Origin of the sequence: Pleomorphomonas sp. PLEO, assembly GCF_041320595.1 — a bacterium.
Classification (GTDB): Bacteria; Pseudomonadota; Alphaproteobacteria; order Rhizobiales; family Pleomorphomonadaceae; genus Pleomorphomonas.
In genome coordinates this window covers 4,142,334-4,256,789 of record NZ_CP166625.1, presented here as the reverse complement: position 1 = coordinate 4,256,789, position 114,456 = coordinate 4,142,334, and the positions used below count along the sequence as shown (strand labels likewise).

Here is a 114,456-nt window from a genome sequence, read left to right as displayed (position 1 = left end):
GCGGCAAGATCGACAAGGGTTTCGACAAGCCGCTGCTGCACACCGTGCGCGGTGCCGGCTACATGATCCGCGAGGCCGGCCCGGACAGGGGCGGGGAGGCCGCATGGGCGCGCTCGGGCGGCTGATCCGGACGACGGCCTTCAAGCTGTCGCTGGTCTATCTCGTCGTCTTTTCCGGCCTGACGCTGTTCTTGACCGCCTATATCGCCAATAGCACGGGCGAGCTGCTCGACTCCCAAATCACCGATACCATCGACAGCGAGATCAACTCGCTGTCCGACCAGTATGAGCGCGGCGGTCTACGGCAACTCGTCAGCGCCGTCGATCTGCGCAGCCGCCGTCCAGGCGCCAGCCTCTATCTCGTCGCCGATTCCTCCGGCCGCACCGTCGTCGGCAATGTCGCCGATCCGCCCCTGTCCATCCTCGGCTTGTCGAATGGCGATACCACGTCGGTCACCTATCAGCGGCTCGATGGCGATGCCGCCCGCCGCTATGACGCGGTTGTCAGGGTGTTCGCTTTGCCGGGCGGCTTCAAGCTATTGGTCGGTCGTGACGTTAGCGAGATCGGCCAGCTTCGTTCACTGATCTTCGGCGCCTCTCGCTATGCCATCATCATCATGGTGTTGACGGGCTTCGTATCGTGGTTTTTCGTCGGGCGCTCGGTATTGAAGCGCGTCGAGAACATGGCCGAAACGTCACGACAGCTAATGTCAGGTGACCTCACCCACCGCTTGGCGGTCAAGGGCTCGCACGACGAGTTCGACAATCTTGCCCTGAGCCTCAACGAGATGCTCGACCGCATCGAGGCGCTGATGAGCGGCTTGCAGGAAGTGTCGGACAATATCGCCCATGACCTGAAGACGCCGCTCAATCGAATGCGCGGCCGCCTCGAGGAAACGTTGCGGCGCGGTGGGCAGGCCGAGGACTATCGCGAGGCCATCACCTCGGCCATGGAAGAGGCGGACAACCTTATCCGCATCTTCGACGCGCTCCTCAAGATTGCGCGAATGGAGGCTGGCTCTTCGGGCGACAGCTTCGAACCGCTCGACGCCGCTGACATTCTCGACGAGATCGTTGAACTCTATGAGCCGGTTGTGGAAGATGTTGGCGGGCGCCTCACGTTCGAAACGACGCGGCCGTTGCCCCTAAAGGGTAACCGCACGCTCCTGAGCCAAGCCTTGTCCAACCTGATCGACAATGCCATCAAGTATGGCCGACCCGAGGGAGGGGAGGGGCTGTCGATTGCGCTGACGGGAACCGTTGAAGGCGATGAGGTTTGTCTGACGGTGTCCGACAACGGTCCGGGCATTCCCGAGGCGCACAGGCAAAAGGCACTGTCGCGTTTCGGCCGGCTCGATGCGGCTCGCAGCCGGCAGGGGTCCGGCTTGGGACTGTCGCTGGTGGCGGCCGTGGCGCGCCTGCATGGCGGACGGGTGGTGCTCGGCGATGCCGAGCCGGGCCTTAAGGCCGGCCTTCGTCTGCCGAAGGCCTGAAAGCATCCGCCTGAAAAGGGGCGAGTTTTTCGGGCTGCCGGAGGCTTGAAAGAAGAGGACGGCGCAAAGCCATCACGTCACGATGGAGTTTGCGCAAAAGGCACTGGAGTGGACGATGGGGGATGGAGAGGGCATGAATCAGCGAGCCGAGGGCGCGCTCAAGGACCGCATCACCATTATTCCCCCCAAAGGTCCCGATCTCGTCATTGCCGGTTCGTTGCTCGACGATTGTCTGGCCGGCTCGGGTGGAGTGGCGCTGGCCGAGTTGTTTGCAAGCGCGCCGGCTGCCCGCGAACTAATACTGGCCGCCGCCTCCAACAGCGCGCACCTGCGTGAGGCGGCGCTGCGTGATGGCGAGCGGTTATTCCGCGTTCTCGCCAATGACCCGGCGGCGCTGGTGGATGGCCTGATCGCCTCGCTGTCCGAGCCCGCCACCGACGAACCGGCGCTTCGGCGACGCCTCCGCCGCGTCAAGGCAGAAGCAGCTCTTGCCATCGCATTGACCGATATCGCTGGCGTCTGGGATGTCATGGAAGTGACGGGCGCGCTGACCCGGCTCGCCGACGCCAGCCTTTCCGCCGCCATCCAATTCCTGCTGCTCGAAGCCGACGCCGCCGGCAAGCTAAGCCTGCCCGACCGCTCTGAGCCAGAACAGGGGTCGGGCTGGATCGTGCTCGCCATGGGCAAGCAGGGCGCGTTCGAACTCAATTACTCCTCGGACATCGACCTCATCGTCTTCTTCGATCCGACTGTCGTGCGATCGGCGGACAAGGACGACCTGACGACGCTGTTCGTCCGTCTGACCCGTCGTCTCGTTACCATCCTGCAAGAGCGAACCGCCGATGGCTATGTGTTCCGCACGGACCTGCGCCTGAGGCCCGATGCCGGCGCGACGCCCGTCGCCATGTCGACGACGGCGGCGCTGATCTATTACGAAAGCGCCGGTCAGAACTGGGAGAGGGCCGCCATGATCAAGGCGCGCCCGGCGGCTGGCGACATTGCCGCCGGCGAGCGCTTCCTCGCCGAGCTCAAGCCCTATGTCTGGCGCAAATATCTTGATTATGCCGCCATTCGCGACATCCATTCCATCAAGCGGCAGATCCACGCCCACAAGGGACATGGCGAGATCGCCGTCGCCGGTCACAACGTCAAGCTGGGGCGCGGCGGCATCCGTGAGATCGAGTTTTTCGTGCAGACGCAGCAGCTCATTGCCGGCGGCCGCAACGTCGACTTGCGTGGCCGGCAAACGCTGGCAATGCTCGATGCCCTAGTGGCGCAAGGCTGGCTCGACGAACCGGCCCGTGACCTTCTGGCCGAGGCCTACCGCTTCCTGCGTCGCGTCGAACATCGCGTGCAGATGCTCAACGACGAGCAGACCCACACGCTGCCGGACGACCCCGAGGGGCTGGCCCGTGTCGCCCATCTCATGGGGTTCGAAGATCCCGAAGCGTTCGGTGCCGCGCTGACACAACGATTGATCGCTGTCAGCGACCAGTATTCCGAACTGTTCGAAGAGGAGGCCGATCTTTCCTCGCAGCATGGCAACATGGTGTTTACCGGCAACGACATCGATCCCGGCACGCTCGATACCTTTACACAGCTCGGCTTCGCCCGACCGGAAGACGCTATCCGGATCGTCGCCTCCTGGCACTTCGGTCGCTACCCTGCCATGCGATCGTCACGCGCCCGCGAACTCCTCACCGAGATTACGCCGCGTCTCATCATCGCCTTCTCGGAGACCGAGGCGCCCGATGCCGCGCTGATCGCGTTCGACCATTTCCTCGCCCGCCTGCCAGCCGGCGTTCAGCTCTTCTCCCTGCTCTCGTCGAACCAGTCACTGGTGACGCTGCTGGCCATGATAATGGGCAACTCGCCTTATCTGGCCGAAACGGTGGCGCGGCGGCCGCATGTGGTCGACGCGCTGCTGGAGCCGCAGTTCTTCGGCGCGTTGCCGGGGCGGGGCGAGTTGACGCGCCGGCTCGACGTCTTCTTCGGAGAGGCGCGCGGCTATGAGGACGTGCTCGATCGCGCCCGCATCTTCGCTCAGGAGCAGAAATTCCTGATCGGTGTCCGGGTCATCACCGGGACCGCCGCCGCCCGCCAGCTTGGGCAAAGCTTCTCTCGCCTCGCCGACCTGCTGCTCGAACGCGTGCTGATGGCAACGGCGGCCGAACTCGAAGTCCAGCATGGTCGCGTGCCCGGTGGTCGCGTGGCACTGATCGCCATGGGCAAGCTCGGCAGTGAGGAACTGACGGCCGCCTCAGACCTCGACTTGATCCTGCTCTACGACCATGACCGCGAAGCGGTCCAGAGCGATGGCCGCCGGCCGATTTCTCCGAACCAGTATTACGCCCGGCTGACGCAGCGCCTTGTGACGGCGATCACCGCGCCGACCGCCGAAGGCACGCTTTATGACGTCGATTTCCGTCTGCGTCCGTCGGGCAATGCCGGGCCGCTCGCTACCCGGATCGACGCCTTCGAACGTTATCAGCATGAAGAGGCATGGACCTGGGAGCACATGGCGCTGACGCGTGCCCGCGTTGTCGCCGCGACGGGCGGCCTCGGCCAGGAAGCGGAGCGGGTGATCGCCGAGACGCTGTGTCGACAGCGCGATCCTGAGAAGGTGTTCGCTGACGCGGCCGATATGCGCGCCCGGCTTGAGCAGGAAAAGGGCTCGACCGATCTGTGGAATCTCAAGCGAGTGCCGGGAGGCCTTGTCGATCTCGAGTTCATCGCCCAGACGCTGCGCCTCGTCAACGACTGGCGACAGCCCGCCATCCGGCTGCGCAACACGGAAGCCGTCCTGCTATCCGCCGTCACGCACGGGCTTGTCTCGCCTGCCCACCGCGATGTGTTGTTGCCGGCTATCCGCCTGTTCGGCGACCTCACGCAGGCCCAGCGGTTGACGCTGCCGGTGAAGGCGTCGGTGGCGGAAGCCCCACGCGGCGTTCACGACGTGCTTTGCCGTGTGGCCTCGGCGCCCTCTCTCGCTCAGCTCGAAGCTGAATTGCGAGAGCGGCAGGCAGCGGTGCGCGAAGCCTTTGTCGAGATTGTCGGACCGGTGGTTCGGCGCGCCGAGTGAGTCTTAGCGCATTGTGCGGAAAAGTGGGAACCGGTTTTCCGCAAAAACAATGCGACAACAAAGAACTAGGGCAACGTAAGTTCGTCAGAGCGCACGTTGCCCTAGTGTACGGTTCGTCGCGGCTCGGTGAAGGCGTCAGGCCCGGCGACGACCCGAGGGTAGGTGGTCGCGGCTGCCGATCCCGCCTGCGAGGTTGCCACGGCGGCGGTGCCGTCGCTGGCCGTCGGCGCGGCGATGCGCGGCATCGAAATGGTGACCGTCGTTCCCGATCCTTCCACCGACTCGATCGTCATGCGGCCGCCATGCAGCGCCACCAGCGACTGGGCGATGGCAAGCCCAAGGCCTGAGCCCGGATGCTTGCGCGTCAGCTGGTTCTCCACCTGCACGAAGGGCTTGGCGATCTGGTCGAGCGAAGCGGCGGGAATGCCAATGCCTGTGTCGCTCACCGAGAACAGAACATTGTCGCCCACTTGGCGCGTCCGCACCGTCACGGTACCGGCGGCCGGGGTGAACTTCAGCGCATTGGATAGAAGGTTGAGCGCCACCTGCTTGACGGCGCGACGATCGGCCACCATCGGCTCACCGGCTTCGAAATCGGTGGCAAGGATGATTTGGCGCACCTCGGCTTGCGACGACATGATGCGCACGCACTCGCCGAGCACGTCGTCGACCACCACGGACTCGAGCGCGAGATTGACCCGGCCAGCCTCGATCTTGGACATATCCAGAATGTCGGAAATGACGTTGAGCAGGTAGATGCCGCTGTCGTGGATATCGCGGCAGTAGCCAGTGTATTTGTCCGACCCGAGATCGCCGAACATGCCGGACATCATGATGTCCGAGAAGCCGATGATGGCGTTGAGCGGCGTCCTGAGTTCATGGCTCATCGAGGCGAGGAATTCCGATTTCGCCCGGTTGGCTGCCTCGGCGCGGGCCTTTTCCTCGGCGTATTTCTCGGCGAGTTCGACCAGCTGCGTCGTCTGAAGCTGCATCTTGTGGCGGTGCTGACGAAGGTCGGCGACCGTCGCCATCAACTGCCGCTCGCTTTCCAGAAGGTTCTCCTCGTGGCGCTTCAGCTGGGTAATGTCGGTACCGACCGACACGAAGCCGCCGTCCTTGGTGCGGCGTTCGTTGATCTGTAGCCAGCGACCGTCGTCGAGGCGCGCTTCATAGGAACGCTCGCCGCCCGACATCGAATAGCGCAGGCCCTCGCTCGACACCTTGGGCTGGCGGGCCGCCGACATGACCTCGGCATAGGGCGTACCGGGCCGAGCGACGCTGTCCGGTAGCTGGTGCAGGGTCTGGTATTTCGAGTTGCACATCACCAGCCGATTTTCCGAATCCCAGATGACGAAGGCTTCGGAAATGGTGTCGATGCCGTCACGCAGACGGATAGCCGCCGTGGCGTTTTCCTCGGCCAGGGTTTTCTGCTCGGTAACGTCGACTGTGATGCCGATGAGGTGCGGTGAGCCGTCGCGGTCGCGGACAACCTCGGCACGCATCCTGAGCCAGACCCATTCGCCGCCGGCATGACGGATGCGGAATTCCAAATCGACGGACGGTTGGCCGGTTTCCAAGACCTCTTTTGCCAATTCGTAGAGGTCGACGTCATCGGGATGGATCATCCCCTGCAGGTCATTGAAGCCCATCAGATCGGAGTTGGGCTCCATGCCGAGAATGACATACATCGACGGTGACCAGAACAGCCGGCCACGGGCAAGATCCCAATCCCACAGGCCGCAGCGACCGCGCCGGAGCGCGGTATCGACGCGGGCTTGCGTGGCATTGTAAATGCGGTCGGCCTCGCGCGCTCGGCTCATCTGGGCAAAGAAAGCGTAGACCACGGCGATCAGGATCAGCGACGTTCCAACGAACAGCACCGCCGTCATCGTGACGTCGTGCCGCCAGCCGACGTAAACCTGCGCCAGGGGCTGATAGACGGCGATCGTGCCGCGATCGCCGGCGAGGTTGCGCACCGTGGCGAGTGCCTCGGTGCTGTCGGAAAGCGTCACGTCCAGCACGCCGGCGCGTTTGCCGAACACCAGCATCGGCTGGTCGGAGCCGAACAGGTCGGCGACGGTGCCGCTGCCGACAAAGGCGCCTTCCGGCGCCGTTGCTCGGATGGTGCCGGACGCATCGGCAAACAGAATGACCCGGCCATCACTGGTCGCCGAGGGTGGCAGGCTGTCGCGCAGGGCGGCTCGCATGACGCCGGAATAGCTGCCTTCGGCCTTGTCGAGCGAGGGATGGGAGGAAAGATCGGCGTCGAGCGCCTCGGCCAGCAGCGCCACCATGTCGGAAGCGGAGCGGTAAGCGTCCGTTCGCTGCTCAAGAAGGCTGGAGACGTGGAAGATGCCGCCCACCAACAGGAACGCCGAAATCAACACTGGGATCGATCGGCGGAACAGCGGCTCAGCCTGCAGGAGGCGAAGATAAGACGGGCGGACCAGCAAGCCGGCGTGCCCCTTCAGGATACTCTCGGTGTCGGCGTCGCCAAAAAAGCGTGTTCGCCACGTTCCCGACCCTCTGCCGAGGTCGTTGCCCGCCATGTCGTTGCCCCGCCGCCCGATGTTGTTGGGGAACGCGAAACACCCCCGAATCAGGGCCAGTTTGAATCATCGGGAATCGCTCTGTCCATAGGTTAACGAGCGTTGAATCTTCTTTTTGAATCGCCGCCAGCGAATGGATAGGCGTGTGACATTCCTGCCGAGTCCGAGGTACGGATTCGATACGGGTAACGCTGTATTTTTTGGTTTGTCACCTCTCCCCGTCCTGTCTTCCACAGGTGACAACGGGGAGAGGTTGTTACGAAAGCAGGTCAGATCAGGCCAGCGTCCGCTCCAGGATGTCGGCGACGTCGCGCGATAGCTGCGGCTTGATCTGGATCGAGCGGAGCGCCGTTTCCGCCTGGGCTCGGCGCTTCGGCTCATAGGAGCGCCATGAGCGGAAGGTGACGAGCAGCCGGGCGGCGAGCTGCGGATTGGCCGTGTCGAGCCGCGAGATGATATCGGCAACGAAGCCGAAGCCCTTGCCGTCGGCGCGCCCGAACTGGGTCGGGTTCGACGTGGCGAACGCACCCACCAGAGCCCGTACGCGGTTCGGATTGCCGAAGGAGAAGGCTGGATGCTGGGTCAGCGTCAGCACCTTGTCGAGCGTACTGGGGAGCGGCGCCGACGCCTGCGCCGACAGCCACTTATCTACGACCAGCGGCACGTTGCCGAAACGCTCGAAGAAGGTGGCCAGCGCCGCTTCCGCATCGGCATCGCCGCGATGGACGAGGATGGTCAGCGCCGCCATGCGATCGGTCATGTTGGTGGCCGTCTCGAAGCGACGGCGTACCAACGCCATCGTCTCGGTTGAGCCGGTGATCCACAGAAGATCCAACGCGGTGTTGGCGAGCGACCTCCGGCCGGAGCCTGCGGCATCCGGCACGTAAGGCTGGCCGGCGCCGGCGTTGTCCGCATCGACGATCGCTCTGAGACGTGGCTCGAGCCGGCTGGCGACGGTGCGCCGGTAGGCCTGATGGGCGGCGGCTACCGCGTCGGGGTCGACGTTCTCGGCCACTTCGCGGGCAACATCGTTTTCGCTCGGCACGGCGACGAGCAGCGCCTTGAAGGCGGCGTCTTGTGTCGGATCGTCGAGAAGCTCACCGAGCGCATCGATCGGCGCCGTCTCGAAAGTAGGCGCCAGGCCGGCACGCACCTGCTGTGTCGCCTTGACCAGCGCCGTCATGGCCAGTGTTGTACCAGCCTGCCACCGATTGAAGCTGTCGGCGTCTTTGGCAAGCAGGAAGATGAGATCGACTGAGGACAGCGACTGCCGCACCTTGACCGGTGCCGAGAAGCCCCGGAACAGCGACGGCACCGGCCTTGACGGCAGTCCCTCGAAGGTCACGCTGTGCGACGGCTGCGTCAGGACCAGCGTTTCGCCGTTCACCTCGACGCCGGTGATTGAGGAGGGGCGCATGTCCTTGCCGTCAGGGCCGACCAGGCCGAAGCGCACCGGGATGACGCGTGGCTTTTTGGTCTGCTGGCCCGGCGTTGCCGGCGTCTCCTGGGTCAGCGTCAGCGTATAGCGCCGAGCCGCTTCGTCCCATTTTTCCTCGACGGTGACGGTCGGCGTACCTGCCTCTCGGTACCAGACCATGAAAGGCTCGAGGTCGCGGCCGGACGCCTCGGCAAAGCAGGCGATGAATTGCTCGATGGTGGCGGCCTCGCCGTCATGCCGGGCAAAATAGAGATCCATGCCGCGCGCGAAAGCCTCGTCGCCGATCAGCGTCTTCAGCATGCGGATGACCTCGGCGCCCTTCTCGTAGACGGTCGCCGTGTAGAAGTTATTGATTTCCTTGTACTGCTCGGGACGTACGGGATGGGCAAGCGGGCCGCCGTCCTCCGGGAACTGCTGGCTTCTGAGAAGCCGGACGTCGGAAATGCGTTTCACCGCCCGTGAGCGCATGTCGGAGGAGAATTCCTGGTCGCGGAAGACCGTCAGGCCTTCTTTGAGACAGAGCTGGAACCACTCTCGGCAGGTGATGCGGTCGCCGGTCCAGTTGTGGAAATATTCGTGGGCGATCACCGCCTCGATGCCGGCATAGTCGGTATCGGTGGCGATCTCCGGGTCGGCCAACACATATTTATCGTTGAAGACATTGAGGCCCTTGTTCTCCATGGCCCCCATGTTGAAGTCGGACACGGCGACGACGTTGAACACGTCGAGGTCATATTCGCGGCCGAATACCTCCTCGTCCCACTTCATCGACCGCTTGAGCGAATCCATGGCATAGGCCGCCTTCGGCGCATTGCCCTTCTCGACGTAGACGGCAAGCTTCACTTCGCGGCCGCTCATCGTCGTGAAGTCGTCCTCCAGAGCGTCGAGATCGCCGGCAACCAGAGCAAACAGGTAACTCGGCTTAGGCCAGGGATCCTGCCAGACGGCAAAATGACGGCCGTCGTCAAGATCACCCGACGACACCGGGTTGCCGTTGGACAGAAGGATGGGCGCTTCGGTCTTCGGGGCGGTGATCTTGACGGTGAAGACCGAGAGCACATCCGGCCGGTCGTAATAATAGGTGATGCGGCGGAAGCCTTCCGCCTCGCATTGCGTGCACCACGTACCTGAGGAACGATAGAGCCCCATCAGCTTGGTATTGGCGGCGGGGTCGAGGCGTGTCGTCATTTCGAGGCGGAAGCTGCCGGCCGGCGGCGTCTTGATCGTAAGCCGGTCGGAACTTGCTTCGTAATCGCCAACGGCCAGCTCGCGACCGTCGATCGCAATGCGGACGAGCGTCAGCTCGTCGCCGGCAAGAACGAGAGGCTCCCCGGCGGTACCGGTGCGCGGCGACAGGACGAGCGTCGCCACCACCAAGGTCCTCTCGACCGTCAGGTCAAAGTCGAGGTCGACCTTGTCGATGGCGTAGGGGGTGGGCCGGTAGTCGGCGAGGCGGATGATGGGGGAGGATTCCTGAGACACGGGCATAACCTACCGTCAAAGCATGCGGCGCAAAGCGCCAAAATCGGGTGGCCGGCGGCGGCCGACGATGCAAGGGTTGTAAGATCGATCGGGGGAAATGCAAACTCCTCTTTGCGAGTGTGTCGCGATATAGGGCAGATGTCGAAGCTGCGGAGCGGCATTTCGAGGCAAGGATCACCTCAAAATGCGTCTAGCAAAGCGTAAAGCCTAAGGGCCGGAGGCCCGCCGGCGTTTGAGGCCAAGAAAGGCGTCGTCTTTACAAGCCGCCGTGCTTCGCCTATGGGAGGTAGCATGAACGGTTTTGTCGCCTTGAACGCTTCGTGGTGGTGGCGCTTCTCGTAAGGAGAGCGGCCGACGCGGTGTGTCCAGATGGGACGAATTGAGCGAGGGCTGCTCCGGGAGACCGGAATGGCCCTTTTTGTTTAAGGTGTCCGAAGCGGTCTCTCTCAGCGGCGACAGGGGAGATTGCGATGGTCAAGAGCGAAGCCGAGGCTGGCCCGTCCGGCAACAGAGAATCCTTCGTTACCGCCGGCGGTGTGGAGGTGGCGCGCAGCGCCCGACCTGACCACTATAAAACGGCGATTTCCGGCTATTTCGATAAGCTCGATACACGGCGCGGCGCCGTGCTGTCGTCCAACTATGAGTTTCCCGGCCGTTACTCGCGCTGGGATATCGCGTTTGTCGATCCGCCAGTGGCGATCACCGCTCGCGGTCGAAAGATGACGATCGAGGCGCTCAACGCGCGTGGTCGGATACTGCTCCCCGCCTTCGCCGCTGCCGTGCGTGGTCCGGACCTCATTGTCTTCTCGGTCGATGATGCGCTCATCTCGCTCGAAGTAGCCGCCCCCAAGGAAGGTTTCGCCGAGGAAGACCGGTCTCGCCAGCCGTCGGTATTCTCGGTGCTTCGCCGCATCATCGCGAAATTCGCAACGCCCGAGGATGATAAGCTCGGCCTCTGGGGCTCGTTCGGCTACGATCTGGCCTTCCAGTTCGACAGTGTCGATTTCAAGCTGCCACGGCCCGACGACCAGCGTGACCTCGTGCTCTACTTCCCCGACGAGATCGTTGTCGTCGATCACCATCGCGCCGCCGCCACCGTCTATTCCTATGATTTCGTCGTCGAGGGCAAGCTGACCATTGGTCTGCCGCGCGACGGAGAAACGGAGCCGTTCCGGACGAGCGACCGTGAACCCGGCCGGGGCGATCACCAGCCCGGTGAATATGCCGCGTCCGTGGCTAAGGCGGTGGATTACTTCCGGCGCGGTGACCTATTCGAAGTGGTTCCGGGCCAGGTTTTCTACGAGAAGCCGTCGTCGCTGCCGTCGATGATTGCCCGTCGCCTGCAGCAGATCAATCCGGCGCCTTTCGGCTTCATGTTCAACCTCGGCGCCAACGAATATCTGATCGGTGCCAGTCCCGAGATGTTCGTCCGTGTGACCAACGGCAAGCGCGTGGAAACCTGCCCGATCTCAGGCACGATCCGGCGCGGCCGCAACGCCATCGAGGACGAGGAGCAGATCCGCATTCTGCTCAATTCCAAGAAGGACGAAGCCGAACTCACCATGTGTTCGGATGTCGATCGCAACGACAAGAGCCGCATCTGCGAGCCGGGGTCGGTGCGGGTCATCGGCCGCCGCCAGATCGAGATGTATTCGCGCCTCATTCATACCGTGGACCATATCGAAGGGCGGCTACGCGACGGCATGGACGGTCTCGACGCCTTCCTCAGCCACGCCTGGGCGGTAACGGTGACCGGTGCCCCGAAGCTCTGGGCAATGCAGTTCATCGAGGACCACGAGAAGAGTTGCCGCGCCTGGTATGGCGGCGCCGTTGGCGCCTTCCTGATGAATGGCGATGTCAACACGGGCCTGACGCTCAGGACCATTCGCCTCAAGGATGGCATCGCCGAAGTGCGGGCCGGTGCGACGCTCCTCTATGATTCTGTACCCGAGGACGAGGAAAAGGAAACCGAACTCAAGGCGTCGGCGCTTATTTCAGCCATTCGAGAGGCCGGGACCGCGCCGGTCGCCGCCGCGTCGGTGGTTCGCGAGGCGATCGGTTCCGGCACCAAGATCGTGCTGGTCGATCACGAGGACAGCTTCGTCCATACGCTCGCCAACTATTTCCGGCAGACCGGCGCCGAGGTGAAGACGTTGCGCGCATCCAAGGGCCGGGGCATCGATCCTGCCCTGATTGCTGCCGAGAAGCCCGACCTCCTCGTCATGTCGCCAGGTCCGGGAAACCCTTCCGATTTCCACTGTGCGCGGACGATCGCGGCGGCGCGACAGCTCGGCTTGCCAGTGTTTGGCGTCTGTCTCGGCTTGCAAGCGATGGTGGAAGCTTTCGGCGGCCGGCTGGCGCAGCTCGACGTTCCCTACCACGGCAAGCCTTCGAAAGTGGCGGTGTCGGCCAATTCTCTATTGTTCGCCGGGTTGCCGTCCGAGATCGTCATTGGTCGCTATCATTCGCTTTACGCCGACAAAACGTATCTGCCCGAGGCGTTCCGGGTGACGGCGGAAACCGGCGACGGGGTCATCATGGCTATTGAGCACCGAAGCGAACCTTTCGCCGCCGTGCAATTTCATCCGGAATCGATCATGTCGCTGTCGGAAGATGCCGGGCACATCATCATCGAAAATGCCATCCAGGGTTTAGTTCGAGTCAGTCGAAACGTTTAGTTCGCCTGCCCCTTTGTCCTCCCTGTAACGATGACGGCCGGCTTTGCAGGTGTCCGTTATAGGTAAATGCAACCGGGAGGGCTTGGCGGCAGCCATGCCCGACCACTTCCTTTCATGACCGTCGAATGAGGGTGGTGGCGAACTTGAAAAGAGACTTCAGGTTCTGAATTTATAAATATATATCAATGACATATCTCGAAATATCATTTGCGAACCCAGCAAGCCGATGTTGTTGCAAGGATGTCGCACTCGAATAAGGAATTGAATGTTTCGCGCGAGTTACATGGGAAAAAAGCCGATGAACAACTTTTGGTGCTGGAAGATTGCGCGCGACGCGCTATCATAAAAATTGCGACAACGTTGCTGGCTCAACTCGTCGCGGGGTTAGTAGCCCCTTCCGCGGTTTTCGCGGACTAGCGGTCCAAACAACTAGAGGGCGTAAGCCCTCTTTTTTTGTTCCTAGCGGCTCAAGTTTTCCGCTTGGCCACGGTTGATGCGCCGCGCAAATCTCCTCGCGATCTTCTGGCGACAATTCTCCCGTTGAAATCCCGAACGCAGTCGTTTGTTCAAGAGTGTCGCGCGGCAAAGCAGGCATCCTTCCCGCCGGGTCGCTTACGGAAAAGGCTAGATCGCGCCGTTTCTGCTCAAATTTGCGCCTTGACCCTTCGATTTTTTTACCGAAAGATCAAGGAAACAGAAGGGCGGAGAAAAACCGCCGGGGAATAGCGGACAAAGCAATCGGAAGATCTGATTCTGGTCGGCGTTTGGCGACTTGGATCAAAGACATCGGACGCACCAGATCGGTCGCTTCGATGAACGATGGCGTTTTGTCTTCGTCGTTACTGTGCACTAGCCACGGGACCCACATCCATGCCAGACATTTCTGCGGGACGCCTCACTGCGGTCGATTACGGAAAGAATTTTTCCGACGTACATCCGCCGCTTAGTTCGCATGAGGCTGTCGTTGAAAGCGATCGCTGCTATTTCTGCTTCGACGCGCCTTGTACCATTGCCTGCCCGACGTCGATCGACATTCCACTGTTCATTCGGAAGATCGGTACGGGCAATGTCGATGGTGCCGCGGAGACCATATTTTCTTCCAATATTCTAGGTGGCATGTGCGCTCGCGTCTGTCCTACCGAGACGCTGTGCGAGGAAGCCTGCGTCCGTAACGAGGCCGAGGAGAAACCGGTTCGCATCGGCCTTCTCCAGCGTCACGCCACCGATCACTATCTCGATCGCCATGCCGCCTTTGGCGTCCGAGCGCCCGCTACCGGTCGCAAGGTGGCGATTGTCGGTGCAGGTCCGGCGGGCCTCGCCTGTGCTCACGAACTAGCGCTGAAGGGCCATGACGTGACGATCTTCGAAGCGCGCGGCAAAGCGGGCGGCCTCAACGAGTTTGGTATCGCCACCTACAAGGCCACCGATAACTTTGCACAGCGCGAGGTGGACTTTGTGCTCGGCGTCGGCGGCATCGCCATCGAGGCCGGCAAAGCGCTTGGTCGCGATTTGACGCTGAGTGGACTCAAGGCAGATTATGACGCCGTTTTCCTCGGTCTCGGCCTACAGGCCGTCAATGCCCTTGGCGTCGAGGGGGAGGAGACCGCCGGCGTCGTCGACGCCGTGCGCTGGATCGAAGATCTCAGGCAGTCGCCCGACAAGTCGGCGATTGAGGTCGGTGCCAGGGTCGTCGTCATCGGCGGCGGCATGACGGCGGTGGATGCCGCCGTGCAGGCCAAGAAGCTTGGTGCTGACGAGGTGACGATCGCCTATCGGCGTGGGCCGGCCGAGATGGGGGCCAGCCGTTACGAACAGGAGCTGGCGCAGGTCAGCGGGGTTCGCATCCTGCACTGGGTCGCGCCGAAGAGCGTCGTCAGCGAGGGCAATGCCGTCGCCGCCGTCGATTTCGAACGCACCGTGCTCGACGCGTCCGGCCGGCTGGTCGGGACAGGTCGCAGCATTCGTATCGCCGCTGACCAGGTGATGAAGGCGATCGGCCAGACCTTTGTTTCCGGTCCGGTCGATGGCGGTGAGACGGTCGCTCTCGAAGGCGGCCGCATCGCGGTCGACGCGGAAATGCGCACCTCGCTGGTGGGCGTTTGGGCCGGAGGCGACTGCGTCCGTGGCGGTGAAGACCTCACCGTCCAGGCCGTCGATCACGGCAAGCGCGCCGCCCTTTCCATTCACGCCGCCCTTATCGCCTGATTTGAAGGAGTTCCGACATGGCCGATCTCCGCACCAATTTTCTCGGCATCAAGTCGCCGAACCCCTTCTGGCTCGCTTCGGCGCCGCCAACCGACAAGAAGTATAACGTCGAACGCGCCTTTCGTGCCGGCTGGGGTGGTGTCGTCTGGAAGACGCTCGGCGAAGATCCCGCCGTCGTCAACGTCAACGGCCCGCGCTACGGCGCCATCCACTCCGGCGACCGTCGTTTGGCTGGCCTCAACAACATCGAGTTGATCACCGATCGGCCGTTGGAGTTGAATCTTCAGGAGATAACCGAGGTGAAGAAGGCCTGGCCCGATCGGGCGCTGGTCGTCTCGCTGATGGTGCCTTGTGAGGAGCCGAACTGGAATTCAATTATCGCCCGTGTCGAAGAGACCGGCGCCGACGGTATCGAGCTCAATTTCGGCTGTCCTCATGGCATGAGCGAGCGTGGCATGGGTTCGTCGGTGGGCCAGGTGCCCGAATACATCGAGATGGTCGCCCGCTGGTGCAAGGCGGCGACGCGCATGCCGGTGATCGTCAAGCTGACACCCAACATCACCGACATCCGTTATCCTGCCCGCGCCGCCAGGAGGGGCGGTGCTGATGCCGTGTCGCTCATCAACACCATCAATTCGATTGTCGCCGTGGATCTCGAAAGTTTCGCGCCTGTGCCGACCATCGACGGCAAGGGCAGCCACGGCGGTTATTGCGGGCCTGCCGTGAAGCCGATCGCTCTCAATATGGTGGCAGAGATCGCTCGCGATCGGGAAACCTTCGGCTTGCCGATCTCCGGTATCGGCGGCATCGAAAACTGGCGCGACGCTGCCGAGTATATCGCGCTCGGCTGCGGTACCGTGCAGGTCTGCACGGCCGTGATGACCTATGGCTTCAAGATCGTCGAGGAAATGATCGACGGCATGAAGAAGTACATGGACGGCCATGGCTTTTCGACCATCGAGGATTTCCGAGGCCTCGCGGTCAAGAACATCTCAGACTGGAAGTATCTCAACCTCAACTATATCGCCAAGGCGAAGATCGATCAGGAACTCTGCATCAAATGCGGCCGCTGCCACATTGCCTGCGAGGACACCTCGCATCAGGCAATCACTCACATGGTCGATGGCATCAGGCGTTTCGAGGTCAAGGACGAAGAGTGCGTCGGCTGCAATCTGTGCGTCAACGTCTGTCCGGTCGACGGCTGCATCACCATGGAGCCCATGGCGCCCGGATCTGTTGATCCGCGCACTGGCCGGGTTGTTCCTGCCGAATACGCTAACTGGACGACCCATCCCAACAATCCCTCGGCCATAGCGGCGGAGTAGGCAGGTCGCACTAAGCATTGTTCCGGAGCGCCGACGTCATGGTTGAGCGTCGGTGCCACCCCCATTTGTTCAGGATCGGCAGGCGCGCCAGTCGGCCCGCCACCGAACTCGGGGGGATTGGAATGCCTCATCGCTGTCCTTGGTATCTTGGCTATTTTTTGCTCAATCCCCTGCGCAGGCTGCGCCAACATCCGAAACGACTGCTGACGCCGTTCGTGAAGCCAGGATTCCGTGTACTCGAGCCCGGGCCGGGCATGGGTTATTTCACACTTGAGTTGGCGCGCCTTGTCGGGCCGACCGGAAAAGTGCATGTCGTTGACGTCGAGCCGCGCATGCTGACGGCGCTGAGCCGTCGCGCTAGATCGGCGCGCCTAGAGAACCGGATCGATATTCGCCTCGCGCAAGAAAATCGCCTCGGCGTTGCCGACCTTACAAGTGATATCGATTTCGTTCTCGCTTTTGCTGTGGTTCACGAACTCGGCAGCGTGGTGGATTTTTTCATTGAGGCGGCAACGGCCATGAAACCCGGAGCGCGATTGCTCCTCGCCGAGCCGGTGGGCCACGTCTCCGAAGCGTTTTTCGCTGGGGAATGCGCGGCGGCCGAAGCCGCCGGCTTTGCTGTTGTCGATCGCCCAGAGATATGGCAGAGCCGTGCCGTGGTCTTTGCCAAGGCTTGAGGACCAGCTCAGGCGTCAAGGGGTTGCCGACGCTCCTCGCGGATGCGGGCGGTGATCCTGGTGATTTCTGCGCCGGTTGCCTGCATGGCTCGTGCCCGATGCTCGTCGGAAATGTTGACGCCTTCGGCGCGGACGACGTCGATATCCTTGATGCCGAGCAGGCGGAAGAAAGACCGGAGATAGGGCTCGACAAAATCCTCCTCCGGTCCGCGATGGAAGCCGCCGCTAGCATAGGCGACGATAACCTTGCGCCCCCCTGAGAGACCCTCTGGTCCCTTCTCGGTATAGCGAAACGTCTTGCGGGGGATGGAGATCGAGTCGATCCAGGCCTTGAGGCGGGACGGAACGCTGAGATTGTACATCGGCGCGCCGATGACGATCACATCGGCGGCGAGGAATTCGTCGGCGGCAGGACTGTCGCCGGCGCGCGGATTGACCGAAGCCGGCGCTTCGCTGGTTAGGTCGCGATGGATCACTCGCTCGCCGGAACCGTCGACGATGGCCTCGACGATGGCGGCGGTCAACGCGCGGGATACGGATCCTTCCGCCTGGATGCTGGAATCAATATGCAGAATGGTCACTGTGCCTGGCTCCGATTGATTTTCAGGCGGAGACTATCGTAGCTGTCGCCGTCCTGTTATCTGCATTTGATCAATCAATATCGAGTTTGGGCCAAAGTGACCGACGCCTATATCAACCGTCTCATTGACAGCGGTGCGCGTCACAGCGCGCCGCTCCATAGTCATGATCAGGGCCAGCTCACTTACATTGAGCGCGGCGTGCTCAGCCTGGAAGCGGAGGGCAGCATCTGGGCAATTCCACCCGGGCGGCTGCATTGGATTCCGGCCGACGTGCGACATGCCTCGCGCTCGCACGGCGAGGTGCGCTTCTGGCTGACCCTGGTATCGGAAGACTTCGCCCGCCGTCTGCCGGATCGGATCATCGTGCTTGAGGCATCGCCGTTGCTTGTCAGCGCGCTGGACCGGCTACGGAGCCTGCGGCCGGACGACGCTTTCGCCACGCCGTTACTCGATGTCATCGCTCATGAAATCAACGCCGGGGCAGAGGACGCACCTGGCATGCGGCTGCCGGCTGCTCCGCGCATGCGGGACTGGGCGCTAGCCTTTCTTGCCGCGCCGAGCATCAAGACCGGTATCGATGCGGCAGCCGACGCGGTGGCCATGTCCCGGCGTAGCTTTACTCGGCATTTCGAACGTGAGGTCGGCATGACCTTCGCCGCCTGGAAGCGGGCCGTGATTGTCCACCGGGCAACGGTGCGGTTAGCCGAGGGAGCCACAGTTGGCGACGTTGCACTGGACGCCGGCTACGAGAGCGTCAGCGCCTTCATCGCCATGTTCAGATCGATTTGCGGCCGTCTGCCAGGAGAGATCCGGCGTCGGGCAGAGGCTTGATCAACCACGCGCCGGCAGTATGCCGCGCATCAGCACACCAACGACCGTATCGGAAGCGGTGCGGAAGGTGGCGGGATCCTCGACCCCGCGCCCCAGCACCGAGCGGATCTGCGCGTCAAAGTCGGCGTAGTGCTGCGTGGTCGCCCAGATCATGAAAATCAGGTGCACGGGGTCGACGTCGAGCAGCTTACCGTCCCGGATCCAACGGCGGATGACCTCGGCCTTCTCTTCGACAATCGACTTGAGATCGGTCTTGAGAACGCCGTCGAGATGCGGCGCGCCGAGCAGGACCTCACCGATAAACAGCCTGCTTTCCTGCGGGAAGTCGCGCGATTGTTCCAGCTTCTGGCGAATATAGCCGGTGAGTTCGGCTTCCGGATCGCCGTCCTCGGCCATTTCCCCCAACGGGGCAAGCCACATGTCGAGGGTGCGTGTCATGACGGCGGTATAGAGGTCATGCTTACGGCGGAAATAATAGAGAAGGTTCGGCTTGGACATGCCGGCCTTTTCGGCGATCTGATCGACGGTGGCGCCACGGAAGCCGTAGCGCGAAAACACCTCCAGCGCCGCGTCGAGGATGCGCTCTTCGTTTTCCGCCTGAATGCGCGTCCGCTTCTTGGAGCCGCGCGCGCGGGCCAGATCCTGGCTCTCAGTCGCTGTTTCGTAACTCATGACACGAATGTCCACGCTATCGAGACGTTCGGCAAGCCCGGATCGACGGCAAAGCACTCGTCACGGTGGATGAATATTGTCCTGATGGTCAGAAACTCGGCGGCGTGCATACCGAAATCACCTCGCAGATCTCGTCGCCGACGTTGCGAAAGCGATGCGGTTCGTGGCTCTTGAAATAATAGGCCTCGCCGGGACCGAGCACTTGTCGTTTGTCGCCGACGATCACCTCGATCTGTCCTTTGAGCACGATGCCGCCTTCCTCCCCCTCATGGCGCAGGTGGATGCGGCCGGAGCTGCTGCCGACCTCGTAGCGTTCGGAGAGGATCTGCAGCGCTTTGCCGGTGAGATCGCGCCCCACCTGCCGGAAGGAGACGCCGCCACGGCCGATCTCCATCAAGTCTTCGGCTTTGAAAAATATCTGCTCGGCTGCCGGCTCGTCCTCGGCGAAGAAGTCGGCCATCGGCACAGGCAGGGCATCCAGGATGCGCTTCAGCGCGCCGACTGATGGACTGATCGTGTTGGATTCGATCTGACTCACGGTGGCGTTGGAGATGCCGGCGCGCCGCGCCAGCTCGCGCTGCGAGAAGCCGCGTGCTTCGCGAAACCGCCTGAGCTTGCCACCAAGATCCAGCGTCATGGCATCCTCCGCTGTTAAGTTGTTCACTTTCCCGAACAGGTCGCCATAAACCGCCTGCATTTGCAAGGGTAACGAGCTGCACAAGATAACTGCTTGTTCAGGAAACGAGCATGCCGTTATCTACGTGTCGATCCGGACGCTGCTCGAGCGCTATCCAAGCCTCGCCGTCCGCCTCGCTCGGAGATCTTCATGAACGTTCCCGTTCCCAATAATCTCGAAGCTTTCTGGATGCCGTTCACCGCCAACCGGCAGTTCAAGAAGGCGCCGCGCCTGCTCGCCTCGGCCTCCGGCATGTACTACACCACTGTTGAAGGCCGGAAGCTGCTCGATGCCGCCGCCGGCCTATGGTGCGTCAATGCGGGCCACGGTCGCCGGGAGATCGTCGACGCGGTGGCCAATCAGGTCGGCGAACTCGACTACGCCCCGGCTTTCCAGATGGGCCATCCTAAGGCGTTCGAGCTGGCTGCGCGGCTGACTTCGATGATGCCGAAGCCGCTCGACCATGTGTTCTTCACCAACTCCGGCTCCGAGTCGGTGGAAACGGCACTGAAGATCGCTCTTGCCTATCAGCGGGCCCGCGGCAAAGGCACGAAGACGCGCCTCATCGGTCGCGAGCGCGGCTATCATGGCGTCAACTTCGGCGGCATCTCGGTCGGCGGTATCCCCACCAATCGCAAGTTCTTCGGTTCGCTGCTGACCGGCGTCGACCATATACGCCATACCCATGATATCGAGCGCAACGCTTACTCGCGCGGCCAGCCGGAATATGGCGTGGAGTTCGCCGACGAACTTGAGCGCATCATTTACCTGCACGATGCCTCCAACATCGCCGCCGTCATCGTCGAGCCCATGTCGGGATCGACCGGCGTTCTGGTACCCCCCAAGGGCTATCTTGAACGTCTTCGTGCCATCTGTACCAAGCACGACATTCTCCTGATCTTCGACGAGGTCATCACCGGTTTCGGCCGCCTCGGCACGCCATTCGCCGTTGATTATTTTGGCGTCGTTCCCGACATGGTCGCCACCGCGAAGGGCATTACCAACGGTGTCATCCCGATGGGCGGCGTGTTCTGCTCCTCGGAGATCTACGACGCCTTCATGACCGGCCCGGAGCATGCCATCGAGCTGTTCCACGGCTACACTTATTCGGCCCATCCGGTTGCCTGTGCCGCCTCGATGGCGACGCTGGACATTTACGCAAACGAAGGCCTGCTGACTCGCGGTCCTGAGCTCGCGCAGTATTTTGAGGATGCGCTGCATTCGCTGAAGGGCTTGCCGCACGTCATCGATATCCGCAACATCGGCCTTGTCGGTGCCATCGAGCTGCGGCCGATCGAAGGAGAACCGACCAAGCGTGCCTTCGCGGCCTTCCTGAGTGCTTACGAAAAGGGCGTGATGATGCGCACCACTGGCGACATCATCGCTCTGTCGCCGCCGCTGATCGTCAGCAAGGCTGAGATCGATACGCTGGTGTCGGTGATCGCGGACGTGCTGAAGACGCTGCCCTGAGAGTAGCCCCTTATCCTGACAAAACGCCGGCCGGGGTCTCCTGGCCGGCGTTTTTCATTGCAGAGGCCGTTTGCAAGGTTGAGCGGGCCGGCGACAAGGTAATGCGCGGCCTTGGGCGATCCGGGGCGTTGGCAGGATTGCCATCGTGCTCGATGCGGCTGGCGGTGCCCATCGGTTATATTGAGGCTGAGCCTATGTGAGCGCTGCCAGAGTTGCCCGTTAATGGGCTGCTCGCGGCATTGGTCGAAGGGCCGACGGTCGCGAGAACGTGATGCCGACCGTCGGTATTTCCACTTCGGTTGCCATGTTTCTGCCAGACACCGGAACGATCTTCTCCCTACCGAAACGAAACGCGACGGGGAGTAGGCCATGACACCGGTCGTTACCATCACCATGTTAGTGGCTGCCTTTTGTGGGCTTTCGCGGCGGTTCATTGCATCGCTTGTCGGTGCATTCATGCTGGCGATGATTGGTGTCGCCCATTTGCTGGCGCGGCAGCCTGCCTCAGCTCACCATATTCTGCTGCACGGCTTCCATCTCTTGCTAGTCTTCAATGCCACCTACGCTGCTTTCGCAGTTGTGTCCGCGCTGGTGTTGTAAGGCTTGGTGAGCAACCCCGCTAATGCGCCAATACGCTGCTGATAGAGGCGGCATATTTTTCGGATTCGCCAAAAACTAAGGCTTTTGGGCACTTTGTTGCTCAAAAATCACCCTTGACCATTTCAAGGGCAGATCCGACTATGCCTTTATCAATTGGTAAAAGTTTTGCCGATCCGCAGTTCTGGCGGATGGTAGGCGGCGGGGGAACGCTGGGCGGCTTGATCGGCTTTGCCCTCGCGAGCAGGGGAATATGATGACGACGCCGATCGACAACATGCGGGTCAACGGGGCGCGGCTGTGGGACAGTCTTGAGGAAATGGCGACGACTGGTCCCGGCCTTCGGGGCGGCTGTAATCGGCAGACGTTGACCGATGCCGACGCCAAGGGTAGGGCGCTGTTCACGGCCTGGGGCAAGGCGGCCGGCATGACGCTCGGCATCGATCGCATCGGTACGATGTTCTTTACCCGTCCCGGTACCGATCCGGATGCCTTGCCGGTCTATGTCGGCAGCCATCTCGACACCCAGCCGACCGGTGGCAAGTATGACGGCGTGCTCGGCGTGCTCGGCGCCCTCGAAGTCATCCGCTCTCTCAACGATCTCGACGTCAAGACCAAGCATCCCATCGTCGTCGTCAACTGGACCAACGAGGAAGGCGGCAGATTCGCGCCAGCCATGCTGGCGTCGGGCGTTTTCGCAGGCGTTCACACCCTCGACTACGCGTATTCGCGCAAGGATCTCGACGGAAAGGTGTTCGGCGACGAGCTGAAGCGCATCGGCTGGCTTGGTGAGGAAGAAGTTGGCGCGCGAAAGATGCACGCTTATTTCGAATACCACATCGAGCAAGGTCCCATCCTTGAAGCCGCGGAAAAGCAGATCGGTGTCGTCACCCACTGCCAGGGTCTGTGGTGGCTGGAATTCACGCTCACCGGCAAAGAGGCCCACACCGGCTCGACGCCGATGGACATGCGTGTCAACGCCGGCCTCGCCATGGCTCGCATCTTCGAGCTGGTGCAGAAGGTGGCGATGGACAGCCAGCCCAACGCCGTCGGTGGCATCGGCCAAGTGAAGTTCTCTCCCAATTCGCGCAACGTGCTGCCGGGCACCGTCATCTTCACCGTCGATATTCGTTCGCCGGAGCAGGATAAGCTCGACCGCATGCGGGCGATCATCGAGGCCGAGGCTCCCAAGCTCTGCGATCCCCTGGGCGTCAAGTGCGCGGTGGAAGTGGTTGGCCACTTCGATCCGGTTACCTTCGATCCGACGTTGGTATCCCGCGTTCGCTCGGTGACCGAGAAGCTCGGCTACAGCCATATGAATATCGTTTCCGGCGCCGGCCACGATGCCTGTTGGGCGGCCAAGGTGGCGCCGGCAACAATGGTTATGTGTCCCTGCGTCGATGGTCTCTCCCATAATGAGGACGAGAAGATCACGCCGGAATGGGCGGCGGCCGGTGCCGACGTGCTGTTGCATGCCGTGCTCGAGACGGCGGAGATCGTCGCCTGATGACGGACGCGCTGCATGCCATAGCGGAGGAAGCGCCGGATCAGCCCGATGTCGTGGCGCTGATCGAGGCTTCGGACATCTATGGCGCCGAGCGCTATCCGGCGGAGGGTAATTTCGCCACTGACCTCGCGGGCCTCAAAGCGGCGGACATCACTTTCCTTGTCGCGCGGCGCGGTGGTGCGGCGGAGGGCTGCGGCGCGGCGAAGTGGTTTGCCGATGGCGCGGCCGAGTTGAAACGCATCTTTGTATCTGAGAGGGCGCGCGGCTCCGGTCTTGGCCGGCGCATCATGGCTCGGCTTGAGGCGCTTGCCGCCGAGCGTCGCATAAAGACGCTTTATCTCGAGACTGGACCACTCAACACCGAGGCGGTGGCGATGTATCGTCGGCTCGGTTACGTGGAGTGCGGCCCGTTCGCCGATTACGCCGCGAACCCCTACAGTTTGTTCATGACAAAAAAGCTGACGGACAAACCGTCCAACGAGGGTTGAACCATGTCGAAGGTCATCAAGGGTGGAACCATCGTCACTGCCGATCTGACATACGAAGCCGACGTCCTGATCGAAGGCGAGCGCATCGTGGCAATCGGACCTGATCTCAAGGGCGACGAGGTACTGGATGCCACGGGGTGCTACGTGATGCCGGGCGGCATCGATCCGCACACCCACCTCGAAATGCCTTTCATGGGCACCTATTCGGCCGATGATTTCGATAGCGGCACGCGTGCCGGACTCGCAGGTGGCACGACCATGGTGGTCGATTTCATCACCCCGCGCCCCGACGAGTCGATGCTGACGGCTCTTCAGAGCTGGCACAACCGGGCGAGCCGCGCCAACAGCGACTATTCGTTTCACATGTGCGTCACCTCGTGGAACAAGCAGGTCTTCGACGAGATGAAGGTGGTCGTCGAGGAGAAGGGTATCAATACCTTCAAGCACTTCATGGCCTACAAGGGCTCGCTGATGGTGGATGACGATGAGATGTTCTCGTCTTTCCAGCGGCTAGCCGAACTTGGCGCCCTGCCGATGGTGCATGCCGAGAACGGCGACGTCGTCGCCCAGATGCAGGCCAAGCTGTTCGCCGAGGGCAATACCGGCCCTGAGGCGCACGCCTATTCCCGCCCGCCAGAGGTCGAGGGTGAGGCGACCAATCGCGCCATCATGCTGGCCGATATGGCCGGAGCGCCGCTTTACGTCGTCCATACATCCTGTGAGCAGGCGCATGAGGCGATCCGTCGTGCCCGCCAAAAGGGCATGCGCGTCTACGGCGAGCCGCTGATCCAACATCTCTTGCTCGATGAGAGCGAATACGCCAATCCCGACTGGGATCATTCGGCGGCCCGCGTCATGAGCCCGCCCTTCCGCAACAAGCTGCATCAGGACAGTCTTTGGGCAGGCCTCGCCGCCGGATCGCTCAGCTGCGTCGCCACCGATCACTGCACCTTCACCATTGCCCAGAAACGCAACGGCCTCGGCGATTTCCGCAAGATCCCCAACGGCACCGGCGGTCTTGAGGACCGTATGCCGCTGCTCTGGACCTATGGCGTGCGTACCGGTCGCCTGACCATGAACGAGTTCGTGGCGGTGACCTCCACCAACAACGCCAAGATCCTCAACATGTACCCGAAGAAGGGGGCGGTCCTGGTCGGGGCCGATGCCGACCTCGTGGTCTGGGACCCCAAGCGCTCCAAGGTTATCTCGCCGAAGACCCAGCAGTCGGTGATCGAATACAACGTGTTCGACGGCTACGAGGTGACCGGTCTGCCACGCTTCACGCTATCGCGTGGCAAGGTTGTGGTGGAGGAAGCCACCATGAAGACCGAGGAAGGCCACGGCAAGTTCGTGCCGCGCAAGCCGTTCACGGCGGTCGCCAAGGCGCTCAGCCAGTGGAAGGAAGTCGTGTCGCCAAGGCGTGTCGAGCGCGCAGGTATTCCGGTGACGGGTATCTGAAATCGGCCAGACCGGCCCGCTTCTTGCTTCAATTTCGGTCAGATATCGGCCGATGTAGCGAGAAGCGCGGTGTGCCGGTCGGGCAGGGGCCTACATATCTAGCCGTGCTTGCCCTTCATCTGGGCGGCGGACGAGGTGGTCGTGTACGCGGCCGGCCAAGTGAGCGGCTGTGTCTTCACAACCGGGGTGCCGGCAAGCATGAATGTCATCGACATCGAGGCTCTCTCCCTGACTTTTGAGACCGGCGACGGGCCGGTGCAGGCGCTTTCCAATATTGACCTCAAGATCGCCAAGGGCGAATTCGTCTCCTTCATTGGTCCTTCGGGCTGTGGCAAGACGACGCTGCTCCGCGTGATCGCCGACCTCGAACGGCCGACTGGCGGCATGATTTCCGTCAACGGCACCACGCCGGAACTCGCCCGTCTCGACCGCGCCTACGGTTACGTCTTTCAGGCCCCCGCGCTCTATCCCTGGCGGACCATTGCCAGGAATGTGGCGCTGCCACTCGAGATCATGGGGCTGACCCGCGCGCAGCAGAATGAGCGTATTGAGCGCAATCTGGCTCTGGTCAATCTCACTGGTTTTGAGAAAAAATACCCTTGGCAGCTTTCCGGCGGCATGCAGCAGCGCGCCTCCATCGCGCGCGCCCTCGCCGTCGAGCCTGACCTGCTTCTGATGGACGAGCCGTTCGGCGCCCTCGACGAGATTGTTCGCGATCATCTCAACGAGCAGCTTCTCCACCTTTGGGCTAAAACGAAGAAAACGGTGGTGTTCGTCACCCATTCCATCCCCGAGGCGGTCTACCTCTCCACCAAGATCGTCGTGATGAGCCCACGTCCGGGCCGCATCCACGATATCGTCGAGAGCGATCTGCCGCGCGGCCCCCGACCGCTTGATATCCGCGAAACGCCGGAATTCCTCAAGCTCGCCCAGCGGGTACGCGACGGCCTGAGAGCGGGGCACAGCTATGACGACTGAGGCTCCGGCGTTTTCGGGGAGGGCGGCGGCATGACGAAACCTTCCTTTTTTCGCTACAGCGTCGTTCCGGTGCTGACGGTCATCGTCGCCATCGTTGGGTTCTGGTACGTCGCGGCTCTCTTCATGAACCACTCCACGGTGGTGGCCGAGGCGCAACTGAAGGGCCTCGCGTTCACGCCGTCGGCAACTTGGTTTAGGTCTTGGGCGCTAGACAAGCCGCTGTTGCCGGCGCCGCACCAAGTCATCGCCGAGCTGTGGCGGAGTACGGCCGGGTTGTCGGTCACCTCCAAACGCAGCCTCGTCTATCATGGCTGGGTGACGCTTTCGGCGACGCTGCTCGGATTTCTGCTCGGCACGCTTCTCGGTGTGTTGCTCGCCATCGGCATCGTCCACCAGAAGGTCATGGACAAGTCGCTGATGCCCTGGATTATCGCCAGCCAGACGGTACCGATCCTCGCCGTAGCGCCAATGCTGATCGTCGTGCTCAATGCCATCGGCATTTCCGGCTTGCTGCCCAAGGCGCTGATCTCCACCTATCTGTCTTTCTTCCCGGTGGTGGTCGGTATGGTGAAAGGGCTGCGTTCGCCAGAGACGATCCATCTCGATCTGATGCGCACCTACAATGCCGACGATCTGCAGATATTCACCAAGCTGCGCTGGCCGGCGTCTGTGCCTTTCCTGTTCGCTTCGCTCAAAGTGGGGATCGCCATTTCGCTCATCGGCGCCATCGTCGGCGAATTGCCGACCGGCGCGGTGGCCGGCCTCGGCGCTCGGCTGCTGTCCGGCTCCTATTACGGCCAGACCATTCAGATCTGGGCGGCGCTGTTTGCCGCGGCTTTCCTGGCCGGCCTGCTGGTGCTGATCGTCGGCTGGTCGGAACGCCTCGTCATGCGCCTGATGGGCGCCCGTCCCGAGCGGAGGGTCGCCTGATGCTCCCTCTCTTGTTAATCGCCATTCTTGGCGTCGCGCTCGGCATTTCCTGGCTTTGCGTCTACCTGGTCCATCTCGGTGAAAAGCGACCGGCGACGCACCGCTTCGTCGACCTTGCCGTCCCGCTCCTGTTCGGCGTTATGCTCATTGCCGAGTGGGAACTGGTGACGCGCGGCTTCGGTATCCCGGAAATCTTGCTCCCGGCGCCATCGGTTATCCTGGCGGCGGCGGCGAACGCATTGCCAACCCTCTGGGAAGACGTGGTTCAGACCTTCGTCAAATCCGTGCTGTCCGGCTATGTCGTCGGCTGCGGGCTCGGTTTCCTGGCGGCGCTGATCATCAACCGCTCGGATTTCTTGAAGCGCGGCCTTCTGCCGCTCGGCAACTTCGTGTCGGCGCTGCCGATCGTTGGCATAGCGCCGATCGCAGTCATGTGGTTCGGCTTCGACTGGCAGTCCAAGGCGGCCGTCATCGTGCTGATGACCTTCTTTCCGATGCTGGTCAACACCGAGGCGGGGCTTACCGCTGCCGGACATATGGAGCGCGATCTGATGCGCACCTACGCGGCGACCTGGGGCGACGAAATGCGTCGCCTCCGCCTGCCGGCCGCTTGGCCCTTCATCTTCAATGCGCTGAAGATCAACTCAACCCTGGCGCTGATCGGCGCCATTGTCGCCGAGTTCTTTGGCGCGCCGACCTATGGCGTCGGCTTCCGCATCTCCACCGAAATGGGCCGCATGAACACCGCCATGGTCTGGGCGGAAATTGGCGTCGCGGCCATCCTCGGGTCGGTCTTCTACGGCGTCATCGCGCTTGTCGAACGGCGCGTGACCTTCTGGCATCCATCTGTCCGCAAGGGACAGAGGTGAAACCGGCGGTATTCATCGCTGCCGGTAATCAAAAAAGGGGAACGACATGACCAACACCGTGACCAAGCTGGCACTTGCCGGCGCCATGGCCCTGACGGCGTTCGGAGCCAATGCCGCCGACAAGCTGACGCTGCAGCTGAAATGGGTGACGCAGGCTCAGTTCGCGGGCTATTTCGTTGCCAAGGACAAAGGCTATTACGAAGCTGAGGGGCTCGATGTCGACATCAAGCCCGGTGGCCCCAATATCGCTCCCGAGCAGATCATTGCCGGCGGCGGCGCCGATGTGATCGTCGACTGGATGGGCGCGGCGCTTGCTGCCCGCGAAAAGGGCGTGCCGCTTGTCAACATCGCCCAGCCCTACAAGAATGCCGGTCTCGAGATCATCTGCCCGGCCGACAGCCCGATCAAGAAGGTAGAGGATTTCAAGGGCCACACCATCGGCGTCTGGTTCTACGGCAACGAGGTGCCATTCTTCGCGCTGGCGAACAAGCATGGCCTGTCGACCGACGGTGGTCCCGATGGCGTCAAGATTTTGCAGCAGAGCTTTGACGTGCAGCCGCTCATCCAAAAGCAAGCCGACTGCATTCACGTCATGACCTACAACGAGCTCGGTCAAGCTTATGATGCCGGCTACACGGCCGACAAGCTCACCGTCTTCTCCTATACCGAAATGGGTGAAAACCTCCTGGAGGATGGCCTCTACGCGCTCGAACCGAGCCTGAAGGACCCCGCCATAAAGGACAAGCTGGTCCGCTTTGTCCGTGCCTCGATGAAGGGCTGGACCTATGCCAAGGATCACCCCGAGGACGCCGCCGATATCGTGCTCGAAAACGACACCACCGGCGCTCAGACCAAGGAACATCAGCTCTATATGATCAAGGAAGTTGCCAAGCTTTTGGGTGACTCTACCGGTGTGCTCGATGAAGCCGCCTATGCTCGTACCGAGAAGGCGGTACTCGACCAGAAGATCATCACCAAGAAGCCAGAAGGCGCTTGGACGCACGAGATTACCGATGCTGCGTTGAAGTAATACCAACATGAGAGCGCCGATCTGACTGAATCAGATCGGCGCTCTAAGTTATTGTTTTGGAAACATCATCTTGTCGGTCCTCGTTTCACTCCGGTCGGATGATGCTCTAATCTGGTGTTTTGGCCGCGTGGGGAAAACGCTCCGCGCGGCTTTTTTTGTCCGCCGAATGAGGCTCGCCGATGGCAAACGCCCCGGGACCGAGAGACGAAATCACACGAGAAGTCGATTTAGCCCGGCCAGAAAATCGCCGACGCGTTGGCGGTGAGCACAGTAATAGATGGTTCGACCCTCGCGGCGGGTCAGGACAAGGCCATCCGACCTGAGACGAGCGAGCTGCTGTGATACCGCAGGTTGCGGAAGATCGAGCTTCCGCTCAAGCTCGCCAACCGAGCATTCCTTGCGAGAAAGGTGCACCAGGATGGCAAGTCGCTGTTCATGGGAAAGCGCGCGTACGGTGCGGCAGAGATCACGGATCGGCACTGGAACGATCGCCCTTCCGTCTTCAACTGAATCGTTCTGACTTGTGTCTTGCATAGCTTAGTTCACCTCAATGCAAGAGGTGCCTTCCCTGACAATAAATCGTCAACTGTGCGGAAACACAAGGCGAGTCAAAGGCGTTCAGCCGGCTACGATGAGGTGGCTCGGCCCGAAATAGTAATTTTAACGAGTAAAGGTACCTATGTGAAATAATAGATGAAATATAGTGAACAAAATATCAATTAGCGCGCTCGTTGGAGAGATTTTAGAAACGGTGAATTCGCCGGAGATTTCAAATGTGTAGACGACCGTTCAATGGAATGGCCTAGACGCGCGGCCGATTGAGGCGATCGGTAAATAGGATTGTCTTAAATCAGAGGTTGTTTTTGTTCCCGTAAATTTTCTTGAGGAAATCGTACTCATCGCCTGCTCACGTCCCGTCGTGGCGCGACGTTATTTCCTCGTACCTTGGCAGGAATCGAAACGTCGCCACGTCCGGTCCGGACGTGGCGACGCTCATAATGGAGGCGATTACTTCAGCGAGCCGACCAGCGAGGTTCTGGAATCCTCGATGAGGTCCCACGTGTTGGGATCACGCGTCGACTGGCGTTTCAGGTAACTGTAGGGCGTGTCGGCCCATACCAGGATCTTGTCCGTCTTGTTGTCCAGCACGACGTCGCCTCGGTTGGTCCGTACGGTGAGGACTGCATGACCGGAGCCTGTCTCATCGCGCACGACTGTGATGAGCAGAGCGCTTTCCGGCCAACCCGACTGGATCAGATCCCGCCGTTTTTCAAGGACATAGTCTTCGCAGTCCCCGGCGAGCTTGGGATAGTCCCAGTGTTCAAGGACGCCATAGATTTCCATATCGGTGGCCGGCAACACGGCCGTGTTGACCGCCGTGTTGATCTGGTTGAGCTGGTTCCATACCGCCTGGGTGAGGGTGACGACCTGATCAATGTCCTTCTCGGGGCGGCAGTCGGTTGGGTATGACTGGCAGAACTGCACGTAGCCGACCGGAGGGGCCGCGACGCCATGGATGCTCATCAATTTCTCTGCGGTCCAACCGGTTTGAGCGGTAAGTAGAACCGAGAAGAAAAGAACTGCTTTTGTTAGCGTCGCGATCTTTCTCATCGTCGTGACGTCTCCCTGTTGTTGTCAGGAGAATGGCACAGTTGTTTTTCGGTCGCGTGAAATAGGAAAATCAAAACGCTAGTATCTTCGAAATGATTTGTTTAGGAAAATTTGTAGTGTATTTTAGAATTTATTTATACTGATCCCGCTGACCCTATTTACTTTCCATCCACCATCCCCAAGCCGAAAGATTCCCGCGTTAACGCACTATGGGGCGAACGGTTGCTCGGCAGACCCGGAACGCTTGGATCTGTCCAGCTTCGAACCCGTTGGTTCTGGAGAGTGCATTAACCCTGCCAGATGGAGGTGTCCTCCGTTGGCACAGGTACGCGGTTGCAAGGCGGAAGAACTCGCCCGGGTTGGCTCGCCTCAAATAGACAAGGCAATCGCCGTCGGCCTGGCTCGAAGGTGGCCGGTCGGACAAGAAGTCAGGGCATGGTTATCAAAGGGAAAACGTCAGAAGATGCTGCGATTCAACGCTCTTGTCAGAGATTGTTCTTCAACATGTCTTCTGACTGCAGCATCGCAAATTCCAAGGCGATGCCGTCGGGGAAGTGACGAACGACGCGGGCTCTCATCCGCCCCAACGTGATCGGTGTTCCGAGCGGCGGTTTGACATTGGTGGCAATGGCTGCCCCGGAAAGCGACACGTCGATGATCTTGCAGCGGCTTTCCTGCCCGTCGGGCAGGACCATGTTCGAGAACGGGCGATGAGGAATGATGCGCTCGTGACGACGGTCCTCGGGCAGATTGAGGGTGTCGCGGTTGGCAAGCCAGGTCAGCTGGGCGGCGAGCCTCTCGCGCTTGCCGGCGGTGGCGTTTACCGTCATGGCAAAGCCGCCTTCGAACAGGCGAGTTATCTGTCCCTCAATGCGGCCGACATGGTCGATATAGGCGACGACTCGCTCTCCGATGTCACCGGAAACCGGCGTCATCAGCGCTGCGCCGCCGGGTGACATGTCTTGAACCTGACAGGGATATTCGTTGCGGTTGGGCAGCATGAAGCGGCCGAGCACATCGATTTTTACGCGCTGAAACCGCCGACGTTCCGGCTTGGGGAATTTACTCGCACGAGGAGGCGTCGTAGCCGCGAGGGTTGCCATGCCGCTATCCACTGGTCGGCCGGACCCGGCCGCTCTAGGTATTACGGTAAGCACCCAATCTTAAGATTAAGTTTAGTGATCGCTTGCGCGATTGGCTTAGTCGGCTCGGCCACCCTCAATAACGCGAAAATGACGGAAAGTTCGTCCCGGCAGCGTGTGGGCAGCGGGCCGGTGGCGATCGATGCTGAGTGGCGCCGGCTCGTGGCGCACTGGAGCCCGGCTGTGCGTGCCGTCGACCTTTTCGCTATTGAGCAGGAAGGCCGGCTTCTCGTCCGGCCATATCAGCCTCAGGCTCTGCAGCGGCTGGCGCACGACGGGGTACAGGCCAAGCCAATAAGGCTGGTCCATCGGCGCGAAACAACCAAGGATACGGGTATGGTTCGGTCCCTGGTGCATGAGCGGCAGGAACATCACTTCCACGGGCATGATCTGGCCGCGGTCGTTGGTTGCGTTGAGCCCGAATACGGCGGCGGCACCATCCTCGACCACGGCGGCCAACAGACAGGCTATCGATTCCCGGTCCTTGCCCGACCAGAAGTCAAGCACATTGCGGCCTTTAAGCTCACGGCCATAAGCAGCGCAGATGCGAGTGCCGGCAAGCCGGAAAGAATAGGTATGACGATCGAGAGCCTCGAGAATAAAGGTGTCGCCGAGAATGCCGCGAATGGCGGCCGGCTCGACTTCGTTACGCTCCGGCGCCGCCCGTCGGCCGCGCAGGTTCGTCCAATATTCATAAAGAGACTGCGCGACGACGCTTTTCATCTAAATCCCCGCAAGACCAGACCGGCCAAGTTGCCTGTGGTGGACGCGGCGCCATGCCATTTCGGCACAGGGGCAAACCCGTCCTAACCCAACTGATCGTTCCTGAGCAGGCCTCGTGCCAGAAGATGCCCGTTGTCCCCAATGTTCTCGGGGGAAAGGGGATCGGCGGTTGAAAATGGCTGCGTGTGGTGTGGTCGCTTCTTCGATCGCTGCGAGAACGGGCTGATTTTGGCAATGCAGTTACATTAACGCCCGAGATAGCCGTTGGTCGCAGAGGGCCAGGGCCGTTCGCGACAGTTTGGTTTCCGATCGGTTACCGGCGTCGGAGCATTTTTATGGAATGTCCCGTCGGGCGGAGACTGCTCCATCGCGGCACGCTCCGTTCCAGCTGTGCCTTTTTGGCTGTACCCTGGCACCATCCGCGCCTTTGCGGTAAAGCGCTGTCGGAGCTCGCGGCATGGCGGGCGATAAGGAAGCCGCGATGCAGAGCGATAACGACAACCACGAGCCCATGTTCAACCTGCCCCGGGTGATCCTCGCCTTCATCCTGCTATCGATCGGCATTTTCGTCGGCCGAACCTGGTATCTCGGTGGAGATGCGGCGGCCACCTTCCTTCTCACCTTCTGCTTTACGCCGATGCGCTACCCGTACCTGGTTTCGGGTATGGGCTTTCCCGGTGGTTGGGCTGCCGGTCTGTGGAGTCCGTTGACCTACGTCTTCTTGAGTCCCACCCCGTCCAGTCTGGTGTTCGATCTCCTTTGGTTGACGGCTTTTGGGACCGCCGTGGCGCGTCGCTTCGGCCCGTGGCGTTTCATCGGCTTCTCGGCTATGGCCGCGGCCGTGGGCGCTGGCCTGTTTTGGCTACTGGCAGGTGATTCCCAATCGTTGCTGTTCGGCCCGAACTTCGTCATCGCAGCTCTTCTCGGCGCGGCGATCCGCTTCATCTACGCGGCTGGTCTGGGGGGCATCATGACCATGGGCAGCGATTCCTGGCGCCAGCCTGCGCTAGGCATTGTCGAGATGTGGTCCAATGTTCGGGTTCTGCAGCTTTTAGGGTTCATCTTCGCAGCCAACACGCTGTTCGCCATGCTCTACGCCTCCTCAGGCCTTGATGGGCGGGCACTTCTGCACAACGCGCTGGGCTACATTGTCGGCATCTTGCTGTTCTCGCTGTTTGATCCCCGTTCGCCGACCATAAGTCGACCCGGCTAAGGGAAAGTCCTTAGGTCTTGCTTGCCAGACCGCTCGATTCATCCCATCTTTGTCCAGGGAAGACGAGGAGCAGGTCGCCGACCAACAGGCGATCTCCTTGTCAGGAACAAGTTGGAGGGATGGAAATGACGACCGTCAAACAGATTCTATCCGCCAAGGGCGAAGACGTGATCACCGGTGACCGTTCAATGTCTCTTGGGCAGGCGGTGGCAAGACTGGCCGGCAACAAGATCGGTGCGTTGATTTTCGTCGATGATGACCGCCGCGTCATCGGCATCTTGTCGGAACGCGACATCGTCGCCTCGCTGGCTTTGCACGGCGCGCGCGTGCTTGAAGAGCTTGCCACCGCGCACATGACGCGCAAGGTCAGCACCTGTACGCGGGATGATACGGTTGAAGATCTCATGGACATGATGACCACCGGCCGTTTCCGCCATCTGCCTGTGGTGGAGGATGGAAAGTTGGTGGGGATGGTGTCGATCGGCGACGTCGTGAAGCATCGCGTTGCCGACATCGAGCATCAGGCTTCCGAGATCCGCAACTACCTGCTCGCCACCTGAAACCAGCGGCGGATGACGGACATAGGCATGGTTTTCCCCAGCAATCGGGGCAAAACCATGCCGTGTGGCAATAAGTTTCTCTTTTATCGTAGAAGGTTAGAACACTATCGCCTTATTGCCCATGGCGGTTGGATCAAAATTGGTTGCGCTTGGGCGAGAGGCAGTTAAGATTTCGTCAAGCCCGATCGATCGATTGGGTGAGTGGCCCATCTCGCGACGTGATGGTCACGCAAACAACGGTTCCGCCAAAGGCGGAGCTCATGAACAGGTTGAAACGTTCTGTTTCGGCAATCGTCAGGAGGACGGCTGGTCCTGTAGCTTGATGATCGTCAAGGCACGAAGGAGACCCGCGATGAGCCTAACCCGTAGCCTCAACACCCTCGTCGTCTGCGCCGCGTTTCTGTTCGTCGTCGCCATCGTGGCAGGCGTCATCTGAAATCGTGCAGTTCATGGCATTGGGAAGCCGATCGGCGGAGGCCCGCTGGTCGGCTTTTTTCTTGGCGCTCAGGCGGCGATGATGATGTGATCGACCTCGGCGCGGCGGGAATCGAAGCGGCCGAAGATGCGCGCCGGTAGGGTGCGCTCACCTTTCAGCACGATGGTTGCGCTGCCATCGAACAGGCAATCAACGGTGCTGATCGTATTGGAATGGGCCTCGATGTGATCGAGTTCGGGCGTGTCTCCACCCGCGGCAAGGCTGGTCCAGGCCGGCGTGGCCTCGATCTGGAAGCGGCGGATAGCATCGGCAATCATGGTCTTGGTCGGGTTCATGGCACGGTCCTTAGCTCCCTGCTACGGGAGAACACATACGCTAGAAGCGTTGTTTGTTGGCTAATGACGACAAAACTAAGGCGTCACGGCGCGCCAGACCTCTCCTGTCGGCTCGCGGTCGCGATCAACATTTAAGTGTTTGCATTGAAGGCGGTTTTCCCGTGCCACGCGGGAGAAGCACGTCTTTTTGTGTGGACAAAACAGGAACGCTCGGTCATGGTTCGTCAACCCTGTCCGCAGCTTTATCGGATGGGATCGAGTCCCGCACCGGAGATGTCATGGCCAAGCGCACCACCCAATTCGTCTGCCAGTCCTGTGGCGCTGTCAGTCCGCGCTGGGTGGGCAAGTGCGAAGCCTGTGGAGGCTGGAACTCCTTTGTCGAGGAAGTCGGCGGCGGCGGCGCCATTGGCTCCGGCGTCTTCGGCCAGAAGGGCAGGCCGATGCGCAAGGGGCGCGTCGTGCCGTTGGTGGAGCTGTCCGGCGAGATTGCTCAAACGCCGCGCCTCGAATCCGGCATTGCCGAACTCGACCGCGTCACCGGTGGCGGCTTCGTGCGAGGATCGGCCCTGCTTGTCGGTGGTGATCCGGGGATAGGCAAATCGACCCTTCTCATTCAGGCGGCTGCGACCTTGGCTCGCAAGGGCGCGCGCGTCGTCTATGTTTCGGGAGAAGAGGCGGTGGCGCAGGTGCGCCTCAGAGCCGAGCGGCTGGGCCTTTCCGACGCGCCGGTGGCTCTTGCCGCCGAGACCTCGGTCGAGGATATCCTGACGACGCTTGCCGACGGTCCTACGCCAGATCTGGTCGTCATAGATTCTATTCAGACGCTGTGGACGGAGATGGTCGAGTCCGGGCCCGGTACGGTGACGCAGGTGCGCACCGCCGCCCAGGCGATGGTTCGCTACGCCAAGGAGAGCGGCGCCACCGTTGTCTTGGTTGGACACGTCACCAAGGATGGTTCCATCGCCGGCCCGCGAGTCGTCGAGCACATGGTCGACGCCGTTCTTTATTTCGAAGGCGACGGTGCCCGGCATTTCCGCGTGCTGCGTTCGGTCAAGAACCGCTTTGGCCCCACCGATGAGATCGGCGTGTTCGAGATGACCGGCGACGGCTTGCGGGAAGTGCCGAACCCGTCCGCACTTTTCATGGGCGAGCGTGATGGCTCGTCGGCGGGCGCCGCCGTCTTTGCCGGCATGGAGGGTACACGGCCAATGCTGGTCGAGATCCAGGCGTTGGTGGCTCCCACCTCGCTCGGTACGCCGCGCCGCGCCGTCGTCGGCTGGGATGGCAGCCGGCTCGCCATGATTCTCGCGGTGCTGGAAGCCCATTGCGGGGTGCGCTTTGGCCAGCATGACGTCTATCTCGCCGTTGCCGGTGGTCTCCGCATCCAGGAACCGGCTGCCGATCTGGCGGTCGCCGCGGCGCTGGTTTCCTCGCTGGCCGGCTCTCCGCTCGGCCATGACTGCGTTTATTTCGGAGAAGTGAGTCTGTCGGGCGCCGTCCGGCCCGTGGCGCACGCCGCCGCTCGTCTCAAGGAAGCTGAAAAACTGGGTTTTGCCAGGGCGGTCGGCCCCAAGCTCGCAAATGGCGAGGCGCCGACCGGTTTGAAGCGCGCCGCTGTCGCCCAACTCGTCGATCTCGTCACGCGCATTGCCGCCGACGCGACGACCCCCCGCCGCGAGCAGGGTGGATAAGCAGAAGGGTGGTCCACGTCGGAGCTGTCCGTTGATTGAATTTGCGAGTTCGGGCCATTACCGTTAATTCGATATCGGCGTGAAGGAATCAGGGGCCGGACTTCGGCCGCCAAAGGGGCAAAGATGTCGATTACGCTACTCGACGGGATCCTCATCGTGGTCATGCTGATCTCGGCGTTGCTCGCCATGATCCGTGGCTTCGTGCGTGAGGTGCTGTCGATCGCCGCCTGGGTTGCTGCCGCGGTCGCCGCCTTCCTCCTCTATGGTCATGTGTTGCCTTACGTTCAGCCGCATATTTCGCAAAAGCAGCTGGCGATGGTGGCGTCCGCTGGTGGCGTCTTCGTGATTACGCTGATCATCGTCAGCTTCATCACCATGCGCATCTCCGACTTCGTGCTCGACAGCCGTATCGGCCCGCTCGACCGCACGATGGGCTTCGTATTTGGCGCGGCGCGCGGCCTCCTGCTGGTCGTCGTCGGCATGCTGTTCTTCAACTGGTTCATTCATGACGAGGCGTCTCAGCCGGCATGGGTGGCCCAGGCCAAGTCCCGGCCGCTGCTCAATGCGCTTGGCGCCAAGCTGATGGCGGCGTTGCCTGAGGATCCTGAAAAGAAGATCCTCGACCAGTTCCAGAATCCAAGCGTTGACGATGGCACGCCTGTACCCGATGGCGAAGAAAGCCAGCCGCCGGCCGACGACGCTGCGCCAAGCGACGTGGCCCCTGGCAATGCCGCGCCGAGCGATGGTGCCTACAAGCAGGGCGAGCAAAACGGCCTCGACCAACTCATTCAATCGACCACCAAACCCAAGCCTTGAGCGGTCGTTTGAGCACGATATGCGAATGCGTCGGATCCGTCCGGCGCATTTGACGTTTTGAAGACAGCGCCGAATGCATTATATGCCTGCCTGCGCGACGGTCTTCGGGCGTTCCTGAACGCGGATCGAAACGACGCGTCGCCGAAGCGAAATCCGACTGCTCGGGTCGGGTCTTGCGGTTCATATTTGGAGATGCGGAGCGCCGCAGACTTCCAGCATCCCCGGCCTTGTGAAGCAATCAGCCGGGATCAGATGAAATCTCGAAAGTGGGTAGGCCAACCATGGACGATTTCACCCTCGACCCGTTCGCTGCCGATGATGACGATCGATTCCATGAGGAATGCGGCGTTTTCGGCGTCTTCGGCGTGGAAAACGCTTCTGCGCTTGCTGCCCTGGGGTTACATGCCTTGCAGCACCGCGGCCAGGAGGCCGCCGGCATCACCACTTTCGACGGCAAGGAATTCTACACTGAGCGACACATCGGCCTTGTTGGTGATAACTTCACCAAGGCCAAGGTGCTGGGCCGTCTGACAGGTGATCGGGCGATCGGCCATACACGCTATTCCACCACTGGTGGTTCCGGCCTTCGCAACGTTCAGCCGCTGTACGCCGAGCTGTCGGTCGGCGGATTTGCACTGGCCCACAACGGCAACCTGACCAATGCCATGACGATCCAGCGCGATCTTCAGCGCCGGGGAGCCATCTTCCAGTCAACCTCCGATACCGAGACGATCCTCCACCTCGTCGCCACCAGCCAGAAGGCGGCGATGGTCGATAAGCTGGTCGATGCGCTACGTGCCGTGGAAGGTGCCTATTCCATCGTCTGCATGAGCCAGGAGAAGATGATCGGTTGCCGCGATCCCTACGGCTTCCGGCCGCTGATCCTCGGCGACCTCGACGGCGCCGCCATCCTCGCGTCCGAGACCTGCGCGCTGGATATCATCGGCGCCCATTTCGTGCGCGAGGTTGAACCTGGCGAAATGGTGGTGATCACCGAGCGCGGCATCGAGAGTCTTCGTCCGTTCGAGCGGCGGCCGTCGCGGTTCTGCATCTTCGAACATGTCTATTTCGCTAGGCCGGATTCGGTCTATGGCGGTACGTCGGTTTACCAGGTGCGAAAGCGCATCGGCGCCGAACTTGCCCGCGAAACGCCGGCCAATGCCGATGTGGTGATCCCGGTGCCCGACAGCGGCACGCCGGCCGCCATCGGTTTTGCCGAAGCATCCGGCATACCCTTCGATTTCGGCATCATCCGCAATCACTATATCGGCCGTACCTTCATCGCGCCGACCGATACCATCCGCCACATGGGCGTGAAGCTGAAGCACAACGCCAACCGCACGGTGATTGAGGGCAAGCGCATCGTGCTGGTGGACGATAGCATCGTGCGCGGCACCACCTCGCTGAAGATCGTTCAGATGATGCGCGAGGCAGGAGCGGCCGAGGTGCACATGCGCATCGCCTCGCCGCCGACCACCGATTCCTGCTTCTACGGCGTCGACACACCCGAGAAGGGCAAGCTTTTGGCGTCGCGCATGTCGATCGAGGAGATGACGCGCTACATCCAGGTGGACAGTCTCGGCTTCCTGTCGATTGACGGCCTTTATCGCGCCGTCGGTTCCACCGCTCGCGACAATGAGCACCCGCAGTATTGCGATGCCTGTTTCACTGGCGAATATCCGACCGCGTTGACCGACGCCGCGGGCTCCGGCCCGGTGCGTCAGCTTTCGCTTCTGGCCGACGCCGGCTGAGTGCCTACGGGGAGGAACGAGGTGATCGAAAAACGCATCGTGGTCGTAACCGGCGCCTCGCGTGGCATCGGTTATGAGGCGGCGCTGGCACTTGGCCGGGCCGGTTGGCATGTGGTGGCCGTCGCCCGCACGCAGGGCGGTCTTGAGGAACTTGATGACGCCATCCGTGACGTCGGTGGCTCTGCCTCGCTCGTACCGGTCGATCTTGCCGATCCCTCGCGTATCGATGAACTCGGCGCGGCGCTGAGCCAGCGTTTCGGCCGGATCGACGCGCTCTTCGGCAACGCCGGTCTTCTGGGGGGCGGACTTGCTCCGGTGGGGCACATCGATCCGAAGAAATGGGATCAGGCGTTCGCCGTCAATGTCACCGCCAATTACCGGCTGATCCGTTCGCTTGATCCGCTGCTTCGCCAGTCGCAGGCCGGCCGCTGTCTGTTCGTGTCGTCGGCCGCTGCCTGGAAAGGCGCGCCCTTCTGGGGCGTTTATGCCGCTTCAAAGGCGGCTCTCAACGCCCTTGTCATGGCCTATGCCGAGGAAGTCAAAAACTTCGGTATCGCCGTCAATCTCCTCAACCCCGGACCGCTCAGGACGCGCATGCGCGCCCAGGCCATGCCCGGCGAGGACCCGGATACGCTCGCAACCCCCGCCGACCTCGCCCCTCATATCGTCTCGATCCTCGAGGCAACTGATGGACATAGTGGTGCGCTTTACGACTTTCCGACGCTCTCGTGGAAGAAGCTGCAGCCGCCGCAATGAGCCCTCACGATATCGGTCGCGCCTGGTCTTCACCCAATTCAGGCCATCGCCCGCCGGGCAGCGCCATCGATCATCTGGTTCTTCACTACACCGGCATGCGCTCGGAAGAGGGCGCTCGCGACTGGTTGTGCGATCCGCGCTCGCAGGTGTCGAGCCACTACGTCGTGTTCGAGGACGGCCACGTTTTCCAACTGGTCGACGAGAGTCGCCGCGCCTGGCATGCCGGTCGTTCTTTCTGGCGGGGCCTTACCGACCTCAACTCGCGCTCCATCGGCATAGAGGTCGCCAATCCCGGCCATGAGTTTGGATATCGTCCATTTCCGGACCGGCAGATTGAGGCGGTCATCGGGCTATGCCGCTCGATCTTTTCCCGCCATTTCATCCCCCCCATCACGTCGTCGCCCATTCCGATATCGCCCCCGATCGCAAGGAAGATCCGGGTGAACTGTTCCCTTGGGAGTGGTGCGCAGCTTTCGGCATCGGCCTTTGGGTATCTCCGGCGCCGCTGGATCACGGCTTGGCGTTCGCTCGGGGTGATGAGGACGAAAAGGTGCTGGAACTCCAGCGGCTTCTCCTTGGTATAGGCTTTGACGCTCCGCTTTCCGGGATTTTCGACGAAAGCACAGAGACCGTCGTTCGCGCCTTTCAGCGCCACTGGCGACCGGCCCGAATCGACGGCCGTGCCGATGCTTCGACCATGGATACGCTGACCCGTGTAGCCGCCGCTTTCGAGGCCTCCGCGACGGCCTGATCCTTTGCTGGCTGCGCAAATAATGCGGCGAAGATGCGGACGATTTCGCGGCCGCATGGCTGGCATGCGCCACATTGACGGCCCCGCATGGCCCGATTCGTCCGGCAGTTCCTTGCCCCGCTGGGAGGCAATGGAAACGAGACCGCATGAGCCCGATCAAAACGTTTGTGACCGCCACGCTTCTTTTTACAGGCACTCTTATGGTGCCCGCCATGGCAGACACTGCCCGGTCCGCCAAGGCAGATGCTCCGATCCCTGTCGACGACGCCGAAAAGCCGGATAGTATTTTCGAACTGTTGTTCGGCGTGAAGAACAGATCGCACGCGGTTACAGCCGAGAAATTCGACACCTCCGCTCCGAACGGCGGTCCCGGTTCCACTCTTCGCGGCCGCATCGCCGCCCACGCAAAGGCCGCCGGTTTGCCGGCTGAGTTGGCCGAGGCGGTGATCCGCCACGAGAGCCGATTCAATCCCAAGGCGCGTGGCCGTCACGGCGAGATCGGCCTCATGCAGATCAAGCCGCAGACCGCTCGCGCCCTTGGCTACACCGGCACGACCGCTGGGCTTTATGACGTCGAGACCAACCTTAAGTGGGGAATGGCCTATTTGGCCGGGGCCTACAAGCTGGCCGGCGGCGATACCTGCGGTACCGTTCTTCGCTACAATGCGGGGCATGGCGCAACGCGCATGAACCGCACGTCACGTGCTTACTGCTCGGAAGTGACGACCTACGTTGCCTCGCTCTGAAGCCGCCTTTGGCGCCGCGCGAAGTAAGTCTTTCGGGTGCGCGGCCTGCCGAAAGACGAAAGCGAAGCGAAAGCCAAGGGCCGGAGGCCCGCCGGCGATTGAGGCCGATAGAGCCAAGCAATCGCCGGCGGGTGATAGCTCGCACCTTGACCTTCCGGCGGGGGCGTGCAACACGGCTTGCGCCAGTCGGTTGGACGACCGCGCGGACAAGTGGCGAAAGCCCGTCCGGGAGGAAAGTCCGGGCTCCACGGAAACACGGTGCCGGGTAACGCCCGGCGAGGGCGACCTTAGGGAAAGTGCCACAGAGATCGAACCGCCCCGGTGCGCCGGGGTAAGGGTGAAAAGGTGGTGTAAGAGACCACCGCGGGACCGGCAACGGGACCGGCATGGTAAACCCCACCGGGAGCAAGACCGAATAGGGATGACGCGGGCGAAAGCCCAGCCCGTTTCCGGGCCAGTCGTCCGGGTTGGTTGCACGAGGCGTCCGGCAACGGCCGCCCCAGATGAATGGTCGTCGGGCGGGAAACCGCTCACAGAACCCGGCTTACAGACCGACTGGCGAATTCTCTCTGTTTCATCGACGCGACGCCGACCGATGGCGCGTCGGGACTTCTGTTCACTATCAGTTGACAGTATGTTGACCGCGGTGCGGAATGGCTTTTCTTGAAGCCGTCACCTCGCGAAACTATTCCTATGACCACAATTCGGATTAAGCACTTTTGCTAAGGACCGATCACGGCCCTCCGAGTTGCTGCCAGTTAAACGCCGCATCACGGCGCTCATCGAAGCGGGGCATTGCCCTCAAAAGGAATAGATCACAAATGGCTAAGGTCGCGATCGTTTATCATTCTGGTTATGGGCATACGGAAGTGGTCGCCAAGGAAGTCGCCGCCGGCGCTAGCGCCGATCTGGTCCCCATCGACGCCGAAGGCAATGTCAGCGAAGCGGGCTGGGCCAAGCTGGACGAAGCCGACGCCATCATCTTCGGCACGCCGACCTACATGGGCAACTCGAGCTGGCAGTTCAAGAAGTTTGCCGACGCCACCTCGAAGGCCTGGTTTACCCGCAAGTGGCAGGACAAGGTGTTCGGCGGCTTCACCAATTCCGCCAGCCTCAACGGCGACAAGCAGGTTACGCTCATCGGCCTGCAGACGCTGGCTTCTCAGCACGGCGGTATCTGGGTGAGTCTCGGCCTAGCGCCGGCCAACACCAAGGCGTCGACCCGCAGTGACGTCAATAACCTCGGTGGTTCCGTCGGGCTGTTGGTCTCGACGCCGTCGGACGCCGGCACCGATGAGGTTCCCTCTGGCGATCTGGAAACGGCCCGGTCCTATGGTGCCCGCGTCGCGTCGGTGGCCGGTAAGCTGCTGAACTGATTTCGGCATCGAGCCGATAAAATTCAAAGGCGGTGACCCCACAGGGTTGCCGCCTTCTGCTTGTTATCAAGCCGGTGGCAGCATGCCGCCATTTTCGAGAAACACCTTGGCCGTCAGAAAATCCCGCCAAGCCTCGCGCTTCTTGATCGGGGTTCTCAGGAGATAGGCCGGGTGGAAGGTTGGCAGCGCCTTGAAACGTTTGTCGCCGATTTCCAGCTCGCACCAACGGCCGCGCAGCCTGTTGATACCCTGCTTGACGGCTTCGCCGCCGAGCAGCGCCTTGGCCGGCTGTGCACCGAGAAATACGATCAGCTGCGGGTTGATCAGCTCGATCTGCCTCAGGATGAATGGTCGGCAGATGGCGATCTCCACGTCGGAAGGGTCGCGGTTGCCCGGCGGGCGCCAGTAGATGACATTGGCGATGTAGGCGTTTTGGCTGCGGCCGTACCCAATGGCATTCAGCATGCGATCGAGCAATTGACCGGAACGGCCGACAAAGGGCAGCCCTTCGATGTCCTCGTCGCGGCCGGGAGCTTCGCCAATCAGCATCAGCTTTGCCGCCGGGTTACCGTCGGCGAACACGGTGTTCTTGGCGGTGAGCTTGAGATTGCAGCCATCGAACGCCTGGATCAGCGCCTTGAGTTCGTCGAGCGTCTTCGCCGATTGGGCGGCCGCCCGCGCCTGCATCACAGTGGCTTCGGTCGGCACCTGCGCCGTCTGGCCCGCCGCGATGATCGGACGGACTGTCGCCCCTTGCGAGGGGAGTTCAAGCGCCGGAACCGGTCGCCGGCCTTCTGGCTGCGGCGACTGCCGCTGGGCGATCTGGCTTTCCGCCCTCGCTTTCGCCTTGGCGCTTTCCTCGAACCGATCGAGCGGCGCGTCGGCGAGCGTCACGTCGACACCCATCGCCGCATACCAGTCGAGCAGAGCTGCGGCGGCGTCGAGGCCGGGGGAGGGGGACGTTGGATCGGACGGCATGGCCCTTCTATAGAACAGGATGATCGCAGAGGAAACGCCGCAGCCTGAGCTTGGGGCTCCCGGGATCTGGTTCGAAAGCGTTTGATCGCATCCAAAGATCGTGGTTGAAGGGCTTCGGTGCTGAGATCCGTGTTTTCACCCTAGCTCTGCCACGAGACGTTGGCGCGGATGATGCACGCTCCACTGGCGATCATCTGCCCGAAAGAGAGACATTCATGACCACCGAGCTGCCCGAGCGCGAATCCATGGAGTTCGACGTGGTGATCGTTGGTGCCGGGCCAGCCGGCCTTGCCGCTGCCATCCGGATAAAGCAGCAGGCGGCCGCCAACGGTCAGGATATCGCCGTGCTGGTGCTCGAAAAAGGCTCGGAAGTCGGCGCCCATATCCTCTCCGGCGCCGTTGTGGACGTCTCCGGCATCTCGGCGCTCCTGCCCGATTGGCGCGACGATCCGGACAGCCCCTTCAAGACGCCGGTCACCGACGATCGCTTTTCCTTCCTGTTTGAAAAGTTCGGCATCCGTTTGCCGAATTTCCTGCTGCCGCCGCTGATGAGCAACCATGGCGCCTATGCCGTGTCGCTGGGCAACGTCTGCCGCTGGCTGGCCCAGAAGGCCGAGGCGCTCGGTGTCGAGATATATCCGGGCTTTGCCGCCGCCGAAGTGCTCTATGACGACGATAACAAGGTCATCGGTGTTGCCACCGGCGATATGGGAGTACGCAAGGATGGCACGCCCGGCGCCAATTTCCAGCGCGGCATGGCGCTTTTGGCCAAATACACGCTGTTCGCCGAGGGCGCGCGTGGCTCGTTATCGAAGATGCTGATCGCTCGTTATCGGCTCGATGAGGGGCGGGAGCCGCAGAAGTTCGGGATCGGCATCAAGGAGCTGTGGGATGTCGCGCCGGACAAGGCAAAGCCCGGTCTTGTGCAACATTCCTTCGGTTGGCCACTCGGTGGCGGCACCGGTGGTGGTTCCTTCCTCTATCATCTCGAGAATAATCAGGTGGCCGTCGGCTTCGTCGTCCACCTCAACTATGACAATCCCTATCTTTCTCCCTTCGAGGAGTTTCAGCGCTTCAAGACGCATCCCCTGATCCGCGGTACTTTCGAGGGTGCCAAGCGCGTCGCCTATGGTGCGCGGGCCCTCACCGAGGGCGGCTGGCAATCGGTTCCCAAGCTCGTCTTCCCCGGTGGTGCGCTGATTGGCTGTTCGGCGGGTTTCATGAATGTGCCGCGCATCAAGGGCAGCCACAATGCCGTGCAGTCGGGCATTCTCGCCGCCGACGCCATCGTCGAGGCCGTCGCCGCCGGCCGCGCGGGCGACGAGCTGACGCCCTACGATGCTGGCTGGCGAGAGTCCGCCATCGGCAAGGACTTGAAACGCGTGCGCAACGTCAAACCGCTGTGGTCGCGGTTCGGCACGCTTCTGGGCATTGGTCTCGGTGGCCTCGACATGTGGCTGGAGACCATGTTCGGCGTCTCGCCCTTTGGCACCTTGTTACACGGCAAGACCGACGCCGATTGCCTCCAACCGGCCGCGCGTTTCAAACCGATCACCTATCCGAAGCCGGACGGCAAGCTCACTTTCGATCGGCTGTCGTCGGTTTTCCTGTCGGGCACCGCGCATGAAGAGAACCAGCCGGTGCATTTGAAATTGCTGGATCCGGACTTGCAGAGGGTCTCGGAACTTGACGTTTTTGCTGGTCCATCGGCCCGCTACTGCCCGGCTGGCGTTTATGAGTGGATAGACGAGCCAACTGCTGGACCACGTTATGTAATTAATGCCCCAAACTGTGTTCACTGCAAAACTTGTGATATCAAGGACCCTAACCAAAACATTGATTGGGCGGTCCCGGAGGGAGCGGGAGGACCCAATTATCCAAATATGTAATGGTCATTTTGTTCTAGCGGGTAGGGTGGATTGATGAACGAGCGGGTAGAAGATGCGCAGTCGGCCGATGTCGGCCAGAATTGGACGGCGATTGTTGCCGAAGACCATCCGATTATCCAGTCGGCGGTGGTGCGCATTCTGAAGAAGCGCTTCGGTTTCCGGCAGCCGATTCTTGCCACCAGCTATGACGAACTTGCCGATGCCGTTCTGGACACCGGCGAAAACACACTGGTTATCACCGACCTCGTTATGCCCGGCATGCGCGGCCTCGACACCATCAAGCATATTCGCTCGCTGGCGCCAAAAGCCTTCGTTGCCGTTTATTCGTCCAATTCCGGCGAGGAACTGGCGCAGGGTTGTCTCGATCTCGGCTGCCGTGCCTTCATCGGCAAGCGGTCCTCGGAAGACATGCTGGCGGCGGCCATTGAAACGGTGCTCGACGGCGGCACGATCATTGAAGTCGGCGCCGACAATTCAGCCGTGTCACAGGCGGTGCTGGAGCGTTCGGCGCTGGTAGCCCAGCTGTCGCCACAGCAGCTCAAGGTGTTCCAGCTCCTCGGCGACGGTCTTCTCAACAAGCAGATCGCCTACCAGCTCGGTATCTCCGAAGCCACCGTCAAGGCGCATGTCGGCAAGATCCTCGAGACGCTGAAAATCACGTCGCGCAGTCAGGCCGCCATCACCTCTGCCTGGATGGCCGAGCACGGCTTGGTCTGAGGTGTCGGACATCCGCGCCACAGACAGCCGGATCGTCTACGAAAACCGCTGGATGCGCGTCCGCGAGGATGCCATCGAGCGGCCGGACGGTTCGCATGGCATTTATGGCGTGGTTGAAAAGCCGGATTTCGTTGCCATCGCGGCCATCGATCGGGTGCGTGGGTTTATCCACCTCGTCGAGCAGTACCGCTATCCGGTCGCCGGTCGCTATTGGGAACTGCCGCAAGGCTCCTGGGAAACGCGGCCGGATGTGCCCCCAGAAGAGGTTGCCCGCGCCGAACTCTCAGAAGAGACGGGGATTGTCGCGAGGAAGATGACGCGCGTTGGCGACCTCTTCCTTGCCTACGGCTATTCCTCGCAACGCTACCACGTCTTCCTGGCCGAGGAGTTGGAGCAGGGTGCCGCCGCCCTCGAAGCCGAGGAGGCCGACTTGATTGCGCGCGCTTTTCCAATTTCCGAGGTCGACGCGATGATCGCCAGCGGCATCATCCGCGACGCGACCACGGTCGCCGCGCTCGGGCTTATCCGATTGAAGGGGCTGCTCTGAAGGTCGCGCCTTCAGAGCCTAGCTCGAAATTCGCTGGGGTGCGGCAGATGGCGATGGTTTCGAGAACCGGAGCGGACTTTCTGTCCGTGAGCACCGGAAGCGCAGAAATCGAAGCTAGATGCCCGCCCCAGTAGGGTTTCGGGTTAGGCTCTCAGATCTCTTCCAGCAGATCGTCGTAGAAGCGCTGCAGCCGAGCATGGCGTTCGGCTGCGAGCCGCCGACCAGTTGCCGTCTTGAAGCCATCGCAGAGCTTGAACAGCTTGGTCATGAAGTGATCGAGCGCGAAGCGACTGTCATTGAGCGGCCGGTCCTCGGCTGAGGGGTCGCCGGCATCGTAAAGGTGGTTATTGAGCCGGCCAGCGACGTAGAAGCAGCGAGCCGCCCCGATCATGCCGATGGCGTCGAGCCGGTCGGCGTCCTGCAGGATGCGAGCCTCCAGCGTGGTCGGTTCGATGCCGGCCGAGAAGCTGTGCGCCTCGATGGCATGGGCCACCTTTTCCCGTCGTTCCTCTTCCCAGCCGATATCGGCAAGGATGCCACGCGCTTTTCGGGCTGACAGCCGCGAAGCACGGGGGCGATCCGGCGAGTTCTTCTCGACCGCGACGCAATCATGAAGCAGCACCGCCGCCGCCAGAATCTCGGTATCGCCGCCTTCATTATCGGAGATGACGGTCGCGTTCTTCCACACCCGCAAGAGGTGCGAAAAGTCATGGCTGCCGTCTGTGGTGCAAACGCAACCACCCGAATGGGGCAGGAGGAGGGAGGCGAGGCGGTCGTGCGGAGAGAACAGCGAAAAGGTCAACAGCGCTCATCCGTTAGCGAAAGATATTCAGATCAGCATACGCCGAAAGTCTTATATGCCAAGTCTTTTCATGGCAAATGCGCGCAAAAAGACCACATTCACAATTATAACGATTTAAAGTTGACTCCAATGCCCCGAAACTCCGGGCGAGGGCAAAAAAAGCCGCCCGCCAACATCGGCGGACGGCTTTTCCGTCAGAAATGACGAGGCTTCAGCCTTCGATCTTGGAGAAGTCGGCCACCTGATGGCAGGCGTCGCGCAGCACCGTCAGAAGGGCAAGGCGGTTGGCGCGCACGTCAGCGTCGGTGTCGTTGACCAGGACCTTGTCGAAGAAGGCATCGACCGGCGCACGCAGCGTGGCGAGAGCCTTCATGGCGCCCTCGAAATTCTCGGCGGCGACGGCATCGTGCGCGGCCTTGGCAGCCGTCTCGATGGCGGCGGCCAGCGCCTTTTCCTCGGCCTCCTTGAACAGGCTGGCATCGACGGCGGCGGCGACGGCGGTGCCCTTCTTCTCTTCGGCCTTCAGAATGTTGGCGGTACGCTTGTAACCGGCGAGCAGGTTCTTGCCGTCGTCACTGGCGAGCAGCGCGCCCAGCGCCTCGACACGCTTGACGATCAGCAGCAGGTCGTCCTGACCGCCGAGGGCAAACACGGCATCGACGAGGTCGAAGCGATTGCCCTGCTCACGAAGCTGCACCTTCAGGCGATCAGCGAAGAAGTTGAGCAGATCAGGCGTCTTGTTTGAATAGGCATTGAGCGGCAGGCGCACGCCATTGTCGAGGATGATGCGAATGACGCCCAGCGCTGCCCGGCGAAGCGCAAACGGGTCTTTGCTCCCCGTCGGCTTCTCGTCGATCGTCCAGAAGCCGACCAGCGTGTCGAGCTTGTCGGCGAGCGCCACGGCGATGGAGACCGACGCTGCCGGTACGCGGTCGGACGGGCCCTGCGGCTTCCAGTGCTCCTCGATGGCGGCGGCGACGGCTGCGTCCTCGCCAGCATGAGCGGCGTAATAGCGCCCCATCAAGCCCTGCACCTCGGGGAACTCACCGACGACACCGGAAAGCAAGTCCGCCTTGGCGAGCAGGGCGGCGCGGGCCGCCTTGTCCGCGTCGGCGCCGACCTGCGGCGCGATCTCGCGGGCGAGGGCCACGATGCGGCGCACGCGGTCGCCCTGGCTGCCGAGCTTCTCGTGGAAGGTGATGCCTTCGAGCTTGGGCACCAGCGTTTCCAAGGGAATGGCGAGATCGCCGTCCCAGAAGAACTTGGCGTCCGACAGACGCGCGCGGATGACGCGTTCGTTGCCGGCAATGATGGTGGCGCCACCGTCGGTCGCTGCCATATTGGAGGTGAGGATGAAGCGATTGGCGAGGCGTCCGGTTTTCGGATCCTTCAGCACGAAGCACTTCTGATTGGCGCGGATGGTGGCGCGGATCACCTCGTCCGGCACGTCGAGGAAGGCGGGATCGAAGGCGCCCATCAGCACCACCGGCCATTCGACGAGGCCGGCCACTTCGTTAAGCAGGCCCTCGTCCTCGACCAGTTCCAGACCGGAGGCGAAGGCGAGATCGCGCGCGTCATGCAGAATGATGTCGCGGCGGCGAGCCGGATCGAGCACCACCTTGGCCTTTTCGAGCTTCTCGACATAGTCGGAGAAGCGCCGCACCTTGATCGCCTCGGGGGCGAGGAAGCGGTGGCCGTAGGTGATGTTGCCCGAGCGGATGCCCTCGACCTCGAAGTCGATCACCACCGGCTCCTCGGTTTCTGGCCCGAAGGTGCAGACGATCGAGTGCAGCGGCCGCACCCAGCGCAGCGTGCCCGTGCCCCAGCGCTGCGACTTCGGCCAGGGGAAGCTGCGGATAACGGTGGGCAGCAATTCGGCGATGATCGTCTCGGCGGCGCGGCCCGGCTTGACGAGATCAGCGACGTAGAAGTCACCCTTTTTCGGGTCGGAGACGACGCGTGCCTTGGCGATGTCGTCGAGCCCGGCGCCACGCAGAAAGCCCTGGATGGCGCCAGCCGGCGCGTCGGTGCGGGGCCCCTTCTTCTCCTCGCGGATGTCGGGAGAGCGGGTGTTCAGGCCGTGAACGGTGAGCGCGAGGCGACGTGGCGTCGCAAAGGCGCCGGCGCTTTCATAGGTCAAGCCGGCGTCCACCAGACCGCTCGTCACCAGACCCTTGAGATCGTCGGCGGCCTTCGCCTGCATACGGGCGGGGATCTCTTCGGAGAAGAGTTCAATGAGAAGATCGGGCATGGTGGTCCTCGGGGCCTCCCGGCGGCTCGCCGGTCGTCTTTGAATGCTGCGTCTGATTAGTCGGTTCGGGGAAAAATGTCATCCCCGAATAGACGCACTAAAGGCGAGAAGCCATGAGGAAACGAGGCTGAAATCAACCTCACGGGCGACGGCCGCTCAGCTCCAGCCGCCGTTGATGGTCTGGTAGAACACGTGCATGCCGATCTTGGCCTTCTTGGTGAAGACGCTTGCCCAGTTCGGGCGCACGTAGGTGGCGTGATAATGGGTGGCCGTGCCGACGTCGTCGAGCCAGGCGGCGCCGCTCGTCACCTCGCCGGCGACCTGCTGCGCTCTCCGCCAAGCCGACTTGTCGAAGACGATGTCACGCCGGCCGTCGCAGGCGAACGAGAACTGGCATTCGTTGTATTTATCGCGGTTCTGGTAGACCACCTTGCAGATGGTGTCGGGATAGGCCGGGTTCTTGACGCGGTTGAGCACCACCTGGGCCACGGCGATCTGGCCCTTGCGCGGTTCCGAGCGGGCTTCGAAATAGATCGCCTCGGCAAGGCATTTCTGCTCTCCGTCGTTCCAGACGCTGGCTGGCAGCGGGTTGGCGGCCCACCAGTGGTCACCTGGGCGAACGACCGGTGCCGGCGGTGCCGGCTTGTCGCCGGGCATGGCGAACAGCGGCGCGAACATGTCCTGGCTGACCACCGAGCTGTCGGGTGCGTAGGCGGCGAGCAGCGCCGACGCGGCGGCGCCGGTCTCGGCCGGAGTGTAGGCACGCGATGGATAGCTAGTCGCCACCAGCTCCGTCCGGTCGGGCTTGTGCTGCGGCACCGGGATCGGCGTGAGATCGGCGACGTCGGTATTCGGCTTGGGACTGATAAACCTCGATACCGCCAGAACCGATAGCGGTGCCGACGACGCCTCGAAAGCCATGGTCGGCAGCACGGTGGGGGGTGTCAGGCGGCTGGCGTCACCGAGCGTGATGGAGCCGGCGGAAAAGCCGCGTTCGGTCGGGGGCGTCGTCACGGTCATTGGCAGGTCGCCCTTCCAACTGCGGTCGATGCGCTCCTCGTCGGGCACGAAGGCGGAACCGCCCACCGCGCCGGTGATGACTTCACCGGTGCCTTCGATGATGATCGAGCCGCCGTTCATTTCAAGACGGGCCGGCGTGTCCTTGACGTCGGCAAGGCGCGGGGAGACCACCGTGCTCTCACCACCTGGGCCGACGCCGAGCGTCATCGCCCAACGCGTTGTCGGGTTGATGGAATCGACGACCAGACTGGCGATGTCCTGATAGGCAACGGAGGTGGGAAAGGCGACCACGGCGACGAATAGCGCGCCGGCGGCGGCGAGTCCGACGCGCCCGTGTCCGGGCCGGACTCTGGTACGAGGAACGCGACGCATGGACTGACGGCCTCCGGGGGGAACAGAACTGAGACGAACGATGACGGAGACGAAAACTGCTCCCTGCGCCCATGCTGCTGGATTAACCTTGAAAAGCCGTTAATAGCTCTCGGTTGGGAGGCGGTGACTGGCGCGTTTCCGCTGGAAATGCCGATCTCCGAGTTATTTGAAGGTCCTGGCAAAGCCGACATCGTGGTAAACGGCGGGGAAAGAGACGGAAGGACAGACGATGACCGATTTCGCCGCTGTGCTGCTCGAACAGGATGCCGAGGGCAAGACCGCTGCGCGGCTAACGCGCCTTTCGGAATCAGACCTGATGCAGGGCGACGTCACTCTTGCCGTGCGCGCCTCGGCTGTGAACTTCAAGGATGGCCTGGCCGTCACCGGCCGCCTGCCGGTGGTACGCCGCTGGCCGATGGTGCCGGGCGTTGACGCCGCGGCTACGGTGATTGCTTCGAACAATCCGAATTGGCTTGCTGGCGACGAAGTGATTCTCACCGGCTGGGGTGTCGGCGAGACCCATCTGGGGGCCTGGAGCGAGAGAATGCGCGTTTCCGGCGACTGGCTGGTGCGGCGCCCCAAGGCTTTGTCGCCGGTCGAAGCGATGGCGCTCGGCACCGCCGGCCTCACCGTTGCCGAAGGGCTCGACAGGTTGAGGCGTCATGGCGTCACGCCCGCCGATGGTCCTGTCGTCGTCACCGGCGCTGCCGGTGGTGTCGGATCGATGGCGGTGATGCTGCTGGCGCAAGAGGGGTGGAGCGTCACGGCCGTGACCGGGCGACCGGAGGAAGCCGCGCGGTTGCTGCGGCTGGGCGCCACCGAGGTGATCGGCCGCGATCTGTTCGCCGGCCCGGTAAAGCCGCTGGCCCGCGAGCGCTGGGCGGCGGCCTTCGACATGGTGGGCTCAGCGGTTCTGGCGCATGTTGTGTCGATGCTCAAGCCGGGCGGCGTTGCGATCGCTTGCGGCAACGCCGCCGGCATGGATTTCCTCGCCAGCGTCGCCCCGTTCATCCTGCGCGGCGTCAGCCTGATCGGCGTCGATAGCGTCCGCGTGCCGGCCGCGCGGCGGGAGGAAATCTGGCGCTACCTCGCCGACGTCGTCGATCACGATCGCCTTGCCGCCATGACGCGCACGATTGCATTGACCGAAGCCGTCGCCGCCGCCCGGCGGATCGTCGAGGGCACCGTCGCCGGACGAACGGTGGTGGCGATCAACGATTAAGGTTGGCAACTTGCGATGGGCAGGGGCGCGACCGTGGCATGGGTTGCTGCCTTGCCGTGAATCGTTCCATGAGCGATAGTGCGCGTGAGATCGACCGCTTCGAAGGCAAATCCCATTCCATGACAGATTTCCGCGAGACGCTGCGCGGCATCATCGCGATGCTGCTCTGCTGCCTGTTTTTCCTCGTCAACGATACCATCATCAAAGCGGTCGCCGAAGATCTGCCCCTCGGTGAAGTGCTGTTCATTCGCTCTCTCATCGCCACGGTGGTTGTGTTTGTCGCGGTCTGGAAAATGGGGCTTCTGCCCAAAGTGCTGCCGCAGACCTCGCGTTTTGTGTTGACGCGATCGATCTGCGAGGGCGTTGCCACGGTTGTCTATCTCTCCGGCCTGATGCACTTGCCGATCGCCAATGCGTCCGCCATCTCGCAGGGCGCTCCATTGGCAATTACGGCGGTCGGCGCGCTTGTCCTTGGCGAGATTGTCGGCTGGCGGCGCTGGCTGTCGGTAGTGGTCGGCTTTTGCGGTATCCTGATCATTGTCCGGCCCGGGCCGGACGGCTTCAACAGTTGGGCTTTGCTGCCCTTGCTGTCGGTAGCCATCGTCACTGTTCGCGAGCTTTCCACCCGTTTCATTGCCCCGGAGACCAATTCGTCGGTGGCGACGTTGATTACCCAGATCATGGTGACGATCGCCTGCGGCCTCTTGTCGGCGACCGAGGTGTGGCAGCCGATGACCGCGATGGAGTTTGGCCTGATCGTGGTTGCCGGTCTCAGCTGTATCTTCGGCGTCCAGTTTTCGATCGACGCCATGCGGCACGGCGACATCTCTCTGGTCGCCCAGTTCCGCTATTCCACCATCCCCTTCGCCATCGTTCTCGGCTGGATCATCTGGGGCGATGTGCTGGATCCGCTGACACTCATCGGCATTGCCGTCGTTGTCGGCTCTGGCGTCTACATTTTCTACCGCGAGCGGGTCAGGCACCAGACGCTTGCCAGCCGCGCCGAGCCCGGAGTCTAGCACCGGGCTCTTCTTGCTGGTCGGTCTTATTCGATGACGATGCGTGGCGCCGCTCGCTCGGGCTTGCCGGCCAGCGTGTCGAGAACGCGTCCGGCGATGGCGAGATAGGACTCGGCATGCGGGCCGTTCGGCTCGGTCGCGACCACCGGCTGGCCGGAGTCCGACGTCTCGCGGATTCGCATCTCCAGCGGCACTTCGCCGAGGAAGGGCACGCCGATGCGGCGGGCTTCCTGCGCCGCGCCGCCATGGCCGAAGATATCGTGGTGAGTGCCGCAATTGGGGCAGACAAAATAGGCCATGTTCTCGACGATGCCGAGCACGGGCACCTCGACTTTCTGGAACATGGCGACGCCGCGCCGCGCGTCGAGCAGCGCGAGGTCCTGCGGCGTCGATACGATGACGGCACCGGTCAGCGGCACCTGCTGGGCCATGGTGAGCTGCACATCGCCGGTGCCCGGCGGCATGTCGACCACCAGCACGTCGAGCTCGCCCCAGGCGCTCTCGCGCAGCATCTGCGTCAGGGCGGATACAGCCATCGGCGCCCGCCAGATCATCGGCGTCTCTTCTTCGACCAGGAAGCCGATCGACATTACCTTGACGCCGAAGTTTTCCAGCGGCACCAGCGTGCGATCTTCGTTCACCTCCGGCTTCTCGCCAGAAAGGCCCATCAGGCGCGGCACGGACGGGCCATAGATATCGGCGTCGAGGATGCCGACCTTGAGGCCACGCGCCGAAAGCGCCAGCGCGAAGTTGACGGCCGTGGTCGATTTGCCGACGCCGCCCTTGCCGGAGGCCACGGCAATGATCGACTTAACACCGGGAATGCCATTCTTCGCCGGCGCGGCGTGGGAATGGCCATGCGGGGCGGGCGCTGCCTTTGGTGCGCTGCCGGGCGCCACCTCGGCGGTCAGCGCGACCGTCGCCTTGGTGACGCCGGGGATGGATTTCACAGCCGTCTCAGCCGCCGCGCGGATCGGCTCGAATCGCGAGGCCTTGTCGGCCGGAACCGAGATCGACAGCATCACCTTGCCATCCTTCTCGTAGATATCCGACACGGCCCCGGCCGAGACGATGTCCTTGCCGGTGCCGGGCATGGTGATCTTGCTGAGGGCGGCGGCGACCTGGTCCTTGAGGCTTGGCATGGCGTGCTCCGAATGGTTTGGCTTCTACCTAATCCATAACACGAGCGACCGGGAGTGAATTTGCGGCAGGGCAATCATGCGGGCGGCTCGAATGGGGTTGTTCGGTTTCCTCCGATGCCGTTCACTGGGCAGATGATGAAATTGGCCGGCCTCATTCTCGCAGGGGGACGTTCGAGCCGCATGGGCGGGATGCCCAAGGCGCTCATCGAACTTGCCGGCGCGACGCTGCTCGATCGGGTCGCGACGACGCTGGCGCCTCATGTTGGCGATCTTGCCGTCAATCTGCCGCCAGACCTTGGCTTGCCGGACATGAAGCTTCCTGTCGTGCGAGATGCGTCCGCAACCTTCGAGGGGCCGCTCGCCGGCGTTGTCGCTGGCCTTCATCGCGCGTCGGCACTGTCGAACCGGCCGACCCATCTGCTGACCGCGCCGGTCGATTTGCCGTTTCTGCCCGTCGACTTGGCGGCGCGGCTGATAGCCGGTACGGATGATCAGGACGCCGTCGTCTTTGCCGAGGGGCCGTCGGGACGAGCGCCGCTCTGCGCACTCTGGCCGCTCTCGGTAGCGCCGCGACTTTTGGCATTCCTCGGGGGTGAGGAGCGACGGGTGGGGGCTTTCCTTGCCAGTGAGCAGGCCAGAAGCGTTGTCTTTGCCTCCACCATCGTTGGGAAGAAAGCCGTCGATCCCTTCTTCAACATCAACACCCCAGCCGACCTTGCCGAGGCCACTGAACTGATCGGCGTGGGTGGTCCGTGGTCATCCCGGCGTGCAGAATCCGGGCCGGCGCAATAATGTCCCCCGTTGCATCCCGTTACGGAATGAGATGAAGATGCGGGCGGATCGGCGCCAGCACAAGGTTTAGGCAGTGCGTCGGTTTGCCGAGAGGTTCGGGCGCGGTCGGCTGCTTCAACGAAGGATCTCAATTCCTCCGACGGCTGCGTCGAAAACAAGCAGGGGGCCGCCAGTCGGCTGCGACGACCGCCGTAGGGCGACCGGTTCGCGTCGGATGTGCCGGTCGGTCAAACACAGGGGATAACCATGAAATTCGCCAAGACACTCGTCACCGCCGCGGCTTTGCTCGCATTGTCGCTCGGCGGCGCCGCGGCCAAGGAGTGGAAGAAGGTCATCATCGGTACCGAAGGCGCCTATCCGCCCTTCAACTATGTCGATACCGACGGCAAGCTGAAGGGCTTCGACGTCGATATCGCGCTCGCTCTTTGCGCTGAGATGAAGGTCGAATGCGAGGTGGTTGCTCAGGATTGGGATGGCATGATTCCGGCGCTGCTCGCCGGCAAGTTCGACGCCATCTTTGCTTCGATGTCGGCCACCGACGAACGCAAAAAGGTCATCGACTTCTCCGAGAAGTATTACAACACGCCGCCCGCCATCGCTGTGCCAAAGGGCAGCAGCATCAAGGGCGTCACGCCAGATGATCTGGCCGGAAAGACAGTGGGCGCCCAGGTGTCGACCATGCATGCCGACTATGTTGAGAAGGTCCTGACCAAAAGCGAGCTCAAGACCTATCCGACCGCCGACGAGTACAAGCTCGACCTTGCCAACGGCCGCCTCGACGCCGCCAACGACGATGTTGTTGTTCTCTCCGAGTGGCTGAAGACCGAGGCCGGCGCCTGCTGCGAATTGGTCGGTACCATCAAGCCCGTCCCCGAGATCCACGGCCCGGGAGTAGGTGCGGGCGTCCGCAAGGAGGACACCGATCTGCGTGACATGTTCACGGCGGCGATCAAGGCGATCCGCGCCAATGGCAAGTACCAGGAGATCAACAAGAAGTACTTCGACTTCGACGTCTACGGCGGCTGAGCCGGGGCACCGAAGGTCAACGATTGAAACGGCGCGGGATTTGCTTTTTAAAAAGCAGTCCCGCGCTTGTTGCAGGAAAGGGATCCCGCGATAGCGGGAAGGCGTGGTGGCGGGAAAGGCCATCGCGGCAGAGGCGTGGACGGGGAGACCGGCCGGATGGCCAATTATATGGAACTGCTGTCCTTCGGCGACAGCGGCTGGGGTGATGAACTGGCGAATGGCGTGCTGGTCACGGTGACGCTGGCGGTTGCCACGCTGCCACTGGGCTTGCTGATCGGTTTTCTGATCGCCGTCGCGAAAAACTCGGCCGAACCGCTTCTGCGCAACGCCGCCCACGTTTACACGACGATCTTTCGTGGCCTGCCCGAACTTCTGACGCTGTTCCTCATCTACTACGGCGGCCAGATGGCCATGTCGGCACTCTGGCGCCTGCTGTTTGGCTATGCCTTCGAGGTCAATAGCTACCTTGCCGGCATGATCGCGCTGGCGCTGGTGTTTTCTTCTTATGCCAGCGAGGTGTTCCTGTCGGCTTTCAGGGGCATTACTCCAGGCCAATATGAGGGCGCCTATGCGCTCGGCCTGTCGCGCTTTCGCACCATGCTGCTGGTCATCCTGCCCCAGCTCATTCGGCTGGCGCTGCCCGGTCTGTCTAACCTGTGGCTCAACCTTCTGAAAGATACCTCGCTCGTGTCGGTGATCGGCCTCACCGATCTCTTGAGAAATACCAACATCGCCGTGGGCGTCACCAAGCAGGCGTTCTTCTTCTTTTTCGTCGCCTGCTCGCTCTATCTCGTGATGTCGATCATTTCTTCTTTCGGGCTAAGGCGCGTATCGGATTGGGCCGAACGTGGGCAAGGGAGCCATTGATGACTTACGTCGATGCCCCCTCCACACAGCGACCGCCCGCCGCCGCCCGCCGTCGCTGGACCGGTGCGCGCGTTACCGGCCTGGTCTTGCTGGTACTCTGGGCACTCCTGGGCCTTTCCATCGTCTACATGCTTGTCGCCGGCTACGATCCCGAGAAGATCGCCAAATACGGCCCACGTATCCTGAGCGGCATCTGGGTGACGTTGCATCTCGTGGTGTTGTCCATCCTGCTCGGTGCGCTGATCTCGATTCCGGTTACCATCGGACGTCTGTCGCACAATCCGATCATTGGCGGGATCGCTTTTGGCTATTCCTACTTCTTTCGTGGCACGCCACTGCTCGCTCAGACCTTCCTCATCTATTACGGCGCCGGACAGTTCACCGATGCGCTGAAGGCGGTTGGCCTCTGGATGTTTTTCCGCGACGCCTATTTTTGCGCCGTACTCACCTTCTCGCTCAATACGGCGGCCTATCAGGCGGAAATTCTGGCGGGCGCCATTCGGTCCGTGTCATCGGGGCAGTGGCAGGCAGCCGATTCGTTGGGGCTGCGTCATTTCACAACCATGCGTAAGGTCATACTCCCGCAGGCGCTGATCACCGCGCTGAGGCCCTACGGTAATGAGGTCATCCTGATGATCAAGGCGTCGGCGATCGCCTCGATCATCACCGTTCTCGACCTGATGGGGCAGACCCGCTACGCCTTCTCCAAGACCTATGATCTGCAGATCTACATCTGGGCGGCGGTGATCTATCTCATCACGGTGGAGGTGCTGCGACGCCTTTGGGAAATGATGGAGCGTCGCCTGACGCGTCATCTCAAGCGCTGACAAAGGACAAGGCCCGAAGCGGGAGCTCCGGGCCTTGGTGAAAAGTGCTACGCGATCTTTAAAAGCCGCGCACCTGCTATCAGTTGCAGGCAGCGCGATAAGGCTTGCCGTAGCGGTCGTAGGCGATGCAGTCTTCACGCGGTGCCGTAGCACCGGCGATCGCCGCGCCGCCGATACCGCCAACGGCAGTGCCGATCAACGCACCCTTGCCGCCGCCGGCAATGGCGCCGACCGCCGCGCCACCCAGCGCGCCAATGGCTGCGCCGGTGGTGACACGCTGTTGAGTCGGGGTCTGGTTGGCGCAGGCGCCAAGGCCGAGGGCCAGCACCGTGACTGCTACTGCGAGAACTTTCATGACTGCCTCCAATCTGATCCTGTCGGTGACTTCAACGCGTCAGCGGCAAAAGGGTTCCCCGCGCCGCGGCATCGCCGCCATCTGGTTCGCCACCGCGTCTTTTGTTAGATGCGGCAGGGACAAGCGCCTGCAACAATAAGCGAAAACACTACAAATAGATAGATGAGGGTCAAAATGGCAAAGGTCGTATTCCTCGGGCTAGGCGTGATGGGCTACCCGATGGCCGGTCACCTTCGGACGCGTGGCGGTCATGACGTCACGGTCTACAACCGAACTGGCGCCAAGGCGGACGCCTGGGTGGGTGCGTTCGGTGGGCGAGCCGCGCCGACCCCGCGCGAAGCGGCGGCGGGGGGCGATTTTGTGTTCGCCTGCGTCGGCAACGACGACGATCTTCGCTCCGTCGTGCTCGGTCCGGACGGTGCATTTGCCGGCATGAAGGCGGGGGCCATTTTTATCGACCACACCACCGCCTCGGCCGGCGTTGCCCGCGAACTCCATGAAAAGGCTGTTGCCCTCGGCCTCGATTTCCTCGACGCGCCGGTGTCCGGCGGTCAGGCTGGCGCCGAGAACGGCGCACTGACGATCATGGTTGGCGGCAACGACCAGAGCTTCGCAGCGGCCGAACCGGTGATGCAGGCCTACGCCAAGATGATCGTGCACCTGGGGGCGTCCGGCTCGGGACAGCTGGCCAAGATGGTCAATCAGATCTGCATCGCCGGCGTGGTGCAGGGACTCGCCGAGGCCATCCACTTTGCCAAGTCGGCCGGCCTCGACGTCGAGAAGACAATCGCCGCCATCTCCAAGGGCGCCGCCCAAAGCTGGCAGATGGAGAACCGCTGGAAGACCATGGCGGCCGGCAAGTTCGACTTCGGCTTCGCGGTCGACTGGATGCGCAAGGATCTCGGCATTGTTCTCGATGAAGGGCGACGGACCGGCGCACGTCTGCCGCTGACCGCGCTCGTCGATCAGTTCTACGCCGACGTTCAGGCTGACGGCGGCAACAGATGGGACACCTCGAGCCTGATTTCTCGTTTGGAAAAATGACGCTCAGGCTGGCGGCGATCCACCGCCGCTGGTCCCTTCGGGCATGGGTGCCATTCGCGTTTGGTGAGGCTGGCACCCGCTTTCCCATGGCTGGCTTGCGAGCGCAAAGAGAAGGCAAACTTTGTCAGGGCGATAGCGTTTTGTGCTCTTGAGCCTGCTGGCTCACCCTAGTTGCAAATGAGTGTCACTTTCAGATAAGTGTTTGTAATTGCTTGATTTTAAAGTCAGCTCCGGGTATCCGACACTCATCGGGGAGTAGCTACCGTCGCTTCAGACGGGACCGCGTCAACATGCTCGCAGTCTTTGCGTGGCGCGGAAGGCCGAAAGGTCCGGCAAGACCGTGGTGACGCCATCTTCGAGCGAGATGTGACGACGTCATCCGGTGTTGCGCTCGACTGGTATCGCCGATGTCTCCGATCTCCATCGCCGTGCTCGCTGTGGGCATGTCCATCGATAGCCTGCTCGCTTCGGTCGGCGGCGGCGCCAGTCTTCGGCGCCAGTGCCGTTTCTGCGATGCGGTGCTGGTCGGCGCGGTGTTCGCGGTCGTCCAGATGATCACCCCGCTGCTCGGCTGGGTCGCCGGCGCCGCCGCCAGTTCCTATGTCGCGAGCTTCGACCACTGGCTGGCCTTTGGCCTGTTGACGCTGGTGGGCGGACGCATGGTTCTCCTCGCCTTTCGCACCGAGGAAGAGGGCGCTTGCGAGGTCAGTTTCATCGGCACGCCCACGGCGCTGGTGATGACCGCCATCGGGACGTCCATAGATGCCATGGCCGTCGGCGTCTCGCTTGCCTTCGTCAAGGCCAACATCATCGTCATCGTGGCGGCGATCGGTGTCACCACGTTCCTGATGTCGGCCGGCGGCGTGATCATGGGGCGGCTGATCGGCAACAGATTCGGCCGTTCGGCTGAGGTCGTTGGCGGCCTTGTTCTCATCGGTCTCGGTTGTCTGATCCTGCGCGAGCACCTTACGGCCTGATGCTCGTGCCAAGATCCAGAGGCCTTCGCTTCGCCGCGAGTCGTTCGCCGAGCGCGAAACCCACAAAAGACAGCAGCGACAAGCCGACGACCAGTGGCGCGATCACCGGCCAGCCCCAGCGGCTCGCCGCGTAGCCAACGAGCGGCGGACCAATCAGCGATCCCAATGCGCCGAACTGGGCGAATACGCCGTTTGACGCCGTGACCAGCGACAGGGGAACGCCACTTCGCCGTAAGAGCGTCGGCATGCGGGCAAAGGCGACGGCGGCGACGAGGCCGGAGATGGCGTTGGCGAGGACGACCGCCACCGCGACAGTGGCGCCCGACATATGGGCTGTGAGCCCCTGGTTGGGAAAGCCTAGAAAAAATAGTGCCGCCGGCAGCGCGAGACCTATGGCGATCAACACCAAAGGCCGCCGCGCATCATCGCCGTTGCCGACGAGACGGGCCGCCGCGAAACTGCCGGCGATCGTCGCGGCCGACGTGAGGCCGGTGATGGCGCCAGCGGCGGCGATCGGCAGACCCCAGACCTCGGCAAGATAGGCCGGCAACATGCCGAGCACGCCGACTTCCAGCGTCGTGTAGAAGCCAAAGCCAACCGCCAGCGCCCATACCGCCAAAGGCGACACCGCGAAGGTAGTTTGCCGATGCTCGACCATGGCTGGCAGCCGGAAGGTTCGCGGCAGGGGCACCAGCACTGCGAGCGCCCAGAATACCAGAATGAATCGCCAGTCGATCAGGTCGGCGGCAAAGCCGGACAATATCGTGCCGGCGGCGATGCCCACCGGCACGAAGGTGCTCCAAAGGGCTAAGGCCGCTGCGCTGTCACGGCCCGCCGCCATGGCGATCAGGCTTGGCGCGGCGATGACCACCATCAGGTAGCCGATGCTCTCGGCGAGACGGGCGGCATAGAGCAACGCGGCGTCGGGCGCCGCGGCAGATGCGAGGCCGGCCACCGCGACAAGCACCGAGCCGGTTGCCAGCACGGCACGGCCGGAAAAGCGGGCGGCCAGGATGCCGGCGATACTGCCAAGAGTGGCGCCGCCTGCCTCGATCAGTGAGATCATCAAGCCGGCGCCTGTCAGCGTCAGTCCAAGATCGGCGCGGATCGCCGGCATCAGCGCCGCCATCTTGCCGAGCTGAGCGGCGGCCAGCACTCCGGTGAACCACAGAAGAAGTATCGTCGGCCAGCGTCCGGTCATTGTCGTCGTTCCTTTCGGACGACGGCTAGCAGCGTGGCCGGCTATGTTCCACGCATGAATTATGCGGCGCGGTCATAGAAGGACGTGACGAGCCGGCCGGATGAGCCATCGGAAAGCGTCACGCGCTCCCACAGCATCGCGCCGGGGCGGATGGGGATGTCGGGGTCGCCGTTGGCGCCGGTGTCGAAGGCCAGCGATGCCAACTGGCCGTCGTGCCAGCCAAGGTCGCCGAGACGGGCCTCTGCCGCCAGAATCTCCTCCGAAGCGTAGATGAGCAGTGATCGTCCCAAATAATCATCGATATCGGCATGCCAATCGGCGGCGCGGGCTGGCGAGGCGGCGAGCAGCCGGTGCGTGCGGTCGCAGATGAGATGGACTGGAGCCATCGACGTTTCGACAAGCCGCTTCAGCGCTGCGTCCTGCGCTGGATCTGGACGCGCCGCGAAGATCGTCTGCAGGGCTCGGGTCTGCTCGACGGTGAGCGGCAAGGTTCCGTTCTCCCAGCGCGACACAGTCGGTTGGGTGACGCCCATCAGATCGGCGAGATGCAACTGCTTCATGCCGGCAAGGCGGCGCAGATGCCTGAGCGGTAGAGCGGGAACCATAGCGAAGTGCCTCGATGACCGGCCTGACCGGACCATGAAGGATACGCAGCTCCTGCAAATCCGGCAAGCGGACCTTACCTGCGCCGAAGCACCGTCTGGTAGGCAAGACCGATCGCCACCAATACGCCGCCGAGGCCAATGAAGGACAGAGCCCGAAGCGCGCCAGTGAGACCGGCCGTATCGATCAGGAACACCTTGGCGACGACGCCAGTGACAATCACCGCTGCGACCGTGCGGATCGTCCGGCTCGCGGCGGCAAAGCCAACGCCGAGCACGACAAGGCCGAGCGCCAACCAAACGGCGGAGTAGGCGTAGAGCTCGCCTTCCTCGATGCCGCCCCAACTGAGATCGCCCGAGTGCCAGCCGGCGCGAACGGCAAGCGTCGCCCACATCGCAGCGAGAAGGCCGCCAACCGTCGCGGCGATGGCGACCGAGCGTCGCGGCAGGTCGGGTCGACGGCGCGCCACGCCCGCGATCAGGAAGGCAAGGGCGGCCGGCGCCAGGTAGCCAAGGAAGAGCGTGCCGTCGAAGGCGCCGCCATTGATCGGCTCGCCGGTGAACACCGGGTTGTTGACGATCAACAGACCGATGGCGGCCATCACCAGGCCGAGGCCGCCGAGGATGGGCGTTCCCCAGCTGATGACGACGGATGTCCGCCGGACGCCGAGCCAGTGAAGCCCCAGCGAAATGGCCATCATCATCATCGTCAGCAGGCTTTGTTCGGCGAGACCGGAGACCGGCGCGAACAGGTCGCCGCCGTTCATGGCATGATGAATCTCCAGCGTCGCCGTCAGCGCCGTGAAGACGATGGCGAGCGCTTCGAATACCGGCACGGGGCGCGGGTCGCCCGGTGTGCGCCCAAACCGCCAGGCCGCATAGGCGAACGACAGTGTCGGCACGCCGTAGCCATACAGGAGCGGGTTGAACAGCACCGTCGTGCCGAGATCGTCGCCAACGATGCGTGGGTCCCAGACGACACGGGCGATCACCACAGCAGCGACGGCCAGCGCGGTCGGCCGCAGCGCAGCGACGGGCCGTCGCGCCTCCACCCAGGCGATGGCCGCGACCAGGAGCGCCAGCGAGACGGTCAGCATGCCTTTCTCAAGCGCGATGGTGAGCGCCGCGCCGAGAGCCGCGACGCATCCGATGGCGTATGCGGCGATGACACCATCGCGCCCCTTGGCGTCGGCGCCAAGGCGACGATCGAGATATTCGGTGACCGAAGCAAGATAGCCGGCGGCGAGAAGCGCCGCGATGGCGAACGTCGGCGAGGCCGACAGGTCGTGGCTGGTCTCGATAAAGGCGAACGCGATAAGGCCCGGCGCTGCGAAGGCGCCAGCGACGGCAAGCTGTGGTCGACCTCGCGAGACAAGGGCCCCGGCCAAGCCCGTCACTGTCAGGATCAGCCCGAACAAGATGCCGATGCCGAGATAGTCGCCACCCGCCGGTAACGCGAGGAGGTCGGCAAAGCCAGGCACGGTTGGCTCGCCGGTCACCGGGTCGATGACGACGCCCGCCATCGTCACGTTGAGGAGGGCGTAGGCGAGCACGGTTGCTACGACCGCCGTGACCGCGAGGCCGCGCGCCGCCGGCCACTCCGATGCGAGAGCCACCAGAGCAAGCGCGAAGACGGCGACGAGGCCGACTGTCGTCAATCCGGTTCCCACAGCGGCCACGAAGACGAGCAGTGGCAAAGCGAACAGGCTGAGAACGCCAACTGCCGCTCGGTCGAAGGGCGCATCGGCTGTCCGGTCGCGCGGCGCATGGCTGGTGACGAAAACCACTGCCGCCAAAAGCAACGACACCAGGAAGTGGGCGGCGACGTAGAACTGGTTGGCACTACTGCCGAAGGAAACGACGGTGCCGGACAGCAGGAGCGACCACACGACATTGGCGACTGTGGCCGACACGGCCAGCCAACGCCACAGGCGAAGACTTGCTACGCCGTAAGTGGTGGCGGTGACCACGGCGAGATAGACCACCAGCGGCAAGAGCGCCGGCTCGGTGCCGGAGACGAGGACAGGCGTCACGTAGGAGGCGAGCAGGCCGAGCGCCGCCAGTGCCGGCCCGTGGCGGAGCGCCAGGGCCAAGGTCGCCACGCCAACGACGCCGAGCGCGACGAAGGCAATGGCTGGCCCAATCAACCCGTAGAGACCATAGGCGGCATAGACCGAGGCAAAGGCCGACACGGCGCCGGCAGCGGCGAGCACGCCGGGAATGTAGGCGCGCTTCGCCGGGCCGCCTGTCTCGGCAAAGCCGGAGCGGCGTAACCATTCGCCGCCGACAAGCAGCAAGCCTGAAAAGACGAGGCCGAGCAGCACCCTGGCCGCCGGGCCGAGCAATCCGGCTTCTATCGAATAGCGGACAAGGAAAATGCCGCCAAGACCAAGCGCCAGCCCACCGACCCAGACGGCCCAGCGACTGCCGATATTCTCTTCCAGCGAGGCGCGGGCGGCGAGCGGTGGTGTTTCCGCTGCCGGCTGCGAGGCCTCGTCGTGGCTTTCTATTTCTTCTGTCGGCTCTGGCGCGTCCTGAGCAGAGGAGGGTGCTTCGACGCTTTCTTCAGCGGCTTCGATTTCAGGAGCGGTCCTGGCGGTGGATGTCACTCCAACCGTAACCTCTGCCAATCGCCCGGCACGAAGCGCGGCTTCCAGTCGCTCAATGCGCCGTTGCAGCTCCCGGGTTCCGGCGAAGGCGATGATTCCGAGCAGCGAGCCGACGAGAACCGTCAAGACGATGAGGGCGGCAAAGAGCAGAAGGTCGTCCATGGCGTAACTGGTTCCCTTTTGGGAACCACTGATAACCGATTACGCGTATTAGCGGAATGCTTCCGACGGTTAGCCGTAGCGGCGCTGTCCCGGCTTCTTGCCGCGCCCCTGCGTGCCTTCTTCGATCGGCGGCATCACTTCCATGACGCGAGACGGCGGGAAGGTAATGGTCACTTCGCAGCCTTCGCGCAGCTTCGACCGCAGGTCCAGGGAGCCGTCGTGCATCTGCATCAGAGCGACGCAGATGGGCAGGCCAAGGCCGGTGCCCTGCTCGGCGGTCTGGATGGCGAGGGACCCCTGGCCGAAGGCCTGGAGCACGATGGGAATTTCGTTCTCGGGAATGCCCGGGCCATTGTCGCGCACCGACACATACTGGCCGCCGCCGGCCGTCCAGCCGAGGCGAATACGGATCTCGCCGCCGGGCTGGGTGAACTTCACCGCGTTGGACAACAGGTTGAGGATGATCTGGCGCACCGCCCGCTCGTCGGCCCAGATCTTCGGCAGGTCCGGTTCGAACTGCTCGATGATCGTCAAGTTCTTGGACTTGGCCTTGAGTTTCAGGAGGTGATGGCATTCCTCGGCGAGGAAGGAGAGGGTAACCGCTTCCTCATTGATCTGATAGCGACCGGCTTCGATGCGTGACAGGTCGAGAATCTCGTTGATCAGCTTGAGAAGATGCTGGCCGGACGTGTGGATGTCGGCGGCATATCCCTTGTAATGCTCGTTGCCGACCGGTCCGAACACCTCGTTCATCATGATCTCGGAGAAGCCGAGGATGGCGTTGAGGGGCGTCCTGAGCTCATGGCTCATGGTCGCGAGGAACCGGGACTTGGCGAGATTGGCTTCCTCGGCGCGGCGGCGGCTATCGTCGGAAATCACCTTGGCCTGTTCGAGTTCGACGATCAGCGCATCCTTCTCGACGCGGAACTCCATCATCGTCAGTGTCGACTGATGCAGGCGATAGGCGAGCAGGACGAAGAAGATTTCCGCCAGCACAAGGAAGCTGGCCATCGAATAGTCGACGAAGCCTCGGCCCATGGCGAGCTTCAGGGCGCCGCCGACGGCGATTGGCAGTGTACTCAGCACCACCGCGCGCGGCAGGTTGCTCGTCACCATCGCCAAAACGGCAATGGCTGTGAGAAGCGCCCCAAAGGCGAAGGTGCCTGTGCCACCGAAGATGGCGCCCGGCAGGAAGAACAAGGCCGAGAAGACCAGGCCGAACAGCGCCTCGGCGATCAGGAACTGCCGACGCCAATAGCGAAGGTTTACCGACCCGGCCGGGGTCTGGCTGAAACGCCGGGCGATCAAGCCAATCAGGGTGTGGGCGATCAAAACGGCGCCGGCCCAGACCGTGACGTACCGGTAGGTCATCCAGTAAGCGGCGATGCCGCCCAGCGCCAGAATGAGCAGCCCAACCGGCAGCCAGCTCGAGAGGCGGTTACGCGCATATTCCAGCAGGATTTCGTAATCAAAGGCTGGCCGCGTGCCGGAGTCTGAAGACAAGCGTTCGCGCACGTCCCGCACCGCGCGAGTCACATCGCGGCGGCGCATGGATCGTTGCCTGTTTTGCTCCAGGCGGGCGGTCTGCTTCTGGTCCGAGCCCAGGATCATGCTTGATGTCAACTTCCAGCCAATGGTCCAGCCACACTAAAGCCCAATTTTCCCTAACGGCCGGTTCGTTCTTATGGTTAACAATTGGTATCCAAATGCCTACGCAACGATACAAACCGAACGACGCTTGACAAAATGGAGAAAAAATTTCTTATTAAGCGTCATATGAGCGTCGAAAATAGAAACTCATTTCAAAACACGGGCGGATGCGATCATGCTGGATCGGCTTGACAGAAAAATTCTCTCCATCCTTCAGGAGGACGCCACCATTCCCGTCGCCGAAGTGGCCAAGCGAGTGGGGCTGTCGACGACGCCCTGCTGGCGGCGCATCCAGAAGCTTGAGGAAGATGGTGTGATTCTGCGCCGCGTGGCGCTGCTCGACCCCAAGTCGGTCAACACCAAGGTGACGGTCTTCGTCTCCATCGTGACCAACCAGCATTCGGAGGAATGGCTGCGCCGCTTCGCCGAGCTGATCCGCGAGTTTCCCGAGGTGGTTGAGTTCTACCGCATGAGTGGGCAGGTCGACTATCTCCTGCGCGTCGTGGTGCCGGATATCGAGGCCTATGATGCCTTCTACAAGCGCCTGATTGCCAAGATCGAGATCTCCGACGTCTCCTCGGCCTTCGCCATGGAGCAGATCAAGTACACCACGGCGCTGCCACTCTCCTATATCCATCTCGACAAGGACAAGCCGGTCTGAGCACACGCATTCTTGTAAAGATGAGTGTCGGCTGGAGGTTTCCTCCGGCAGGCGATTGGGATACGTTCGCAACCTTCGCCGGTTCGGTTTTCAAGGTGAACGCATTCCGATGCAGCAGATGTCCAATCTGATCGATCCGTTCGGCCGGCGCGTCGACTACCTCCGCGTTTCGGTGACGGACCGGTGCGACTTCCGTTGCGTCTACTGCATGTCCAGCGACATGACCTTCCTGCCGCATGGCGACCTTCTGACGCTTGAGGAACTCGACCGGCTGTGCGCCGCCTTCATCCGGCGCGGTGTGCGCCGCATCCGCGTCTCTGGTGGCGAGCCGCTGGTCCGGCGTGGCATCATGGCGCTGTTCCGCTCGCTCAAAAGCTACCTCGACGACGGCAGCCTCGACGAGGTGACGCTGACCACCAACGGCTCGCAGCTCGGCCGCTTTGCCGATGAGCTTGCCGATTGCGGCGTTCGGCGCATCAATGTGTCGCTCGACAGCCTGGATGCGGAGAAGTTCAGGGCCGTCACCCGCACCGGCAACCTCGACAAGGTTCTGGCCGGCATCGATGCGGCAGAGCGGGCCGGTCTCAAGGTCAAGATCAACACGGTGGCTCTGAGGGAGGTCAACGAGTTCGAGCTGGGCGACATGCTCGCCTGGGCGCATGGCCGTGGCTTCGACATGACGCTGATCGAAACCATGCCGCTCGGCGAGGTCGATGGCGACCGGCTCGCCCAGTATTTGCCGCTAACCGAGGCGAGAGCGCAGCTTTCCCGCCGCTTCACGCTCGACGACACCCATTACCGCACTGGTGGACCGGCGCGTTACGTCACCGTCCGCGAGACGGGCGGCCGGCTCGGCTTCATCACGCCGATGACCCATAATTTCTGCGAGAGTTGCAACCGCGTGCGCGTCACCTGCACCGGCACCGTCTACATGTGCTTGGGACAGGAGGACAAGGTCGACCTCCGCGCGCCGCTGCGCGCCTCCGAGGGAGACGACTTGCTGGATGCCGCGATCCTCAAGGCTATCGCCCATAAGCCGCGCGGCCATGACTTCGTCATCGACCGCACCGGCATCCCCTCGGTGAAGGGGCGGCACATGAACACGACCGGAGGGTAGGGCGCCCCGCTTGCGAGGCGCCCCTCTGCGAATTAGCTCTTCAAGCCCACGTCGGCCCAGTTGGAGACCGCCCAGCGCGGATTGCTGGCGACGTTCTCGACGCTATCGCGGGCCACGGTGATGAAGCCCCACTCGGCGACATTGATCAGCGGCAGGTCGGCGGCCACCTTCTTCTGGAAGTCCTTGTAGAGCTCCGTGCGGGCGGCGGTGTCCACCGTCGACGCCGCCTTGTCGATCAGCGCGTCAAGGTCGGCGTTGGCGTAGCCGCCCTGGTTGGAGAAGGGAACGCCATCCGGCGTGCCGGAGCGGACCAGGATAGTGGTGGAAATTGCCGGATCGCCACGGAATACCGGCGGCGCCACCGCCAGGTCGAAGGTGTGGTCGGTATAGACGGCCTTCTGGTGGCCGGCGGCGTCGTTGTTGACGATCACCGCGTCGATGCCGACGGCGGCGAGCGCCTGACGGAGATAGTCGCCGAACTGGCGCGTCTCGTTGAAATAAGGCGCCGGCAATAGCTTCAGCTGGAAGCGGGTACCATCGGCGCCGCGCTTGTAGCCGGCCTCGTCGAGCAGCGCATTGGCCTTGTCGACGCTGAATCCGTAGGTCGGCACGTCGGCGGTGTAGAATTCCGGCGCATTCTTCGGCACCGGGCCGGTGGCGCTGGCCGCGTAGCCGAGGAACACCGTCTTGACGACGAAATCCTTGTCGATGGCGTGGGCGATGGCTTGGCGCACCTTGAGGTCGGCCAGCTCCTTGCGGCGATGGTTGATCTCGACCACGAGCTGGTAGGTCAGCGCCTCGTAGCCCTTGGAGATCACCTTGATGCCCGGCACCTTGGAGATACGGTCGAGGTCGGCCAGCGGTACGGCCGAGAAGGCGGCGACGTGGACTTCCTCCGCCTCCAGCGCCGCGCCGGCGCCGGCCCGGTCGGGCAATACGCGGAAGACGATCTCGTCCACCTTCGGCTCGCCCTTCTCCCAGTAGGTCTCGTTCTTGGACAGCAGGTAATATTCGCCGGGCTTGTACTCGGTGAACTTGAACGGCCCGGTGCCGATCAGCTTGTCTATGGTCGGCGCGGCCTTGAGATCGGTGCCGGAGAAGACATGCTTGGGTAGCACGGCGGTAACGGCCGGCAGCGCGTTGCGGATCAGCTGCACCGGCGTCGGCTTGCTGAACTTGAAGACGGCGGTGTGGTCGTCGGGCGTGTCGACAGCCGTCAGATTGGCGAACACGGAACGCCCGAGGTTCTGCAGCGGCTTCCAAATCTCGAGGGCGGAGAAGGCGACGTCGGCCGAGGTAAACGGCTGCCCGTCATGCCAGACGACGCCCTCGCGCAGCTTGAAGGTGATGGAAAGACCATCGTCGGCGCCTTGCCATGACAAGGCGAGGCGAGGCGCGAGACCGTTCTCGCCATCGTAGGATGCCTCGGCCAAGGGCTCGATCACCTTGCTCGACAGGAAGAACACGCCATTGGAGGCGACGACGGCCGGATTGAGATTCTTCGGTTCACTGTCGGCGGCGATCACGAGGCGCGTCTTTTCCTGCGCCCACAGGCGGTTGGTCGACAGCGCGGTCGAGGCGGCAAGAATGAGGGAGGCCTTGATGAGGCCACGGCGAGAGAGGACGGCAAAGGTCATGGTGGGCTCCGGCGAAAGCTTCGGCGATCGGACCGTCGCGGATGCGATCGAGGTCACACTGTCGATCCACTGAGGCGGATGTTACAGGGATGAAATTGCGGACGGCAACCGCCCGGAGAACTATTTTTCGCGCTGAGCCACTCCCTGGCGGGATTCCCAGCCGAAGCGCTAAAAATCAGAGCTAGTGGCGCGAAATCTTTCCCTATTCGCCAACGCGGCGCTGTGCAAACAATCGGCTTCCGTCGGCGGTGCCTTGCCTCTAAACCAAAAGCAGCAAACGGGGCTTTTCATGCAGCCGCACGACTTCTGGCAGACGATCCACCCATCCGACACCCATGACGAAAAGGGCCCGTTCGTTGCGGCCTATCCGGCACGTCTCACTGACGGGCGGCAGCTTCTCTTGCCAATCCGGACGCTCGCCGATGGCCAGCATGGACTGGCCTCGCTGATCGTCAACCAGGCAAGCTTTTCGGTTCTCTCGGCGCTCGCCGAAGATCTTGCTGCCCGGCTGCGCCCCTTTGCACCTGACATTGTGGTCGGCCTACCGACGCTGGGGCTGACGCTTGCCGCCGCCGTTGCCGAGCGGCTCGGCCATGCGCGCTACGTGCCCTGCGGCACCTCGAAGAAGTTCTGGTATGTCGAGGAGCTTTCGGTGCCGATGAGTTCGGTGACGACGCATCACACCAAGCGCCTTTACATCGACCCGCGCATGTTGCCGCTCCTTGAAGGCAAGCGGGTGGCACTGGTCGACGATGTGATCTCCTCGGGCACGTCGATTGTCGCCGGCTTGCGCCTGATGTCGGCCGTCGGCGTCGAGCCGGTGGTGATCGGGGCGGCCATGCTCCAGACCGAACGCTGGCGGCCGGCCCTGTCGGAGCTGTCGCCTCACTGGCCGGAGCGGGTGGTCGGATCGTTTTCGACACCACGTCTCGAGCGGATCGCTGATGGTTGGATCGCTGAGCTTTAGTTTGCCAGCGTCACCGATGGCCGGCCTTTGCGACAGACTCGCAAAAAAAGATGATCGCAGAGGGAATAAAACCGAACGGGCGGTGTTGTTGTCTTTGAGAGCTGGAATATCCGCGCTTCTCAAGGAGGGTACTATGAACCGAATGCTTGTTTCCGCGCTGCTCATCAGCGGCCTCGCCGTTACCGCCGCCGTCCCGGCCTTTGCCGAGGATTATGCCTCCGGCGCCATCAAGTCGATGAAGACCGCCAAGGGCGAGATCCTCACCGACGCCAAGGGCATGGCGCTTTATACCTTCGATAAGGATGCCGCCGGAGTCTCCAACTGCAATGGCGATTGCGCTGTAAAGTGGCCGCCGGTGACCGCGGCGGCTGGCGCCAAGGCTGACGACGAATTGTCCCTGGTGGCACGTAAGGACGGTGCCCAGCAGTGGGCGTTCAAAGGCAAGCCGCTCTACTTCTGGAAGGGCGACAAGAAGCCGGGTGACGTGAGCGGCGACGGCATGGGCGGCGTCTGGCACCTCGCCAAGGAGTAATCTCGGATCATGTCGAGTTTCCTGGACGATATCGAAACGCTGGTGCCGGCCTTGCGACGCTACGCAAGGGCGCTCACCCGCAATACGGATCAGGCCGATGATCTCGTTCAGGATTGTCTCGAACGCGCGATTACCAAGCAGAGCCTGTGGCGGCCGATCGGCCCGCTCCGCCCCTGGCTTTTCAAGATCATGATCAACCTCTACCGCAACGATCGCCGCCGCCAGCGCAACTCCCTCGAACAGGAACCGCTGGACGTTTTGCCGTTCGAGCCGTCCAGCCCGGCAACGCAGGGCGCGCGGCTGGCGCTGGCCGAAACGGCGGCGGCGCTTCAGCGCCTTCCGGCCGAGCAGCGCGAGGCCTTGCTTCTCGTCGCGCTGGAGGGAATGAGCTATGCCGAGGCGGCCAGTGCCCTCGATATCCCTCAGGGCACGCTGATGTCGCGAATCGCCAGGGCACGCGAGGCTTTGCGCACCATGGTGGATGGAACGGGACCGAGACTGAGGTCGGTGAAATGAGCGACACGAACATGATCACCGAGGCGGACCTCAACGCCTATCTCGATGGCGAGCTTGACCCCGTGAGGCGGGCGGCGGTGGAGGCCTATCTGGCCGACAACCCGGCCGAAAGCGAACGCGTCGCGGCGTGGAGAGATCAGACCGCCACCTTGCGCGCCCTCTATGGGCACGTTGCTGACGAAGCGATGCCCCCGCGCCTGTCGCCGCATCGTCTTGCCGCCGACCGCCGACATCGCATGATGCGCTCCGCCACGGCCATTGCCGCCGCTCTGGTGCTTGTCGTCCTTGGCGGGGTGAGCGGCTGGGTCGGTCGCGGTCTCGCCACTCCCAACATGTCCGAAGCGACGCTGGTCAGCGAGGCCGAGGCGGCGCACGCGCTTTACACGCCGGAAGTGCTGCATCCGGTGGAAGTCAGCGGCCAGGACGGCGCGCATCTGTCGAAATGGCTTTCCAAGCGGCTCGACCGCACCTTGGCCATCCCCGATCTCTCGTCGGACGGCTTTTCGTTGGTCGGCGGCCGTCTGCTGCCGGCGGCCACCAGCGCCGCTGCCCTGTTGATGTACGAAAACCGCGACGGTTCTCGCGTCACTCTCTACATCGTGCCGAAGGTGGGCGAGGAGACGGCCATGCGCTTCAGCTCAGGCGATGGGCTTACGGCAGTGTCCTGGCAGGCCGAAACGCTCGGCTGCGTACTGGTCGGCAATCTGCCACGCGAGACGCTGCTGGGGCTCGCCAAGGCAAGCTATGGCAGCCTCGACGCGGGGGCGAATATTTGAGGTTCCCGCCGGCCGGAAGCCAAGCGGCCAATTCTAGAGCCTGGGCTGTTCGGTCCGCCTGTGGCTGCGCATTTCGCGCCAAGCCTCCATGCGCGGTGCAATGCCAACTGCGACCGGTACCGCGATGATGAAGGTGAGGCCGACCACCCAAGGCACCAGCACGTTCGCCTGTTCCGTCAGCGGCGTTGCCAGAACGATGACCATGCCGATGCCGAACAGGACGCCCTGCACGATCATGTAGATCAGCAGTGTGATCAGGATGCGAAGTCTCATCGTCATCTCCTTGAAGGTAGCTTCTACCTTCAACGCATGGGACTTCACTTGGTTGCGCCGCTTTGATGAGGGCGCAACCAAGTGTCTCATGTCTGTGTCGGAGGTGCCGCTGGGTCGCTGTCGCAGACCTTAACTGCCATCACTTGCGCGCGCCGCTGGGCCTGAAGGGGATGCCGAGGGCGGCGGGGGCATTCTGGCGCCCGGCAAATCCGGCCAACACGACCACGGTCATCACATAGGGCAGCATCAGCAGGAATTGCAGCGGCAGGGCGATGTGTAAGAGCTGGGCGCGCAGCTGGAGTGCGTCGGCGGCGCCGAACAACAGGGCGGCCAATGCCACGCCGATGGCATGACGTCGGCCGAGAATGAGGATGGCCAGGGCGATGTAGCCGCGACCGGCCGTCATGTTGTCGATGTAGACGCCGGTGGCCGACAGCGACAGCACGGCGCCGCCGAGCCCGGCGAAGGCGCCGGATAGTCCGATGCAGACATAGCGGATGGCGACGACGTTGAGGCCTAGCGTTTCGGCCGCTTCCGGGTGTTCGCCGGCCGCCCTGATATTCAGGCCAAAACGGGTCATGCGCATGGTGAACAGCGTGAGGACGACCAGCGCCAGCCCGACATAGGCGAGCACGTCTTGGCGGAACAGCAGCGGACCTACGACCGGGACATCGGCGAGGGCCCCGAAATCGATGGGGGAGAATGGCGTGACGCGTGGTTGCGCCGTCGTTGCGCCATAGATCATTCGATAGAAGAACGAGGTCACCCCGACGGCAAGCAGATTGAAGGCAATGCCAACGACCACCTGGTTGGCCGCGATGGTGATGGCATACCATCCAAGCAACAGGCCGACCGCCGCGCCGGCGGCGATGGCCATGACAACGCCGATGCCGAGATGGCCGGACAAGTTTGCCGCCACAAAGCCGGTAAACGCGCCGGTCAGCATCATGCCTTCGAGGCCGATGTTGACGACGCCGGAACGCTCGTTGAAGATTCCGCCAAGCGCCGCCAGCATGATGGGCATGGCAAGGCGCATCGAGGCGGCGAGAAAGCCGGCAAACACAGGGTCGTTAAGGGTGGCGAGGGCGCTCATCTGCCGAGCCTCCGCAAGTGCGTGACGATGTTGGCCGCCCAGCCGGCGAAGGCGCCGGCGCCGATCAGGAACAGCACGACGAGCCCCTGGATGACCACGGTGAGCGTGCCGGGAACGCCGGCCGCCGACTCCATCGTAGTGGCGCCGATCTGGAGAGCGGCGAACAGGAAGGCGGCGGCCAGTACGCCGAGCGGGCTGGTCCGCCCCAGCAAGGCGACGATGATGGCCGTGTAGCCGAAGCCCGGCGACAGGGTTTCGATCATGCGTCTCTGAATGCCGGCGACCTCGGCAAAGCCGGCGAGCCCGGCCAGAACGCCGCCGACGATGAAGCCTAGCATCAGGTAGCGTCCCACGGAGATGCCGGCGTTCTTGGCCGCTTGCGGGTTGAGCCCGACAATGCGCAGATGAAAACCGCCCACCCGTTTCCAAAGGAAAACGTGACAGAGGAGGGCGGCGACAATGACGATCAATACGCCAGCGTGCAGGCGGGTTCCCGGCAACAGGACCGGTAGCCGAGCGGCGGCGTCAAGTCTGGTGGTCTGGGCCAGTGGCGAATTGGGGTCCTGCAGCGGGCCGTGCAACAGGTAGCCAACCAGATCGATGGCGACGTAGTTCAGCATGATGGTGGTGATCAGTTCGTCGGCTCTGAAGCGCAGCTTCAGCCAGCCGGCCAGCGCCGACCACAGGCCGCCGGCCGTCATCGCTGCCAGCCCCATTGCCGGCAGCGTCAGCCATGCCGGTGCGCCGGCCAGCGCGACACCGGTTGCCCCAGCGGCGACGCCGCCGAGGTAGAGCTGCCCTTCCGCGCCGACATTGAAGGCGCCTGCCCGGAAGCCCATGGTGATACCGAGGCCACAAAGGGCCAGCGGCACCGTGCGGACCAGTGTCTCGGCCAGACCGTCGCGGCTGCCGAGTGCGGCGTCGAACAGTGCTGCGTATGCGTCGATCGGGTTGACGTCGACGCAGGCGATCAGCACGGCACCGACGAGGAAAGCCATCAGGACGGCAACGAGGCTGCCGACAAAGCCCTTCGGCGGACGCAGGCGGGCGAGGATCTCGCGGGCGGGATCGCTCATGATACAGCCTCTCCGGCCATCATCAGGCCGAGCTTTTCCGTCGTGACCTCGGCGCGGGCGAGTTCGCCGACGATGCGCCCGCGAAACATGACGGCGACGCGGTCCGACAGGGCGAGGATCTCGTCGAGTTCGGTCGAGACCAGCAGCACGCCGGCGCCGGCCGCGCGACGATCGAGCAATTGCCGATGAACGAAAGCGGTGGCGCCGATATCGAGGCCACGCACCGGCTGCACCGCGACGATTAGCGCCGGCGCGTCAACCAGAGCCCGCCCCAGCACCACCTTTTGCTGATTGCCGCCCGACAGCGTTCCGATCGGCTGCGTCGGCCCTGCGGCACGTACGTCATAGTCGGCGATGACGCGATCGGCATAGGCTGCCACCGCGTCTGTGTTGATGAAGCCGTGCCAGGACAGACCGGGCGCGGCGGCGCGGTCGAGCACGATATTGTCGCGCACCGACAGCGATTCAACGATGGCCGTACGCTGGCGATCCTCTGGAATGTGGGCGAGGCCGAGCTGAAGGCGTCGGGCGACGGATGCGTGCGTCACGTCCTCGCCGGCCAAACGGATTGTGCCGCCGGTGACCGCGCCGAGCCCAGCGATCGCCGACGCCAGTTCTTGCTGACCGTTGCCGTCGACGCCGGCCAGGCCGACGATCTCGCCGGGGCGGATGGTTAGCGATGCTCGATCCACCTGCAACGCGCCTTCCGCCGATCGGCAGGTGAGGTCTTCGACTTCGAGAATGGCCGGGCCGGCGCTCGCCGCCGTGGCCGGCACCGTGTCGAGAGTGGGCAGCGCGACGTCGTCGCCGACCATCAGGTGGGCGAGGCCGCGCGCATCGGTGGCGTGCGCATCGAGGCTTGCCACCAGACGCCCGCGCCTCAACACGCTAGCGCAATGGGCAATTTCCATGACCTCATGCAGCTTGTGACTGATGAAGATGATCGCCGTCCCATCCTGGGCAAGGCGTCGTAGGATTCGGAATAGTCCGGCCGTTTCCTGTGGCCGCAGGACGGCGGTCGGCTCGTCGAGGATGAGAATGCGGGTCCCTCTGAACAGAACCTTGAGAATTTCGACCCGCTGGCGGCTCGCCACCGACAACTGCTCGACCCGCGCCTGCGGATCGACGTCGAGGTCATAGGTCGCCGCCAATTGCCGTAGCCGGCTGGCGGCGCTCTTGAGATCGGGCAGGAAACGGCCGGTTGACGGCAAGCCGAGGCAGACGTTTTCAACCACGGTCAGGGTCGGCACCAGCATGAAGTGCTGATGCACCATGCCGATGCCAAGCCGCGTCGCCGCGTTCGTCGACCCCAGGTGCACCGCAGAGCCGTCGATCCTGATCTCGCCGGCCGTCGGCTTCACCAGCCCGGCCAGCACGCGCATCAGCGTCGACTTGCCGGCGCCGTTCTCGCCGAGCAGGGCATGGATTTCACCGGCCTGCACGGAGAGGCTGACGTCCTCGATGGCGCGGAAGTCGCCGAAGTCGACGGTGACGGAGGCCATATCAAGCAGTGGCGGACCGGTAACCTCCGGTCCGCCGGCCGCGACGATCGTGTCGGCGAGCATAGTCGCGCCTTCAGTCGGCGTTTGACGTATTGATCGGTACCGTAAAGGCGCCGGACTTGATCGCTTCGAACTTGTCGGTCACGGCCTTCAGCACGGCGGGCGGCACCTTGGCATCGAGGCCGTGGAAATCGGCCAGCTTCACCGACCCCTCGGCGATGCCGTAAGACCAGTTTTTCGAAGCCCAGGTCTTGGCCTCGACGTCTTTGCCGACGGCGGTGACCAGCGGGCCGATGTCCCAAAGGACCGACGTGAGGACCGTCTTTTCCCCGAGGTGGTTCTGATCGGTCATGGCGCCGATGGCGTCGACATTCTTGGCAATGGCGGCGTCGATGACGCCGACACCCTGCGCCGAAAGCACATCGGCACCCTGTTCGACCTGCGCGACGGCCGCTTCCTTGGTCTTCGGCGGATCGAACCAGGAGCCGATGAAGCTATGCAGCACCTTGGCATCCGGCACTTCGGCCGTGGCACCCGCCTCATAGGCATGCAGGTTGGCGAGCATGTTGGGGGCGGGCATGCCGCCCACCCAGCCGATCGTCTTGCTCTTGGACGTGCCGGCCGCCAGCATGCCGGCGAGATAGGCGCCCTGATAGTCAGGGTTGGAGTAGGTTCCAACGTTCTTGGCCAGTTCGCGCGCCGTGCCGGCCATGAAGATGGTGTCGGGGAAGTCTTCGGCGACGTTGAGCGTGGCGTCACCGAACGAGAAGGAATGCGAGAAGATGAGGTTGTAGCCGCGATTGGCATAGTCTCTCAACACGCGTTCGGCGTCGGCGTCGCTGACGTTTTCCGAATAGGCGACGTCGGCGCCGAGCGCCTTGGCGGCTGCCTCAAGACCATTGTAGCCCACTGAATTCCAATCGTTGTCGGTGATCGGACCGGGCAGAATCATCGCAATCTTGAGACCGGCGGCGTCAGCCGGCAGGCTGCCGAACGCCATGGGCGCGGCGGCGGCGGCGAAGGCCATCACGCTCACGCGGATGCTGTTGGTGAATTTCATTGTTTTGTTCCCTCGGTTTTTTGGCGCGGTCCACATCCTGGTCCGCCGCCATGCGGGCCGGCCCTAAGATGCGAGCGATTCACAACTGCAATCTCGCGTCTTGCACCACGGCCCGCCATCTCTTTTGGCGCGGGTCGTGCGATGGGGAAACGATGGGCCAAGCGGCTGTAACCCGAAAGCCACACCCTGAACTTTCAGATTGCGAAATCAATGGCCTACTCGTCGCTTGGTAGACTGAACGCGCGGACTTCGCGGTTGATATCGTCGTGCGTTGTTGGCACACCATAGGGAGTGATCGACGGCAAAGCGGGCGATGGGCATCGCGCGATAGCTGCGCCGGTCGGAGGCGAGCGAGAGTGCCCTGAAGGGCTACAGGTTTTCCTCGATCAGGACCTCGATCCGGATCTTCTCCTGGGAGGCCAGTATTTCGCGCCCATCCCGGCGGGCTCTGAGGATGCGGATGGCGCTGCGCACCAGATGACCGGGGTCTTGAGTGATCAGGGCGTCGACCTGATGCGAGCGCAAGGCGGCTTCCGTGAAGGGCGTGCGCTCGTGAGCAATGATCACCGGCTTGTCCTTGGCGAAAACCTGGGTGACCACCTCAAGGGGAACGCGCGCCTCGGAACTGACGATGTAAACACCGGCGATTTTGCGCTGGCTGAGAAGGCTGTTGCGAATGATGCGCGCCGTGCGCTCCGCGTCGCCATAGGTTTCCAGGGACGGCAGCACCGTCAGGTGCGGATAGTCGGTATTGATGAGTTCATCAAAACCCAGCCGCCGCTCCAGGCTGTCGCGGGCGAGCATCGTCTCGGCGATGACAAGGATCGCCCCCTCGGCGCGCTCCAGAAAGCGCCCCATCAGCCGTCCCGCCGTGGCCCCCGCCGCGTGGTTGTCGATGCCCACGAAATCATCGTGGTCGCTGGCGATCTGCCCGGCGATGAAACTGACGGTGTCTATGCCTTTTTCGATCAGGCGAGTCTTGGCATCGCGTACCTGGGGCGATTCAGGGGCCATGATGGCTATGCCGTCCACCTGATCGAGGTCGAGCGAGCCGAGCACATTGGCGATCTGGTGCGGATCGCTTTCGTGGATATGCATGACATCGGCGTGGATCATCTCCGCCGCGAAGCTCTGATTGGCCTCGTGAATGCGCGCGATCAGGCCGGCGAGAAATTCGTCGCCGGTTCGCGGCAGCAAAAACAGGAAGCGATAGTTTTTTCCTCGCGCCAGATTGGCGGCGACCACGTTGCGAATGAACCCTAGCTTTTGAATGGCTTGGTTTACTTTGACGATGGTGTCCTGGCGCACGCCGGGCCGGTTGTTCAGAACCCGATCCACCGTCGCGAGGCTGACGCCCGCCTCAACGGCCAAATCCTTGGTTGTCGGTCGCATCTGACTTCCCGCATTGCTCATTGGTCTCTTTTCATTGAAATTTTGGCCGAGCGCAACAGATTTGAGGTACGTACCTAAAAAAGAGCTTGCCATGAAGTACGTACCTCAAGTATGGTTTTTCCCGTAAGCGCACTGGCGAGGAGGCCATCGCTTGCATTCGGGGAGGACCAACCACATGAACGCGAAACGAATGCTGACGCGGGCCTTTCTTGCCGCGGTCGTCGCCCTTGGCTTCAGTGCCGGCGCGGCGCAGGCCAAGGACCTGACGCTATGTTGGGCAGCCTGGGATCCGGCCAATGCGCTGGTGGAACTCAGCAAGGAATATGAAGCCCAGTCGGGCAACAAGATGCATTTCGAATTCGTGCCGTGGACCAGCTTTGCCGACCGCATGCTGAACGAGCTGAATTCGGGCGGCAAACTGTGCGACCTGATGATCGGCGACAGCCAGTGGATCGGCGGCGCCGCCGAGAACGGCCAGTACATCAAGCTCAACGACTTCTTCGATGCCAACAAGATCAAGATGGACGACTTCATCCCGGCGACGGTGGTGGGGTATTCCGAGTGGCCCAAGAACACGCCGAACTATTGGGCGCTTCCCGCCTTTGGCGACGTGGTCGGCTGGACCTATCGCAAGGATTGGTTCGCGCGTCCGGAACTGAAGACCGAATTCAAGGCGAAATACGGCCATGACCTGGCCGTGCCGGCTACCTTCGACGAACTGAAGCAGATCGCCGAATTCTTCCAGAACCGCGACATCGACGGCAAGAAGGTCTATGGCGCGTCGATCTATACCGAGCGCGGCTCGGAAGGCATCACCATGGGCGTGATGGACGTCCTCTATAGCTATGGCTTCAAATACGAAAACCCCGACAAGCCCTACGACATGGAAGGCTTCGTGAACTCCGCCAATGCCGTGAAGGGGCTGGAGTTCTACAAGTCGCTCTACGATTGCTGCGTGCCGCCGGGGTCATCGAATGGCTACATGACCGAGGGCGTCGACGCCTTCAAGTCGGGTCAGGTGGCCATGCAGATGAACTTCGCCTTCACCTGGCCGGGCTTCAACACCGATGCCAACGTCGGCGGGGACCGCACCGGCTATTTCGCCAACCCGGCCGGGCCGAATGGCGAGAAGTTCGCGCAGTTGGGCGGGCAGGGCATTTCGGTTGTCGCGGCTTCGGACAAGCAGGACGCCGCGCTGTCCTACATCAAGTGGTTCGCCCAACCTAGCGTCCAGGCCAAGTGGTGGAAATTGGGCGGTTACTCGGCCCTCCGCGCCGTGGTTGAAGACCCTGGCTTTGCCACCAGCCAGCCCTATGCGCAGACCTTCCTCGACAGCATGGCGATCGTGAAGGACTTCTGGGCTGAACCCAGCTACGCGACGTTGCTGCAATCCTCGCAGAAGTGGTTCCACGACTATGTGGTGGCCGGCAATGGCACCGCCAAGCAAGCCCTCGATGGTCTTGTGGCCGATTGGCACGCCACCTTCGAGGAAGACGGCAAGTACTGACCTGATTGCCACCCGCTCCGGACGGATCGCGGGTGGCATTTCCGCGAGGCTTAAGCGAGCCGGATCTATCCCGCGCCCGATGCCCGTTGCTCCAGGAAAGCAAAACCATGTCCGATCATCTCGTCCAACGCGTCGCGTCAGCCACGCCACCCAAACTTGCGCGCCGTATCAGGGGTGTTTCTGACAGGACAATCGCCTGGCTGTTCGTGACGCCGACCATATTTCTGCTGCTGGCGGTGAACATCTTTCCGCTGATCTGGACGATCCGCCTGAGCTTGACGAATTTTCGCACCAACCGACCCAATAACCCGGTCGAGTTTGTTGGCTTCGACAACTACCGCAAGATCCTGACTAATCCCGATACTTGGGCATCCTTGCAGGCGACCGCGCACTTCCTGATCTGGACCATCGTTCTGCAGGTGGTGATCGGCTTTACGCTGGCCTATCTCATCAACAAAAAGTTTCGCGGCAACGATCTCTGGACGACGCTGATCGTGCTGCCGATGATGCTGTCACCGGCCGTCGTCGGCAATTTCTGGACCTTCCTGTATCAGCCACAGATCGGATTGTTCAATTACTTCATAGAGTTCATATCCGGCGTCGATCCCGCCAGCTTCTCCATGATCGGTGATGTCTCGCTCGCCCCTTGGACGATCGTCCTCGTCGACACCTGGATGTGGACGCCTTTCGTGATGCTGATCTGTCTGGCTGGTCTGAGGTCGATCCCTCCCAGCATCTATGAAGCCGCCGAATGCGATCGCGCCAGCAAGTGGCGGCAGTTCTGGACCATCACGCTGCCAATGGCGCTGCCCTTTCTGATGCTGGCCGTGCTGTTCCGGGGCATCGAGAACTTCAAGATGTTCGACCTCGTGGTGCAGCTCACCGGCGGCGGCCCTGGCGCCACCACCCTGCTGACCTCGATCGATCTCAAGCGCGAAGCCTTCGAGAAATGGCGCACCGGCTTTGCCTCGGCCTACGCGGTCATCCTGTTCGTGACCGTTTTCGGTCTGGCCTCGATCTACGTGAAGGCGCTCAACAAGGTGAAAGACAGATGAGCTACTCCATCACCGAGCCGTCAAACCGCCAGAAGTGGTTCGCTGGAGTGCTGGTTATCGGCTACGCGCTGCTGACCTTGCTGCCGCTCGCCTGGATCATCGCCACCGGCTTCAAGACACCGGCCGATGCCATCGCCTATCCCCCGAAAGTGGTCTTCACGCCGTCGCTGGAGGGATACGTCAATCTCTTCACCTCGCGCAGCCGGGTGACGCCAGAAGATCTGGCCGCCATGGGACCGCCGACCACCTGGTACGACACGATCGTGCGGCAATATGGCATGGTCATCAATGGCCCCTCGCGCTACGGCGAGCGGTTCATGAACTCGGTGATCATCGGCTTTGGCTCGACCTTTCTGTCGGTGTTCCTCGGCACCATTGCCGCCTATGCCTTCAGCCGCTTCAAGGTTCCCTTGAAGGACGATCTGCTGTTCTTCATCCTGTCGACCCGGATGATGCCGCCCATCGCCGTCGCCATCCCCATCTTCCTGATGTACCGGCAGATGGGATTGAGCGACACCCACCTCGGCATGATCCTGCTTTACACCGCCGTGAACCTGTCGCTGTCGGTCTGGCTGTTGAAGGGGTTCATCGATGAAATCCCCATCGAATACGAAGAAGCGGCGCTGATCGACGGCTACACGCGCTTCCAGGCCTTTTACAAGGTCGTCCTGCCGCAGGCGGCCACCGGCATCGCCTCCACCGCCATCTTCTGCCTGATCTTTTCCTGGAATGAATACGCTTTCGCGGTGCTCCTCACCTCGGGCACGGCGCAGACAGCGCCACCGTTCATCCCCACGATCATCGGCTCGGGCGGCAAGGACTGGCCCGCCGTGGCCGCCGGCGCCACGCTGTTCCTGCTGCCGATCATGATCTTCACCATCCTGCTCCGCAAACACCTGCTGCGCGGCATCACTTTCGGGGCGGTTCGCAAATGAGCAACTTCATCCATGGCCTGCTGCATCTGCGCCGAGGGGCGTGGGAGATGGTCGCCACCATATTGATCGCCCTCGGCGTGGTCATGCTGATGCAGCCCATCGCTCTCGTGCTGTTCACGTATTCCTTTCTAGTGACGTTGATCGGAACGGTCATGTTCATCATCGTCAGCCATTTTCCGGAGTAAACGATGGCACAGATCGTCATCAAGAACCTACGCAAGGAATTTGGCGCTTTCACCGCCGTGCAGTCGTCCAGCTTTACCATTGAAGACGGCGAGTTCTTCATGCTGTTGGGCCCGTCGGGCTGCGGCAAGACGACCACGTTGCGCATGATCGCCGGGCTGGAGCTGCCGACGGCGGGCGAGATCTACATCAACGGCATCGAAGTCAGCCAGAAGCCGGCCTCCAAGCGTGATATCGCCTTCGTGTTCCAGATGTTCGCGCTCTATCCGCACATGAACGTGCGCAAGAACATCTCCTATCCCTTGGTCAGCCAGGGAATGCCGCGCGACCAGGTGCGCGCCAAGGTCAACGAAGTCGCCGAGATTCTGGGCATCACCGCGTTGCTGGAAAAGCCGGTGGGTGGACTGTCCGGCGGCGACCGGCAGCGCGTCGCGCTCGGGCGCGCCGTGGTGCGCGATCCAGCCTGCTTTCTCATGGATGAGCCGCTGGGCGCGCTGGACGCCGAGTTCCGCGAGCACATGGCGCAAGAGCTGCGCGCCCTTCACGACCGGATGCACGCCACCACGGTCTATGTGACGCATGACCAGCTCGAGGCCATGCAGATGGGCGACAAGATCGTGGTGATGAACCACGGCGTCGTCGAGCAGTTCGGCCGCCCGCAGGAAATCTACGACTGGCCGGCCACCACCTTCGTGGCAAAGTTCATCGGCTCTCCGGCAATGAACCTGTTGCCGTTCGACGGCATGGTGGGAAATGGCGCGACCTCGGTCATGCTGGCTGGCACCGAGGTACACATCCCCAAGATGATCAGCGGCGACGACGGCGGGCTGGTCCTGGGCGTGCGGCCCGAGCATGTTCATCTGGACGACGATGCGGGATATCGCGGGCGCATCCTCGCGGTCGAATATCTCGGCACCACGCAGATCGTCACGCTGGATACGGCGCTTGGGCAGGTCAAGGTCCGTATCGGTTCGGACAAGGTGGCGATCGTTGGCGATACCGTCGGGCTCAGGTTCGATGCCCGCTCGATCTCGCTGTTCGCGGCCAATGGCCATGCGTTGATCTCAACGGCCAATCAAAAGGTGCTGCATCATGGCTGAAGTCCTTTTGCAGAGCGTCTCGAAATCCTTCGGCCCACAGACCGCCCTTGCCGAGGTTTCCCTGACGATTCCCGACGGCGCCTTCGTGGTGCTGTTGGGGCCGACCGGCGCGGGAAAAACCACGCTGTTGCGCATGGTTTCCGGATTGGACAAGCCCGATGCTGGCGAGGTGTTCATCGCGGGGCAGTCTATGCGGGGCTTGCCGCCGGCCCAGCGCAATGTGGCGATGGTGTTCCAGCAATATTCGCTCTATCCGCATCTGACCGTGCGCGAGAACATGGAGTTTCCGCTGAAATCGCCCTTGCTCAGGACGCCCAAGGCTGACATGGACCGCAAGGTGGCCGAGGTGGCCGAAATCCTGCAAATCTCCCACAAGCTCGACAACAAGGCGACGGCCCTGTCCGGCGGCGAGATGCAGCGGGTGTCCATCGGTCGCGCGCTGGTTCGCAATCCGTCGGTCTACCTGATGGACGAGCCGCTGTCGTCGCTGGACGCCAAGTTGCGCGCCGATTTGCGCATCGAACTCAAGAACATCCAGGCCAATCTCGGGGCAACCTTTCTCTACGTCACCCACGATCAGATCGAGGCGATGACCATGGCCACCCATGTCGGCGTTCTCGACCATGGTCGGCTGGTGCAATTCGGCACGCCGCGCGAGATCTACGAACAGCCGGTCAGCATCTACGCCGCCGGGCGCCTGGGGCAGCCGCATATCAATATCCTGCCGGCCGACCTGTTCGGCCCGGCGCCTTCGGGCGCGACCTATATCGGCATGCGCCCCGAGCAAATCCAGCAAGGCGAAGGGCAGGACAGCTTGGTCAAGCGGGTCGAACATCTGGGGGACCAGACCCGCCTGCACCTGGCGTTCAAGAGCCACGATCTGACCACCGTCATCGATGCCCACACACCGTTGCGGGCAGGGGACATCGTCAAGATCCAGCCGCTGAAGCCATTCTATTTCGACGCCGCCGGCGCGCGCATTGTCTGATACCAAGATGCATTGAAAATGCCTCTTGGTATTCCGTTTGCCGATTTCTCATGCCCCTGACGCAAATGAGAAATCGGCAGTGATTTCAATGAGCGGATGCGTCAGCATCTTCGCGAATTGGCATGAGGGGGGACCAACATGACGCAGTTCATGAACAGGCGTGAGAACATCGTCACCGAAGCGATCGAGGGAACCGTGATGGCCTCCGGCGGGCGCCTGACGCGGCTGGATGGCTTTCCCCACATCCGCGTCGTGATGCGCGCCGATTGGGACAAGAGCCGGGTTGCCATCGTCTCCGGCGGTGGCTCGGGGCACGAGCCGGCGCATGCCGGCTTTGTCGGGCCGGGCATGCTGACGGCGGCGGTTTGCGGCGATGTCTTCGCCTCGCCATCCGTCGACGCGGTGCTGGCCGGCATTCTAGCCGCGACCGGACCGGCCGGCTGCCTGCTGGTGGTCAAGAACTATACCGGCGACCGGCTGAACTTCGGCCTCGCCGCCGAGCGGGCGCGCGCCTTCGGCCTCAAGGTGAACATGGTCGTCGTCGACGATGACATTGCCCTGCCCAACCTGCCGCAATCGCGCGGGCTGGCCGGCACGCTGTTCGTGCACAAGGTGGCCGGTGATCTCGCCGAGAAGGGCCGCGATCTCGCCACCGTCACCCAGGCCGCCGAAAGGGTCATTGCCGGTACCCGCTCGATCGGCATGTCGCTGGATACCTGCACCGTGCCCGGCTCGGCCAAGGAGAGCCGCATTGCGCCGGGCAAGGCCGAACTGGGCCTCGGCATTCACGGCGAACCGGGCGTGGAGCAGATCGACTTTCTCGGTGCCGAGCAGGCGATGGCGGCGATGATCGACAAGCTGGCAGCGCAAGCCGGCGACAGCGAATATGTCGCTTTGCTCAACAATCTCGGTGGCGCCTCGGTGCTGGAAATGTCGGTGCTGGCCTACGAGCTGTTGCGCTCGGAACTGGGCAAGAAGATCAAGTTCATCGTCGGGCCGGCCTCGATGATGACGTCGCTGGATATGCGCGGTGTCTCGGTGTCGATCTGTCCCCTGACGCCCGACGACGAGGCGTCGCTCCTGAGTGCCGTCGCCATGTCGGCGTGGCCTGGCTGCCATCGGGTCATCACTCCCGTCGCCTTGGCGCTGCCCGATGGCCTGAGGCCGATCCTGCCGATCCCCTCGCAGCATCCGGCAACGCGCGATTTCCTGGTAAAGTGCTGCGACATCATGATCTCGCTCGAATCCGAGCTGAATGCGCTGGACGCAAAATCGGGCGATGGTGACACCGGATCCACGCTTGCCGGCGCGGCCAAGGCATTGATCGGAGCCTTGGATCACCTGCCGCTCGCCGACCATACCCAGCTCTATCGGGCCATCGGGCTCGAGTTCAGCCAAACCATGGGCGGCTCCTCGGGTGTGCTGCTGGCGATCTTCTTCGCAGCGGCCGGCGATGCGGCCTCCAGCGGTTTGCCCATGCGCGATGCGCTCTTGGCCGGGCTGGCACGCATGCAGGAAATCGGCGGGGCAAGGCTGGGCGACCGCACCATGATCGACGCCCTTCACCCGGCGCTTTCCGCCCTGAACGAGGGTATTGCCGCCGCCGCCGTGGCGGCCCGCAGGGGAGCCGATCACACCGCCACCCTGAGTGTCGCCAAGGCCGGCCGCGCCGCCTACGTGAACGCCGAAAAGCTGAGCGGCCACGCCGACCCGGGGGCGGAGGCGGTGGCACGGTTGTTCGAGGCGCTGAGGAGTTAGGGCAATTCCAGGAAAGTAGAAACCGGCTTTGCGTTGGCAACTACGTCAGGACAAAGAGATAGAGCAACTTGAGCGAGGTGAACTGTCTCCCTGATCCGGATTGAAGATCCCAGGTTTACCGTAACGGCGCAGGGCCTCCTCCACCGTCTCGATGCGGCACGCCGTCTCCAAGGTGATTCACAGCCGTCAAGAAAGGCCCCTGCGTCTGAACCAATCGACGACGGCGGACGTTCGGGCATTTCTCACTGAAGGTGATCTGTCAGTTCCAGGCCGGAACAAAAATGCGCTTCAGCGGAATAAGCTGCTGTGTCTCAAGGTCGAGCTTATCATATTGTTCGAGAAGGCTTTTCACGAGATCGTCGAGGTCCATCAGGGCCGTGGGAATGTTGGCCCGCTCAGCTTCGTAACGCGCTTCCCGCGTGAATCCGCCGGTGCTGACATAAAGACCCTTGTCCTGTGGATGACGACCACCGAGAAAGCTGCGAACATCCGGTGCGCCCATGGCGCCTTTTCGATGTTTGACCTCGACCACAATACGCGGTGACTCAAAGCCAAATCCGTCCGGCGAGGCAACGATATCCTTGCCGCGATCGGGGCCATTATCCGAAACCCTTGTCTTGTAGCCGAGTGAGCGAAGAAGGCCAGCCACGAGCTCCTGCATGTCATCCCAGTTCAGAGCGTTGACCTTATCCTTGATGAATTCATGCGCTCGGCTCGCCATGTTTTCGAAAACATCTTCTTCCGCCGCCTCGCTTACCGGGGTTGCTCCGTCCACAGAAGGCGTTGCATTACCTGACAGAGCTTTCTTGAGTTCTCCAGAGACCTCAGTTGAAAGGCGAAACAGAGTTGAGATTGATCCGAGGCTATTTCTGCTTTCGACGGACAGAAGGTCGCGGCTGACCTCACCGTCCCATCTTACCGACCGAACGTGAGTATCCTCTGGATCAGCCGATTGATCGTGTCGATACGCGCTGGAAATCTCTCCGACGAGATAGGCCCGGCGAGAGGGGTCATAAGTCACAACCATGTCGCCGATGGTCATCTCATTGACAAAGCGATGGAGCTGCCCCGCGGCCATCGCTTGGCTTTGGGCTTTGCTTCCGGGGTAGGCTCGCGAAAAAGCATCACTGATCGTCTTGCGGGTCTTTGCTTCGGAAATGTCCCCGAGCGCAGGCCATCCGATGGCGACCAATGATCTTTGCTTAAAGACGTCAAATAGCCTGCCGTTGCGCTCAGCACGAACCATCCATGACTTGCTCATGCGCTATCCACCTTGTTCGCTGACAACGGTCCGACTCCCTGGATGATTGCAGGGTCAACGCTATTTCTATCAACTAGATAGGTCGGCAAGAAGGGCTAGCTGTAACAAATCACAGCATGCTTCATGCAATCAAGGATAGGGTGGAGATGGTGGGAGAAGTAGGACTCGAACCTACGAAGGCTTAGCCAGCGGATTTACAGTCCGCCCCCTTTGCCACTCGGGACATTCTCCCAGCCCGCTCCGCCGACACCCGAAGGCGCTGGCTGAACGGGCGCTCTTATGGCGACCATGCCGGGCGCTGTCAACCCCATGGCCCGATTGTTTTGTCGACAACGCAGTTGGCTTGAAGCCTGACGCGTCCCGGATGGGCAAGGCAACCGCTCCAAGCGCGCTGAGGAGGCTTCAATGCGCCCAACGGCCGTGCGGTGCGCAAGCCTGGGCTGCCGGTCCCGCTGGCGATCGATGCGGAAGAAAAAGCCCCACCACTGGCGCCGAGGATGCGCCACGGTTATAAGCGCCGCATGTCAGACGATACTCCTTCTTCCAAGCGCCCTCCCAGACGTTCCGGCCCGCCGCAAGGCCGGCCCGCCGGCAAATTCGGTCCGCGCGATTTTCGCCCCCGCCCCAAGCGCGAGCGCGAGGCGGGCGAGGCGCTGTGGCTCTACGGCCTCCACACGGTGGAATTTGCGCTGAAGAACCCTCGCCGGGTCGCCCTGCGCCTGCTCGCCACGCGCAACGCCCAGGCCCGCCTTGCCGAGCGCTTCCCCGAGGGCAAGCTGCCGATCGCCGCCGAGGAGGCGTCGCCGTACTCTCTCGACCGGTTGCTTGGCTCCGAGGCCGTTCACCAAGGGTGCGCGCTGGAGGTCCAGCCGCTCAAGCCGCTGACCACGCTAGACCTTTCTGGCGCCCGTCTTGTGCTGGCGCTCGACCAGGTGACCGATCCGCACAACGTCGGCGCCATCCTGCGGTCGGCAACGGCTTTCTCGGTCGATGCGGTGCTGACGACGACGCGCCACAGCGCCGCCGAATCCGGCGTGCTGGCAAAATCGGCGTCCGGCGCGCTCGACGTGGTGCCGGTAACCACCGTCCGCAATCTCGGCGATACGCTGGAAGAAATGAAGGCGGCCGGCTTCACGGTGGTAGGGCTTGATTCGGAGGCCCCTGAGGCGCTGGACGAAGCTCGCTTTGCCGCGCCGGTCTGTCTGGTGCTCGGCGCCGAGGGCAAGGGGCTGCGTCAGCGGACGCGCGAACTCTGCGACGTGGTCACCCGCATCGACATGCCCGGCGAAATCAAGAGCCTCAACGTCTCCAACGCGGCGGTGCTGTCGCTCTACATGGTGCGCAAGGCAATTGCCGGCGCCTGAAAATTGGCTCGCGGTCAGGGTTGCACCTGACCGTGCCATCGGCTATTCGGAAATCCGCGCCGGCGTAGCACAGCGGTAGTGCAGCGGTTTTGTAAACCGAAGGTCGGGAGTTCAATCCTCTCCGCCGGCACCATTTTCTCGGCTGATGTGCCAGACAGGCATTGCCCAAACGCGGGGTTGGGGACAAATTTCTTCCCGTCAGCGCCTTCAATCTGTAGACCAAAGGTTGGGGACCGACTGTTGAAAAAGAAGGTGCGTCACTTTCAAGATAAAATGACAAAACCTAGGCTAGTTTCCAATTTTATCAATGTCGTTATATCATTGATGAGTGCTATTGAGTTTTATTTACTTGTATATTATACATAGTTAACGTCAATAAAATCCTAGCGTTTGGTACAGAACCCAAAAATCACTAGAAAAACCTGAGCTTAGTACGTAATCGTAATCCATATCAAAATATCCGTTTTTATTTGAGTTGATGCCCCAAGAATTTCGAATTTTAAAAGTACGTTTTTCTTGGTTATATCCTACTGCCAAAACTGCATGGCCGGAGTTTGTCGTTGTGTCATCTGAAGTTGGTGTCTTTAGGAGCTTTGTATCATAGCGAAAATTACTAAAAACAGAAAATCCAAAGATGAATGGATACCCAGATGCTAAGCAACTCTCTAAGGTAACCGCATCTTGCTTCAGGGGCGCATAGGAAATCGCTTTATACTTTTGAGCAGCATCTAGAACTGCCTTGGGCGGTTCAATGGTAGAACGAGCTCCCGTTGGGAAAACATGTGTCGTCCGATCTCCTGAAATCCCATCATAAGGCCACATGTCTTCTGGCGGCACACCAATTGATGCGACGGATTTGATTCCGTCTCTTATTCGCGAGCCGCTGTCGACGTAGACATTTCCGATTATCTTTCTGGCCTCATAATATATAAAAAGACGCGACGGCGTGAAATCAACAGGCTTGTCATGAATTTTTCGCGCGTACTGAACAGCTGCCGCTATAGCATTAGCTGTACAGCTTCCAAGTCGCATTTGGTCATACGGCTTGGGAAATTTGGGGGAAAGATCAATTAGCTTCGGTCGCTTTGCTGTCTCACCAAAGGATGGGGACTGAAGTAGGCTGTCCTGGGGATCTGGAAGATCTCTTATCCATCCAAATCCAAGGTTTTGCTGAGTAAGCGAGTTGTTATCTGCTCTACTTTGTTTCGTAAATAATTCTGCGACTGATAGGCCGCCAAGTATGAGTGCAGCTCTGCGATTGAGATCCATAATGTCGGCCCCAAATCCAATCGATGCTTATGAAGTAACTAACACGCCCTCAGAATTTGGAAAAGAAAAAATATAACTATTTTGAACTATCCAGAATTGATAGCGACTCCAAATAGATGCCTGAATTTATAAACGTGTTATCGATTATAAACCGGGCATCTTTTGCGTACATTATCCTAGCAGCCTTGGATTTTGACAGAATCAAAAATCGGGCAAAGCGAACCAAGAAGTCCGGATGTGTGCCCTTCAGCTCAATGCGAAAACTCTCGCCGCTGTAAACGGGTAATCCAGGACCTATCGGAATCTTGCTGCACAGAGTCGGATCTGAGTAACCAGGACAAGGACACCAGTTTGGAAATGTTTCTGGACACAGGTTCTTTGAGATTACTGAATTCAAAATATCAGAAATCACGCCATACTGCGCATTAAAGTCTAGTCTTGCGGAGTCTATCAATTTTACCGCAAATTTATCCGCATCTAGCTCCTTGCTATATTTCATATAGCGAAATACAGAAAAGCCTGTTTCATCACCATGATATGCAGCGAATCCGTGCTTTAGAATGATATGCCCTAGTTCATGCGCTAGAATTAGTCTTAATATTAATGTCCTGTATAATTCAAGACTATTTGAACCCAAATCTAAATGAAAATCATCTATTATGTCGTCCACGATCCTTGCGTCGCAAATTATTGTTCTAATATCAGAATTCGCTGTACAATTGCTATATACACCAGAGACAGGCGACAGCCTTGAATCTCCGATACGCACAAGTATCTTATCATTTCTATGGTCAATGTGCGGATCTCGAGGGGCTGTACCAAATGAAACAACTTGAAATTGGCCGATGCTCGCTAAGAACGGATTGAGCGCATCGGCTGTGATATGCCTTATTGTCTGGAATGACATAGCCGAAAGTTCATTCTTATTTGGTTCCATAGAAAAACATAGACTTATTGTCGAGAAGTACATAATAATTGTTGTTATAAATGAATTGCACATTTTGATCTTTTATGGAATAAATTCGGCGTTGGTCTACGCTAACACAATTGAAATAATTGAGAAGCCTCCAGTAGAAAGGTATGCTTCAGGGCGAGATTGTTGGCTGTACTGAAATCGTTCCCTTCCCCGTAGGAAGAGCTCAAGGCTCCATCCCGATCCACTGGGCCATGCCGATGGATGCGGGCGCGGTGGGTTCGAAGCCGTATTGGGTATAGAGATGCTTGGCGTCGCCATCGGCGATCAGGCTGACGTAGGCTTCCGCCGGCGCGAGCTGCTTGAGCTCGTCCATCAGGCGGGAAACGATCGCCTTGCCGAGGCCGCGCCCCTGATGATCAGGGTCCACGGCGATATCGACGACCTGATAGCAAAGCCCGTCGCCGATGGCGCGCCCCATGCCGACGACATGGTCACCGCATCTCGCCAGCACGGCAACCACGGTGTTCGGCAGGCCCACCCTCGCGGCAGCCTCGCTGCGTGGCGTGAGGCCCGAGACGCGGCGAAGGCGGCAATAATCGTCGACGCTGGGTATCTCGACGCTCACAGTGTAGTCACCCGTCATCGCTCAATCCTTCTGCCCGATCTCGGGTTGCAACATGTCTGCTCGCCGAAGCGCCTGCAACGTCGCTTCGCTCCTCCACCTGCAATGGGATTGTTTTTCCCTGGTTTGAAGTCGGTGGAGGCTTCAGGGAAGCTACTCCTGATGCCGCGGCGAAATCCGTTCGAATCGCCCGTCGGAAAGCCTGTGCAGGTCGCGAGGTCTGGACCCTAACGTGACTTTGGCAGACAACTAACGGACCTCCATTGAGTGAGAGAGCCATGGACGAAAGAGATTGCATAACGACGGTTGAGGAGTTGAAGGGGCTTTACGGCGAAGTGGGGCGCGGAGCGATTGCCAAGCAGACCGATCACATACATGCCGTCTACCGACCCTTTATCGAGGCCGCGCCCTTTGCGATCCTTTCCACCGTTGGCCCGAATGGCGTCGAGTCAAGTCCTCGCGGTGACCCGGCCGGCTTCGTACATGTCGAGGACGAAAAGACGCTCATTCTGCCTGACCGGCGCGGTAACAACAGAATAGACAGTCTTCGCAATATCATCGCCGACCCCAGAGTGGCCTTGCTGTTCATTATCCCCGGCATAGGGGAGACCATACGCGTCAATGGAACGGCGGAAATATCCATCCGCCCGGACTATCTCAAACGGTTTGCAATGGGAAACAGGCCTCCGGTATCGGTCCTTCGCGTTTCAGTGCACACGGTTTTCTTTCAGTGCAGCAGGGCCGTTGTCAGGGCAGAGTTGTGGAACGAAAAGAGCAGGGTCGATCGATCGACCTTGCCGAGCGCCGGGGACATCCTCAGGGAACTATCCCACAATGAAATCGACGGCAAAGCCTACGACAAGGCTCTGCCGCAACGGGTCATCGATACCCTGTATTAGGCGTCGGACTTATAACCGGCGTGGCTTTCGAGGCAACATGGAGGCATTGGGGCGCGTGCAACGTCGCCGTGCCCCACCGCCTGCAAAGAGAATATTTTTCCTTGCTTTGATGCCGCTGGAGCATTTCAAGAATGGTAGTCCAGATGCCTCGGCTTCCAAGCCGGAAAGCAGCCGGGAGACTTGAAGCTTGCATCGCGCCCTGATCCTCGTCAGGCGGCGGGCGTTCAGCGCCATTCCTGTGCTGCTGATCGTCGTGGTCGCCACTTTCTTGCTGCTGGAGGCCGCGCCGGGCGACGCCGTCGACGCCTATCTGCTCTCGGCAGGCGGTGGCGACGCGGCGCTGGCCGCCGGATTGCGCGCCCAGTATGGGCTCGATCAATCGCTTGTCTCCCGCCTGTTGCTCTATGTCGCCGCGCTCGGCCGGCTCGACCTCGGCTGGTCGGTGGCCTTCGAGCGGCCGGTCAAGGATCTCATTTTCGAGCGTCTGCCGACCACGCTGCTGCTGATGGGGTCGGCCACCGCCTTGTCCTTCGGCCTCGGCTCGCTCTTGGGCGTCGTTGCCGGCAGCCGGCCGGGCTCCTTCCGCGACCGTGCCTTGTCGATCGGCGCGCTGACGCTCTACGCCATCCCCGGTTTCTGGCTGGGGCTCGTGCTGGTGCTGATCTTTTCGGTTTCGCTCAGATGGCTGCCGATCGCCGGCATCGAGACCATCGCCTCCGGCAAGCACGGCCTTGCCCGTGGCCTCGACATCGCCCGCCATCTGGCGCTGCCGGTCGCCGCCCTCGGCTTCATCTATCTTGCCTTGTTTCTCCGGGTGATGCGCACCGCCATGGCTGAGATCTGGCGGCAGGACTTCATACTGGCGGCGCGTGCCAAGGGGCTCACCCGTCGCCGCATCATCTGGCGGCACGTCGCGCGGGCGGCGCTGTTGCCGCTGATCACCGTGCTTGGATTGCAATCGGCCGGCATGCTGGGCGGCTCGGTGGTCATCGAGAGCGTCTTCGCCATTCCCGGCTTCGGACGGCTGGCCCAGGAGGCGGTGGCCGGCCGCGATGCGCCGCTGTTGATCGGCATCATCCTGACGTCGGCGGTGCTGGTGATCCTCGTCAATCTTGTTGTCGATCTGCTCTACGCCGTCCTTGATCCGCGCATTGGCGCTTCGGAGACCTCGGCATGAGCTTTCTCCGCCGGCTGCTCTCCAGCCCGACGGGCGCCATCGGCGTCGCACTGCTGTCCATCATCGCCGCCGCCGCGCTGCTCGCCCCGTGGATATCCCCCGGCGATCCCCTCAGCATCGCCGGCCCGGCGCTGCTGGCACCCTTTACCGACCCGGCGCTGCCGTTCGGCACCGATCGGCTCGGCCGCGGCGTGCTGGCCGGTCTGCTTCATGGCGCCCGCACCTCGCTGGTGGTCGGCATCGCGGCGGCGGCCGCCTCGGTGCTGCTCGGGTCGGTGGTCGGCACCATCGCCGGCTTTGCCGGTCGGCTGGTCGACGAAGCGCTGATGCGCGTGGTCGATGCCTTCCAGATCGTGCCGGGCTTCCTGTTGGCGCTGGCCTTCGTGTCGGTGGCCGGCGGCTCGCTCGGCACCGTCATCATTGCCATCGCGCTTTCCTCATGGGCGCAGCCGGCCCGCCTCGTTCGGGCCGAAGTGCTGTCCATCCGCGAGCGCGACTACGTCGCCGCCGCCCGCGTCATCGGCATGCATCCGCTGGAAATCGCGTTCAAAGAGATATTGCCCAACGCGCTGCCGCCGGTGCTGGCGCTGGCGGCGGTGATCGTCGCGGCGGCCATCCTCACCGAAGCCGCGCTGTCCTTCCTGGGTCTCGGCGACCCCAACGTCGTCACCTGGGGCTCGATGATCGCAGAAGGACGCAACGTGCTGCGCGCCGCGCCCTTCCTGTCGGTGATCCCCGGCATCGGCCTCGTGGTGGCGGTGCTCGGCGTCTACCTGGTCAGCGAGGCGGCCGGCGAAGCGCTGGGCCGGGGAGGGCGGTCATGACGACGCTCGCTCGCATCGCCGATCTCACCGTCACCTATCGCCGTGCCACCGCATCGGCCCTCTCCGGTGTGTCCCTCGATATCGAAGCCGGCGAAATCCTGGCGATCATCGGCGAGAGCGGCTCCGGCAAGTCGACGCTGGCCCGCGCCATCGCCGACCTGCTGCCCGAGCGGACAGAGGTCGCCGGCACCCTCCGCTGGCCCGATCTCGATGGCACGCCGCGCGCTGGCCGCGACATCGGCTATGTCTTCCAGGATCCCGGCTCCAGCCTCAATCCGGTGCTGTCCATCGGCGAACAGGTTGGGGAGGGCGCGCGCCGCCATCTCGGTCTCAGCCGTCGCGAGGCCGATGCGGAAGCCATGCGCCTTCTCGCCCGCGTTCACCTGCCGGAGCCGGAGCGCATCGCACGCGCCTTCCCCCATCAGCTCTCCGGCGGCCAACGGCAGCGGGTGGCGATCGCCGCCGCCATCGCCGCCCGGCCGCGCCTGCTGATCGCCGACGAGGTCACCTCGGCGCTCGACGTGGTGGTGCAGGCGGCGATCGTCGAACTCCTCGTCGAACTGGTGCGCGCCGAAAACATGACGCTGGTGTTCGTCACCCACGATCTGGCGCTGGCCTCCGGCATCGCTGACCGCGTCGCCGTGATGGCCGCCGGCCGTCTCGTCGAGCTGGGGCCGGCCGCCGAGGTGGTCGCCGCGCCCAAGGCGGCCGAGACGGCGGCGCTGATCGCCGCGCATATCGATCTGGCAACGCCGCCTCTCGTCGGGGAGGCATCATGAGCGAGCCGCTGCTCATCGCCCGCGATCTGCGCCAAACCTTTGTAAGTGGCGGGCGCCGCGTCGTCGCACTCGACGGCGTGTCGCTGGCCATCGCACCCGGCGAGACGCTGGGGCTCGTCGGCAGCTCCGGCTGCGGCAAGTCGACGCTGGCGCGCGTGCTAACCCGCCTCATGGCGCCGGAGAGCGGTTCCATCGCCTTCATGGGCGACGACTGGCTGGCGCTCGGCGGTGGCCGCCTGCGCGCCGCCCGGCGGCACATGCAGATGGTGTTCCAGGACCCGCTCGCCGCCTTCAACCCGCGCGCCACGGTGAGCGGTGTCATTGCCGACGCGCTGCGCATTCACGCCGTGGTTGCCAAGGCGGAGCGCGCCGCCGAAGTCGCCCGGCTGATCGACCGGGTCGGCCTGTCGTCCGGCTTGGTCGGGCGCTCGATCCGGGACATCTCTGGCGGTCAGCGCCAGCGGGTGGCCATCGCCCGCGCCATTGCCGTCGGGCCGCGCCTCATCGTCCTCGACGAAGCGGTGTCGGCGCTCGACGTTTCGGTGCGCGGCCGTATACTGGAGCTGTTGGTCGACCTGCAGCGGGAAACCGGCGTCGGCTATCTCTTCATTTCGCACGACCTCGCCGTGGTGCGCGCCGTCTCCCATCGCATCGCGGTGATGGCCGCCGGTCGCATCGTCGAGCAAGGGCCGGCCGCCAGCGTTATCACCGCGCCGTCCTCCGACGTCCTGAAAGATCTGATCGGCGCCGTGCCGCGCCTCAAGGGAGAGCCGCCAGCATGAACGACTTTGATCCCGCCAGCCTCCTCGACCCGCCGGCGTTCCCGGCCGATCGTGTCGCCGGTCTCGCCGACCGCCTCGCCCGGCTGATCGGTACGTCGGGCGACGTGTTGCTCGTGCAGGCCGAGGCGGTGGTGGCGCTCGAAGCGGTGGCGGTCAGCCTCGGCCGGCCGGGCTTCAAGGTCATCAACATCGTGACCAGCCCTTATGGCGTCTGGTTCGGCCGTTGGCTGCGGCGGGCCGGCGCCAGCGTCGTTGAAATTCGCGCCGAAGCGGCACGGCCGGTCAGCACGCGGGCGGTGGCGGCGACGCTCGATGCCCATCCCGATGCCAAGTTGCTGGCCCTGGTGCATGCGGAATCGGCGAGCGGCATCTGCAATCCGCTGGAGGCCATCCTGCGCCTTGCCCGTGAGCGCGACATGCTCACCGTCGTCGACGCGGTTGCTTCGCTGGGCGGGCATTCCTTCGCCGCCGATGCCATGGGGGCAGATGTCGTCGTTATCGGACCGCAGAAGGCGCTGGCCGGGCCAGCCGGCATCTCCGCCGTCTCGGTCAGCAAGCGCGCCTGGGCCGAGATCGACCGTCCCGACGCGCCTGCGACCTCGACCCTGTCGCTCCTCGACCAGAAGCGGCTCTGGCTCGATGCTGGCAGGGGCGCCCTGCCGGGCACACCGCCGCCGCTGGAACTCTGGGCGCTCGCCGCCGCGCTCGACCGCGTCGAGGCCGAGGGGATCGACAGCATCATTGATCGCCACACTGAGGCCGCCACCGCGGCCCGCGATGGCCTCCAGGCGCTCGGGCTGAAGCCGTGGGCAGGGCCGGAGGAGGCGTCGCATCTCGTCACGACTTTCGCGGTGCCGGCCGATGTCGACATCGCGCCCCTCCTCGACCAGCTCAGAGCCACCGACCCGGAATTCTCCCTGGGCGTCGGGGCTGGGGCCGAGCGCCTCATCCGCCTCAATCACACCGGCCGCCGCGCCGATCCGGCTGTGGTTCATGCGATGATCTCAGCGCTGGCGGACGTGTTGCGCCGTTGACAAGCCGCCCGCGTCTCCATAAATATCCGCCCATCGAAGCGGGTGTAGCTCAATGGTAGAGCAGCAGCCTTCCAAGCTGAATACGAGGGTTCGATTCCCTCTACCCGCTCCAGATTTCACATCCTTTAAACGTTTTCACCTACAGCGCAGCGCTAGGCTGGTCTGAGCGTGTGGCGTTCTAGGTTCTTTAGATTCTGGTCACCGGAGACGTCCTTCCTTTAATGCTTAGGGCTTCCTTCTTGAGAAGGAAGAAGACAAGAAAAGCTGTCGGAGGGCAGGCGGAGGTGATCTATCCACACTGATCTAGTATGAAGTTCTGAGCGGCGCGTATCCAACGCCTTCCTTAGAGGTTCAGCTAGGCGACTACTAACGTTGCTCGACTTCTCACGAAGCTGGCGCATAATAAAAACCAAAACTGAAATTCTAGCATCTGAGCCGATTAAATCGCCGTTGAGTATGCGTATCGCAACCTCACTTACCGTATCTCGATCTTCGTTTGAAAGAAGATCTTCGCAATCTCGACAAACGTCACTAGAAGTCCCAGAAATCATCCGTAAAAGCGCGACAGATTCTCTTACACGTCTCTCGTCTGTTGGTTGATACAGAAAGGCGCCGGAGTCGAGCTTGGAAATTGCGCTTCTAATGTCTTCCTGAGAAGAAGACCTAATTGACAACAATATTAGTTGGATCAGCTCTCTTGTATTTGAGATATTAAACAGGGCAACTAACGCACCGAGATCAACATCCAGGGTCTGGTCACTGTCGCACCGCTTTATCAATTCGACCAATTCAGCGAGAAGCGATGGATCCTGAAAAACCTGCAAATCGAACATAGAAAGATCCGCAGCGCGAATGTAACTACATTGCACAAGCAAGTGCAAAAGCCTTCGGGCTAGTTCCGGCGATTTGCAACTGTGGGGCGGTGCGCCTAGAAGCGCCGTATGAGCCGCGTTGATGAGGTGCTTGTTTATAAGCGGGTGCGTCACCTTTGAGGCCGCGTCGGCTAACCGATCTGAGGTATTTAGCGCTTCGGCATTGTTAGAAATAGAAACTGACAAAATCGGGGGGGCTCCGACCGTTGCCACATCGCGCCCAAAGAATCGACCAGACTCTAAATACGCAAGATCCGCTTGAGTAACTCCTATTTCAAGCCAGCGGCGCTCAGCAGACTTCCACTCCTTTAATCCCGCTCTCTCACCGTCTCTTACTTCGTTGGCGATTTTCAAAAGAGCTGCTGGGTCCTGAGACTCGCAGATCAGAGTCGCCAATGGCCAGGGTAACAACCAAAGGAACGATCGGGCTGTTTCAAACGAATGAAGTGCGATAATGGTCGCCGCATCGTGAAGAGACTTTTTGCTCGGTCGGTCGATAAATGACGCTGCGGCCTGGAACGCGCACCAAAGATTTCTATCGAGGTAAGTTCGATTGTAAACTCTAAAAGAGTCCGCTGCGTTTAGTAGAACTTGCAACGTTGCAAAGGGACTCTCTATCCCGAGAACTTTTATTAAGCGTCTTGAATGGTCAAAGCCAAGCCCCGTGGGCAACAGACTGCATAAATCGGAATGAGAGTTGCGTTCGGACTCATCCTGAAAATGTCGTAGTGACTGCGAGAAATCCCGTAAAGTGGTTTTACAATTTGGTCCTGCCGACGCAACTGTCAGAGTTGCGAGCTGAATAAGTTGCGCATTATCTAGAGGGGCCGTTGCTTGGCTAAGCGCGAGTAGAGAGGCCTGCGTGTCTTTCGGCCACATACTCACAATCAGTGTGGTCGCCCACTCGCTATGCTCGCGAGTCATTCTGAACAGCAGCTTCCAGGCAGCCGAAGCTCCAGTGGAAGAGCCATCTTTAATGCGTTCACGAAGCAAGGCTTCCGCTAGGTCGAGCGTAGTGGAATCCCACACTGTTACGAGGCGATCATCATAACTATCGGGACCTAAAGAAAGTAAATCCATACTGTGTTGCAGTAACGGCCGTCTAGAGTGGGGGTGATCTAGACCTATGCCATCCGAAATAAGCTCTAGGGCGAGTTTCGCTCCGTTCTTTACGAGTAAATCGGGCTCCGCAGAGTCCATTTGGCGAGGAATGTTGACAATTGTCGCGCGCCTGTAGTGGAAGCTATCGTCGGCGAAGCAGCGGCTGGCTGCGATCAAGAAAACATGTCTCCAATGCGCTTTTCCGGCGATATAAGCCAGTCGCTCTTCCATTAGTGCTTCGTCACCAGATGTTAGGGCTGCCGCAGCCATAAATTCCTGAAGAGAGCGGACGTCAAATTGGATTTGTTCCTCTTCTTGTGTTGACAAGAGCACAAGTCGATTGAGCGCAAGCTCCATAAGTTCTTTTACGCGAGTTTCAACTTCTGCAGTGGAGAAACCTTCAGAGACTAAATATTTATGGACTAAATCGCGGAACCGAGCGTGAGACAATTTACCTCCTGCCCCGCCTTGTTGCTCGCTATCTGTTTGGAGCACAAGCCCCGCTCGGTGATGTATTGGCCCGAGGTGACTCAAATGACGTTCAAGAATTCTCTGCGTCTGGCCACCCTTTGCTCGCTCGCGGCGCTTTAGCACCTCAAAATATTCGTTGAAGAGTGTCCAACGGGCAGTGGGTACACCTCCTCCTGTGTCAATGATGAAATGGAGTATAGTAACCTGTAACGGAGAAATCATTAATCGGGCAGTTGCAGGTTGACGGGAAGCTTCGTTTAGCATCGCCTCCACGTCCTCTCGACGATGTTTATCATCTGGATATCTCGCCTCGCCCAGCGCTTTCGCATACTTCAGTGCTTCGTCGCGATTCAGCTCGGCCAACCGCCAGTGCTCCCACAGATCGGGATCAAGGTCTTTATTATATCCTTGTGGGCGAGTGGTAACGATCGTTAATATGTCCGCGTTCGCGGCGGCGATTTCTGTAAAGAACTGCGAGATCGCGTCGAGAATGGCCGGACGCTCGCCAGTGGGAGGTACTTCATCTAGGCCGTCTAGTACCAATAGCCAAGGATGGAGTTCTATCCAGGCTCGTAAGTCGTCTTTAGTAATGTCTTGGTCTGACGATAGCGCGAATTCGGATGCTATATATGAAAGCAGCGAGGGAATATCGCGCTCAAGTTGGCGTTGTTGGCTGATGCGATCGGCAAACCGTGGCAGTGAAATGTGAACAGGGTACCTGTGCGGGATAGATCGCGGGATCCCCTCTGCTTCTGCTCGCTTTAGAATTTCTGGAACGAGCCGCTTTACATTATGATCTCGTCGTGTGGCTGGGTCTGCTTCTAGGAGCGTTGCACGGAAAATTTGTGTCAAAAACAAAGTAGCTGTTGATTTACCTTGCCCAGGGCCACCGACCAAAACTATTCTACTTCTACTCGGCCCACTTGTGCCGATAGTGTCCTCTTCGTCGGCTAGGGTTTCTGGGTCGAGCTTTTCTCTTGCTCTGTCGACAAGCCGCGCCACGGCGCAGTTAGATAAGTGCTCGTAAGGTTGCATCTCTGATCCCAGCCCCGGCCGTGATGATGGAAGGGGTAGATCTATAAAAATTTGGCTAGTTCGGATTTGGGCGTCGCCGACACTACCGGCATCCTTTAGGCGAACGAACTGATCTCTGTGCAACATATTCTTAAGAGAGCGGCCGGCGACGTGTTTGAACTCCGGCCGTAGTGTATTTGCGCTCTGCAGGATCTTGTTCAATACGTCACCCGGAGTGATCCAGGCCGCATATGATTGCCTGATACCGGGAGCATCCGCCAAGAAATCTACAATCTTGTCACCCGACCAAACGTCGACCCCCTTGACACCAAACTCTCCTTTCCATGCCTTGAGCGCGTCCTCTATTTTCGTGTATCCACCGGTGCGGAGCTTTTTTGTTTTTGGCGCCACCCCGTCGCTACCGGATAAAGAAATGTTGGTCGCGAGGATATAGTATTCCGGTTTTCGTATGGCCGGGTGACTCGATTTATATTTTCTAAATTCAGCGGACAGCTGCCTTATCAACCATTCTACATCATCTGGTCGCCCAGCGTTTTCTCTGAATTTTGCTTGTACAACTAAGTATCCCTGCCATCCCTTGGATTCGTACCCTCCAAGTTTTCCTTCGAAAACAAAATCACGTCCTCCATCGGGACCTGGAGAAAACACGGTACCTCCAGGTCCGAATGATCGGAAACAAAGGGCGCGAACGAGACGTTCGAATCCTGTGGGATTTAGGCGAGTGAGATCCCAATCCATGGCAAGCTTCCAAACTCTACTTCCGGAGATATAGGCGGTCGGGAATAAACTATGACGCGCAAGAGGCTCATACAATTAGAGGTATGCCTATCGGTCCATTCGCGAGAAGTTACGAGAATCAACGAACGAGCGCTTGGATCGCGATTAGGCGTGTGGCTTTCACCTCGGTTTGAAGACGCCAACCCTCATCCCGTATGAATGAACAACATCGCGAGCGCGTAAAGCTCTTGCAATGTTGGGCAAATCCATTCGAGACGGGAGGCGGATGTGCGGACGTAGCCAAGTGAGGGCGATCAATGAGCATCGCCTGCCTCATCGAAAACATGGCCGCCGCTGGCGCGCCCATCGACGCCATCGTTCTCGCTGTCCGTGAGATCGAGGAAAGAGGCGCCGTCGATGCCGAGCGTCGCGCCAGGGCTACCGAGCGCAAGCGCCAGCAGCGTGAGAGGGAGCGTGACAGGAAGCGTGACGGTCACGCGACGGTCACCGGACAGTCGCACGACACCCCCCGTCCCCCCTCTTTCCCCCACACCCCCAAACACCCCCCTATATCCCCCCAGACTACACCGGACGGGGTGCGCGACGCGGATTCGAACTCGGGCTCGGAAACTCAGTCCGCCTCGATGCCGAACTCGGAGCCGGATGGCGAGACGCTGGCTCGGGAATTGGCGGATGCCGGGGGAGAGGCGCTGGCCAACCCTGCCTCATCGCCGGGGCTGCTCGTCCTCTCCGATCCGATCAACTGGATCCGCAACGGTTGCGACCTCCAGGCCGACATCCTGCCAACCATCCGGGCCCGATGTAGCCGGGCCAGACCATCGAGCATCCGTTCCTGGAGCTACTTCACCGAAGCCGTCTGCCAAGCCCGCGACAACCGCCTGAAACCAGCACCGGAGCCAAACAGTGTCCAATCCTTCCGCGCTTCCCGCAGCACTTGCCGGCCTGCTGCGGCCTCACCTCACGACGCTATCCTTGCCTCCTTCGCTCGCCGAGCTGGAGCGCACCTTGCGGCCCGAGGAGGCGGCGAGCCGGACCCCGACCTTGAGCCGGGCGCTGACCCCGGACGAACGATCGATCTTGTCGCAGTTGGTCGATGATATCGCCCCGCTTGCCGAGGCCAAGCCCGACGCGTTCAATTCGCTGAGGCAGGTCGCCAAGCTCCTCGCGGTGTTTCCCGCTGGCAACCTTAGCGACGCGGTTATTGACGCCCGCTCGGAAGCCTACGAGATCGCCCTCGAAGATGTGCCGGCTTGGGCGGTCGAAGCCGCCGCCAAGCGCTGGATCAAGGGCGAGGTGGCCATCCTCGGCGACAAGCCGAACCTCTCTTTCCCGCCATCGCCGCCTCAGCTCCGCGCGCTGGCGCTCGATGAATGGGCGGGGGCACGCGCGGCGCTGTGGCGCTATCGGCGGTTGATGGACGGAAAGACGGAGCGGGTGGTGCCGCTGGACAAGCGGAGGCCGCTGTCAAAGGAGATGTTTCAGTGCCTGAAGGGCATGGCCTGATGAGCGATCATGGCCATCCCAATCCGCTAACGATCCATTATCCAAAGAGAATCTGAAGGCGACCTTCAGAACTTGCGATTAGGTCTGAGGGGCTTTCTCGCCTATATTGAGGGTGCAAAAAGAAAACAGAGAAAGAGGCCGGAAACCTCCGGTCTGGAAAAGGAAAACCGAAATGTTCGCCACCCTCAAGCGTACCGCCAAGCTCCTCCGCGCCCCCACCCAGGCTGAGCGCGATCTGGCCTACCTCAACGAAGCTGGCGACCGCTACGACCTCGAAGCCCGCGAGCGCAACCTGAACAGCCGCAACCGTGGCCTTGGCCTCTGAGGATCTGACGGCAAGTTAGCCGACCAGCAAAACGACGACGTTGAGCGCTCGAAACCTGACCGGTTCGAGCGCTTTGTCGTATCCGCGATCTGCTCAAATGAAGACGCCATGTGAATTAGGTAAAACACCTTAAGTAATTAATACTAATAGATAAACCTGAAAATGAGTTCTCGGGCTTTGTCGGTTTCGGGGCAAAAACTGCTCTCAGCGGACGCCATTTAAAATACTAAATCTATCGTCTAATCTTCACCCGTGATCTCCTGAAAGCCAGAGGTCGCTGAGGAAGTCGATTTTGTCCCTTCGCGACCGGTTCGTTCCGAGCGACCCGCCGACAGGGATAACACCATATGCCGATCAATCTTCGCACCCCGCAGGCCGAAACGCGCGACCAGCGCCTCGGCACCATAACCCAATGGGATGGCCCTGCTTCCCAACTGGCCAAGGATTCCGCCTTCACCTTTGGCTGTGGCCGCGATTGCGGCCCCGGTGGCAAGCGGCTGTGCGAGTTGAATAGCCCTTATTCGCAGGCGTCGATGTGCGCCGAGCAGATCGCGGTCACCAACGCCACCATCATCAAGGACACGGTAGTTATCCAGCATTCGCCGATCGGCTGTGCGTCGAGCCAGTCCTCCACTTCGCGCTATTCCCGCGATCTCGCCGCCCGGCGCGGTTGGAAGCCGGAAGATCCCAAGTCGATCTGTACCAATCTCGGCGAACAGGACATGGTGTTCGGCGGTGTCGAGCGCCTCGCCGAGACGATCCGCGAAGCTTACCAGCGGCACAATCCCCGCGTGATCTTCGTCGCCACCTCCTGCGCCACCGGCATCATCGGCGATGACGTCGATGGCACGGCTCGCCAGCTTGAGGATGAACTCGGCATTCCCATCGTCGCCTTGCACTGCGAGGGCTTCAAGTCGCGGCACTGGTCGTCGGGCTGGGACGTCATCGAGCATGGCATCCTGCGCCGCCTGGTGCCGGACCGGACGCAGGAGAAGAACCCCGATCTTCTCAACGTTATCCACCTCGGCGGGTCGGACGTGTTCACGCCGCTGGTCGGGCCGCTCGGCCTCAAGGTCAACCTGATCATGGGTGGCAACTCGCTCGAACGCCTCGCCGACCTGTCGACGGCGGCGGCGACGGTGACCATGTGCTTCGTGCTCAGCTATCTCGCCACCGGTCTCGAGCAGGAATACGGCGTGCCGGAAATCCGCGCGCCGCTGCCCTACGGACAGGACGCCACCGACAACTGGCTGCGTGATATCGCCCGCGTCACCCACCGCGAACATCTGGTCGAAGCAGTGATCGCCTCCGAACGCGCCCGCATCTCACCAGAGCTCGAACGGCTGCGCGGTCTGCTGAAGGGCAAGAAGGGTTTCGTCGCCGCCGGTGCCGCCTTCGCCCATGGCCTGATCGCCGACCTGCGCGAACTCGGGGTCACCGTCGATGACGCCTATTCCTTCCACCACGATCCCTCGACCGACAGCCGCGATCCGGAGCAGGATTCCCTCGGCCATCTCATCCAGACGACCGGCGACATCGAGAACTTCACGGTCAGTGCAGACCAGCATTTCCAGACGCACGCTGCGCTGAAGCGCTCCAACCCGGACTTTGTCATCTGCCGCCATTCCGGCACCACGGCGACCCTGGCCGGCCGGTTGGGCATTCCGGTGCTGCCGATCTTCTATTCGAACGACGGTCTCGGCTACGAGGGCCTTTTGACCATCGGCCGCGCCATCCTGCGCGTTCTGCCGCGCCGGCGCTTCTACGAGGACGTCGCCGCCCATTCCTCCTTCCCCTACCAGAAGTGGTGGCTGGAAGAGACCAACCCCTACGCCCTCGACACCGCCGAAGCCGCCGAGTGAGCCGGAGAGATCGATGAACGTCGTCAGTCCTATTTCCCACGACACGTCCGGTTCGTTCGCGGCCCCGCCGGGGCCGATCGAGCAGGTGCGCTATGCCTGCGCCCTCGGCGCGCTCACCTCGGTGATCGCCATCGAAGGGGCGATCCCGATCACCCATTGCGGCCCCGGCTGCGCTTCCAAGCAGTTCAACGCGCTGTCCGGCATCTCCGGCTATCAGGGCGGGGAATTCCACGTTCCCTCCACCAACATCGGCAACAAGGAGGTGATCTTCGGTGGCGCCGACCGGCTCGACGAGCTGATCTCCTCGACGCTGAAGGTCATGGAGGCCGAGCTTTACGTCGTTCAGTCCGGCTGCATTCCCGGCCTCGTCGGTGACGACGTTGGGAACCTGGTGAAGAGCTACCAACGGCGTGGCGTGCCCATCGTGTTCGCCGAAACGCTCGGGTATCGCGGCACCAACTTCACCGGCCATGAGACCGTGGTGAAGGCGATCATCGAGCAGTATGTGGCAAGACAACCGGCCTTGCCGAAGCAGGCTGGCCTCGTCAACGTCTGGGCGCTGCTGCCCTACCAGAACCCTTTCTGGCGCGGCGATCTCACCGAAATCCGTCGCCTCCTCGAAGGCATCGGTCTTGAGGTGAACATCCTGTTCGGCCCGGCTTCGGCCGGTCTTTCGGAATGGCGCGCCATACCCTCGGCCGAGTTCAACCTCGTGCTCAGCCCTTGGCTCGGCCTTTCAATCGCCCAGGACCTCGAAGCTGAATACGACCAGTCGACGCTGCACATCCCGGCATTGCCGGTCGGTGCGCGCGAGACGGCGGCCTTCCTGCGCAAGGTGGGCGACCATGCCGGCATCGACCGACAGAAGGTGGACGCCTTCATCGCCCGCGAGGAGAAGACCTACTATCACTACCTGCGCGATTTCGCCCATTTCTACGCCGGCTGTACCAGCCAGTATCGGCTGCCGTCCGAAGTGAACATCGTCGCCGACAGCGCCTACGCGCTCGCCGTGGCCAAGTTCCTGGTCGGCGATCTCGGCCTCAATCCCGGTGTCGTCGTCATCACCGAGAACCCGCCGGAGACCGAGCGCGCGGCGATCCGCGCCGCCTTCCGCGATCTGGCCCCCGGCATCGACGCCGATCCGCTGTTCGAATCCGACGGGCATAAGGCGCATGCCGTCCTTCGCGCCCATCCGCGCGTCGGCGAACTGCCGATTGTCTTCGGCTCGACCTGGGAAGCCGGCGTTGCCGGCGAGATCGGCGCACCGCTGGTCGAGATCAGCTACCCGGTGACCGACGAGGTGGTGCTGTCGCGCTCCTACATCGGCTATCGGGGCGCGCTGCAACTGATCGAGCGCACTTACACGACGGTGGTGCGTCAGTCGACCGAGGAGAACCCGGAGGCGGCTGCGCTATGACGGCATCCTCCGATCCGGCCCTTTCCTCCGGCGCGGTCCGCGTCGCCATCGGCACGTCGACTGGGGCGCGCGTCAGCGAGCATTTCGGCCACGCCACCCGCTTCGAGATCTGGGAGGTCGGCCCCGCCGGCTCACGCTTTCTCGAAACACGCAACAACCGCCCCGCCTGCGGCTCGGGCTGTGGCGACCGGGCCGAAGCGGTGATGGACGCCTCGGTGGCGCTGATTGCCGACTGCAAGGCGGTGGTGGTGTCGCGGCTTGGCGAATGCGCCATCAACCGACTGACAAAGCTCGGCATTCTCGCCTTCGAAACCGACGACACGGTTGACGATACTGTCCGCCAGCTCGCCGCCTTCGATGGCCTGTTCACCGCGGAGGCCGTGGCATGAGCGATCCAGGCATATCCTCCTCGGCCTGTGCCGCCCATGGCATGCGGCAGGCCGCCATGCAGCCGGCTTTCCCCGATCTCGAGGGCAAGCATCCCTGCTTTTCGACCACGGCGGAAGGCCACGCCAAGGCGGCGCGACTGCATCTTCCCGTTTCGCCGCTCTGCAATATCGCCTGCGCCTTCTGCCGGCGCGATTTCAATCGCGTCGAACATCGCCCAGGCGTGGCGGCCCGACTGCTGAAACCCGCCGAAGCGGTCGAGGTGGTGGACCGCGCCGTCCGCCTCATTCCCAACCTCTCCGTCGTCGGCATCGCCGGTCCCGGCGATCCGCTGGCCAGCGATCATGCCATCGAAACCTTTGCCCAGATCCACGCGCGCTGGCCGGATCTGACTCTCTGCGTCTCCACCAACGGCCTGCAACTGCCGGCCCGCGTCGACGACCTCAAAGCAGCCGGCGTGACCACGCTGACCGTGACGGTGAATTCGGTCGATCCGGACATACAGGCGACGATCACGCCCAAGCTGGCCTGGGAGCGCAAAAGGATCGATGGCGTCGCGGCGGGCAAGCGACTGATCGACAGCCAGCTCAAGGGCATCGCCCGCGCCGCCGAACTCGGCTTCACCATCAAGATCAATACGGTGCTGATCCCGACCATCAACGACCACCACATCGGCGACATCGCCAGGACGGTGGCGGCGGCTGGAGCGCGGATGATCAACATCATCCCTCTGATCCCCGAGCATCAGCTCAAGCACCTCAAAGAACCGGGCTTCGTCGAACGGCACAAGGCGCGCGCCGCCGCCGCGCAGCATCTCAAGGTGTTCACCCATTGCCAGCGCTGCCGGGCCGACGCCGCCGGCGTGCCGGGCCTCACCGACTACACAGCCGAGCTCTACGGCGACGATCTCCAGACAGAGCCCACCTTCTCCCACGGCTAGGAGCTGCCCTGAAATTCTACTGGGACGGTCATCTGGCTTCGCTTCCTCCGCTTCCGGTGCTCACGGGCCTTAAGCCCGCTCCGCTCCGGTTCTCGGAACCATCGCCATCTGACGCGCCCCAGCGAATTTGAGAGCAGCTCCCCTCATCACCCCCTCAAGGAGTCATTTATGTCCCGCAAACCCAAGCAGATCGCCATCTACGGCAAGGGCGGCATCGGCAAGTCGACCACCACCTCCAACATTTCCGCCGCGCTCGTCGAGGCCGGCTACAAGGTGATGCAGTTCGGCTGCGACCCGAAGGCCGACTCCACGACGACGCTGCGCGGCGGCGAGTACATCCCCTCGGTGCTCGATCTCCTGGCCGAGAAGCGCCGCGTCGATGCCCGCGAGGCCGTGTTCAAGGGGTTCGGCGGCATCTATTGCGTCGAGGCCGGCGGCCCGGCGCCCGGCGTCGGCTGCGCCGGTCGCGGCATCATCACCGCTGTCGAACTCCTAAAGCAGCAGCGCGTCTTCGAAGACCTCGACCTCGATTTCGTCATCTACGACGTGCTCGGCGACGTGGTCTGCGGCGGCTTCGCCGTGCCGGTGCGCGAGGGCATCGCCGAACACGTGTTCACCGTGTCGTCGGCCGACTTCATGGCCATCTACGCCGCCAACAACCTGTTCCGTGGCATCGAAAAGTTCTCGAGTTCGGGCGGTGCGCTGCTCGGCGGCATCATCGCCAACTCGATCAACACCGACTTCCAGCGCGACATAATCGAGGATTTCGCAGCGAAGACCTCGACGCCCATCGTTCAGTTCGTGCCGCGCTCGCTCACCGTCACCCAGGCCGAGCTGTCCGGCAAGACCACCATCGAAGCGGCCCCCCAGTCCGAACAGGCCGACGTCTACCGCGCGCTCGCCCGCCACATCGCCGGCCACGAGCATTCCAAGGTGCCGACGCCTCTCAGCCAGTCCGAGCTGCGTGATTGGTCGGCGCGCTGGGCCGAGCACATCGTCCAGATGGAGCGGGCAGAGCGGGCGCGGGCTGTGGCCTAAGCCGCGCGGCTGACAGACGACATAAAGGGCCGGGGATCAAACCTCCGGCCCTTTTTTCTGCCTCAGCGCCTTCCTGCGTCAGGGAGCGCCTTGATCGCGCCGGTCGGGTTGGACGAGCCATGAAGGGCCGGCTAGGGCCCCGAGGCCTTATGGCGTTTTGAGATAGCCTTCCAGCCAGAGGCTGTAGCGCGCGGCGGTAAAGCAAAAGACGAAGTAGACGGCCGCCGCGAACACGTAGGCTTCGGCGTAAAAGCCGATCCAGTTCGGATCGGTCGCCGCCGCTCGGGCTGCGTTGAGCAGATCGAACATGCCGATGATCGCCACCAGCGTCGTGTCCTGAAAGATGCCGACGGCGAGGTTGACGATCGGCGCGATCACCCCCCTCAGCGCCTGCGGCAGCACCACGAGGCGGAGAGTCTGCCATGACGTGAGGCCGAGTGAGGCGGCCGCCTCGGACTGACCGCGTGGCACGGCCTGCAGGCCGGCGCGCACGATCTCGGCAAGGTAGGCGGCAACGAAGATGGAGAGCGCCGCGGCGGCGCGGGCGAACTTGTCGATGGCAGCTCCCGCCGGCAGCATCAGCGGGAACAGCAGTGTCGCCGCGTAGAGGATGGCGATGAACGGTACGCCGCGCACCGTCTCGATCAGCACGACCGCGTAGAGCCTGACGCCGCCGAGCTTTGAGCGGCGCGCCAGCGCCAACAGGATGGCCAGCGGAAAGGCCAGGATGAAGCTGCCAAACGACAGCAGCAACGTCACCGGCAGTCCACCCCATTTCTCGGTCGGCACCGGAGAGAGCGGCCCGCCGCCGCCGAGCAACCAGATGGCGGCAAGCAGGCTGGCGATCCAGGCCGCCGCCAGCTTGCGTCCCCAAAGGCGCGGGGTGGCCGACAGGCCGACAAGGCCGATCAGCAGGGCGATGGCCGCGTAGGCGCGCGGCGCTTCATCCTGCGGATAGAAGCCGAGGACGATGAACTTCAGCTTTTCGCCGATGAAGGCCCAGCAGGCGCCGGAGGCCGCCTTGCAGCTTTCGGCATTGCCGAAGAAGGTGGCGTCGGTCAGCAGCCACCGGACCATCGGTGGGAACGCCAGCGCGGCGAGGATCAGCACGACGGTGGACAGGGCGAGGTTGCCCCGGCTGCCGACAGTCGCCTTCAGGACGGGCGATCTGTCGAGGAGGGATGGCGGACGCAACGCGCTCATCGCCGGTCTCCCCTCAGCACGTGGCGGCGATTATAGGCGTTCATGACCATCGAGGTGGCAAGGCTGAGCGTCAGGTAGGCGCCGAGCATCAGCACGATCACCTCCAGGGCCTGGCCGGTGACGTTGGCAGTAGTGTTGAGGATGCTGACAAGATCGGGAAAGCCGATGGCGACGGCCAGCGACGAATTCTTGGTGAGGCTGAGATAGCTCGACGTCATCACCGGCAGGATGATGCGGAGCGCCTGCGGCAGCACCACGAGACGCATGACGGAAAATGGCCTGAGACCGAGCGAACGGGCGGCCTCCCACTGGCCGCCGGGGATGGCGAGGATGCCGCCGCGCACCGTTTCGGCGATGGAGGCGGAGGCATTGACGGCCAGCCCCAGCATCAGCGCGGCGAATTCCGGCGTCATCGAGATGCCGCCGCGAATGTTGAAGCCCTTGAGGCTGGGAACGTCGAATGTGAAGGCAACGCCGAACCCGCTAGCGATCGCCACCGGCAGCAGAACGGCGGCGAGATAGGCCAGGACCACGGCACGGCGTGGCGAGGGGCCCGCGAGGTGGCGACGAAGCTTCAGAATGAGGCGCATGGCGAGGACGGCACCAACGATCGCCACGGCCAAAGTCGCACCATGGCCACCAGTGTCGATCGCCGGCAGGAACAGGCCGCGACTGGAAAGGAGGACGCCGGGGAGCGGCGATAGCGCCTGTCTGGGGCCGGGCAGCAGGTGGATCACCGTGTTCCAGGCAAACAGCTGCAGCAGCAGCGGCGTGTTGCGCAGCAGTTCGACATAGGCCTGCACCAGGCGGGAAACCAACGGATTGGCCGAAAGGCGGGCGATGCCCAAGGTGACGCCGAGCACCGTTGCGAGGAGGCAGCCGAGCGCCGAGACGGCAATGGTGTTGAGAAGGCCGACCAGCGCCGCACGGGCGTAGCTGTCACCGGCGGCATAGGCGATGAATCCCTCGCCGATCTCGTAGTTGGCGGCATGCTCCAGAAATGCAAAGCCGGGCGTAAGGCCGAGCCGCGCCATGTTGGCGACGAGGTTGCGGCCGAGCCAGAAAACGGCCAATAGCGTACCGAGGTAGAGGGCGATCTGGGCGAGTGGCCAACCGCCTAGCCACAGACGAACGAAAGTGAGAATACCGGGCCGCGTACGGCCCGGTTCCTCGGTTTCGGCAGATGCGTTCATGACGCCATCGACCATGGCAGTCGTCTCTCAGCGGAACGGCGGCGAGTAGATGAGACCGCCCTTGGTCCAGAGCTGGTTGTAGCCGCGCTCGAAGGCGACCGGCGTTTTCGGGCCGATGTTCCGGTCGAAGATCTCGCCGTAATTGCCCACCGCCTTGATGATGTTGTAGGCGAACTTCGGATCGAGACCGATGGCTTCGCCGAGCGACGTGTCGACGCCGAGGAAGCGCTTGATCGCCGGATCCTCACTCTTCAGGAACTCGTCGACATTGGCCTGGGTGATGCCAAATTCCTCAGCCTGGATGGTGGCGTAGACCGTCCAGTTGACGATCTCCAGCCAGCGGTCGTCGCCGGCGCGAACGGCGGGTACCAAGGGTTCCTTGGATAGGCGCTCGGGCAGCACGATGTAGTCGTCGGGTTTGGCGAGCTGACTGCGGCGGATGGCGAGGTCGGAACTGTCCTGCGTCAGCGCGTCGACGCGCCCGGATTCGAGGGCGGCGACAAACTCCTTGGAGTCCTCGATGACCACCGGCGTGTACTTCTTGCCCGTCTTGCGGAAGAAGTCGGCGATGTTGAGTTCGCCCGTGGTGCCCGACTGCACGCCGATGGTGGCGCCATCGAGATCGGCCGCCTTGCTGACGCCGAGCGACTTGTTCACCAGGATGCCCTGGCCGTCATAGAACAGGACCGGACCGAAGTGGAAGCCGAGCTTGAAGGCGCGCGTGATGGTCTGGGTTACGCCGGAGAGCAGGATATCGAACTCGCCGGCCTGCAGGGCCGGCAGGCGCTGCTGCGGCGACGACGAGGTGAACTCGACCTTGTTGGGATCGTTGAAGACGGTGACGGCCAACGCCCGTCCGAAATCGACGAAGAAGCCCTGCCACTTGCCGTTGGAATCGGGGGCGAAGAAACCCGGAGACGTGCCGACGCCGACCTTGATGAGACCGCGCTGCTGGATGGCGTCCAGCGTGGGGCCTGCTTTAGCCGTGCTGAGGAACGCACCGCTGACGGCAACCGCCACGGCCGCCGCCCGAAGGCCCTGGCTTAGCCCGAAATGAAATGACATGAGAGCACCTATCAAAAAAGGACGAGCCCGCCTAAGGACTGAGATCGGGGGAGGAGAGAAACCCCGATCGGGGCGGGCTCTGACGCTGAATTGAGCAGGTCCTGTGCAAGGTGCCAAAATATAGACTACTAAATTTATAGCATTATGGCGAATTTCGTTCCATTTCGCGGTGAAGGCACCCGGAACTGCCGATTTCCGCAGTTTTGACGGACCGAAGGCCTCGCGATCGATTGACGACACCCCCGCGCGCCGCTATTTCGGCCTGACTGCGTCTGGAGGCGATCTATGCTGACCAAGAAGGGCAAATACGGTCTCAAGGCGCTGGTCCACCTTGCCCGATCGGAGCCGGGCAAGGCCATCCAGGTGGCTGAAATCGCCGCGCACGAAAATATTTCCAAGAAATTCCTCGATGCCATCATGCGCGATCTGAAGAACGCCGGCTTCGTCCGTTCGTGGAAAGGCCCCGGCGGCGGTTTCGCGCTGAGCCGTCCGGCCGCCGAGATCGTCATCGGTCCGGTGGTGCGGGCGCTCGATGGGCCGCTGGCGCCGATCGCCTGCGCCAGCCGTACCGCTTTCCAGCCCTGTGATGACTGCGGCGACCTTCAGACCTGTTCGGTCCGCATCGTGATGACCGAGGTGAGGGATGCCATGGCCGAGGTGCTCGACCGCACCACGCTCGCCGACATGCTGCTGAAATCCAACGCCGCGACCGTGGCTCTCGCCAACTGACGCGTTAGTAGGCTGAGCCAGGACCGCTGGCGGCCCGTTCTTCCTCAGTCAGAAGGTCGGCATGATGCCGCCTTGCGACGTCGGGGTGCGAACGCAGGCGGCTTTTCAGCGAATTGCGCCCCACTTGCTGGAAGATTGGATTGAGCGCATCGACGGTTACCCCGCGCCGCTTGTCCTTGATCGCCTCTGGCAGGTCGATCACCGGCACCACCGAGTCGACGCGGGCGCCGAGGAAGAAAGCAACCGAGAAGCGCTCGAGGCCGGCCGGTGGCGCCACCACGTCATGCACATCGGCGCGGACGTAGCCCTGCGTCGCCAGTTCTAATACCTCGCCTGTGTTGATGATGAAGGTGCCGGGGACGGGCGGCGCTTCGAGCCATTGCCCTTCCTCGGTGCGGACGCGCAGGCCGCCGACCTTGTCCTGCAACAGCACCGTGACGAACCCGCCGTCCTTGTGGGCGCCGACCCCTTGCGAACTCTCAGCGACGTCGCGGCCGGGGTAGCGGATCAGCTTGAGAAGCTGGGTCGG

101 protein-coding genes, 3 tRNA genes, 1 other RNA gene and 1 pseudogene (2 of these 106 running past the window's edge) are annotated in these 114,456 nt (G+C 62.1%); 68 read left to right on the top strand and 38 right to left on the bottom strand.

The genetic code is table 11. From position 1 onward, the window contains the following. From AB6N07_RS19750 to AB6N07_RS19740, 3 genes are all read left to right on the top strand, one after another. A protein-coding gene (locus AB6N07_RS19750; RefSeq protein WP_370674765.1) for a response regulator transcription factor crosses the window boundary here: on the top strand, positions 1-125 show its end. It extends 595 nt beyond the left edge of the window; 125 of the gene's 720 nt are visible here — the last part of the coding sequence; the start codon falls outside the window, past its left edge; its stop codon occupies positions 123-125. Next, a complete protein-coding gene (locus tag AB6N07_RS19745; protein ID WP_370674764.1) occupies positions 104-1,492 on the top strand; it encodes an ATP-binding protein in 1,389 nt (462 codons plus the stop codon). Before AB6N07_RS19750 ends, AB6N07_RS19745 begins: the two co-directional genes overlap by 22 nt. A gap of 133 nt (positions 1,493-1,625) precedes the next feature. Then, positions 1,626-4,574, top strand: a complete 2,949-nt coding sequence (locus AB6N07_RS19740; RefSeq protein WP_370674763.1) for a bifunctional [glutamine synthetase] adenylyltransferase/[glutamine synthetase]-adenylyl-L-tyrosine phosphorylase — start codon at positions 1,626-1,628, stop codon at positions 4,572-4,574. Positions 4,575-4,675: 101 nt separating this feature from the next. On the opposite strand, the gene AB6N07_RS19735 is transcribed toward AB6N07_RS19740, so the two are convergent. Both AB6N07_RS19735 and pepN read right to left on the bottom strand, forming a co-directional pair. Then, positions 4,676-7,123 carry an ATP-binding protein gene (locus AB6N07_RS19735; RefSeq protein WP_370674762.1) on the bottom strand — a complete coding sequence of 816 codons (2,448 nt, stop codon included), beginning with the start codon at positions 7,121-7,123 and terminating at the stop codon, positions 4,676-4,678. Between the two features lie 274 nt (positions 7,124-7,397). Then, on the bottom strand, positions 7,398-10,043 hold the full coding sequence (gene pepN, locus AB6N07_RS19730; protein WP_370674761.1) for an aminopeptidase N: 2,646 nt from the start codon (positions 10,041-10,043) through the stop codon (positions 7,398-7,400). A 470-nt stretch (positions 10,044-10,513) separates the two neighbouring features. On the opposite strand from pepN, the gene AB6N07_RS19725 reads away from it, so the two are divergent. The 4 genes from AB6N07_RS19725 (at position 10,514) to AB6N07_RS19710 (ending at position 16,928) form a co-directional block, all read left to right on the top strand. Beyond that, the gene (locus AB6N07_RS19725) at positions 10,514-12,721 is read left to right on the top strand and encodes an anthranilate synthase component I (protein WP_370674760.1); all 2,208 of its coding nucleotides are present in this window, start codon (positions 10,514-10,516) and stop codon (positions 12,719-12,721) included. An 870-nt stretch (positions 12,722-13,591) separates the two neighbouring features. Further along, a complete protein-coding gene (locus tag AB6N07_RS19720) occupies positions 13,592-14,926 on the top strand; it encodes an NAD(P)-dependent oxidoreductase (RefSeq protein WP_370674759.1) in 1,335 nt (444 codons plus the stop codon). Between the two features lie 17 nt (positions 14,927-14,943). Continuing rightward, positions 14,944-16,251: an NAD-dependent dihydropyrimidine dehydrogenase subunit PreA gene (preA, locus tag AB6N07_RS19715; protein ID WP_370674758.1), complete on the top strand. Its 1,308-nt coding sequence runs from the start codon at positions 14,944-14,946 to the stop codon at positions 16,249-16,251. Between the two features lie 38 nt (positions 16,252-16,289). Next, complete coding sequence (locus AB6N07_RS19710; RefSeq protein ID WP_370674757.1) at positions 16,290-16,928, top strand: class I SAM-dependent methyltransferase; 639 nt, start codon at positions 16,290-16,292, stop codon at positions 16,926-16,928. Between the two features lie 8 nt (positions 16,929-16,936). Here AB6N07_RS19710 and AB6N07_RS19705 read toward each other — a convergent pair whose 3' ends face one another. Beyond that, positions 16,937-17,509: an FMN-dependent NADH-azoreductase gene (locus AB6N07_RS19705; protein ID WP_370674756.1), complete on the bottom strand. Its 573-nt coding sequence runs from the start codon at positions 17,507-17,509 to the stop codon at positions 16,937-16,939. A gap of 96 nt (positions 17,510-17,605) precedes the next feature. Between AB6N07_RS19705 and AB6N07_RS19700 the strand changes: the two genes are divergently transcribed. Then, the gene (locus AB6N07_RS19700) at positions 17,606-18,340 is read left to right on the top strand and encodes a helix-turn-helix transcriptional regulator (protein WP_370674755.1); all 735 of its coding nucleotides are present in this window, start codon (positions 17,606-17,608) and stop codon (positions 18,338-18,340) included. On the opposite strand, the gene AB6N07_RS19695 is transcribed toward AB6N07_RS19700, so the two are convergent. Together AB6N07_RS19695 and AB6N07_RS19690 are read right to left on the bottom strand one after the other, a co-directional pair. Continuing rightward, entirely contained in the window at positions 18,341-19,012 is a 672-nt protein-coding gene (locus AB6N07_RS19695; RefSeq protein ID WP_370674754.1) for a TetR family transcriptional regulator C-terminal domain-containing protein, read from the bottom strand. It abuts the gene before it with no gap. 88 nt (positions 19,013-19,100) lie between these two features. Next, positions 19,101-19,649 carry a cupin domain-containing protein gene (locus AB6N07_RS19690; RefSeq protein WP_370674753.1) on the bottom strand — a complete coding sequence of 183 codons (549 nt, stop codon included), beginning with the start codon at positions 19,647-19,649 and terminating at the stop codon, positions 19,101-19,103. Between the two features lie 189 nt (positions 19,650-19,838). On the opposite strand from AB6N07_RS19690, the gene AB6N07_RS19685 reads away from it, so the two are divergent. From AB6N07_RS19685 to AB6N07_RS19645, 9 genes are all read left to right on the top strand, one after another. After that, entirely contained in the window at positions 19,839-21,158 is a 1,320-nt protein-coding gene (locus AB6N07_RS19685; RefSeq protein ID WP_370674752.1) for an aspartate aminotransferase family protein, read from the top strand. 369 nt (positions 21,159-21,527) lie between these two features. Then, on the top strand, positions 21,528-21,758 hold the full coding sequence (locus AB6N07_RS19680; RefSeq protein ID WP_370674751.1) for a hypothetical protein: 231 nt from the start codon (positions 21,528-21,530) through the stop codon (positions 21,756-21,758). Between the two features lie 253 nt (positions 21,759-22,011). Further along, positions 22,012-23,262: a Zn-dependent hydrolase gene (locus AB6N07_RS19675; RefSeq protein WP_370674750.1), complete on the top strand. Its 1,251-nt coding sequence runs from the start codon at positions 22,012-22,014 to the stop codon at positions 23,260-23,262. Beyond that, entirely contained in the window at positions 23,262-23,750 is a 489-nt protein-coding gene (locus AB6N07_RS19670) for a GNAT family N-acetyltransferase (protein ID WP_370674749.1), read from the top strand. Before AB6N07_RS19675 ends, AB6N07_RS19670 begins: the two co-directional genes overlap by 1 nt. A gap of 3 nt (positions 23,751-23,753) precedes the next feature. Continuing rightward, on the top strand, positions 23,754-25,208 hold the full coding sequence (gene hydA / locus AB6N07_RS19665; protein WP_370674748.1) for a dihydropyrimidinase: 1,455 nt from the start codon (positions 23,754-23,756) through the stop codon (positions 25,206-25,208). 198 nt (positions 25,209-25,406) lie between these two features. Next, complete coding sequence (locus AB6N07_RS19660) at positions 25,407-26,186, top strand: ABC transporter ATP-binding protein (protein ID WP_370674747.1); 780 nt, start codon at positions 25,407-25,409, stop codon at positions 26,184-26,186. Between the two features lie 30 nt (positions 26,187-26,216). Next, positions 26,217-27,116, top strand: coding sequence for an ABC transporter permease (locus AB6N07_RS19655; protein ID WP_370674746.1), 900 nt, complete (start codon positions 26,217-26,219; stop codon positions 27,114-27,116). Continuing rightward, positions 27,116-27,985: an ABC transporter permease gene (locus AB6N07_RS19650; protein ID WP_370674745.1), complete on the top strand. Its 870-nt coding sequence runs from the start codon at positions 27,116-27,118 to the stop codon at positions 27,983-27,985. Before AB6N07_RS19655 ends, AB6N07_RS19650 begins: the two co-directional genes overlap by 1 nt. 46 nt (positions 27,986-28,031) lie before the next feature. Beyond that, the gene (locus AB6N07_RS19645; protein ID WP_370674744.1) at positions 28,032-29,015 is read left to right on the top strand and encodes an ABC transporter substrate-binding protein; all 984 of its coding nucleotides are present in this window, start codon (positions 28,032-28,034) and stop codon (positions 29,013-29,015) included. Positions 29,016-29,225: 210 nt separating this feature from the next. Here AB6N07_RS19645 and AB6N07_RS19640 read toward each other — a convergent pair whose 3' ends face one another. The 4 genes from AB6N07_RS19640 to AB6N07_RS19625 all read right to left on the bottom strand — a co-directional run bounded on the left by AB6N07_RS19640 (position 29,226) and on the right by AB6N07_RS19625 (position 32,491). After that, complete coding sequence (locus AB6N07_RS19640) at positions 29,226-29,549, bottom strand: ArsR/SmtB family transcription factor (RefSeq protein WP_370674743.1); 324 nt, start codon at positions 29,547-29,549, stop codon at positions 29,226-29,228. Between the two features lie 474 nt (positions 29,550-30,023). After that, entirely contained in the window at positions 30,024-30,539 is a 516-nt protein-coding gene (locus AB6N07_RS19635; RefSeq protein WP_370674742.1) for a transglutaminase-like cysteine peptidase, read from the bottom strand. A gap of 572 nt (positions 30,540-31,111) precedes the next feature. After that, complete coding sequence (locus AB6N07_RS19630) at positions 31,112-31,729, bottom strand: PilZ domain-containing protein (protein WP_370674741.1); 618 nt, start codon at positions 31,727-31,729, stop codon at positions 31,112-31,114. A gap of 96 nt (positions 31,730-31,825) precedes the next feature. Continuing rightward, positions 31,826-32,491, bottom strand: a complete 666-nt coding sequence (locus tag AB6N07_RS19625) for a PAS domain-containing protein (RefSeq protein WP_370674740.1) — start codon at positions 32,489-32,491, stop codon at positions 31,826-31,828. A 457-nt stretch (positions 32,492-32,948) separates the two neighbouring features. Between AB6N07_RS19625 and AB6N07_RS19620 the strand changes: the two genes are divergently transcribed. Continuing rightward, the gene (locus AB6N07_RS19620) at positions 32,949-33,704 is read left to right on the top strand and encodes a rhomboid family intramembrane serine protease (RefSeq protein WP_370674739.1); all 756 of its coding nucleotides are present in this window, start codon (positions 32,949-32,951) and stop codon (positions 33,702-33,704) included. Between the two features lie 125 nt (positions 33,705-33,829). Further along, positions 33,830-34,264, top strand: a complete 435-nt coding sequence (locus AB6N07_RS19615) for a CBS domain-containing protein (RefSeq protein ID WP_370674738.1) — start codon at positions 33,830-33,832, stop codon at positions 34,262-34,264. Between the two features lie 504 nt (positions 34,265-34,768). Here the strand turns inward: AB6N07_RS19615 and AB6N07_RS19610 are convergent. Next, complete coding sequence (locus AB6N07_RS19610; RefSeq protein ID WP_370674737.1) at positions 34,769-35,035, bottom strand: hypothetical protein; 267 nt, start codon at positions 35,033-35,035, stop codon at positions 34,769-34,771. Positions 35,036-35,313: 278 nt separating this feature from the next. On the opposite strand from AB6N07_RS19610, the gene radA reads away from it, so the two are divergent. The 8 genes and pseudogenes from radA to AB6N07_RS19570 all read left to right on the top strand — a co-directional run bounded on the left by radA (position 35,314) and on the right by AB6N07_RS19570 (position 42,922). Continuing rightward, positions 35,314-36,726, top strand: coding sequence for a DNA repair protein RadA (radA, locus tag AB6N07_RS19605; RefSeq protein WP_370674736.1), 1,413 nt, complete (start codon positions 35,314-35,316; stop codon positions 36,724-36,726). Between the two features lie 123 nt (positions 36,727-36,849). Then, positions 36,850-37,542, top strand: coding sequence for a CvpA family protein (locus AB6N07_RS19600; RefSeq protein ID WP_370674735.1), 693 nt, complete (start codon positions 36,850-36,852; stop codon positions 37,540-37,542). 281 nt (positions 37,543-37,823) lie between these two features. Further along, a complete protein-coding gene (gene purF, locus AB6N07_RS19595; RefSeq protein ID WP_370674734.1) occupies positions 37,824-39,293 on the top strand; it encodes an amidophosphoribosyltransferase in 1,470 nt (489 codons plus the stop codon). Positions 39,294-39,314: 21 nt separating this feature from the next. After that, positions 39,315-40,049: an SDR family NAD(P)-dependent oxidoreductase gene (locus tag AB6N07_RS19590; RefSeq protein WP_370674733.1), complete on the top strand. Its 735-nt coding sequence runs from the start codon at positions 39,315-39,317 to the stop codon at positions 40,047-40,049. After that, positions 40,046-40,800: pseudogene (locus AB6N07_RS19585) on the top strand (N-acetylmuramoyl-L-alanine amidase). Before AB6N07_RS19590 ends, AB6N07_RS19585 begins: the two are co-directional and overlap by 4 nt. 212 nt (positions 40,801-41,012) lie before the next feature. Beyond that, the gene (locus AB6N07_RS19580) at positions 41,013-41,546 is read left to right on the top strand and encodes a lytic transglycosylase domain-containing protein (protein ID WP_370674732.1); all 534 of its coding nucleotides are present in this window, start codon (positions 41,013-41,015) and stop codon (positions 41,544-41,546) included. A 182-nt stretch (positions 41,547-41,728) separates the two neighbouring features. Continuing rightward, positions 41,729-42,109, top strand: an RNA gene (gene rnpB, locus AB6N07_RS19575) — RNase P RNA component class A. A 258-nt stretch (positions 42,110-42,367) separates the two neighbouring features. Further along, a complete protein-coding gene (locus AB6N07_RS19570) occupies positions 42,368-42,922 on the top strand; it encodes a flavodoxin family protein (protein ID WP_370674731.1) in 555 nt (184 codons plus the stop codon). Between the two features lie 66 nt (positions 42,923-42,988). Here AB6N07_RS19570 and AB6N07_RS19565 read toward each other — a convergent pair whose 3' ends face one another. Further along, on the bottom strand, positions 42,989-43,900 hold the full coding sequence (locus AB6N07_RS19565) for a uracil-DNA glycosylase family protein (RefSeq protein WP_370674730.1): 912 nt from the start codon (positions 43,898-43,900) through the stop codon (positions 42,989-42,991). A 215-nt stretch (positions 43,901-44,115) separates the two neighbouring features. Between AB6N07_RS19565 and AB6N07_RS19560 the strand changes: the two genes are divergently transcribed. From AB6N07_RS19560 to AB6N07_RS19550, 3 genes are read left to right on the top strand one after another with little or no spacing between them, the layout of a single operon-like run. Further along, positions 44,116-45,789, top strand: coding sequence for an electron transfer flavoprotein-ubiquinone oxidoreductase (locus AB6N07_RS19560; protein ID WP_370674729.1), 1,674 nt, complete (start codon positions 44,116-44,118; stop codon positions 45,787-45,789). 33 nt (positions 45,790-45,822) lie between these two features. Then, on the top strand, positions 45,823-46,506 hold the full coding sequence (locus tag AB6N07_RS19555; protein WP_370674728.1) for a LuxR C-terminal-related transcriptional regulator: 684 nt from the start codon (positions 45,823-45,825) through the stop codon (positions 46,504-46,506). Between the two features lies 1 nt (position 46,507). Beyond that, positions 46,508-47,053, top strand: a complete 546-nt coding sequence (locus AB6N07_RS19550; RefSeq protein WP_370674727.1) for an NUDIX domain-containing protein — start codon at positions 46,508-46,510, stop codon at positions 47,051-47,053. A gap of 151 nt (positions 47,054-47,204) precedes the next feature. Here the strand turns inward: AB6N07_RS19550 and AB6N07_RS19545 are convergent, their stop codons facing one another. The 3 genes from AB6N07_RS19545 to AB6N07_RS19535 form a co-directional block, all read right to left on the bottom strand. Then, positions 47,205-47,855, bottom strand: coding sequence for an HD domain-containing protein (locus tag AB6N07_RS19545; protein WP_370674726.1), 651 nt, complete (start codon positions 47,853-47,855; stop codon positions 47,205-47,207). Positions 47,856-48,066: 211 nt separating this feature from the next. Further along, entirely contained in the window at positions 48,067-50,106 is a 2,040-nt protein-coding gene (gene glyS, locus AB6N07_RS19540) for a glycine--tRNA ligase subunit beta (RefSeq protein ID WP_370674725.1), read from the bottom strand. A 156-nt stretch (positions 50,107-50,262) separates the two neighbouring features. After that, positions 50,263-51,498, bottom strand: a complete 1,236-nt coding sequence (locus AB6N07_RS19535; RefSeq protein WP_370674724.1) for a cell wall hydrolase — start codon at positions 51,496-51,498, stop codon at positions 50,263-50,265. Positions 51,499-51,727: 229 nt separating this feature from the next. On the opposite strand from AB6N07_RS19535, the gene AB6N07_RS19530 reads away from it, so the two are divergent. Beyond that, the gene (locus tag AB6N07_RS19530) at positions 51,728-52,720 is read left to right on the top strand and encodes an MDR family oxidoreductase (RefSeq protein WP_370674723.1); all 993 of its coding nucleotides are present in this window, start codon (positions 51,728-51,730) and stop codon (positions 52,718-52,720) included. Between the two features lie 68 nt (positions 52,721-52,788). After that, positions 52,789-53,739: a DMT family transporter gene (locus tag AB6N07_RS19525; protein ID WP_370674722.1), complete on the top strand. Its 951-nt coding sequence runs from the start codon at positions 52,789-52,791 to the stop codon at positions 53,737-53,739. A gap of 26 nt (positions 53,740-53,765) precedes the next feature. Here the strand turns inward: AB6N07_RS19525 and apbC are convergent, their stop codons facing one another. Further along, a complete protein-coding gene (gene apbC / locus AB6N07_RS19520) occupies positions 53,766-54,881 on the bottom strand; it encodes an iron-sulfur cluster carrier protein ApbC (protein WP_370674721.1) in 1,116 nt (371 codons plus the stop codon). A 114-nt stretch (positions 54,882-54,995) separates the two neighbouring features. Here apbC and mobA point away from each other — a divergent pair, with 114 nt between their 5' ends. The 4 genes from mobA (at position 54,996) to AB6N07_RS19500 (ending at position 58,393) form a co-directional block, all read left to right on the top strand. Continuing rightward, on the top strand, positions 54,996-55,673 hold the full coding sequence (mobA, locus tag AB6N07_RS19515; protein WP_370674720.1) for a molybdenum cofactor guanylyltransferase MobA: 678 nt from the start codon (positions 54,996-54,998) through the stop codon (positions 55,671-55,673). 246 nt (positions 55,674-55,919) lie between these two features. Continuing rightward, complete coding sequence (locus tag AB6N07_RS19510; RefSeq protein ID WP_370674719.1) at positions 55,920-56,699, top strand: ABC transporter substrate-binding protein; 780 nt, start codon at positions 55,920-55,922, stop codon at positions 56,697-56,699. Between the two features lie 156 nt (positions 56,700-56,855). Then, positions 56,856-57,566, top strand: coding sequence for an ABC transporter permease (locus AB6N07_RS19505; protein ID WP_370674718.1), 711 nt, complete (start codon positions 56,856-56,858; stop codon positions 57,564-57,566). Further along, positions 57,566-58,393, top strand: a complete 828-nt coding sequence (locus tag AB6N07_RS19500) for an ABC transporter permease (protein ID WP_370674717.1) — start codon at positions 57,566-57,568, stop codon at positions 58,391-58,393. Before AB6N07_RS19505 ends, AB6N07_RS19500 begins: the two co-directional genes overlap by 1 nt. Positions 58,394-58,472: 79 nt before the next feature. Here AB6N07_RS19500 and AB6N07_RS19495 read toward each other — a convergent pair whose 3' ends face one another. Continuing rightward, on the bottom strand, positions 58,473-58,748 hold the full coding sequence (locus AB6N07_RS19495; RefSeq protein ID WP_370674716.1) for a glycine zipper domain-containing protein: 276 nt from the start codon (positions 58,746-58,748) through the stop codon (positions 58,473-58,475). A gap of 174 nt (positions 58,749-58,922) precedes the next feature. Here AB6N07_RS19495 and AB6N07_RS19490 point away from each other — a divergent pair, with 174 nt between their 5' ends. Together AB6N07_RS19490 and AB6N07_RS19485 are read left to right on the top strand one after the other, a co-directional pair. Further along, positions 58,923-59,792 carry an NAD(P)-dependent oxidoreductase gene (locus AB6N07_RS19490; RefSeq protein ID WP_370674715.1) on the top strand — a complete coding sequence of 290 codons (870 nt, stop codon included), beginning with the start codon at positions 58,923-58,925 and terminating at the stop codon, positions 59,790-59,792. A 407-nt stretch (positions 59,793-60,199) separates the two neighbouring features. Further along, positions 60,200-60,769 carry a manganese efflux pump MntP family protein gene (locus AB6N07_RS19485; protein ID WP_370674714.1) on the top strand — a complete coding sequence of 190 codons (570 nt, stop codon included), beginning with the start codon at positions 60,200-60,202 and terminating at the stop codon, positions 60,767-60,769. Here AB6N07_RS19485 and AB6N07_RS19480 read toward each other — a convergent pair. The 4 genes from AB6N07_RS19480 to AB6N07_RS19465 form a co-directional block, all read right to left on the bottom strand. Next, complete coding sequence (locus AB6N07_RS19480) at positions 60,759-61,970, bottom strand: MFS transporter (protein ID WP_370674713.1); 1,212 nt, start codon at positions 61,968-61,970, stop codon at positions 60,759-60,761. The two genes, AB6N07_RS19485 and AB6N07_RS19480, sit on opposite strands and share 11 nt — an antisense overlap. A 59-nt stretch (positions 61,971-62,029) precedes the next feature. Next, positions 62,030-62,575, bottom strand: coding sequence for a helix-turn-helix domain-containing protein (locus AB6N07_RS19475; RefSeq protein WP_370674712.1), 546 nt, complete (start codon positions 62,573-62,575; stop codon positions 62,030-62,032). Positions 62,576-62,649: 74 nt separating this feature from the next. Next, positions 62,650-65,343 carry a DUF2339 domain-containing protein gene (locus AB6N07_RS19470; protein ID WP_370674711.1) on the bottom strand — a complete coding sequence of 898 codons (2,694 nt, stop codon included), beginning with the start codon at positions 65,341-65,343 and terminating at the stop codon, positions 62,650-62,652. A gap of 69 nt (positions 65,344-65,412) precedes the next feature. Next, on the bottom strand, positions 65,413-66,894 hold the full coding sequence (locus AB6N07_RS19465; RefSeq protein ID WP_370674710.1) for a sensor histidine kinase: 1,482 nt from the start codon (positions 66,892-66,894) through the stop codon (positions 65,413-65,415). Positions 66,895-67,168: 274 nt separating this feature from the next. Here AB6N07_RS19465 and AB6N07_RS19460 point away from each other — a divergent pair, with 274 nt between their 5' ends. Next, positions 67,169-67,654, top strand: coding sequence for an Lrp/AsnC family transcriptional regulator (locus AB6N07_RS19460; RefSeq protein WP_370674709.1), 486 nt, complete (start codon positions 67,169-67,171; stop codon positions 67,652-67,654). Between the two features lie 118 nt (positions 67,655-67,772). Further along, positions 67,773-68,771: a GTP 3',8-cyclase MoaA gene (gene moaA / locus AB6N07_RS19455; protein WP_370674708.1), complete on the top strand. Its 999-nt coding sequence runs from the start codon at positions 67,773-67,775 to the stop codon at positions 68,769-68,771. A gap of 32 nt (positions 68,772-68,803) precedes the next feature. Here the strand turns inward: moaA and AB6N07_RS19450 are convergent, their stop codons facing one another. After that, on the bottom strand, positions 68,804-70,408 hold the full coding sequence (locus AB6N07_RS19450; RefSeq protein ID WP_370674707.1) for an ABC transporter substrate-binding protein: 1,605 nt from the start codon (positions 70,406-70,408) through the stop codon (positions 68,804-68,806). 289 nt (positions 70,409-70,697) lie between these two features. Here AB6N07_RS19450 and AB6N07_RS19445 point away from each other — a divergent pair, with 289 nt between their 5' ends. The 4 genes from AB6N07_RS19445 to AB6N07_RS19430 all read left to right on the top strand — a co-directional run bounded on the left by AB6N07_RS19445 (position 70,698) and on the right by AB6N07_RS19430 (position 73,199). Next, complete coding sequence (locus AB6N07_RS19445) at positions 70,698-71,375, top strand: phosphoribosyltransferase (protein ID WP_370674706.1); 678 nt, start codon at positions 70,698-70,700, stop codon at positions 71,373-71,375. A gap of 142 nt (positions 71,376-71,517) precedes the next feature. Continuing rightward, positions 71,518-71,907: a hypothetical protein gene (locus tag AB6N07_RS19440; protein WP_370678281.1), complete on the top strand. Its 390-nt coding sequence runs from the start codon at positions 71,518-71,520 to the stop codon at positions 71,905-71,907. Between the two features lie 9 nt (positions 71,908-71,916). Continuing rightward, positions 71,917-72,423 (top strand): sigma-70 family RNA polymerase sigma factor, encoded by a 507-nt coding sequence (locus tag AB6N07_RS19435; protein WP_370674705.1) that lies wholly within the window; start codon positions 71,917-71,919, stop codon positions 72,421-72,423. Beyond that, entirely contained in the window at positions 72,420-73,199 is a 780-nt protein-coding gene (locus AB6N07_RS19430; RefSeq protein ID WP_370674704.1) for an anti-sigma factor, read from the top strand. The genes AB6N07_RS19435 and AB6N07_RS19430 overlap by 4 nt, the downstream gene beginning before the upstream one ends. Positions 73,200-73,232: 33 nt before the next feature. On the opposite strand, the gene AB6N07_RS19425 is transcribed toward AB6N07_RS19430, so the two are convergent. The 6 genes from AB6N07_RS19425 to AB6N07_RS19400 all read right to left on the bottom strand — a co-directional run bounded on the left by AB6N07_RS19425 (position 73,233) and on the right by AB6N07_RS19400 (position 79,688). Continuing rightward, positions 73,233-73,472 carry a hypothetical protein gene (locus tag AB6N07_RS19425; protein ID WP_370674703.1) on the bottom strand — a complete coding sequence of 80 codons (240 nt, stop codon included), beginning with the start codon at positions 73,470-73,472 and terminating at the stop codon, positions 73,233-73,235. A gap of 139 nt (positions 73,473-73,611) precedes the next feature. Next, positions 73,612-74,565: an ABC transporter permease gene (locus tag AB6N07_RS19420; protein WP_370674702.1), complete on the bottom strand. Its 954-nt coding sequence runs from the start codon at positions 74,563-74,565 to the stop codon at positions 73,612-73,614. Further along, complete coding sequence (locus tag AB6N07_RS19415; RefSeq protein WP_370674701.1) at positions 74,562-75,641, bottom strand: ABC transporter permease; 1,080 nt, start codon at positions 75,639-75,641, stop codon at positions 74,562-74,564. The genes AB6N07_RS19420 and AB6N07_RS19415 overlap by 4 nt, the downstream gene beginning before the upstream one ends. Next, the gene (locus tag AB6N07_RS19410) at positions 75,638-77,206 is read right to left on the bottom strand and encodes an ABC transporter ATP-binding protein (protein ID WP_370674700.1); all 1,569 of its coding nucleotides are present in this window, start codon (positions 77,204-77,206) and stop codon (positions 75,638-75,640) included. The genes AB6N07_RS19415 and AB6N07_RS19410 overlap by 4 nt, the downstream gene beginning before the upstream one ends. Before the next feature lie 10 nt (positions 77,207-77,216). Further along, positions 77,217-78,203: a BMP family protein gene (locus AB6N07_RS19405; protein ID WP_370674699.1), complete on the bottom strand. Its 987-nt coding sequence runs from the start codon at positions 78,201-78,203 to the stop codon at positions 77,217-77,219. A 369-nt stretch (positions 78,204-78,572) separates the two neighbouring features. Then, the gene (locus AB6N07_RS19400; RefSeq protein WP_370674698.1) at positions 78,573-79,688 is read right to left on the bottom strand and encodes a LacI family DNA-binding transcriptional regulator; all 1,116 of its coding nucleotides are present in this window, start codon (positions 79,686-79,688) and stop codon (positions 78,573-78,575) included. Positions 79,689-79,785: 97 nt separating this feature from the next. Here AB6N07_RS19400 and AB6N07_RS19395 point away from each other — a divergent pair, with 97 nt between their 5' ends. The 7 genes from AB6N07_RS19395 to AB6N07_RS19365 all read left to right on the top strand — a co-directional run bounded on the left by AB6N07_RS19395 (position 79,786) and on the right by AB6N07_RS19365 (position 87,121). Next, entirely contained in the window at positions 79,786-81,102 is a 1,317-nt protein-coding gene (locus AB6N07_RS19395) for an ABC transporter substrate-binding protein (RefSeq protein WP_370678280.1), read from the top strand. A gap of 107 nt (positions 81,103-81,209) precedes the next feature. Further along, positions 81,210-82,157, top strand: a complete 948-nt coding sequence (locus tag AB6N07_RS19390) for a carbohydrate ABC transporter permease (RefSeq protein ID WP_370674697.1) — start codon at positions 81,210-81,212, stop codon at positions 82,155-82,157. Next, positions 82,154-83,092 carry a carbohydrate ABC transporter permease gene (locus tag AB6N07_RS19385; RefSeq protein ID WP_370674696.1) on the top strand — a complete coding sequence of 313 codons (939 nt, stop codon included), beginning with the start codon at positions 82,154-82,156 and terminating at the stop codon, positions 83,090-83,092. Before AB6N07_RS19390 ends, AB6N07_RS19385 begins: the two co-directional genes overlap by 4 nt. Then, on the top strand, positions 83,089-83,277 hold the full coding sequence (locus AB6N07_RS19380) for a hypothetical protein (RefSeq protein ID WP_370674695.1): 189 nt from the start codon (positions 83,089-83,091) through the stop codon (positions 83,275-83,277). Before AB6N07_RS19385 ends, AB6N07_RS19380 begins: the two co-directional genes overlap by 4 nt. Positions 83,278-83,280: 3 nt before the next feature. Then, entirely contained in the window at positions 83,281-84,375 is a 1,095-nt protein-coding gene (locus tag AB6N07_RS19375; protein WP_370674694.1) for an ABC transporter ATP-binding protein, read from the top strand. Continuing rightward, a complete protein-coding gene (locus AB6N07_RS19370; protein WP_370674693.1) occupies positions 84,368-85,363 on the top strand; it encodes an ABC transporter ATP-binding protein in 996 nt (331 codons plus the stop codon). The genes AB6N07_RS19375 and AB6N07_RS19370 overlap by 8 nt, the downstream gene beginning before the upstream one ends. A 138-nt stretch (positions 85,364-85,501) precedes the next feature. After that, positions 85,502-87,121, top strand: coding sequence for a dihydroxyacetone kinase subunit DhaK (locus AB6N07_RS19365; RefSeq protein WP_370674692.1), 1,620 nt, complete (start codon positions 85,502-85,504; stop codon positions 87,119-87,121). Between the two features lie 259 nt (positions 87,122-87,380). Here AB6N07_RS19365 and AB6N07_RS19360 read toward each other — a convergent pair whose 3' ends face one another. Both AB6N07_RS19360 and AB6N07_RS19355 read right to left on the bottom strand, forming a co-directional pair. Then, the gene (locus AB6N07_RS19360; protein WP_370674691.1) at positions 87,381-88,382 is read right to left on the bottom strand and encodes a restriction endonuclease; all 1,002 of its coding nucleotides are present in this window, start codon (positions 88,380-88,382) and stop codon (positions 87,381-87,383) included. 147 nt (positions 88,383-88,529) lie between these two features. Beyond that, positions 88,530-88,614: transfer RNA gene (locus AB6N07_RS19355), tRNA-Tyr, on the bottom strand. 289 nt (positions 88,615-88,903) lie between these two features. On the opposite strand from AB6N07_RS19355, the gene rlmB reads away from it, so the two are divergent. Beyond that, entirely contained in the window at positions 88,904-89,746 is an 843-nt protein-coding gene (rlmB, locus tag AB6N07_RS19350; RefSeq protein WP_370674690.1) for a 23S rRNA (guanosine(2251)-2'-O)-methyltransferase RlmB, read from the top strand. Positions 89,747-89,804: 58 nt separating this feature from the next. Then, positions 89,805-89,879, top strand: a tRNA-Thr gene (locus AB6N07_RS19345). Positions 89,880-90,118: 239 nt separating this feature from the next. Here the strand turns inward: AB6N07_RS19345 and AB6N07_RS19340 are convergent. From AB6N07_RS19340 to AB6N07_RS19330, 3 genes are all read right to left on the bottom strand, one after another. Further along, the gene (locus AB6N07_RS19340; RefSeq protein ID WP_370674689.1) at positions 90,119-91,015 is read right to left on the bottom strand and encodes a C1 family peptidase; all 897 of its coding nucleotides are present in this window, start codon (positions 91,013-91,015) and stop codon (positions 90,119-90,121) included. A gap of 76 nt (positions 91,016-91,091) precedes the next feature. After that, positions 91,092-92,015 carry a hypothetical protein gene (locus AB6N07_RS19335; protein WP_370674688.1) on the bottom strand — a complete coding sequence of 308 codons (924 nt, stop codon included), beginning with the start codon at positions 92,013-92,015 and terminating at the stop codon, positions 91,092-91,094. A gap of 139 nt (positions 92,016-92,154) precedes the next feature. Further along, a complete protein-coding gene (locus AB6N07_RS19330; protein WP_370674687.1) occupies positions 92,155-92,574 on the bottom strand; it encodes a GNAT family N-acetyltransferase in 420 nt (139 codons plus the stop codon). Between the two features lie 257 nt (positions 92,575-92,831). Between AB6N07_RS19330 and AB6N07_RS19325 the strand changes: the two genes are divergently transcribed. The 7 genes from AB6N07_RS19325 to AB6N07_RS19295 all read left to right on the top strand — a co-directional run bounded on the left by AB6N07_RS19325 (position 92,832) and on the right by AB6N07_RS19295 (position 98,160). Next, positions 92,832-93,452: a pyridoxamine 5'-phosphate oxidase family protein gene (locus AB6N07_RS19325; RefSeq protein ID WP_370674686.1), complete on the top strand. Its 621-nt coding sequence runs from the start codon at positions 92,832-92,834 to the stop codon at positions 93,450-93,452. Between the two features lie 187 nt (positions 93,453-93,639). After that, positions 93,640-94,629 carry an ABC transporter permease gene (locus tag AB6N07_RS19320; protein ID WP_370674685.1) on the top strand — a complete coding sequence of 330 codons (990 nt, stop codon included), beginning with the start codon at positions 93,640-93,642 and terminating at the stop codon, positions 94,627-94,629. Continuing rightward, complete coding sequence (locus AB6N07_RS19315) at positions 94,626-95,453, top strand: ABC transporter permease (protein ID WP_370674684.1); 828 nt, start codon at positions 94,626-94,628, stop codon at positions 95,451-95,453. Before AB6N07_RS19320 ends, AB6N07_RS19315 begins: the two co-directional genes overlap by 4 nt. Then, positions 95,450-96,232 carry an ABC transporter ATP-binding protein gene (locus AB6N07_RS19310; RefSeq protein WP_370674683.1) on the top strand — a complete coding sequence of 261 codons (783 nt, stop codon included), beginning with the start codon at positions 95,450-95,452 and terminating at the stop codon, positions 96,230-96,232. Before AB6N07_RS19315 ends, AB6N07_RS19310 begins: the two co-directional genes overlap by 4 nt. Next, positions 96,229-97,014 carry an ATP-binding cassette domain-containing protein gene (locus AB6N07_RS19305; protein WP_370674682.1) on the top strand — a complete coding sequence of 262 codons (786 nt, stop codon included), beginning with the start codon at positions 96,229-96,231 and terminating at the stop codon, positions 97,012-97,014. The genes AB6N07_RS19310 and AB6N07_RS19305 overlap by 4 nt, the downstream gene beginning before the upstream one ends. Further along, a complete protein-coding gene (locus AB6N07_RS19300) occupies positions 97,011-98,048 on the top strand; it encodes an alanine--glyoxylate aminotransferase family protein (protein ID WP_370674681.1) in 1,038 nt (345 codons plus the stop codon). The genes AB6N07_RS19305 and AB6N07_RS19300 overlap by 4 nt, the downstream gene beginning before the upstream one ends. A 38-nt stretch (positions 98,049-98,086) precedes the next feature. Next, positions 98,087-98,160: transfer RNA gene (locus AB6N07_RS19295), tRNA-Gly, on the top strand. A 106-nt stretch (positions 98,161-98,266) separates the two neighbouring features. On the opposite strand, the gene AB6N07_RS19290 is transcribed toward AB6N07_RS19295, so the two are convergent. Together AB6N07_RS19290 and AB6N07_RS19285 are read right to left on the bottom strand one after the other, a co-directional pair. Continuing rightward, positions 98,267-102,265, bottom strand: coding sequence for a hypothetical protein (locus tag AB6N07_RS19290; RefSeq protein ID WP_370674680.1), 3,999 nt, complete (start codon positions 102,263-102,265; stop codon positions 98,267-98,269). Positions 102,266-102,558: 293 nt separating this feature from the next. Continuing rightward, entirely contained in the window at positions 102,559-102,741 is a 183-nt protein-coding gene (locus AB6N07_RS19285) for a hypothetical protein (protein WP_370674679.1), read from the bottom strand. A 427-nt stretch (positions 102,742-103,168) separates the two neighbouring features. Between AB6N07_RS19285 and AB6N07_RS19280 the strand changes: the two genes are divergently transcribed. The 7 genes from AB6N07_RS19280 to nifH all read left to right on the top strand — a co-directional run bounded on the left by AB6N07_RS19280 (position 103,169) and on the right by nifH (position 109,737). Beyond that, a complete protein-coding gene (locus AB6N07_RS19280) occupies positions 103,169-103,768 on the top strand; it encodes a hypothetical protein (RefSeq protein WP_370674678.1) in 600 nt (199 codons plus the stop codon). Positions 103,769-103,940: 172 nt separating this feature from the next. Continuing rightward, positions 103,941-104,093, top strand: coding sequence for a hypothetical protein (locus AB6N07_RS19275; protein ID WP_370674677.1), 153 nt, complete (start codon positions 103,941-103,943; stop codon positions 104,091-104,093). Positions 104,094-104,440: 347 nt separating this feature from the next. Then, positions 104,441-105,955: a nitrogenase component 1 gene (locus AB6N07_RS19270; protein WP_370674676.1), complete on the top strand. Its 1,515-nt coding sequence runs from the start codon at positions 104,441-104,443 to the stop codon at positions 105,953-105,955. A gap of 13 nt (positions 105,956-105,968) precedes the next feature. After that, positions 105,969-107,372, top strand: coding sequence for a nitrogenase component 1 (locus tag AB6N07_RS19265; RefSeq protein WP_370674675.1), 1,404 nt, complete (start codon positions 105,969-105,971; stop codon positions 107,370-107,372). Then, positions 107,369-107,761 (top strand): NifB/NifX family molybdenum-iron cluster-binding protein, encoded by a 393-nt coding sequence (locus tag AB6N07_RS19260; RefSeq protein ID WP_370674674.1) that lies wholly within the window; start codon positions 107,369-107,371, stop codon positions 107,759-107,761. Before AB6N07_RS19265 ends, AB6N07_RS19260 begins: the two co-directional genes overlap by 4 nt. Continuing rightward, positions 107,758-108,699: a radical SAM protein gene (locus AB6N07_RS19255; protein WP_370674673.1), complete on the top strand. Its 942-nt coding sequence runs from the start codon at positions 107,758-107,760 to the stop codon at positions 108,697-108,699. The genes AB6N07_RS19260 and AB6N07_RS19255 overlap by 4 nt, the downstream gene beginning before the upstream one ends. Positions 108,700-108,867: 168 nt before the next feature. After that, entirely contained in the window at positions 108,868-109,737 is an 870-nt protein-coding gene (nifH, locus tag AB6N07_RS19250; RefSeq protein WP_370674672.1) for a nitrogenase iron protein, read from the top strand. Between the two features lie 147 nt (positions 109,738-109,884). Here the strand turns inward: nifH and AB6N07_RS19245 are convergent, their stop codons facing one another. Genes AB6N07_RS19245 through AB6N07_RS19235 form a run of 3 tightly spaced genes read right to left on the bottom strand, consistent with a single transcriptional unit; the run spans position 109,885 to position 113,198 of the window. Further along, positions 109,885-110,940: an amino acid ABC transporter permease gene (locus AB6N07_RS19245; RefSeq protein ID WP_370674671.1), complete on the bottom strand. Its 1,056-nt coding sequence runs from the start codon at positions 110,938-110,940 to the stop codon at positions 109,885-109,887. After that, on the bottom strand, positions 110,937-112,133 hold the full coding sequence (locus tag AB6N07_RS19240) for an amino acid ABC transporter permease (RefSeq protein WP_370674670.1): 1,197 nt from the start codon (positions 112,131-112,133) through the stop codon (positions 110,937-110,939). Before AB6N07_RS19240 ends, AB6N07_RS19245 begins: the two co-directional genes overlap by 4 nt. Positions 112,134-112,160: 27 nt before the next feature. Beyond that, a complete protein-coding gene (locus AB6N07_RS19235) occupies positions 112,161-113,198 on the bottom strand; it encodes an amino acid ABC transporter substrate-binding protein (RefSeq protein WP_370674669.1) in 1,038 nt (345 codons plus the stop codon). Between the two features lie 285 nt (positions 113,199-113,483). Between AB6N07_RS19235 and AB6N07_RS19230 the strand changes: the two genes are divergently transcribed. After that, complete coding sequence (locus AB6N07_RS19230) at positions 113,484-113,927, top strand: Rrf2 family transcriptional regulator (RefSeq protein WP_370674668.1); 444 nt, start codon at positions 113,484-113,486, stop codon at positions 113,925-113,927. 4 nt (positions 113,928-113,931) lie between these two features. On the opposite strand, the gene AB6N07_RS19225 is transcribed toward AB6N07_RS19230, so the two are convergent. Further along, positions 113,932-114,456: the 3' portion of an isopenicillin N synthase family dioxygenase gene (locus tag AB6N07_RS19225; RefSeq protein ID WP_370674667.1), read on the bottom strand. Its footprint extends 531 nt past the window's final position; the window shows 525 of its 1,056 coding nt (coding positions 532-1,056); its start codon lies off the right edge, out of view; the stop codon is at positions 113,932-113,934.

Coding starts and splice junctions, on each gene's coding strand:
- AB6N07_RS19500 (WP_370674717.1), top strand. CDS start 57,566: ATGACTTACGTCGATGCCCCCTCCACACAGCGACCGCCCGCCGCCGCC.
- AB6N07_RS19330 (WP_370674687.1), bottom strand. CDS start 92,574: ATGACGGGTGACTACACTGTGAGCGTCGAGATACCCAGCGTCGACGAT.
- glyS (WP_370674725.1), bottom strand. CDS start 50,106: ATGCCCGATCTTCTCATTGAACTCTTCTCCGAAGAGATCCCCGCCCGT.
- AB6N07_RS19440 (WP_370678281.1), top strand. CDS start 71,518: ATGCTTGTTTCCGCGCTGCTCATCAGCGGCCTCGCCGTTACCGCCGCC.
- AB6N07_RS19365 (WP_370674692.1), top strand. CDS start 85,502: ATGACGCAGTTCATGAACAGGCGTGAGAACATCGTCACCGAAGCGATC.
- AB6N07_RS19230 (WP_370674668.1), top strand. CDS start 113,484: ATGCTGACCAAGAAGGGCAAATACGGTCTCAAGGCGCTGGTCCACCTT.
- AB6N07_RS19635 (WP_370674742.1), bottom strand. CDS start 30,539: ATGAGCATCCATGGCGTCGCGGCCCCTCCGGTCGGCTACGTGCAGTTC.
- AB6N07_RS19645 (WP_370674744.1), top strand. CDS start 28,032: ATGACCAACACCGTGACCAAGCTGGCACTTGCCGGCGCCATGGCCCTG.
- AB6N07_RS19740 (WP_370674763.1), top strand. CDS start 1,626: ATGAATCAGCGAGCCGAGGGCGCGCTCAAGGACCGCATCACCATTATT.
- AB6N07_RS19560 (WP_370674729.1), top strand. CDS start 44,116: ATGACCACCGAGCTGCCCGAGCGCGAATCCATGGAGTTCGACGTGGTG.
- nifH (WP_370674672.1), top strand. CDS start 108,868: ATGTCCCGCAAACCCAAGCAGATCGCCATCTACGGCAAGGGCGGCATC.
- apbC (WP_370674721.1), bottom strand. CDS start 54,881: ATGCCAAGCCTCAAGGACCAGGTCGCCGCCGCCCTCAGCAAGATCACC.
- AB6N07_RS19465 (WP_370674710.1), bottom strand. CDS start 66,894: ATGCGCCGCCGCGATGTGACTCGCGCGGTGCGGGACGTGCGCGAACGC.
- AB6N07_RS19670 (WP_370674749.1), top strand. CDS start 23,262: ATGACGGACGCGCTGCATGCCATAGCGGAGGAAGCGCCGGATCAGCCC.
- AB6N07_RS19710 (WP_370674757.1), top strand. CDS start 16,290: ATGGTTGAGCGTCGGTGCCACCCCCATTTGTTCAGGATCGGCAGGCGC.
- AB6N07_RS19620 (WP_370674739.1), top strand. CDS start 32,949: ATGGCGGGCGATAAGGAAGCCGCGATGCAGAGCGATAACGACAACCAC.
- AB6N07_RS19720 (WP_370674759.1), top strand. CDS start 13,592: ATGCCAGACATTTCTGCGGGACGCCTCACTGCGGTCGATTACGGAAAG.
- AB6N07_RS19310 (WP_370674683.1), top strand. CDS start 95,450: ATGACGACGCTCGCTCGCATCGCCGATCTCACCGTCACCTATCGCCGT.
- radA (WP_370674736.1), top strand. CDS start 35,314: ATGGCCAAGCGCACCACCCAATTCGTCTGCCAGTCCTGTGGCGCTGTC.
- mobA (WP_370674720.1), top strand. CDS start 54,996: ATGCCGTTCACTGGGCAGATGATGAAATTGGCCGGCCTCATTCTCGCA.
- AB6N07_RS19385 (WP_370674696.1), top strand. CDS start 82,154: ATGAGCTACTCCATCACCGAGCCGTCAAACCGCCAGAAGTGGTTCGCT.
- AB6N07_RS19530 (WP_370674723.1), top strand. CDS start 51,728: ATGACCGATTTCGCCGCTGTGCTGCTCGAACAGGATGCCGAGGGCAAG.
- preA (WP_370674758.1), top strand. CDS start 14,944: ATGGCCGATCTCCGCACCAATTTTCTCGGCATCAAGTCGCCGAACCCC.
- AB6N07_RS19290 (WP_370674680.1), bottom strand. CDS start 102,265: ATGGATTGGGATCTCACTCGCCTAAATCCCACAGGATTCGAACGTCTC.
- AB6N07_RS19625 (WP_370674740.1), bottom strand. CDS start 32,491: ATGAAAAGCGTCGTCGCGCAGTCTCTTTATGAATATTGGACGAACCTG.
- AB6N07_RS19505 (WP_370674718.1), top strand. CDS start 56,856: ATGGCCAATTATATGGAACTGCTGTCCTTCGGCGACAGCGGCTGGGGT.
- AB6N07_RS19315 (WP_370674684.1), top strand. CDS start 94,626: ATGAGCTTTCTCCGCCGGCTGCTCTCCAGCCCGACGGGCGCCATCGGC.
- AB6N07_RS19270 (WP_370674676.1), top strand. CDS start 104,441: ATGCCGATCAATCTTCGCACCCCGCAGGCCGAAACGCGCGACCAGCGC.
- AB6N07_RS19535 (WP_370674724.1), bottom strand. CDS start 51,498: ATGCGTCGCGTTCCTCGTACCAGAGTCCGGCCCGGACACGGGCGCGTC.
- AB6N07_RS19260 (WP_370674674.1), top strand. CDS start 107,369: ATGACGGCATCCTCCGATCCGGCCCTTTCCTCCGGCGCGGTCCGCGTC.
- AB6N07_RS19245 (WP_370674671.1), bottom strand. CDS start 110,940: ATGAGCGCGTTGCGTCCGCCATCCCTCCTCGACAGATCGCCCGTCCTG.
- AB6N07_RS19745 (WP_370674764.1), top strand. CDS start 104: ATGGGCGCGCTCGGGCGGCTGATCCGGACGACGGCCTTCAAGCTGTCG.
- AB6N07_RS19525 (WP_370674722.1), top strand. CDS start 52,789: ATGAGCGATAGTGCGCGTGAGATCGACCGCTTCGAAGGCAAATCCCAT.
- hydA (WP_370674748.1), top strand. CDS start 23,754: ATGTCGAAGGTCATCAAGGGTGGAACCATCGTCACTGCCGATCTGACA.
- rlmB (WP_370674690.1), top strand. CDS start 88,904: ATGTCAGACGATACTCCTTCTTCCAAGCGCCCTCCCAGACGTTCCGGC.
- AB6N07_RS19675 (WP_370674750.1), top strand. CDS start 22,012: ATGACGACGCCGATCGACAACATGCGGGTCAACGGGGCGCGGCTGTGG.
- AB6N07_RS19650 (WP_370674745.1), top strand. CDS start 27,116: ATGCTCCCTCTCTTGTTAATCGCCATTCTTGGCGTCGCGCTCGGCATT.
- AB6N07_RS19460 (WP_370674709.1), top strand. CDS start 67,169: ATGCTGGATCGGCTTGACAGAAAAATTCTCTCCATCCTTCAGGAGGAC.
- AB6N07_RS19725 (WP_370674760.1), top strand. CDS start 10,514: ATGGTCAAGAGCGAAGCCGAGGCTGGCCCGTCCGGCAACAGAGAATCC.
- AB6N07_RS19415 (WP_370674701.1), bottom strand. CDS start 75,641: ATGAGCGATCCCGCCCGCGAGATCCTCGCCCGCCTGCGTCCGCCGAAG.
- AB6N07_RS19420 (WP_370674702.1), bottom strand. CDS start 74,565: ATGAGCGCCCTCGCCACCCTTAACGACCCTGTGTTTGCCGGCTTTCTC.
- AB6N07_RS19580 (WP_370674732.1), top strand. CDS start 41,013: ATGGCAGACACTGCCCGGTCCGCCAAGGCAGATGCTCCGATCCCTGTC.
- AB6N07_RS19475 (WP_370674712.1), bottom strand. CDS start 62,575: ATGGTTCCCGCTCTACCGCTCAGGCATCTGCGCCGCCTTGCCGGCATG.
- AB6N07_RS19425 (WP_370674703.1), bottom strand. CDS start 73,472: ATGAGACTTCGCATCCTGATCACACTGCTGATCTACATGATCGTGCAG.
- AB6N07_RS19410 (WP_370674700.1), bottom strand. CDS start 77,206: ATGCTCGCCGACACGATCGTCGCGGCCGGCGGACCGGAGGTTACCGGT.
- AB6N07_RS19395 (WP_370678280.1), top strand. CDS start 79,786: ATGCTGACGCGGGCCTTTCTTGCCGCGGTCGTCGCCCTTGGCTTCAGT.
- AB6N07_RS19360 (WP_370674691.1), bottom strand. CDS start 88,382: ATGAGCAAGTCATGGATGGTTCGTGCTGAGCGCAACGGCAGGCTATTT.
- AB6N07_RS19450 (WP_370674707.1), bottom strand. CDS start 70,408: ATGACCTTTGCCGTCCTCTCTCGCCGTGGCCTCATCAAGGCCTCCCTC.
- AB6N07_RS19405 (WP_370674699.1), bottom strand. CDS start 78,203: ATGAAATTCACCAACAGCATCCGCGTGAGCGTGATGGCCTTCGCCGCC.
- AB6N07_RS19490 (WP_370674715.1), top strand. CDS start 58,923: ATGGCAAAGGTCGTATTCCTCGGGCTAGGCGTGATGGGCTACCCGATG.
- AB6N07_RS19485 (WP_370674714.1), top strand. CDS start 60,200: ATGTCTCCGATCTCCATCGCCGTGCTCGCTGTGGGCATGTCCATCGAT.
- AB6N07_RS19690 (WP_370674753.1), bottom strand. CDS start 19,649: ATGACGCTGGATCTTGGTGGCAAGCTCAGGCGGTTTCGCGAAGCACGC.
- AB6N07_RS19325 (WP_370674686.1), top strand. CDS start 92,832: ATGGACGAAAGAGATTGCATAACGACGGTTGAGGAGTTGAAGGGGCTT.
- AB6N07_RS19695 (WP_370674754.1), bottom strand. CDS start 19,012: ATGAGTTACGAAACAGCGACTGAGAGCCAGGATCTGGCCCGCGCGCGC.
- AB6N07_RS19340 (WP_370674689.1), bottom strand. CDS start 91,015: ATGGATCTCAATCGCAGAGCTGCACTCATACTTGGCGGCCTATCAGTC.
- AB6N07_RS19600 (WP_370674735.1), top strand. CDS start 36,850: ATGTCGATTACGCTACTCGACGGGATCCTCATCGTGGTCATGCTGATC.
- AB6N07_RS19640 (WP_370674743.1), bottom strand. CDS start 29,549: ATGCAAGACACAAGTCAGAACGATTCAGTTGAAGACGGAAGGGCGATC.
- AB6N07_RS19430 (WP_370674704.1), top strand. CDS start 72,420: ATGAGCGACACGAACATGATCACCGAGGCGGACCTCAACGCCTATCTC.
- AB6N07_RS19265 (WP_370674675.1), top strand. CDS start 105,969: ATGAACGTCGTCAGTCCTATTTCCCACGACACGTCCGGTTCGTTCGCG.
- purF (WP_370674734.1), top strand. CDS start 37,824: ATGGACGATTTCACCCTCGACCCGTTCGCTGCCGATGATGACGATCGA.
- AB6N07_RS19235 (WP_370674669.1), bottom strand. CDS start 113,198: ATGTCATTTCATTTCGGGCTAAGCCAGGGCCTTCGGGCGGCGGCCGTG.
- AB6N07_RS19495 (WP_370674716.1), bottom strand. CDS start 58,748: ATGAAAGTTCTCGCAGTAGCAGTCACGGTGCTGGCCCTCGGCCTTGGC.
- AB6N07_RS19570 (WP_370674731.1), top strand. CDS start 42,368: ATGGCTAAGGTCGCGATCGTTTATCATTCTGGTTATGGGCATACGGAA.
- AB6N07_RS19470 (WP_370674711.1), bottom strand. CDS start 65,343: ATGGACGACCTTCTGCTCTTTGCCGCCCTCATCGTCTTGACGGTTCTC.
- AB6N07_RS19480 (WP_370674713.1), bottom strand. CDS start 61,970: ATGACCGGACGCTGGCCGACGATACTTCTTCTGTGGTTCACCGGAGTG.
- AB6N07_RS19390 (WP_370674697.1), top strand. CDS start 81,210: ATGTCCGATCATCTCGTCCAACGCGTCGCGTCAGCCACGCCACCCAAA.
- AB6N07_RS19680 (WP_370674751.1), top strand. CDS start 21,528: ATGACACCGGTCGTTACCATCACCATGTTAGTGGCTGCCTTTTGTGGG.
- AB6N07_RS19615 (WP_370674738.1), top strand. CDS start 33,830: ATGACGACCGTCAAACAGATTCTATCCGCCAAGGGCGAAGACGTGATC.
- AB6N07_RS19555 (WP_370674728.1), top strand. CDS start 45,823: ATGAACGAGCGGGTAGAAGATGCGCAGTCGGCCGATGTCGGCCAGAAT.
- AB6N07_RS19565 (WP_370674730.1), bottom strand. CDS start 43,900: ATGCCGTCCGATCCAACGTCCCCCTCCCCCGGCCTCGACGCCGCCGCA.
- AB6N07_RS19240 (WP_370674670.1), bottom strand. CDS start 112,133: ATGAACGCATCTGCCGAAACCGAGGAACCGGGCCGTACGCGGCCCGGT.
- AB6N07_RS19445 (WP_370674706.1), top strand. CDS start 70,698: ATGCAGCCGCACGACTTCTGGCAGACGATCCACCCATCCGACACCCAT.
- AB6N07_RS19655 (WP_370674746.1), top strand. CDS start 26,217: ATGACGAAACCTTCCTTTTTTCGCTACAGCGTCGTTCCGGTGCTGACG.
- AB6N07_RS19300 (WP_370674681.1), top strand. CDS start 97,011: ATGAACGACTTTGATCCCGCCAGCCTCCTCGACCCGCCGGCGTTCCCG.
- AB6N07_RS19660 (WP_370674747.1), top strand. CDS start 25,407: ATGAATGTCATCGACATCGAGGCTCTCTCCCTGACTTTTGAGACCGGC.
- AB6N07_RS19275 (WP_370674677.1), top strand. CDS start 103,941: ATGTTCGCCACCCTCAAGCGTACCGCCAAGCTCCTCCGCGCCCCCACC.
- AB6N07_RS19375 (WP_370674694.1), top strand. CDS start 83,281: ATGGCACAGATCGTCATCAAGAACCTACGCAAGGAATTTGGCGCTTTC.
- AB6N07_RS19370 (WP_370674693.1), top strand. CDS start 84,368: ATGGCTGAAGTCCTTTTGCAGAGCGTCTCGAAATCCTTCGGCCCACAG.
- AB6N07_RS19255 (WP_370674673.1), top strand. CDS start 107,758: ATGAGCGATCCAGGCATATCCTCCTCGGCCTGTGCCGCCCATGGCATG.
- AB6N07_RS19685 (WP_370674752.1), top strand. CDS start 19,839: ATGAACGTTCCCGTTCCCAATAATCTCGAAGCTTTCTGGATGCCGTTC.
- AB6N07_RS19510 (WP_370674719.1), top strand. CDS start 55,920: ATGAAATTCGCCAAGACACTCGTCACCGCCGCGGCTTTGCTCGCATTG.
- AB6N07_RS19400 (WP_370674698.1), bottom strand. CDS start 79,688: ATGGCAAGCTCTTTTTTAGGTACGTACCTCAAATCTGTTGCGCTCGGC.
- AB6N07_RS19380 (WP_370674695.1), top strand. CDS start 83,089: ATGAGCAACTTCATCCATGGCCTGCTGCATCTGCGCCGAGGGGCGTGG.
- AB6N07_RS19305 (WP_370674682.1), top strand. CDS start 96,229: ATGAGCGAGCCGCTGCTCATCGCCCGCGATCTGCGCCAAACCTTTGTA.
- AB6N07_RS19435 (WP_370674705.1), top strand. CDS start 71,917: ATGTCGAGTTTCCTGGACGATATCGAAACGCTGGTGCCGGCCTTGCGA.
- AB6N07_RS19735 (WP_370674762.1), bottom strand. CDS start 7,123: ATGGCGGGCAACGACCTCGGCAGAGGGTCGGGAACGTGGCGAACACGC.
- AB6N07_RS19335 (WP_370674688.1), bottom strand. CDS start 92,015: ATGTGCAATTCATTTATAACAACAATTATTATGTACTTCTCGACAATA.
- moaA (WP_370674708.1), top strand. CDS start 67,773: ATGTCCAATCTGATCGATCCGTTCGGCCGGCGCGTCGACTACCTCCGC.
- AB6N07_RS19610 (WP_370674737.1), bottom strand. CDS start 35,035: ATGAACCCGACCAAGACCATGATTGCCGATGCTATCCGCCGCTTCCAG.
- AB6N07_RS19630 (WP_370674741.1), bottom strand. CDS start 31,729: ATGGCAACCCTCGCGGCTACGACGCCTCCTCGTGCGAGTAAATTCCCC.